At 45.8% G+C, this 112,388-nt stretch carries 133 protein-coding genes, 1 other RNA gene, 3 pseudogenes and 1 riboswitch (2 of these 138 running past the window's edge); of the genes and pseudogenes, 31 read left to right on the top strand and 106 right to left on the bottom strand.

Translation table 11 applies throughout. From position 1 onward, the window contains the following. Positions 1-276 carry the beginning of a glycoside hydrolase family 30 protein gene (locus tag BZ167_RS19270; RefSeq protein ID WP_077392186.1) on the bottom strand. Its footprint begins 1,203 nt before the window's first position, so 276 of the gene's 1,479 nt are visible here — the first part of the coding sequence; the start codon lies at positions 274-276; its stop codon lies off the left edge, out of view. A gap of 147 nt (positions 277-423) precedes the next feature. Continuing rightward, positions 424-1,866, bottom strand: coding sequence for a 6-phospho-beta-glucosidase BglA (gene bglA, locus BZ167_RS19260; protein ID WP_012117765.1), 1,443 nt, complete (start codon positions 1,864-1,866; stop codon positions 424-426). 249 nt (positions 1,867-2,115) lie between these two features. On the opposite strand from bglA, the gene BZ167_RS19255 reads away from it, so the two are divergent. Continuing rightward, entirely contained in the window at positions 2,116-2,841 is a 726-nt protein-coding gene (locus BZ167_RS19255) for a GntR family transcriptional regulator (protein ID WP_061860635.1), read from the top strand. A gap of 60 nt (positions 2,842-2,901) precedes the next feature. On the opposite strand, the gene ctpA is transcribed toward BZ167_RS19255, so the two are convergent. Beyond that, on the bottom strand, positions 2,902-4,305 hold the full coding sequence (gene ctpA, locus BZ167_RS19250; protein WP_039254848.1) for a carboxy-terminal processing protease CtpA: 1,404 nt from the start codon (positions 4,303-4,305) through the stop codon (positions 2,902-2,904). Positions 4,306-4,451: 146 nt separating this feature from the next. Here ctpA and BZ167_RS19245 point away from each other — a divergent pair, with 146 nt between their 5' ends. Next, positions 4,452-5,153: a class I SAM-dependent methyltransferase gene (locus tag BZ167_RS19245; RefSeq protein ID WP_007407947.1), complete on the top strand. Its 702-nt coding sequence runs from the start codon at positions 4,452-4,454 to the stop codon at positions 5,151-5,153. A gap of 92 nt (positions 5,154-5,245) precedes the next feature. After that, positions 5,246-5,497, top strand: a complete 252-nt coding sequence (locus tag BZ167_RS19240) for a hypothetical protein (protein WP_061860636.1) — start codon at positions 5,246-5,248, stop codon at positions 5,495-5,497. A 43-nt stretch (positions 5,498-5,540) separates the two neighbouring features. On the opposite strand, the gene BZ167_RS19235 is transcribed toward BZ167_RS19240, so the two are convergent. Both BZ167_RS19235 and deoD read right to left on the bottom strand, forming a co-directional pair. Then, positions 5,541-6,359 (bottom strand): M15 family metallopeptidase, encoded by an 819-nt coding sequence (locus BZ167_RS19235; protein ID WP_015417648.1) that lies wholly within the window; start codon positions 6,357-6,359, stop codon positions 5,541-5,543. Positions 6,360-6,442: 83 nt separating this feature from the next. Then, on the bottom strand, positions 6,443-7,141 hold the full coding sequence (gene deoD, locus BZ167_RS19230; protein WP_003153702.1) for a purine-nucleoside phosphorylase: 699 nt from the start codon (positions 7,139-7,141) through the stop codon (positions 6,443-6,445). Positions 7,142-7,277: 136 nt separating this feature from the next. On the opposite strand from deoD, the gene BZ167_RS20235 reads away from it, so the two are divergent. Continuing rightward, positions 7,278-7,403, top strand: coding sequence for a hypothetical protein (locus BZ167_RS20235; protein WP_003153701.1), 126 nt, complete (start codon positions 7,278-7,280; stop codon positions 7,401-7,403). A 54-nt stretch (positions 7,404-7,457) separates the two neighbouring features. Here BZ167_RS20235 and BZ167_RS19225 read toward each other — a convergent pair whose 3' ends face one another. The 3 genes from BZ167_RS19225 to BZ167_RS19215 form a co-directional block, all read right to left on the bottom strand. Then, the gene (locus tag BZ167_RS19225; protein WP_003153700.1) at positions 7,458-7,778 is read right to left on the bottom strand and encodes a YodL domain-containing protein; all 321 of its coding nucleotides are present in this window, start codon (positions 7,776-7,778) and stop codon (positions 7,458-7,460) included. 59 nt (positions 7,779-7,837) lie between these two features. Beyond that, positions 7,838-8,449, bottom strand: a complete 612-nt coding sequence (locus tag BZ167_RS19220) for a phosphatase PAP2 family protein (protein WP_025284872.1) — start codon at positions 8,447-8,449, stop codon at positions 7,838-7,840. Positions 8,450-8,522: 73 nt separating this feature from the next. After that, positions 8,523-8,696, bottom strand: a complete 174-nt coding sequence (locus BZ167_RS19215; RefSeq protein WP_003153696.1) for a YozD family protein — start codon at positions 8,694-8,696, stop codon at positions 8,523-8,525. A 117-nt stretch (positions 8,697-8,813) separates the two neighbouring features. Here BZ167_RS19215 and BZ167_RS20380 point away from each other — a divergent pair, with 117 nt between their 5' ends. Then, positions 8,814-8,957 (top strand): hypothetical protein, encoded by a 144-nt coding sequence (locus BZ167_RS20380; protein WP_012117771.1) that lies wholly within the window; start codon positions 8,814-8,816, stop codon positions 8,955-8,957. Here the strand turns inward: BZ167_RS20380 and BZ167_RS19210 are convergent. From BZ167_RS19210 to cgeC, 15 genes are all read right to left on the bottom strand, one after another. Further along, entirely contained in the window at positions 8,954-9,634 is a 681-nt protein-coding gene (locus BZ167_RS19210) for a hypothetical protein (protein ID WP_061860637.1), read from the bottom strand. The two genes, BZ167_RS20380 and BZ167_RS19210, sit on opposite strands and share 4 nt — an antisense overlap. A 248-nt stretch (positions 9,635-9,882) precedes the next feature. Beyond that, complete coding sequence (locus tag BZ167_RS19205) at positions 9,883-10,089, bottom strand: VOC family protein (protein WP_077392184.1); 207 nt, start codon at positions 10,087-10,089, stop codon at positions 9,883-9,885. Between the two features lie 312 nt (positions 10,090-10,401). Beyond that, positions 10,402-10,626: a YozE family protein gene (locus BZ167_RS19200; RefSeq protein ID WP_007407941.1), complete on the bottom strand. Its 225-nt coding sequence runs from the start codon at positions 10,624-10,626 to the stop codon at positions 10,402-10,404. Positions 10,627-10,700: 74 nt separating this feature from the next. Next, on the bottom strand, positions 10,701-10,979 hold the full coding sequence (locus BZ167_RS19195; protein ID WP_061860639.1) for a YokU family protein: 279 nt from the start codon (positions 10,977-10,979) through the stop codon (positions 10,701-10,703). Then, on the bottom strand, positions 10,976-12,397 hold the full coding sequence (gene ablA / locus BZ167_RS19190) for a lysine 2,3-aminomutase (protein WP_061860640.1): 1,422 nt from the start codon (positions 12,395-12,397) through the stop codon (positions 10,976-10,978). Before ablA ends, BZ167_RS19195 begins: the two co-directional genes overlap by 4 nt. Beyond that, positions 12,394-13,260, bottom strand: coding sequence for a putative beta-lysine N-acetyltransferase (gene ablB / locus BZ167_RS19185; RefSeq protein WP_187954847.1), 867 nt, complete (start codon positions 13,258-13,260; stop codon positions 12,394-12,396). Before ablB ends, ablA begins: the two co-directional genes overlap by 4 nt. Next, positions 13,229-14,530, bottom strand: coding sequence for a peptidase (locus BZ167_RS19180; protein WP_060675225.1), 1,302 nt, complete (start codon positions 14,528-14,530; stop codon positions 13,229-13,231). The genes ablB and BZ167_RS19180 overlap by 32 nt, the downstream gene beginning before the upstream one ends. Then, positions 14,502-15,197, bottom strand: a complete 696-nt coding sequence (locus BZ167_RS19175; RefSeq protein ID WP_033574679.1) for a 3-oxoacid CoA-transferase subunit B — start codon at positions 15,195-15,197, stop codon at positions 14,502-14,504. The genes BZ167_RS19180 and BZ167_RS19175 overlap by 29 nt, the downstream gene beginning before the upstream one ends. Continuing rightward, positions 15,182-15,871: a CoA transferase subunit A gene (locus BZ167_RS19170; RefSeq protein WP_015240035.1), complete on the bottom strand. Its 690-nt coding sequence runs from the start codon at positions 15,869-15,871 to the stop codon at positions 15,182-15,184. Before BZ167_RS19170 ends, BZ167_RS19175 begins: the two co-directional genes overlap by 16 nt. 6 nt (positions 15,872-15,877) lie before the next feature. Beyond that, positions 15,878-17,209 carry an aspartate aminotransferase family protein gene (locus BZ167_RS19165; RefSeq protein WP_061860641.1) on the bottom strand — a complete coding sequence of 444 codons (1,332 nt, stop codon included), beginning with the start codon at positions 17,207-17,209 and terminating at the stop codon, positions 15,878-15,880. Positions 17,210-17,456: 247 nt separating this feature from the next. After that, positions 17,457-17,903: an AraC family transcriptional regulator gene (locus BZ167_RS19160; RefSeq protein WP_061861484.1), complete on the bottom strand. Its 447-nt coding sequence runs from the start codon at positions 17,901-17,903 to the stop codon at positions 17,457-17,459. A gap of 137 nt (positions 17,904-18,040) precedes the next feature. Next, positions 18,041-18,181 carry a YjcZ family sporulation protein gene (locus BZ167_RS19155; protein ID WP_007612029.1) on the bottom strand — a complete coding sequence of 47 codons (141 nt, stop codon included), beginning with the start codon at positions 18,179-18,181 and terminating at the stop codon, positions 18,041-18,043. Positions 18,182-18,259: 78 nt separating this feature from the next. Then, a complete protein-coding gene (locus BZ167_RS19150) occupies positions 18,260-19,039 on the bottom strand; it encodes a GNAT family N-acetyltransferase (RefSeq protein WP_015240038.1) in 780 nt (259 codons plus the stop codon). A 38-nt stretch (positions 19,040-19,077) separates the two neighbouring features. Next, the gene (locus tag BZ167_RS19145; RefSeq protein WP_061860642.1) at positions 19,078-20,349 is read right to left on the bottom strand and encodes a glycosyltransferase family 2 protein; all 1,272 of its coding nucleotides are present in this window, start codon (positions 20,347-20,349) and stop codon (positions 19,078-19,080) included. 64 nt (positions 20,350-20,413) lie between these two features. After that, the gene (gene cgeC, locus BZ167_RS19140; RefSeq protein WP_033574681.1) at positions 20,414-20,713 is read right to left on the bottom strand and encodes a spore maturation protein CgeC; all 300 of its coding nucleotides are present in this window, start codon (positions 20,711-20,713) and stop codon (positions 20,414-20,416) included. A 210-nt stretch (positions 20,714-20,923) separates the two neighbouring features. Between cgeC and BZ167_RS19135 the strand changes: the two genes are divergently transcribed. Then, on the top strand, positions 20,924-21,355 hold the full coding sequence (locus tag BZ167_RS19135; protein ID WP_033574682.1) for a hypothetical protein: 432 nt from the start codon (positions 20,924-20,926) through the stop codon (positions 21,353-21,355). A 6-nt stretch (positions 21,356-21,361) separates the two neighbouring features. Continuing rightward, a complete protein-coding gene (locus tag BZ167_RS19130) occupies positions 21,362-22,318 on the top strand; it encodes a CgeB family protein (RefSeq protein WP_077392182.1) in 957 nt (318 codons plus the stop codon). 49 nt (positions 22,319-22,367) lie between these two features. On the opposite strand, the gene phyC is transcribed toward BZ167_RS19130, so the two are convergent. Beyond that, on the bottom strand, positions 22,368-23,519 hold the full coding sequence (gene phyC, locus BZ167_RS19125) for a 3-phytase (RefSeq protein ID WP_077392181.1): 1,152 nt from the start codon (positions 23,517-23,519) through the stop codon (positions 22,368-22,370). 315 nt (positions 23,520-23,834) lie between these two features. Between phyC and BZ167_RS19120 the strand changes: the two genes are divergently transcribed. Then, on the top strand, positions 23,835-24,860 hold the full coding sequence (locus tag BZ167_RS19120; RefSeq protein WP_014418151.1) for an SDR family NAD(P)-dependent oxidoreductase: 1,026 nt from the start codon (positions 23,835-23,837) through the stop codon (positions 24,858-24,860). 40 nt (positions 24,861-24,900) lie between these two features. Here BZ167_RS19120 and msrB read toward each other — a convergent pair whose 3' ends face one another. After that, positions 24,901-25,335, bottom strand: coding sequence for a peptide-methionine (R)-S-oxide reductase MsrB (gene msrB, locus BZ167_RS19115; protein WP_007409536.1), 435 nt, complete (start codon positions 25,333-25,335; stop codon positions 24,901-24,903). 1 nt (position 25,336) lies between these two features. Beyond that, positions 25,337-25,870 carry a peptide-methionine (S)-S-oxide reductase MsrA gene (gene msrA / locus BZ167_RS19110; RefSeq protein WP_003153641.1) on the bottom strand — a complete coding sequence of 178 codons (534 nt, stop codon included), beginning with the start codon at positions 25,868-25,870 and terminating at the stop codon, positions 25,337-25,339. 128 nt (positions 25,871-25,998) lie between these two features. On the opposite strand from msrA, the gene BZ167_RS19105 reads away from it, so the two are divergent. Then, the gene (locus tag BZ167_RS19105) at positions 25,999-26,424 is read left to right on the top strand and encodes a MarR family transcriptional regulator (RefSeq protein WP_012117803.1); all 426 of its coding nucleotides are present in this window, start codon (positions 25,999-26,001) and stop codon (positions 26,422-26,424) included. A gap of 49 nt (positions 26,425-26,473) precedes the next feature. On the opposite strand, the gene BZ167_RS19100 is transcribed toward BZ167_RS19105, so the two are convergent. The 5 genes from BZ167_RS19100 to ilvA all read right to left on the bottom strand — a co-directional run bounded on the left by BZ167_RS19100 (position 26,474) and on the right by ilvA (position 30,173). Continuing rightward, complete coding sequence (locus BZ167_RS19100) at positions 26,474-27,037, bottom strand: YpmS family protein (RefSeq protein ID WP_060675240.1); 564 nt, start codon at positions 27,035-27,037, stop codon at positions 26,474-26,476. A gap of 9 nt (positions 27,038-27,046) precedes the next feature. Further along, entirely contained in the window at positions 27,047-27,802 is a 756-nt protein-coding gene (locus BZ167_RS19095) for an SGNH/GDSL hydrolase family protein (RefSeq protein WP_060675241.1), read from the bottom strand. A gap of 77 nt (positions 27,803-27,879) precedes the next feature. Further along, complete coding sequence (locus BZ167_RS19090; RefSeq protein ID WP_060675242.1) at positions 27,880-28,461, bottom strand: SCO family protein; 582 nt, start codon at positions 28,459-28,461, stop codon at positions 27,880-27,882. Positions 28,462-28,560: 99 nt separating this feature from the next. Further along, entirely contained in the window at positions 28,561-28,812 is a 252-nt protein-coding gene (locus BZ167_RS19085; RefSeq protein WP_007409532.1) for a DUF2535 family protein, read from the bottom strand. Between the two features lie 92 nt (positions 28,813-28,904). Beyond that, complete coding sequence (gene ilvA / locus BZ167_RS19080) at positions 28,905-30,173, bottom strand: threonine ammonia-lyase IlvA (RefSeq protein ID WP_062623380.1); 1,269 nt, start codon at positions 30,171-30,173, stop codon at positions 28,905-28,907. 184 nt (positions 30,174-30,357) lie between these two features. Here ilvA and BZ167_RS19075 point away from each other — a divergent pair, with 184 nt between their 5' ends. Then, positions 30,358-31,350 (top strand): sigma-54-dependent transcriptional regulator, encoded by a 993-nt coding sequence (locus tag BZ167_RS19075; RefSeq protein WP_062623381.1) that lies wholly within the window; start codon positions 30,358-30,360, stop codon positions 31,348-31,350. A 16-nt stretch (positions 31,351-31,366) separates the two neighbouring features. Next, entirely contained in the window at positions 31,367-32,005 is a 639-nt protein-coding gene (trhA, locus tag BZ167_RS19070; RefSeq protein WP_033574696.1) for a PAQR family membrane homeostasis protein TrhA, read from the top strand. A gap of 39 nt (positions 32,006-32,044) precedes the next feature. Here trhA and BZ167_RS19065 read toward each other — a convergent pair whose 3' ends face one another. The 10 genes from BZ167_RS19065 to BZ167_RS19020 all read right to left on the bottom strand — a co-directional run bounded on the left by BZ167_RS19065 (position 32,045) and on the right by BZ167_RS19020 (position 40,496). Beyond that, positions 32,045-32,668 (bottom strand): lysophospholipid acyltransferase family protein, encoded by a 624-nt coding sequence (locus tag BZ167_RS19065; protein ID WP_021494209.1) that lies wholly within the window; start codon positions 32,666-32,668, stop codon positions 32,045-32,047. A 21-nt stretch (positions 32,669-32,689) separates the two neighbouring features. After that, the gene (locus tag BZ167_RS19060) at positions 32,690-33,175 is read right to left on the bottom strand and encodes a dihydrofolate reductase (protein ID WP_062623382.1); all 486 of its coding nucleotides are present in this window, start codon (positions 33,173-33,175) and stop codon (positions 32,690-32,692) included. Further along, positions 33,172-33,966, bottom strand: coding sequence for a thymidylate synthase (locus BZ167_RS19055; RefSeq protein WP_003153622.1), 795 nt, complete (start codon positions 33,964-33,966; stop codon positions 33,172-33,174). Before BZ167_RS19055 ends, BZ167_RS19060 begins: the two co-directional genes overlap by 4 nt. A 99-nt stretch (positions 33,967-34,065) precedes the next feature. Further along, positions 34,066-34,674, bottom strand: coding sequence for a YpjP family protein (locus BZ167_RS19050; RefSeq protein ID WP_007409526.1), 609 nt, complete (start codon positions 34,672-34,674; stop codon positions 34,066-34,068). Between the two features lie 262 nt (positions 34,675-34,936). Further along, positions 34,937-35,707: a class I SAM-dependent methyltransferase gene (locus BZ167_RS19045; protein ID WP_017418003.1), complete on the bottom strand. Its 771-nt coding sequence runs from the start codon at positions 35,705-35,707 to the stop codon at positions 34,937-34,939. A gap of 39 nt (positions 35,708-35,746) precedes the next feature. Next, positions 35,747-36,181 (bottom strand): BrxA/BrxB family bacilliredoxin, encoded by a 435-nt coding sequence (locus tag BZ167_RS19040; RefSeq protein WP_003153619.1) that lies wholly within the window; start codon positions 36,179-36,181, stop codon positions 35,747-35,749. 81 nt (positions 36,182-36,262) lie between these two features. Continuing rightward, positions 36,263-37,939 carry a dihydroxy-acid dehydratase gene (gene ilvD, locus BZ167_RS19035; RefSeq protein ID WP_007409524.1) on the bottom strand — a complete coding sequence of 559 codons (1,677 nt, stop codon included), beginning with the start codon at positions 37,937-37,939 and terminating at the stop codon, positions 36,263-36,265. A gap of 252 nt (positions 37,940-38,191) precedes the next feature. Continuing rightward, positions 38,192-39,325 (bottom strand): conserved virulence factor C family protein, encoded by a 1,134-nt coding sequence (locus tag BZ167_RS19030; RefSeq protein ID WP_060674172.1) that lies wholly within the window; start codon positions 39,323-39,325, stop codon positions 38,192-38,194. A 68-nt stretch (positions 39,326-39,393) separates the two neighbouring features. Then, positions 39,394-40,002 carry an HD domain-containing protein gene (locus tag BZ167_RS19025; RefSeq protein WP_033574698.1) on the bottom strand — a complete coding sequence of 203 codons (609 nt, stop codon included), beginning with the start codon at positions 40,000-40,002 and terminating at the stop codon, positions 39,394-39,396. An 11-nt stretch (positions 40,003-40,013) separates the two neighbouring features. After that, a complete protein-coding gene (locus BZ167_RS19020) occupies positions 40,014-40,496 on the bottom strand; it encodes a glutathione peroxidase (RefSeq protein ID WP_033574699.1) in 483 nt (160 codons plus the stop codon). 283 nt (positions 40,497-40,779) lie between these two features. Between BZ167_RS19020 and metA the strand changes: the two genes are divergently transcribed. From metA to cspD, 4 genes and pseudogenes are all read left to right on the top strand, one after another. After that, positions 40,780-41,685, top strand: coding sequence for a homoserine O-acetyltransferase MetA (gene metA / locus BZ167_RS19015; RefSeq protein ID WP_015417682.1), 906 nt, complete (start codon positions 40,780-40,782; stop codon positions 41,683-41,685). A 224-nt stretch (positions 41,686-41,909) separates the two neighbouring features. Next, positions 41,910-43,052: a diglucosyl diacylglycerol synthase gene (locus tag BZ167_RS19010; RefSeq protein WP_015417683.1), complete on the top strand. Its 1,143-nt coding sequence runs from the start codon at positions 41,910-41,912 to the stop codon at positions 43,050-43,052. A 93-nt stretch (positions 43,053-43,145) separates the two neighbouring features. After that, a pseudogene (locus BZ167_RS20230) lies at positions 43,146-43,257 on the top strand (hypothetical protein); the annotation flags it as partial. Between the two features lie 15 nt (positions 43,258-43,272). Next, entirely contained in the window at positions 43,273-43,473 is a 201-nt protein-coding gene (gene cspD / locus BZ167_RS19005) for a cold-shock protein CspD (protein ID WP_003153604.1), read from the top strand. 51 nt (positions 43,474-43,524) lie between these two features. On the opposite strand, the gene BZ167_RS19000 is transcribed toward cspD, so the two are convergent. Continuing rightward, positions 43,525-43,707, bottom strand: coding sequence for a hypothetical protein (locus BZ167_RS19000; protein WP_012117812.1), 183 nt, complete (start codon positions 43,705-43,707; stop codon positions 43,525-43,527). A gap of 161 nt (positions 43,708-43,868) precedes the next feature. On the opposite strand from BZ167_RS19000, the gene BZ167_RS18995 reads away from it, so the two are divergent. Then, a complete protein-coding gene (locus BZ167_RS18995; protein WP_007409519.1) occupies positions 43,869-44,126 on the top strand; it encodes a DUF2564 family protein in 258 nt (85 codons plus the stop codon). A gap of 26 nt (positions 44,127-44,152) precedes the next feature. Here BZ167_RS18995 and BZ167_RS18990 read toward each other — a convergent pair whose 3' ends face one another. Continuing rightward, positions 44,153-44,335 (bottom strand): zinc-finger domain-containing protein, encoded by a 183-nt coding sequence (locus BZ167_RS18990; protein WP_061860655.1) that lies wholly within the window; start codon positions 44,333-44,335, stop codon positions 44,153-44,155. A gap of 2 nt (positions 44,336-44,337) precedes the next feature. Further along, on the bottom strand, positions 44,338-45,009 hold the full coding sequence (locus tag BZ167_RS18985) for a ribonuclease H family protein (RefSeq protein ID WP_014418166.1): 672 nt from the start codon (positions 45,007-45,009) through the stop codon (positions 44,338-44,340). An 81-nt stretch (positions 45,010-45,090) separates the two neighbouring features. On the opposite strand from BZ167_RS18985, the gene BZ167_RS18980 reads away from it, so the two are divergent. Genes BZ167_RS18980 through sspL form a run of 3 tightly spaced genes read left to right on the top strand, consistent with a single transcriptional unit; the run spans position 45,091 to position 46,350 of the window. Continuing rightward, positions 45,091-45,771 carry a queuosine precursor transporter gene (locus BZ167_RS18980; protein WP_077392180.1) on the top strand — a complete coding sequence of 227 codons (681 nt, stop codon included), beginning with the start codon at positions 45,091-45,093 and terminating at the stop codon, positions 45,769-45,771. 6 nt (positions 45,772-45,777) lie between these two features. Continuing rightward, positions 45,778-46,170, top strand: coding sequence for a reverse transcriptase-like protein (locus tag BZ167_RS18975; RefSeq protein WP_025649782.1), 393 nt, complete (start codon positions 45,778-45,780; stop codon positions 46,168-46,170). Between the two features lie 51 nt (positions 46,171-46,221). Then, entirely contained in the window at positions 46,222-46,350 is a 129-nt protein-coding gene (gene sspL / locus BZ167_RS18970) for a small, acid-soluble spore protein L (protein ID WP_003153575.1), read from the top strand. Between the two features lie 5 nt (positions 46,351-46,355). On the opposite strand, the gene BZ167_RS18965 is transcribed toward sspL, so the two are convergent. The 7 genes from BZ167_RS18965 to BZ167_RS18945 form a co-directional block, all read right to left on the bottom strand. Next, entirely contained in the window at positions 46,356-47,243 is an 888-nt protein-coding gene (locus BZ167_RS18965; RefSeq protein WP_033574702.1) for a 5'-3' exonuclease, read from the bottom strand. A gap of 95 nt (positions 47,244-47,338) precedes the next feature. After that, positions 47,339-47,482 carry a hypothetical protein gene (locus BZ167_RS20225; RefSeq protein ID WP_003153570.1) on the bottom strand — a complete coding sequence of 48 codons (144 nt, stop codon included), beginning with the start codon at positions 47,480-47,482 and terminating at the stop codon, positions 47,339-47,341. A 76-nt stretch (positions 47,483-47,558) separates the two neighbouring features. Continuing rightward, positions 47,559-47,816, bottom strand: coding sequence for a YpbS family protein (locus BZ167_RS18960; RefSeq protein ID WP_007409514.1), 258 nt, complete (start codon positions 47,814-47,816; stop codon positions 47,559-47,561). A 68-nt stretch (positions 47,817-47,884) separates the two neighbouring features. Beyond that, positions 47,885-51,466, bottom strand: a complete 3,582-nt coding sequence (locus tag BZ167_RS18955) for a dynamin GTPase (RefSeq protein ID WP_077392179.1) — start codon at positions 51,464-51,466, stop codon at positions 47,885-47,887. A 183-nt stretch (positions 51,467-51,649) separates the two neighbouring features. Continuing rightward, positions 51,650-51,745, bottom strand: coding sequence for a Fur-regulated basic protein FbpC (gene fbpC / locus BZ167_RS20220; RefSeq protein ID WP_025284905.1), 96 nt, complete (start codon positions 51,743-51,745; stop codon positions 51,650-51,652). A 72-nt stretch (positions 51,746-51,817) separates the two neighbouring features. Then, positions 51,818-52,324 carry an isoprenylcysteine carboxyl methyltransferase family protein gene (locus tag BZ167_RS18950; protein ID WP_003153565.1) on the bottom strand — a complete coding sequence of 169 codons (507 nt, stop codon included), beginning with the start codon at positions 52,322-52,324 and terminating at the stop codon, positions 51,818-51,820. Beyond that, on the bottom strand, positions 52,324-53,424 hold the full coding sequence (locus BZ167_RS18945) for a type III polyketide synthase (RefSeq protein WP_015417689.1): 1,101 nt from the start codon (positions 53,422-53,424) through the stop codon (positions 52,324-52,326). The genes BZ167_RS18950 and BZ167_RS18945 overlap by 1 nt, the downstream gene beginning before the upstream one ends. A 165-nt stretch (positions 53,425-53,589) precedes the next feature. On the opposite strand from BZ167_RS18945, the gene BZ167_RS18940 reads away from it, so the two are divergent. Then, complete coding sequence (locus BZ167_RS18940; RefSeq protein ID WP_040238003.1) at positions 53,590-54,198, top strand: GNAT family N-acetyltransferase; 609 nt, start codon at positions 53,590-53,592, stop codon at positions 54,196-54,198. Positions 54,199-54,226: 28 nt separating this feature from the next. On the opposite strand, the gene BZ167_RS18935 is transcribed toward BZ167_RS18940, so the two are convergent. Then, positions 54,227-54,535, bottom strand: coding sequence for an MGMT family protein (locus BZ167_RS18935; RefSeq protein ID WP_077392178.1), 309 nt, complete (start codon positions 54,533-54,535; stop codon positions 54,227-54,229). Between the two features lie 222 nt (positions 54,536-54,757). On the opposite strand from BZ167_RS18935, the gene BZ167_RS18930 reads away from it, so the two are divergent. Both BZ167_RS18930 and BZ167_RS18925 read left to right on the top strand, forming a co-directional pair. Continuing rightward, a complete protein-coding gene (locus tag BZ167_RS18930; protein ID WP_032866282.1) occupies positions 54,758-55,021 on the top strand; it encodes a hypothetical protein in 264 nt (87 codons plus the stop codon). Positions 55,022-55,757: 736 nt separating this feature from the next. Further along, a pseudogene (locus BZ167_RS18925) lies at positions 55,758-56,318 on the top strand (DUF421 domain-containing protein). Positions 56,319-56,562: 244 nt separating this feature from the next. Here BZ167_RS18925 and BZ167_RS18920 read toward each other — a convergent pair. Next, positions 56,563-57,129 (bottom strand): cysteine hydrolase family protein, encoded by a 567-nt coding sequence (locus BZ167_RS18920; protein ID WP_060674169.1) that lies wholly within the window; start codon positions 57,127-57,129, stop codon positions 56,563-56,565. Positions 57,130-57,474: 345 nt separating this feature from the next. On the opposite strand from BZ167_RS18920, the gene BZ167_RS18915 reads away from it, so the two are divergent. Continuing rightward, a complete protein-coding gene (locus BZ167_RS18915; RefSeq protein ID WP_039254755.1) occupies positions 57,475-57,750 on the top strand; it encodes a hypothetical protein in 276 nt (91 codons plus the stop codon). 244 nt (positions 57,751-57,994) lie between these two features. Here the strand turns inward: BZ167_RS18915 and pbuX are convergent, their stop codons facing one another. The 5 genes from pbuX to BZ167_RS18890 all read right to left on the bottom strand — a co-directional run bounded on the left by pbuX (position 57,995) and on the right by BZ167_RS18890 (position 64,041). Beyond that, positions 57,995-59,299: a xanthine permease PbuX gene (gene pbuX, locus BZ167_RS18910; protein ID WP_077392177.1), complete on the bottom strand. Its 1,305-nt coding sequence runs from the start codon at positions 59,297-59,299 to the stop codon at positions 57,995-57,997. Next, positions 59,296-59,880 (bottom strand): xanthine phosphoribosyltransferase, encoded by a 585-nt coding sequence (gene xpt, locus BZ167_RS18905; RefSeq protein ID WP_077392176.1) that lies wholly within the window; start codon positions 59,878-59,880, stop codon positions 59,296-59,298. Before xpt ends, pbuX begins: the two co-directional genes overlap by 4 nt. 99 nt (positions 59,881-59,979) lie before the next feature. Beyond that, positions 59,980-60,079: riboswitch (purine riboswitch) on the bottom strand. Positions 60,080-60,212: 133 nt separating this feature from the next. Then, a complete protein-coding gene (locus tag BZ167_RS18900; protein WP_061860661.1) occupies positions 60,213-61,715 on the bottom strand; it encodes a carboxypeptidase M32 in 1,503 nt (500 codons plus the stop codon). A 111-nt stretch (positions 61,716-61,826) separates the two neighbouring features. Further along, positions 61,827-63,746, bottom strand: a complete 1,920-nt coding sequence (locus tag BZ167_RS18895; RefSeq protein ID WP_032866285.1) for an ATP-dependent DNA helicase — start codon at positions 63,744-63,746, stop codon at positions 61,827-61,829. A gap of 103 nt (positions 63,747-63,849) precedes the next feature. Continuing rightward, entirely contained in the window at positions 63,850-64,041 is a 192-nt protein-coding gene (locus BZ167_RS18890; RefSeq protein WP_003153550.1) for a hypothetical protein, read from the bottom strand. A 165-nt stretch (positions 64,042-64,206) separates the two neighbouring features. On the opposite strand from BZ167_RS18890, the gene BZ167_RS18885 reads away from it, so the two are divergent. Beyond that, complete coding sequence (locus BZ167_RS18885) at positions 64,207-64,359, top strand: YpzG family protein (protein ID WP_003153548.1); 153 nt, start codon at positions 64,207-64,209, stop codon at positions 64,357-64,359. 40 nt (positions 64,360-64,399) lie between these two features. Here BZ167_RS18885 and BZ167_RS18880 read toward each other — a convergent pair whose 3' ends face one another. From BZ167_RS18880 to BZ167_RS18845, 9 genes and pseudogenes are all read right to left on the bottom strand, one after another. Further along, positions 64,400-65,566, bottom strand: a complete 1,167-nt coding sequence (locus tag BZ167_RS18880; protein WP_040237997.1) for a THUMP domain-containing class I SAM-dependent RNA methyltransferase — start codon at positions 65,564-65,566, stop codon at positions 64,400-64,402. A gap of 96 nt (positions 65,567-65,662) precedes the next feature. Then, positions 65,663-66,044: RNase P RNA component class B (rnpB, locus tag BZ167_RS18875), an RNA gene on the bottom strand. A 55-nt stretch (positions 66,045-66,099) separates the two neighbouring features. Further along, positions 66,100-66,399: a cell division regulator GpsB gene (gene gpsB, locus BZ167_RS18870; RefSeq protein WP_003153541.1), complete on the bottom strand. Its 300-nt coding sequence runs from the start codon at positions 66,397-66,399 to the stop codon at positions 66,100-66,102. A 79-nt stretch (positions 66,400-66,478) separates the two neighbouring features. After that, positions 66,479-67,027, bottom strand: coding sequence for an SLOG family protein (locus tag BZ167_RS18865; RefSeq protein ID WP_007409499.1), 549 nt, complete (start codon positions 67,025-67,027; stop codon positions 66,479-66,481). Between the two features lie 88 nt (positions 67,028-67,115). Beyond that, on the bottom strand, positions 67,116-67,352 hold the full coding sequence (gene cotD / locus BZ167_RS18860) for a spore coat protein CotD (RefSeq protein WP_003153539.1): 237 nt from the start codon (positions 67,350-67,352) through the stop codon (positions 67,116-67,118). Positions 67,353-67,435: 83 nt separating this feature from the next. Next, positions 67,436-67,543, bottom strand: a pseudogene (locus BZ167_RS20215) (hypothetical protein); the annotation flags it as partial. Positions 67,544-67,664: 121 nt separating this feature from the next. Next, positions 67,665-68,903, bottom strand: coding sequence for a ribonuclease H-like domain-containing protein (locus tag BZ167_RS18855; RefSeq protein ID WP_077392175.1), 1,239 nt, complete (start codon positions 68,901-68,903; stop codon positions 67,665-67,667). 19 nt (positions 68,904-68,922) lie between these two features. Then, entirely contained in the window at positions 68,923-71,169 is a 2,247-nt protein-coding gene (locus BZ167_RS18850; RefSeq protein WP_060674156.1) for a DEAD/DEAH box helicase, read from the bottom strand. Positions 71,170-71,267: 98 nt separating this feature from the next. Beyond that, the gene (locus BZ167_RS18845; RefSeq protein ID WP_012117833.1) at positions 71,268-71,774 is read right to left on the bottom strand and encodes a PTS sugar transporter subunit IIA; all 507 of its coding nucleotides are present in this window, start codon (positions 71,772-71,774) and stop codon (positions 71,268-71,270) included. A 138-nt stretch (positions 71,775-71,912) separates the two neighbouring features. Here BZ167_RS18845 and BZ167_RS18840 point away from each other — a divergent pair, with 138 nt between their 5' ends. After that, complete coding sequence (locus tag BZ167_RS18840; protein ID WP_053573251.1) at positions 71,913-72,326, top strand: Hsp20/alpha crystallin family protein; 414 nt, start codon at positions 71,913-71,915, stop codon at positions 72,324-72,326. 29 nt (positions 72,327-72,355) lie between these two features. Here BZ167_RS18840 and BZ167_RS18835 read toward each other — a convergent pair whose 3' ends face one another. Further along, positions 72,356-72,790: a YppG family protein gene (locus BZ167_RS18835; protein ID WP_053573252.1), complete on the bottom strand. Its 435-nt coding sequence runs from the start codon at positions 72,788-72,790 to the stop codon at positions 72,356-72,358. A 186-nt stretch (positions 72,791-72,976) separates the two neighbouring features. On the opposite strand from BZ167_RS18835, the gene BZ167_RS18830 reads away from it, so the two are divergent. Then, positions 72,977-73,159 (top strand): YppF family protein, encoded by a 183-nt coding sequence (locus tag BZ167_RS18830; protein WP_003153532.1) that lies wholly within the window; start codon positions 72,977-72,979, stop codon positions 73,157-73,159. A 38-nt stretch (positions 73,160-73,197) separates the two neighbouring features. Here BZ167_RS18830 and BZ167_RS18825 read toward each other — a convergent pair whose 3' ends face one another. Beyond that, the gene (locus BZ167_RS18825; RefSeq protein ID WP_007409492.1) at positions 73,198-73,566 is read right to left on the bottom strand and encodes a YppE family protein; all 369 of its coding nucleotides are present in this window, start codon (positions 73,564-73,566) and stop codon (positions 73,198-73,200) included. Positions 73,567-73,611: 45 nt separating this feature from the next. Continuing rightward, a complete protein-coding gene (locus BZ167_RS18820) occupies positions 73,612-73,857 on the bottom strand; it encodes a DUF5446 family protein (RefSeq protein ID WP_012117836.1) in 246 nt (81 codons plus the stop codon). A gap of 205 nt (positions 73,858-74,062) precedes the next feature. Between BZ167_RS18820 and sspM the strand changes: the two genes are divergently transcribed. Further along, the gene (gene sspM / locus BZ167_RS18815) at positions 74,063-74,167 is read left to right on the top strand and encodes an acid-soluble spore protein SspM (protein WP_003153525.1); all 105 of its coding nucleotides are present in this window, start codon (positions 74,063-74,065) and stop codon (positions 74,165-74,167) included. Positions 74,168-74,210: 43 nt separating this feature from the next. Here the strand turns inward: sspM and BZ167_RS18810 are convergent, their stop codons facing one another. Next, positions 74,211-75,173: a DUF2515 domain-containing protein gene (locus tag BZ167_RS18810; protein ID WP_015417701.1), complete on the bottom strand. Its 963-nt coding sequence runs from the start codon at positions 75,171-75,173 to the stop codon at positions 74,211-74,213. A 41-nt stretch (positions 75,174-75,214) separates the two neighbouring features. Between BZ167_RS18810 and recU the strand changes: the two genes are divergently transcribed. From recU to BZ167_RS18795, 3 genes are all read left to right on the top strand, one after another. Beyond that, positions 75,215-75,823 carry a Holliday junction resolvase RecU gene (gene recU, locus BZ167_RS18805; RefSeq protein WP_012117837.1) on the top strand — a complete coding sequence of 203 codons (609 nt, stop codon included), beginning with the start codon at positions 75,215-75,217 and terminating at the stop codon, positions 75,821-75,823. Positions 75,824-75,861: 38 nt separating this feature from the next. After that, the gene (locus BZ167_RS18800; RefSeq protein ID WP_077392174.1) at positions 75,862-78,639 is read left to right on the top strand and encodes a PBP1A family penicillin-binding protein; all 2,778 of its coding nucleotides are present in this window, start codon (positions 75,862-75,864) and stop codon (positions 78,637-78,639) included. Between the two features lie 158 nt (positions 78,640-78,797). Further along, a protein-coding gene (locus tag BZ167_RS18795; protein WP_094031235.1) for an IS3 family transposase occupies positions 78,798-79,948 on the top strand; the annotation gives its coding sequence in 2 pieces (ribosomal slippage) (positions 78,798-79,071 and positions 79,071-79,948; 1,152 coding nt in all). Between the two features lie 57 nt (positions 79,949-80,005). On the opposite strand, the gene BZ167_RS18790 is transcribed toward BZ167_RS18795, so the two are convergent. The 18 genes from BZ167_RS18790 to BZ167_RS18705 all read right to left on the bottom strand — a co-directional run bounded on the left by BZ167_RS18790 (position 80,006) and on the right by BZ167_RS18705 (position 96,221). Beyond that, positions 80,006-80,497 (bottom strand): YpoC family protein, encoded by a 492-nt coding sequence (locus BZ167_RS18790; RefSeq protein WP_033574712.1) that lies wholly within the window; start codon positions 80,495-80,497, stop codon positions 80,006-80,008. After that, positions 80,494-81,153 (bottom strand): endonuclease III, encoded by a 660-nt coding sequence (nth, locus tag BZ167_RS18785; protein WP_007612187.1) that lies wholly within the window; start codon positions 81,151-81,153, stop codon positions 80,494-80,496. Before nth ends, BZ167_RS18790 begins: the two co-directional genes overlap by 4 nt. 18 nt (positions 81,154-81,171) lie before the next feature. Next, positions 81,172-81,870 (bottom strand): DNA replication protein DnaD, encoded by a 699-nt coding sequence (dnaD, locus tag BZ167_RS18780; RefSeq protein WP_033574713.1) that lies wholly within the window; start codon positions 81,868-81,870, stop codon positions 81,172-81,174. A 94-nt stretch (positions 81,871-81,964) separates the two neighbouring features. Beyond that, positions 81,965-83,257 carry an asparagine--tRNA ligase gene (asnS, locus tag BZ167_RS18775; RefSeq protein WP_003153515.1) on the bottom strand — a complete coding sequence of 431 codons (1,293 nt, stop codon included), beginning with the start codon at positions 83,255-83,257 and terminating at the stop codon, positions 81,965-81,967. Positions 83,258-83,391: 134 nt separating this feature from the next. Beyond that, positions 83,392-84,573, bottom strand: coding sequence for a pyridoxal phosphate-dependent aminotransferase (locus tag BZ167_RS18770; protein WP_033574714.1), 1,182 nt, complete (start codon positions 84,571-84,573; stop codon positions 83,392-83,394). A 22-nt stretch (positions 84,574-84,595) separates the two neighbouring features. Further along, positions 84,596-85,081, bottom strand: coding sequence for a cell wall elongation/penicillin-binding protein regulator TseB (gene tseB, locus BZ167_RS18765; protein WP_007409483.1), 486 nt, complete (start codon positions 85,079-85,081; stop codon positions 84,596-84,598). A 9-nt stretch (positions 85,082-85,090) separates the two neighbouring features. After that, a complete protein-coding gene (locus BZ167_RS18760; RefSeq protein WP_003153512.1) occupies positions 85,091-85,261 on the bottom strand; it encodes a YpmA family protein in 171 nt (56 codons plus the stop codon). 147 nt (positions 85,262-85,408) lie between these two features. Next, on the bottom strand, positions 85,409-88,195 hold the full coding sequence (gene dinG, locus BZ167_RS18755; protein ID WP_033574715.1) for an ATP-dependent DNA helicase DinG: 2,787 nt from the start codon (positions 88,193-88,195) through the stop codon (positions 85,409-85,411). 121 nt (positions 88,196-88,316) lie between these two features. Next, positions 88,317-88,700 carry an aspartate 1-decarboxylase gene (gene panD, locus BZ167_RS18750; RefSeq protein WP_003153510.1) on the bottom strand — a complete coding sequence of 128 codons (384 nt, stop codon included), beginning with the start codon at positions 88,698-88,700 and terminating at the stop codon, positions 88,317-88,319. A 1-nt stretch (position 88,701) separates the two neighbouring features. Beyond that, on the bottom strand, positions 88,702-89,562 hold the full coding sequence (panC, locus tag BZ167_RS18745) for a pantoate--beta-alanine ligase (RefSeq protein ID WP_033574716.1): 861 nt from the start codon (positions 89,560-89,562) through the stop codon (positions 88,702-88,704). Between the two features lie 3 nt (positions 89,563-89,565). Next, positions 89,566-90,399, bottom strand: a complete 834-nt coding sequence (gene panB, locus BZ167_RS18740) for a 3-methyl-2-oxobutanoate hydroxymethyltransferase (protein WP_033574717.1) — start codon at positions 90,397-90,399, stop codon at positions 89,566-89,568. Between the two features lie 244 nt (positions 90,400-90,643). Continuing rightward, positions 90,644-91,621: a bifunctional biotin--[acetyl-CoA-carboxylase] synthetase/biotin operon repressor gene (locus tag BZ167_RS18735; RefSeq protein ID WP_012117846.1), complete on the bottom strand. Its 978-nt coding sequence runs from the start codon at positions 91,619-91,621 to the stop codon at positions 90,644-90,646. After that, positions 91,606-92,796, bottom strand: a complete 1,191-nt coding sequence (locus BZ167_RS18730; protein ID WP_033574718.1) for a CCA tRNA nucleotidyltransferase — start codon at positions 92,794-92,796, stop codon at positions 91,606-91,608. Before BZ167_RS18730 ends, BZ167_RS18735 begins: the two co-directional genes overlap by 16 nt. A 4-nt stretch (positions 92,797-92,800) precedes the next feature. Further along, positions 92,801-93,934: an N-acetyl-alpha-D-glucosaminyl L-malate synthase BshA gene (bshA, locus tag BZ167_RS18725; RefSeq protein WP_020955989.1), complete on the bottom strand. Its 1,134-nt coding sequence runs from the start codon at positions 93,932-93,934 to the stop codon at positions 92,801-92,803. Continuing rightward, entirely contained in the window at positions 93,931-94,644 is a 714-nt protein-coding gene (bshB1, locus tag BZ167_RS18720; RefSeq protein WP_032866298.1) for a bacillithiol biosynthesis deacetylase BshB1, read from the bottom strand. The genes bshA and bshB1 overlap by 4 nt, the downstream gene beginning before the upstream one ends. After that, on the bottom strand, positions 94,637-95,050 hold the full coding sequence (gene mgsA, locus BZ167_RS18715) for a methylglyoxal synthase (protein ID WP_003153499.1): 414 nt from the start codon (positions 95,048-95,050) through the stop codon (positions 94,637-94,639). Before mgsA ends, bshB1 begins: the two co-directional genes overlap by 8 nt. A gap of 23 nt (positions 95,051-95,073) precedes the next feature. Beyond that, positions 95,074-95,877 (bottom strand): 4-hydroxy-tetrahydrodipicolinate reductase, encoded by an 804-nt coding sequence (gene dapB, locus BZ167_RS18710; RefSeq protein ID WP_003153497.1) that lies wholly within the window; start codon positions 95,875-95,877, stop codon positions 95,074-95,076. Positions 95,878-95,885: 8 nt separating this feature from the next. Beyond that, positions 95,886-96,221 carry a nucleotide pyrophosphohydrolase gene (locus tag BZ167_RS18705; protein WP_003153495.1) on the bottom strand — a complete coding sequence of 112 codons (336 nt, stop codon included), beginning with the start codon at positions 96,219-96,221 and terminating at the stop codon, positions 95,886-95,888. A gap of 142 nt (positions 96,222-96,363) precedes the next feature. On the opposite strand from BZ167_RS18705, the gene BZ167_RS18700 reads away from it, so the two are divergent. Then, positions 96,364-97,236 (top strand): YitT family protein, encoded by an 873-nt coding sequence (locus BZ167_RS18700; RefSeq protein ID WP_003153493.1) that lies wholly within the window; start codon positions 96,364-96,366, stop codon positions 97,234-97,236. 23 nt (positions 97,237-97,259) lie between these two features. Here the strand turns inward: BZ167_RS18700 and BZ167_RS18695 are convergent, their stop codons facing one another. From BZ167_RS18695 to trpD, 17 genes are all read right to left on the bottom strand, one after another. Beyond that, a complete protein-coding gene (locus BZ167_RS18695) occupies positions 97,260-98,435 on the bottom strand; it encodes an oxalate decarboxylase family bicupin (protein WP_061860667.1) in 1,176 nt (391 codons plus the stop codon). Between the two features lie 29 nt (positions 98,436-98,464). Continuing rightward, positions 98,465-99,247 carry a sporulation protein YpjB gene (ypjB, locus tag BZ167_RS18690; protein ID WP_007612217.1) on the bottom strand — a complete coding sequence of 261 codons (783 nt, stop codon included), beginning with the start codon at positions 99,245-99,247 and terminating at the stop codon, positions 98,465-98,467. Between the two features lie 67 nt (positions 99,248-99,314). After that, complete coding sequence (locus tag BZ167_RS18685) at positions 99,315-99,908, bottom strand: lipoprotein heptaprenylglyceryl N-acetyltransferase LhaT (RefSeq protein ID WP_061860668.1); 594 nt, start codon at positions 99,906-99,908, stop codon at positions 99,315-99,317. Positions 99,909-100,015: 107 nt separating this feature from the next. Beyond that, a complete protein-coding gene (locus tag BZ167_RS18680; RefSeq protein ID WP_007409471.1) occupies positions 100,016-100,783 on the bottom strand; it encodes a menaquinol-cytochrome c reductase cytochrome b/c subunit in 768 nt (255 codons plus the stop codon). Positions 100,784-100,814: 31 nt separating this feature from the next. Then, complete coding sequence (qcrB, locus tag BZ167_RS18675) at positions 100,815-101,489, bottom strand: menaquinol-cytochrome c reductase cytochrome b subunit (RefSeq protein WP_003153485.1); 675 nt, start codon at positions 101,487-101,489, stop codon at positions 100,815-100,817. 1 nt (position 101,490) lies between these two features. Further along, positions 101,491-101,994 carry a Rieske (2Fe-2S) protein gene (locus BZ167_RS18670; protein ID WP_003153484.1) on the bottom strand — a complete coding sequence of 168 codons (504 nt, stop codon included), beginning with the start codon at positions 101,992-101,994 and terminating at the stop codon, positions 101,491-101,493. Positions 101,995-102,131: 137 nt separating this feature from the next. Further along, positions 102,132-102,578, bottom strand: a complete 447-nt coding sequence (locus BZ167_RS18665; RefSeq protein WP_061860669.1) for a YpiF family protein — start codon at positions 102,576-102,578, stop codon at positions 102,132-102,134. A gap of 54 nt (positions 102,579-102,632) precedes the next feature. Next, complete coding sequence (locus BZ167_RS18660; RefSeq protein WP_015417715.1) at positions 102,633-103,172, bottom strand: ReoY family proteolytic degradation factor; 540 nt, start codon at positions 103,170-103,172, stop codon at positions 102,633-102,635. A gap of 73 nt (positions 103,173-103,245) precedes the next feature. Next, on the bottom strand, positions 103,246-104,517 hold the full coding sequence (locus BZ167_RS18655) for a tetratricopeptide repeat protein (protein WP_014418250.1): 1,272 nt from the start codon (positions 104,515-104,517) through the stop codon (positions 103,246-103,248). A 316-nt stretch (positions 104,518-104,833) separates the two neighbouring features. Next, positions 104,834-106,120: a 3-phosphoshikimate 1-carboxyvinyltransferase gene (aroA, locus tag BZ167_RS18650; protein WP_060674333.1), complete on the bottom strand. Its 1,287-nt coding sequence runs from the start codon at positions 106,118-106,120 to the stop codon at positions 104,834-104,836. A gap of 11 nt (positions 106,121-106,131) precedes the next feature. Further along, positions 106,132-107,247 (bottom strand): prephenate dehydrogenase, encoded by a 1,116-nt coding sequence (locus BZ167_RS18645; RefSeq protein WP_060674393.1) that lies wholly within the window; start codon positions 107,245-107,247, stop codon positions 106,132-106,134. Between the two features lie 51 nt (positions 107,248-107,298). After that, positions 107,299-108,381: a histidinol-phosphate transaminase gene (gene hisC / locus BZ167_RS18640; RefSeq protein WP_061860670.1), complete on the bottom strand. Its 1,083-nt coding sequence runs from the start codon at positions 108,379-108,381 to the stop codon at positions 107,299-107,301. Between the two features lie 11 nt (positions 108,382-108,392). Beyond that, a complete protein-coding gene (gene trpA / locus BZ167_RS18635; protein WP_007409464.1) occupies positions 108,393-109,190 on the bottom strand; it encodes a tryptophan synthase subunit alpha in 798 nt (265 codons plus the stop codon). Further along, complete coding sequence (trpB, locus tag BZ167_RS18630; RefSeq protein ID WP_060674337.1) at positions 109,183-110,385, bottom strand: tryptophan synthase subunit beta; 1,203 nt, start codon at positions 110,383-110,385, stop codon at positions 109,183-109,185. Before trpB ends, trpA begins: the two co-directional genes overlap by 8 nt. Next, positions 110,366-111,019 (bottom strand): phosphoribosylanthranilate isomerase, encoded by a 654-nt coding sequence (locus tag BZ167_RS18625; RefSeq protein ID WP_015417721.1) that lies wholly within the window; start codon positions 111,017-111,019, stop codon positions 110,366-110,368. Before BZ167_RS18625 ends, trpB begins: the two co-directional genes overlap by 20 nt. A 4-nt stretch (positions 111,020-111,023) precedes the next feature. Beyond that, on the bottom strand, positions 111,024-111,776 hold the full coding sequence (gene trpC / locus BZ167_RS18620; RefSeq protein WP_061860671.1) for an indole-3-glycerol phosphate synthase TrpC: 753 nt from the start codon (positions 111,774-111,776) through the stop codon (positions 111,024-111,026). Further along, on the bottom strand, positions 111,769-112,388 hold the 3' portion of the coding sequence (gene trpD, locus BZ167_RS18615; protein ID WP_033574724.1) for an anthranilate phosphoribosyltransferase. Its footprint extends 397 nt past the window's final position; only the last 620 of its 1,017 coding nucleotides appear in the window; the start codon falls outside the window, past its right edge; its stop codon occupies positions 111,769-111,771. Before trpD ends, trpC begins: the two co-directional genes overlap by 8 nt.

Here is a 112,388-nt window from a genome sequence, read left to right as displayed (position 1 = left end):
GCGCGACGGATCAATATACACAGCGGCGGAGTCAGAAGCCTTCTTTTTTGTCAATGTAAGCGGTGTTTGTTCGTCTAAGGCGTATTTCACTTCCAGCGGCCCGTCATACCACGTACGGGAAGCCGGATCTTTTTCAGAACTGAACCACACCCTTACTTTGTTTTTGTCTGAAGCCTTCCGATCAGCCGCATACACTTCGGTTTCCGTGCTGCTTGACATGAAAAAGAAAAACATAAGAAAAACCAGGGTCATGTGCAGACCTTTTTTCAAAAACATGAACCACCATCCCTTTCCTTATTTTTATAAGCGATTCTAAAAGAAAAGCCGGACAGTCACCTCCTTTCCGCTTAAATGAATACGCTTTCAAAATTACTGATAAAAAGCCGGCTTCACACAACGGTGAAGCCTTCCCTTTTTACACCTTTAAGATACATATGAGCCGTTTGTTTCAATCACTTTTTTATACCATTCAAATGAGTCTTTCTTAAGCCGCCTCATTGAACCGTTGCCTTCATTATCCCGATCAACATAAATCATGCCGTAGCGTTTTTTCATTTCTCCGGTTGTAAATGACACGATATCAATAATTCCCCATGGTGTATAGCCCATTACATCCACACCATCATATGTGATTGCTTTTTTCAAAGCTTTTATATGTGACGATAAATATTCAATTCTTGAAGTGTCATGAATTGAACCGTCCTCTTCTAATGTGTCGATGGCGCCGAACCCGTTTTCCACGATAAATAATGGAATCTGGTAGCGGTCGTATAAGCGGTTTAATGTGTACCGTAAACCGGTCGGGTCAATCGCCCAGCCCCAATCACTCGCTGTAATATAAGGATTTTCCACACCGTTTGGCAATCCTCCGTTTACGACATCCCCGGTATTATCGTTTGATACATCACTTTTTACGGTTGTAGACATGTAATAGCTGAATCCGAGGTAGTCCACTCGGCCGTTTTTCAAAATCTCTTCATCACCGTCTTCAAAGTGTATCTGATAACCTTCTCTTTCAAATTCTTTTAACGCATAGCTTGGATAATATCCGCGAACCTGCACGTCCGGGAAGAAAAAACGCTGTCTCATCGTTTCTTCAGCCAGCATCACATCATCGGGGTGAGATGAGTACGGGTAAATCGGAACATGTGATACCATCGCGCCGATCCTGAACTCGGGATTGATGTCTCTTCCCTTCGAAACAGCCAATGCGCTTGCCAGCAGTTCGTGATGGCCGGCCTGATACATGACTTCTTTTGCGTTTTCGTTTTCTTTGACGGCGACGCCCGAGTTCGTCCATAAAAAGATCGGATTATTCACATCCATCTTATTATTGATTTCGTTAAACGTCATCCAATACTTCACCTTATGTTTATAGCGTTCAAAACACACTTCAGCGAATTTTACAAAAAATCCGACTGTTTTTCTGTTTCTGAAACCGCCGTATTCTCTCGCCAAATGCAGCGGCATCTCAAAATGTGACAACGTGATTACCGGTTCAATCCCATGTTTCAGCAATTCATCAAACACCCGGTCGTAAAAAGCCAATCCTTCCTCATTGGGCTCGGCTTCATCACCTTTAGGAAAAATTCTGCTCCAGCCGATGGACGTTCTTAAACATTTCAGACCCAGCTCGCTGAATAATGCGATGTCCTCTTTATAACGATGATAAAAATCGATCGCTTCATGATTCGGATAAAATTCCCGCTCTTCAATTGTATCTGTTATTTTCCGGGGCACACCATGCGCGCCTGCCGTCATGACGTCCACTACACTCGGTCCCTTGCCGCCTTTATTCCATCCCCCTTCAAATTGGTGGGCGGCCAGAGCGCCTCCCCATAAAAAATCTTTTGGCAATGTCCCCATCGTTTATATCCTCCTTTATTTGACTGCCGCTTGCATGCCGAATAAATGCACTGCAGCCGCTTCAAGCATCTGCTTCGCAAGTGCAGAAGAATTCCTGCCTTTATTTTCATATTATACGTTTACATTATAATTGTACCGGTATAATTTATCAATACATGAACAATTATAGTTAATTTACGAAATGGCTTTTAAAAACGATTATGCTATAATTCTGGAAGAAGCGGGACAATAAATGAATGAGGAATGTATATGTTAAAATACCAGCAAATCGCGATAGCTATTGAAAAATACATAGAAGAACATCAGCTGCAGCAAGGGGATAAACTGCCTGTGCTGCAAACCTTAATGACCCGGTTTAACGTGAGCAAAAGCACGATCACCAAGTCCTTAGATTTATTAGAAAAAAAGGGGATTGTGTTTCAAGTGAGGGGAAGCGGCATTTTTGTCAGACGGAATAAAAGAAAAGGGTATATCAGTCTGCTTTCTAATCAGGGATTTAAAGAATCACTTGAAGATTTTAATGTTACTTCCAAATTATTAGCGCTGGAAGTGAGAAAACCCACGCCTGAGGCTGCCCAAAATCTGAATATGCCGCCTGACGGCGACGTGTATTATGTCAAGCGAATCCGATATATTGACGGGCTGACATTGTGTATCGAAGAGTCATTTTACAACAAATCGATTATTACGTATTTGAATAAAGAGATCGTGGCAGAATCAATATTTGATTATATTAGAGAAGGTCTCGGGTTAAAGCGTGGTTTTTCAGATTTATATCTGTACGCGGGAATGTTAAATGAGGAAGAAGCGGAGTACTTAGGTCTGTTTACAGGAGCGCCTAAGCTTTGCGTTGAAACGATTTTTCATTTAACCAACGGCCAGCCGTTTGACTTCTCAAAAGTCACCTATCACTATGAGCAATCACAGTTTTTCATTCAGGCGAACAGCCACCTTTTTGAACAGGAAACGACATAAGACGGGCTTTTCGCAAACAGAAAACACCCAATGCGCGTGCGACGCATCGGGTGTTTTTTACTATTTCATATTCTTATTTAATGTTTCAACGGCTTTTTTCATTTGTGTATCGTTGTCCGCAAGCTGTTTTTGCAGATCCGTCATCAATTTTGCCGTTGTGTCTCCCTTTATAATGCCTGTTTGTTTCAGTTTCTCTTTTGCTTGGAATTGTTTAACGGCTTGTTCAAATGCTTTATCATACGTGCCGTTTACTTTCACGCTGTACCCCAGCGCTTTCAGCATTTTTTGCGCATTGGTGACGGTGGTTCCGGAATCCCCGTATTTGTATGTTTTTTTCGCATCTAAATACGGCAGGTTCGCATATTCAGGAAGCTTAACCTGATATTGCGGTTTGATGCCTTTTTTATGAATCCACTCTCCGTCCGCTGTCAGCCATTTAGCGATTGTCAGTTTAACGGTAGAACCGTCGCTGTAATCTTTTGCCGTCTGCACGGTTCCTTTTCCGAACGTTTTCTCGCCGATCAGCGGAATGCCCGATGATTCATGCAGCGCAGCCGACATGATTTCTGCGGCGCTCGCGGTGCCGTCATTGACGAGGACGACTGTCGGTTTTGTCACTTTGCGCTCTTTCGTCGCTTTCATGACCTCTTTCGTGCCGTCTTTGTATTCGACCTGCATGATATTTTTCCCTTTATCGATAAACATGTTGCTCATTTTGATGGCTTCATCCATCAGTCCGCCCGGGTTGCCCCTTAAATCGAGAATGTATCCTTTCGCTCCTTGTTTTTCGAGGCTGTCAATGGCTGAATTCAGCTCTTTTGCCGTCGATTCGGAGAAGGATGTGATTTGGATTTCGCCGATGTCTCCTTTTTTCATTTCAGAGTACACCGTTTCAACCGGAATGGTGTCACGTTTGATCGACAGGTTCAGATCGCCGACACCCGCTCTGTGCAGCACGAGCTTGACGTTTGTTCCCTTTTTGCCGCGGATTAATGCGACGGCTTCGTTTACATTAAGGCCTTTAACGCTTTTGCCGTTGACCTTCAAGATCTGGTCATTCGGTTTAACCCCCGCTTTTTCCGCGGGTGACCCTTTAATCGGCGATACGATCAGGATACTGCCGTCCTTTTCTTCCACTTGTGCGCCGATGCCTTCAAACGAAGCGGAAATGGTTTCTTCAAAAGACTTTCCTTCCTGCGGGTCCATATAAGAAGAATATGGATCATCCAGGGAACTGATCATGCCTTTTATCGCTCCGTCTACTAATTTGCTGTCATCTGTTTTTTGATAGTAATCACTTTTAATCTGCTCGTAGGCTTTATTGAATTTCTCAAATTTGCTGTTCGTCAAAGCAGCCGAGCCTTGTCCGAAAATGGTCGTATTGCCCGTGATAAACAGCGTAAGCGCCGACGCTGCGACCGCAGTGATCAATATAATAAAAAACAGTTTAAATTGCCGCTTCAAGAAAACACCACCTTTTTATTCTTACATTATTATCATAGACGAACGCTCATTCGTCAACTTCAAACGTGAGGCGCCCTTCTTTCTCGTTTACCCAAACCTATGTTTTTCTCTCAACATATGCTGAGGAAAAAAGGAGGATTCGGCCTTTGAGCAAATATTTAGAAATGCTGTCCTTATTCGGAGTCGGAGGGGCTCACCCGGGCGGGCTCGCTTTTTCCAAAGCCGTTCTCACAAAAGCGGCTCCTCCTCCTGGCGAACCGATTCTTGACGCCGGCTGCGGAACGGGACAGACGGCCGCTTATCTCGGCCACCTGCTGTACCCCGTCACCTGTGTTGATAAGGATCCCCTTATGCTTGAAAAAGCAGCAAAACGATTTGCCGCTGAAGGCTTAACCATTCCGGGCTATTTGGCGGAGCTTGAGCGGCTTCCGTTTGCTGAAAATCAATTTTCCGCCGTTCTTTCCGAATCAGTTCTCACCTTTTCAAATCTTGATTCATCGCTGTCTGAAATTCTGCGGGTCCTTAAACCCGGGGGTATGCTGATCGGCATTGAAGCTGCTTTACAAAAGCCCATGCCGGAAAACGCCATCACGCAGATAAAAGACTTCTACGGTTTTACCGTATTGCAGGATGAAACGGCATGGAAACAGAGATTGCTTCAACAAGGCTTTCAGAAAGCGGATTTCATTCCCGCTGTTTATGAAAACAATGCGCAGGAGCCGACTACAGAAATGGATTTATCGCCCGTTATTCAGCCGGTTCACTACGATACGCTGACGGCTCATTACGAGCTTATGCAGACGTACCGTGAATATATGGGACACTGCGCTTTTGTCGCTTACAAGTAAAACGGCGATTGTCCTCCTGTTTTCGTCCAACCTTTTTAACGCACTCTATCATAAGCTGACATAGAAAGATAGGTTGGATAGGAGGAGAAAAGATGCAAAACTATTATCATCTTTGCCGGCAGCACCAGGGAAAAGTAGCAAGAATTACAGAACGAAACGGCAGAGTCCACGTCGGAAGAATCGTACGGGTGACTAACAGCAAAGTGTATATCACCCCTGTCAGCGGCCGTCACAGAGGATACGGGTTCGGCTATTGGGGAGGCTGGGGAGGCTGGGGAGCAGCCTACGGTATCGGCCTTGGTTTCATTACCGGATTTGCGCTTGGAGGTTTACTCTTCTGGTAATAAAGAAAGCCCGCTTTCTATTTTTCAAGCGGGCTTCTTCTTATTACACTTTCTTTACTTCATTAAAATATTCTTCAAGCGTTAATTGATGATCATGGATGGCTTTTGCCGCTTTTTTGCCTACATAGCGTAAATGCCATGGTTCATACTCATACTTTGTGACATTTTCTTTGCCTTTAGGATAGCGGATGATAAAGCCGTATTCATACGCATGGTCTTTCACCCATTTGCCGTCCGCCGTGTTTCCGAACGCTTCATTCAGCTCATATCCGTTGCTTTTGCTGGAAATGTCCATGGCAAGCCCCGTCTGGTGTTCGCTTTGCCCCGGATATGCGACGGCTTCTTTCGCCTTTTTTTCACCTTTCAGACTGACTTCATTATCGAAAATAACTTTCTGTCTGTCATAAGAGCGGTATCCTGAAACGGCAACCAGGTCATAACCTTCTTTTTTCCCGGCGCTGAATAGTTTCGCCAAAGCATCGGCGGCAGGTTTGCGGATATATCGTTTCTCGATTTTCTCAGTAAAAGAAAATTCGACTTTCGGGATCACGAGATCATTCGGTTTATAATCTCCCGGCAGCGTGTATGTCTTATTCACGAGCGCAAGTGTATTTGTCGGGTTTTGAATGGTCTCAAGCCCGTTCACTTCTTTAATATCATTAAAATATTTGCTCTCCAATACAAAATCGCTGTTTTCTGCCTTCGTTGTTTTTTTGCTTGATGTGTCATCTGATTGTTTTGTTTCAGCTGCTGTTTTTGTGTCCTTGTGGCTGTCGCCGCCTGAAATGCTGCAGCCGGTTCCCACGATTGCGGTTACGCTGAGAGCGGCAGCGAGCGAGAACCATTTAGTGGATTTCTTCATTTTACACTTACCTTTCTTTTTTTGAATCAGGGCGATGCATAAAGAAGAGGGCTGCTTTAATCAGCATAACCCTCATCTCAAGTTTACGAAACAGTATGCAGCGCCAGTTTAATCATATCATGAAAAGTCGTTTGACGCTCTTCTGCCGTTGTTTCTTCTCCCGTTAATACGTGATCGCTTACAGTCAGGATAGACAGCGCTTTTTTGCCGTATTTAGCGGCAAGCGTATATAAAGCAGTCGTTTCCATCTCTACGCCGAGAACGCCGTATCTGGCAAGCTTTTCGATTTGGGAGTCTTCATTGTAAAACTGATCGGCGGTGAATACGCTTCCGACCGCTACGGGAAGATTGTTTTTTTGCGCTTCCTGGTACGCTTTATGAAGCAGTTCGAAGTCTGCGCAAGGAGCATAATCTACACTGCCGAAGGCGACACGGTTCATCTGTGAATCAGTTGAAGACGTCATAGCCAAAATCACGTCACGCACCTTCACGTCATTACGGATGGCTCCGCATGAGCCGACTCTGATTAAGTTTTGAACATCATAGCTTTGAATCAGTTCATTCACATAAATAGAGATAGACGGAACACCCATGCCGGTGCCTTGAACTGATACTTTTTTGCCGTTATATGTACCCGTAAATCCGTACATTCCTCTGACTTCATTATAGCATTCCACATTTTCAAGATACGTTTCCGCAATAAATTTCGCTCGGAGCGGATCTCCCGGCAAAAGCACTGTATCCGCAATTTGGCCTTTTTCTGCGTTTATATGTACACTCATTTCCTTTTCCTCCTGCCTATTCAAACTCCCACCCATTGTACACTGAATAACGGTAAGAGACAATCATCAGCATGATCAGGGCGATCTTGGGCAGAATATGCGGGATGACAAGCCTAAAGAAAAAGGAGTGAACATAATGGGCAAAAAACAGCGCAACCGGGTGACCGGCCAGAAAAAGAACAATCACGTGCCCGTTTCAGACGTCATTGCAGCTGATGAAGCGCATGGAAAAGAGCATTCCGCCGCTAAACGGAAGCCTTAACACTGTCTTTCCCAGACAATACGGAAGCCGGCTGAAGATTCAGCCGGCCCCGTCTTACCTCGGCTGGACGAGCAGCCGGTTAATTTTGCTCCATCCCGCAGGGTTAAGCCTGTAATAGGTCTTTCCTTTTCTTCCTTCGTCTATGAGTATGACATCTCCGGTCGCTATGAATCTGGCTTGATAGTCGTTTGGGACCGTATCAGGCACATTAAAAACAGAAAATGCCCTTTCCAGTGCGTCTTGATGATTGTCAGCGGCCAGCTCTGTCCGATAGACGACCCTGTATCCCTTTTTCTCGCCGTAGCGGGGTGTTTGAAAAATCGTCACATCATAGGCGCAAGTCTTTTTTTTAAACACGGGCAGCGATAACAGCATCAAGATCCCTCCCTCTTATTTCTTAATAGTATTAGCGTTTTTTCTCATTTCTCCTGTCTCTATTTTTGTCGAAACGGATGATACTTTTCGTCAAAGAGCGCAAAAAGCGAAACGAGGCAAAGTCCGAGACTGAATCCGGCAAGCACATCCGTCGGAAAATGCGCGCCCAAATAAATTCTGCTGAATCCGATCAGAATGACGAGAACCCCGGTAAAGACGGTGACGGCCCGTTTTCTTTTCGTGAAAAACGGAACATGCTTGATCAAAAAGTAAGCGATGACGGGATACATCACTGCCGAATTCATGGAGTGGCCGCTCGGAAAACTGTATGAGGTTTCATGGACGAGTGGTTCAAAAGCGGGTCTGGCTCTTTCAATCAATTCTTTTATTTTTATGTTTACAATCCGTTCAATGAGAAAGAGAAGCGGCAAAAAAACAACATCCGGCGTTTTTTTGTACATATACAGAGCCGCACCTGTCAAAAGAAGAAGCGGCAAAAGCACCGCGGTCGTGCCGAGCTCCGTTATCCATAACATCAATTCATTCAGCCAGGCAGCCCTGATCCTGACAGCCGCTTCTATGACACGCTCATCAAAAACCCGGACGGCTTCTATCCGGATCGCTGCTGCGAGCAGAATAAACAATGCGAAAAGACTTGCTGGCTTGTACAACGTTTTCCCCCCATGTTTCATTCTCCCGAGCTGATTGAAAAAACCGAAGCTTTTTCACTTCGGTTCCGCAGTTTCAGTCTTCATCAAGCTCTTCGTCTATCATACATTTTTCTAATAAATAATCAAAGGTGATGTCGGCTATTTCGAAGATTTCCTCTTCACTCGGTATGTACCCGCGCATAGCAAGCTGACTGTAAAAATAATCAGCTATTTCTTCTGTGTCAATCACAAGATCTATTTCTTTCATGCAAACACCGCCTCCTTTTTTATGTTTTATGAAAAAACCGTTCAAATTATACCCGAAAGTTCTAAACGTTTTGTCCGCTCATATACTTTTAAAAAACAAGCCCCGGAGGGAGAAAAGATGATGACGAAAATGATGGCTTTATTGGACGGAGATGGATTTGATATCGTATTGGAAAAAGTGCTGAAAGGAATGTCGTTTGTCATCTTTGCCGGCTGTCTGCCCTGGTTTTTATATGTCACCGTCCGTTTTTTTGCCGGCTAGCTGAAATGCTCCCCCAGGCTTTCCAGCACAAAATTCATCATATCTTTATATTCTTCGTCACCGAACAAATGATAAAGAATCTTATAATCGTTATAAATATCAAGCAGCTCATCTACAATCGATACCGCCAGCACATGCAGGGCATCGGGATCATCAGCATCGCCTTCAAACTGAAGAAGAGCAGACGCGACGGTATCCTCGCCGATCTCATGAGATGCTTCCCCAACATAGTGGACAAACAGCAGCTGATGCACAAACTGATCCATTTCATATTTTCTCAGAACCAGCGTGAGATCCTCTTCCTCCGTTTCAAGCCACTCTCCGTCTTTCAGCCGAGTCAGCTCATAAATAATATCCTCCCAGCCATCCTCTAAATATCTCCATATTTCAGTTCTGTGGCCGATGACACGGAATAATTCCTTTCCGTAGTCCTTTACATATACGACGTCGCCGATCAGAAATTCATATTCAATATCCAATTTCTCCATATCGACGATCACGCCCTCATAATCCTTATAAAGCTGGATGGACGATTCAAAATAAAGCACTTCATTATGATTGACTTCGTAAAGATAATGTTTATCAATTTGATGAACCTTCGTAATGGTGCCGACGGTTCCGTACATCACGACGACCACGATGTCTCCCACTTGAAATTTCGGTTTATCTGGCTTCATGCTGTCTCCCCCTTGCCGCGGACTGTCATACGCTATCGTATGCCGGCCGCCATCATTTCGCATGGGCATGAAAACCACAGGAAATATCTATTTCTGCACCTGTTCAAAATGGCAAAAATCGCAACATGCTTGTGCGTTTTTTCACTTACCGTAACAGAAGCGTCCGATGACATTCCGCTCTCGATCGACTGAGCAGTAACAATGCTGAGACAAAAAGCGCCTATTTTGAATGAGTTTTTGTTTTTTCTCTATGACGCAAAGGTAAATACCCGGCCCGAAGGCATGTTGACAATATCACCGCCGTGATGTTCAAGATTTGCCGTGAAACACATCATCGAAGATGTAGGGAGATCCAATTCCGGCTGCATATTTGCAATGGCTTGTTTATCATGAAGAACCAAACTCGTTTCGGCTTTCAATGAAGGCACAACTTCAATCCGCTTCAACCTTGTCACATAAAATCCCCTATTCCGTCCAAACGTCAGTGCCTCATCAGTCTTACCTAATGGATCATTTGATTCCTCTCACTTCATTTAAATGTTTGATTATTTCTCCGTGAAAAGAGGCTCCTTACACGGGATCCCGCCGGCAGCAGGCCTGATCCGGTGAACTCTGCAGCTATACATTCTCCTGCCTTATGATCCGTGCCGTCAGGAAGATTTGTTTACGTGCTGATCAAAACGGACGGCGTTACGGGATTTGATCATACGGCAGCTCATAAGCGAGTCATTTCAACAGAAAAAAACCGCACAATGTGCGGTTTTTCGTCAGGCGTGATGCACCTCGGTCTCATATTTTTCCCAAGCTTCATCAAATGTCGCCATCGTTTCTAAATAGTCGGCGCTCAGTTCTAAATAAGAACTGAGCTCGTGATAATCGCTTGACGTTTTCGGAAAGCCGTGATCTTCGTACGCCTGATTCGCAAACTGGCTGATTGCGTCCTGCGGCTTGGGATGCCTGTATTTCATCAAATAGTGATAAAAGGATTTCATGGGTTTCCCCTCCTGATGACTGTCTTTTGTTGTACTATTATACAATTCAAGTGTGAAATTACAACAAAAGAAGACTAGGAGAAGTCAAAATAATTCCGTTTCAAGATCCGTTCTGTCTCCATCAGCTCTTGATATGTGAGTGTTTCCGGTAATTTTTTTGCATTGACTAAAAAAAGCTGATTTTCGATTTCCGCTATGACCGCTTCCTCCTGAGAAGTCATGCCGCAGGAGGAACAGGCGAATGCGGGTGTTTCTGTAATTTCTATGGCCCTCGTACCGTCAGGAAGCTCCCAGTACACAGCCGCCTGACAAGCTGACGCCTTCTGATTGCCGCACCACTCGCATGGCTTCACGGCGACTCACCTCCGACTTCCGATCCTGCTTTTTGCTCTTTCTTTTGCTGTGCAATAAATTTCTTTTCTTTCAATTCATCTCTTTTTTCCCTGCGGTCTTTCAGCGTTTCATGATCAGGGTTGGATGTAAACGTTTTCCTTCTGTCGATCCTCGATACATTTTCCGGTGTGAATGAAACCTCTTTGTCCGCGAAAATGGCGCTCAGTCCGACCGGCTCGCGTTTGGCCATCGTTCCCGGAAAAACAGATTCAAAATAGTCGTCGGCTTGATTCGGGATATAGTTTTCCGGCTCCGGATAAGATGTAATCACCCCTTCGAAGTTTCTGATCACAACTTTCTCCGGACTTTGGGAGAGCAAGTAGTTCGGCTGCAGGGCGATTTTACCGCCTCCGCCCGGGGCGTCGACGACAAAGGTCGGCACGGCAAAGCCCGTTGTGTGGCCCCTCAGTCCTTCAATGATTTCCAGCCCTTTCGACACAGGCGCTCTGAAATGGCCGATCCCCTCTGACAAATCACATTGATAAATATAATACGGACGCACACGGATTTTCACTAAATCATGCATGAGTTTTTTCATAATCGGCACCGAATCGTTAATGCCTGCTAAAATAACGGCCTGGTTACCGACCGGAACACCTGCGTTAACGAGCTTTTCACACGCCGCAACCGATTCTTCCGTCAGTTCGATGCTCGTATTAAAATGAGTGTTCAGCCAGACCGGATGATACTTTTTCAAAATCTGACAAAGGTTATCCGTTATCCGCTGCGGAAATACGACGGGTGCTCTCGTTCCGATCCGGATAATTTCAAGGTGGGGAATGTCACGCAGGTTTTTTAAAATATATTCCAGAATCTGATCGTTGATTAAAAGCCCGTCTCCGCCGGAAATCAGGCAGTCACGGATTTCCGGCGTTTCCCGGATGTAAGCGATTGCCGCATCAAGCTGTTTTTTCGGCACCCCCATTCCGATCTGTCCGGAAAAACGCCTTCTTGTGCAATATCGGCAATACATCGAGCATTGATTTGTCACCAGAAAAAGAACGCGGTCGGGATAGCGGTGCGTAAGACCGGGAACCGGTGAATCTTCATCTTCAAACAGCGGATCTTCAAGGTCATATTTCGTTTTGTGCATTTCTTCTGACAGCGGCACGGACTGCATGCGGATCGGACATCTCGGGTTATCGGGATCCATTAAAGAAGCATAATAAGGCGTAATGTTCAGGGGAATGGTTTTTACAGACATCCTGACGCCTTCTTCTTCCTCTTCGGTCAAATGAATGACTTTTTTCAGGTCATCGACGGTTCTTACAGTATGGGTGAGCTGCCACAGCCAATCATTCCACTTGTCTTCCGGCACATCTTTCCACAATTCAATCTCCTTCCAATTACGCTTCGGCTGAAACCATTTGTTTGTCAAACGAATTCCTCCTTATGAATGGCCAAACGTAAAGTCTTGCACCATATATTCATATTTTCGAGCCCTTCTGAAATGCGGCAGTTGTTCACAAGCCTGCCTCTGTAGCCGTATCCGGCATGATACAAAACGGCATTCATCCCGTAAGACGCTGCACGGGCCAAGGAAAAAAGATGGATGATTCCCCGGCCCGCGAGTTCCTGCTCCAACGCTTTAAACAAGTGTGCCGTTACGGAGTTCCCCCTGTAATCTGACAGAACCGCGCAATCGGTCATTTCAGCGTGCCCCAATACCGGATTGATATCTGCGCTTGCCGCCCCAATGAGACGATCCTGATCGAATGCGGCATAATAGATGGTGTTTTCTCTCATTGTTTTTTTAATATAAAGGGGATTAAAGACAGGAGTCGGATAGGTAAGAAAAACATGTTTATATAAGTGCGTTAAAAGGTCTGCATCATCTTCCTCCGCTTTTCTGAACATCAGCGTGCTTTCTGTCTGAGTCAGTCCCCGCCGCGGTGTCTCATATAAACGGTCAACAGTCGAATCTTCTGATACATATGAATCTGACCGTCTCCGCTCCTCTGCTAAATAGCGCACCATCACAACAGCCTCATGCCCGTTGTAATACCCGTCTATGACACCCTCAACAATAAAAAGATGCTTGACAAATTCCGGCTCATCGCCGCGCTTGGCAAAGAAAATTACCTTTTGGGCTCCTTCTTGCTTTGCTTCTGCCAAAACGGCCGGAATAAGCGCCGTGATCTGTCCGTCATAACGAATGACTCTGAGCCGCTCATTGAAACGGTCTGCATCAATCTCGGCCGCTCCCTTTTCAGCCCTCAGTTCCTTTATCAGCTCCGTCACCCCCATCTGCCACCCCGCACCATTCCATGATAAAAAGAGAAATGATTTTGACGGCATCGATTAACGCCCGGATTTCAATGTATTCATTCGCCTGATGCGCCGCTTTGACTTCTCCCGGCCCGAAGACGATGACCGGCGTCTGTCCCGCGTGCTGCAAAAGCCCTCCGTCCGTTCCCCACGGGGACGCTTCACGAACCGGTTTTGCCCCTTTCATTTTCTCAAAAGAAGATTCCAGAGCGGAAATCAGCGGATGCTCATCCGGGAGATCATTCGGAAGCCACTGAGCCCCAAACCATTCTATTTCCGCGGGGTGGTGTTTAAACCATTCATCCCGGTACTCCAAATCTTTCAGCCAGCTTGCCAGCTCTTCTTTTACTGCTTCGGGCGTTTCATCCGGCGCTATTCCGCACCTGCCTTCTATCACCACACGGTCAGCTACCGATGATGGCCACGTTCCCCCTTGGACGGTGCCGATATTAATGGGAACCGGAATCGGAACGTCCCGATAAAGCGGGTCTGTGATACGGGCATTGCGGACGTGTTCAAGCTCTTTTAGGGCTGTGATGACATGCAGGCTTTTTTCAATGGCGCTCACCCCTTCATAGCGGGTGCCGCCGTGTGCGGACAATCCCCTTACCGTAATGCGGAACCACATAGACCCTTGCTGCTTAACAAACAGCTTTAAATTAGTCGGTTCGGGAATAAGCGCCCCGTCAGCCTTGTAGCCCCTCATAACAGCCGCCAGTGTTCCCGCGCCGCCGCACTCTTCATCTACGACACTTTGAAACAGAACATCTCCTTTTAATGTAATCCCGCAGGCTTCAAGCGCTTCTAACGCAAACAAGAGGGCTGTATTGCCGCCTTTCATATCCGTTGACCCGCGGCCGTAAACTTTGCCGGCCTTTTCAACAGCGGTAAACGGTTCATACGTCCATGCGGCGGGATTTCCTTCCGGGACAACATCAATATGTCCGTTCAGTATCAGTGATCTTCCGCCCCCGGCCCCTTTCTTTACAGCTGTGATATTCGGGCTTTCATGGAAGTCTTCGCGTTCCGATACGAAATAAGGATGCTCTTTCAATTGTTTGACACTCGGCTCCCATACATCAATATCCATGTCAAACTGTCTCAGTTTTTCCAAAACGACTGCCTGTGCGTTAAATTCATGGCCGAACGTGCTTTTTTCCCCGATCAGCCGTTTCAGCAGGCTTACCGCTTTTTCTGTGTTTTCTTCCGCCCACTCAGTGACTTTCTTTTCTAATTGATCCATGGACAGGCCCCCTTTTAAGAAAACATTCTCCCAATCTGATTTCGGCATCCGTTGTTTGAATGACATCGTCTATGGTCGTGCCATTCAGCAGTTCCTCAAGAACAAAAGCCCCCTCATCTATGCTGATGACGGCTTTCTCTGTAATGATGAGATCTGCACAGCCCGCTGCTGTAAGCGGCAATGAACAGCTTTCGACCAGCTTCGGCCGGCCTTTCTGATCGGTGTGGCTCATGACGACAACCACTTTTTTCGCGCCTTGGGCAAGCTCCATCGCCCCGCCCATTCCGGGCACTTTTTTCCCCGGCACGAGCCAATTGGCGAGATCACCTGTCCTGCTGACTTGGAGCGCGCCTAAAATGGTAATATCTATCAGCCCTTTTCTGATCATGGCAAAAGACAGAGCTGAATCAAAATAGGAAGCTCCCTTAACTGTACTGACAGGAAATCCGGCCGCATTGCATAAAAGCTCATCCTCCTCTCCGCGCTCCGGACTGCCGCCGATCCCGAGGACGCCGTTTTCCGCCTGCAGCATGACCTCCATGCCGGCCGGCAGAAAGTTCGGCACTAAAGAAGGAATGCCGATCCCCAGGTTGACAATCATACCTGAGGTAACTTCACTGGCGGCCCGCCTCGCGATACTCTCTCTTTCCGCTATTCCCAAGCCCATTTCCACTTCACTCCTTCACTTTGCACGACACCCTCCACGAAAACGCCCGGCGTTACAATATGCTCGCTGTCAAGTTCGCCGGCAGGCACAATCTCTGCCGCCTCAGCAAATGTTCTTTCGGCCGCCGCAGCCATCAGAGGGTTCATGTTGCGCGCCGTTTTGTCAAACGTCAGATTCCCGAATTCATCAGCAGTATGTGCGGACACAAAAGCGAAATCAGCCGTCAGCGCTTTTTCAACTAAATAGGACTTTCCGTCAATCGTTACGGTTTCTTTGTTTTCACAAACGGTTGCGTTATCAATGCCGATATCAGTTAAAATACCGCCTAGCCCCGCTCCGCCTGCGCGAATCCGTTCAGCAAGCGTCCCTTGCGGCGAAAATTCCACCTCAAGCGCTCCGTCAGTCATTTGTCTACCCGCGACAGGATTTGAGCCGATATGGGAAGCGATCAGCCTTTTTACCCGCTTATGAACGATAAGCGGGCCGATGCCGATTTCCGGAAATCCGGCATCATTGCAGATGACGGTCAGCTCTTTAACGCCGCTTTCCAAAATCGCTTCGATTAATGACGGAGGTGAACCCACTCCCCCAAAACCGCCGAACATAATGACAGATTCGTCCTTGACATCGGCAATTGCTTCATGAATATCGATTTTTTTATGAAAAATAGACATATCAGCTCAATCCTTCTTCATCATTTTTTCAACTTCTTCTGCGGCCTGTGAAAATAGATCTGACAGCTCATCCAGCTCGGCATATGAAATCGTGAACGGCGGGGCGATGATGACGGCGTCTCCTTCTCCGCTGTCAATACCGGGCTTTGCAGGGTAAATAAGCAGGCCCCGTTTTTTTGCCGCTTTAATGATTTTTTCGGTGAAGGCCTGTTTTTTCGAAAAAACGTCCTTCGTCGTTTTATCCTTAACGAATTCAACCCCGATCAGGAGGCCTTTACCGCGGACATCCCCAATCACCCCGCTGCGCTCTTTGATTTCTTCTAATTTCCGCTTCAGCATTACGCCTTTCTCCTCTGACTGCCGAAGCAGATCGTGTTTCTTAACATAGCGAAGCACTTCAAGCGCCGCTCTAGCACAGTATGGGTTGGCACTGTACGTATGTCCGCTCATAATGACCCCGGAGCCCCGCTTGATCGTTTCAATGATGTCATCAGAAGCAACGGCTGCCGCAATCGGAGCGTAACCGGCGCCTAACCCTTTTCCGAGCACCGCGATATCAGGTGCGATCCCCCAATGCTCAGAAGCAAGCATCCGCCCTGTTCTCCCGAGCCCCGTCATGACTTCATCCGCGATAAACAAAATACCGTGCCGGCGGCAGACCTCCTCAAGCGCTTCATAATAACCTGCCGGCGGAGTGATGGCCGCCCCGGCTGCTCCGACAATCGGTTCTGCGACAAATCCCGCGATAAATGAGGAACCGATCCGTTGAACAGCCGTTTCCAGTTCAGCCGCCGCAGCTTTCACAAATTCCTCTCCCTGCAGCTCTGAACGATACATATTAGGCGCTGAAACGGCAGGAAACCGTTCGATCAACTGGGTGAAGCGGTATCTCCGTTCGTAGAACCCCGATAATGAAAGCGCTCCCAAAGTAATGCCGTGGTAACTGCCCCATCTTGATAGGAAGACGGATTTTTGGTATTGCCCTTTTTCCTGCCAATATTGCACGGCTATTTTCATCGCTGTTTCGACTGCCTCTGATCCGCTGTTTACAAAAAATGACCAATTCAGCCCGCCCGGCAGATGATCCGCCAGAAATAAAGCCAGTTCTTCTGCCGGAGTACTGGTGAATTGCGAGCGATACACAAACGAAACAGAGTCAAGCTGCTCTTTTAAAGCTTGTATAATATCCTCCGTGCCGTGGCCGATATTGCAAGTGACCGCCCCCGATGCTCCGTCAAGATACTTGTTCCCCTCCTGATCATACACATATGATCCCTTTCCATGACTGACTGACGGATAATTCCCGTCAAGCTCCGGTTTGATTAAATAGCTCCCCATATATTTCCACCTCGAAAACCCATTTGCTTCATTGTATGAACAGATGAATAACCGCATTCTTATCCTTCAGAAAGTTTTTTGCAGAAAATACCTTTCTGTAAAACAGGCTGCCGGAGATGTCCCGACAGCCTGAAGAGCGTTCTGGAAATTCTATTCCTATTGTTGATTTTATTCTTTGCTCAGCTCATCATCACATCATTTTTGATCTGAATCAGTATAAGCAGAAGGCGGAAAATTCCCGTCTTCTTTACCGTATGGGAATTAATATTTCACACAAATGATGATTCACCTTTTGTAAAGTATACCTTTCGATAATGGGCTGTTCTCTGATTGATAAATTATTTTTTTCGATCTCAGAAAAAACAGTGTTCCAAAATCCACTGACTGCCTCTTTTGTATGATCAAGCAAGAAAACAGCGTACTTCCCTCCGGAAAATGTACCGATCCGGGCTGGTTCAGGCACATGGTCTTGATTGATAACAAGACAAACATCATAGCGGCATTTCTCTTTAGGAGTACGATTCGGATGATCTTGCGGAATTCCTAAAATGACAGAATGATCAAGCAGACCATTCAATTGCGCCCAGTTTTTAAATGACTCCATCAGTTCTTTGTTTTGCTTTCCGCCATACTCTCCGACGTTTCGGAAATAAGCAATTCTGGATTCAGGTAATTCTTCAATCGTTATGTTCACATTTTCGCCCCCTTCTCCAGAAAGGTAATATGTATTAAAATGTTTTTCAAGCTGATTTTTCAGCATGGATATAACAAAAAGCCTGCAGAAAGTGATGTTCTCTGCAGGCTGATTTTCATTATAGGATTTTTTTCAGTCTAACAAATAAAAGCCGCACCGACGATGATTAATAAAATAAACAATACCACGATCAGCACAAAAGTGCTGGTTCCGCCTCCGCAGCCGCCGTGCCCGTAACCATAGCCAAAACTGCCGCAACCGTAGCCATATCCGTACATACGCAAATCATCCTTTCTTCTTACGATATACGGCATTGTATGCGGGCCAACTCCCAATTGGTTTATGCGAATGCCCAACTATGTAAGAAAATAATGAAAAATTGTATGCACGCGCCGAAATCTTTTGAAGCCGAGTTTTTCATAAAAGCGGTTTACACCGTCCATCCCGGACGTCACAAGGTATACGGTTTCCATGCCGTTCAGCTTTGCCGCCGCCATCAGCTCATTCATCAATATCGATCCGTAGCCTTTTCGTTGGAATTGATCCAGAATTGCGACTTCTTCTATTTTTGCGGTTTTATCTGCTTTGTTGATGAAAAGCTCTCCGCAGCCGATCGGAATCGTTTGCGAGGCGTCGCTGTAGCACACAACAAGCATGACCGTTCCGTCCTTATACAAAGGATATTTCCGCTCAAGCTTTTGTTCGGCCGCCGCCTCGCCAATGTAAAGGGCGTCATAGATGTTCATAATAGACGACCCGTCGGCGAGGCTTTTTTCCGTCCCCCAAGCAGTGAGCGGGTGTCCCGCCTGCAGGTCCCCATTTTCCAGTTTCCTTGCAAAAAACAGCTCATCTTCCACTACGCAGCCCTGCTTTACGAGATTTTGTTTCAGAAGAAGCGGAAACGCGTGCTCCGGAGCCGCTTTCACATGAATATAATTGGCTTGAAGCAAGCCCGGAACGGACGAAAAAAACGGCAGCAGTTTGTCTAACGGAAATGTACGGTGCAGCTGAACAAAGTTATGCGAAAAAATCTGCGGCAAAAAAGGGTCCGTATATACACTGAAATGCTCGAACCTCTGAATGCCGGAAGTTAGCTCTATATACTGCTTCTCGGTTTTATCAAATTGATCGGTCATAAAAGCTCTCCTTTTCCTTACACATCCAACTGCATCTCTCAACCTTTTGTTATATTGAGATTTCTCATAATTTCATCGTACACCGGATAGAACGGCATTCCAATTGGTAATTGTTTAATTTGCTGAAAGGAAATGGGTATCGCCTTCTGATTCGCAAAAAAACGTTTCGCTACGTCATGACTGATCGGATGGAGAACCCCTCTCAAATAAACATAAAATTCCCGTTCAATGCGCAACAGCATTCTCCCGGGCAGATGTTGAATACAGCCCGATGTCCCCCGGGTGATCGGCGGACCGTCCGGAAGCGCTTGTATTTCGTCCCGTTCTAAAGCCGGGATGTCATGCCGTTTAAATCGGTAAAAGCGAAATGCGCTATGATCAACCAGTCTTTTCTCCCCGTCTTCTATAAAATAAACATGAAACTGATCCCTGACCAGCTGAAAATTCGGAATACTGACAGAGTTCTCTTCCTCATATTGAAATAAAAACGGATCCGGAATGACGACGGTTCGGCCTTCATATAACGTACGCCAGCGCTCGTTTACAGGCTTCCTTTTATTTCGGTCAAGCTGATATACTTTCTGATCCGTCCCCTTTACAAAGGATCCGTCGATCAGGACAGACGGAAGCGATTGATACGTGTTCTGAAATGAGTGGGGTGTTTTATAGGTCGTATCCAACACTTCTTTTATCGGCAGAAATGATGTAAATGTGTTGAGCCTGCTCCAAAAAACAGAGTCTCCGTGATTCCAATGCATAACATCTTCGTCCCAAAAGCTGCCGAACTTCTCTTTCACACGCTCAAGCAATGATCTCCGGTGCATCACTGAACAGTGATCAACGAGAAAAGCGGCCTGATCAAGCACCTCTTCAGCAAAACGATAGAAGTGGAATTGTTCTGTTCCGCGCCCGTTTACATGTATCACCTTCTGGCTGGAATAGACGGCATCAAACTCGCTGTATTGATTAAGCGCTTCCGCCATGCGGCTGAGCCTATCCGGATGAAATACGGTGTCGTCTGTCAAATAAGTGATGTATTCGCCTTTAGCCCGTGAAAGCGCATCATTAATCAAAACGGCATACCGGGTGGACTTCAGCCGTTCGGCAGGATTGATAAAACTGTTGTCATAATATATGCGAGGATCTTTTATATACGTACTGATGACAGCCGAGGTTTCTTCATTTGAATGATCATCCATTACAAACAGCTCCCAATTGCTGTAGGTCTGATGCAAAACACTTTCAATCGCCTGTTTCACAAGATCCGGTTTGTTGTAACTCGTTAAGATAATTGAGATCTTCTTTTCCATCCCATCACCCCTTCTGTAAAACATAAAAAACGGCTCCGAAAGAGACAGAGCCTGATATCCGTTATTAAAAAGCACCCCAGCTGACGATGCTTGAAATCGCGACGTTTGATCTCGTATGATTGAGCGGATTTTGAAAAACGGCCAAATCTGACAGCACTTCTTTGACTATTACGTTTTGCAGTGTGCTGCCGTTAATCAGATTGACGCGTGATACAGGAACCCCAAGCTCTTTTGCCATTACAAGCTGACGCCGCAAATCTGAATGATCTTCGGACGGCTGACGGGATAACAAAAGAAGAAGAAGCAGTACGAGCTGAAATTCCTCCTCAAAACCCCCGTGTTTTACAGTTTCTTCTGAATCCAAAGTATTCCTCTCCTTCATTTTTTAATCTATACAACGTATGTCATACTCTTACAAACCGCATAGGCAAACAAAGCCTGATTCGAAAATTCAGCTGTTTGATTAAATATTGAAAAAAACACAAGCAAAACGGCATTCGACTTATACCAATCTCTTCAATCAGGAATATGAATAAACGTGAGGTTGAAATTGTTAAAGGAGGTGTATGTCCGCATGAGCGAAGATCGTTTGGAGCTTAAAAAGAACTTATTGAAAACTCTTTTAGCCCCTGTATTTGACAACAGCGCTTTATCTAGCGGTACAGATGGAGGAGATAACGTGAAAAACAGCGTAAAAGAATTATTGGAAGCGGCAATTGATGCAAAAGTAGATGAAGCAGCGGTGAAAGACAGTCTCAGCGCACAATCTGTATTGGGAAGCGGTATTTCATTAGCGGCGAGATGGATTTTTGCAAGAATTCAGCCCGGCACTGTCATCAGCATTGTGATGGATTCAGGAGACATGATCGGCCCGGTTCAATTTGTTGCCTTTGACGAAATTCACGGAATCGTTTTTGTTACGCAGGAAAATTCCGTTACACCGGCAGGCTCTGCTACAACATTGCTTGACGTCGACAAAGTTGAAAGTGTCACGTTCACTTCGTAACAGCATATGAACGTTTTATATATCCGTTCAGGATATAAAGGCATATACACGTATTTTGACCGCTGGATCGAGGAAGGCTTTTTACAGTCTTCCGTCCGCTTTTTTTCTGTTTCTGAGTTTGAGGAAGATACCATCCGCAGTATACGGGCATTCAAACCAGACATCAGCCTGATGATGACGGGAGACCGTATTCCGTCTGAATGGCTTCAATGGCTGAAGACAGAACAGATTCCCGTTTATCTATGGATGACGGAGGATCCTTTTTATTTCGATGTGAGCATGACAATCGCCCCTTTCGCCGATGCCGTTTTAACGATAGAACAAAACGCACTTGATGCTTACCGGCAAATGGGCTTACAGCACGTATATTATGTCCCGATCCCCGTTAATCAGCGGCTTTTTAAGAAACAACCTGCTGAATCTTCTCTTCACACAAATCTGCTTCTGATCGGATACCCGTACCCGAACCGCGTTGAACTGGTGAAAGCAGCGGCGAAGCTTCCGTATACGCTTCGTATTATCGGGAAGGGATGGCGCAGACATCTGCCTAAAAAAATCGCCAGGCAGCAAAATGTGCTCGTAATGGATGAATGGATTGCACCCGAACGTGCCGCATTATATTACAACAGCGCAGACGTGGTCTTAAACCCTCACCGTTCTTATCGGTTTGCGCTCAATCAGAACGGACGCGGCATCGAAAATATCAGTTTAAATACGAGAAGCTTAGACATTGCGGCTTGTCAGGCCTTTCAGCTGACAGACCTTTCTCCAGCGCCCCCGTTTTCATCCTTTGTTTCTTACAGCGGGCTTGCGGATTTTGCGGATAAAATCCATTTTTATATGACAAACCCGGGTGAACGTGAACAAATCGCGGCGCTTAATTATCAAGAGACAGTACCGGCGTACACGTATGACCAGCTTCCGGCTGTGCTTGCGGCTATCCGTTCCAAGACTTTCTCATGAAACGCTCTTCACATCAAAAAGCAGCTTGGATAAGCTGCTTTTTTCATGTTTATTTTCCGCTTCTGTCAGTCAGTTTTCTCGGGTCAACCTGTTTAGTGACCTGCGGGTGAAAGCCGATTTTATCAGCGATTCTTTCCCAAGGCACCATTTTAAAATTTTGATTGGCCTTTTGGCCGTGATCTATATTTTCTCCGTCTTGTGCGACAAAAAGGCCGAACGGATATTCAGGTCCCAGCCCGAAACCCAGAACGTCAATTCCGTCTGTATCGCTTGTGCCGTCTGTCTCAGGCCCGTCTGTTATCTGAAAGTCCGCAACATATTTGTTCTGTCCCTGTCTTTCATAAATCGCGTAGCTGCTGTTACCCTGGCTTGATGCAAGCAAATAACCTTTCCCGTCAGCAGCGTAGTAAATCGTCAGTCCTTCAATATCAGGGGTTAAATGCCTGCCGTCGGCACGATCGATAACCGTTCCGTTACTGCCGCCGTCCGGCTCAGCGCTGAACTTCCAGATGGCCTCATCTTCTTCTGCGATATAAAGACTGCCGTATTCATCGTCTGCTGCCATCCCTTCTGTCTGAGAATTCATTTTAAACGCCCTTACCTTTTTGCCGGATATGTATCCATTTTTATCAGCATTTAATTCGTATTGTTCAAATTCGCCTTCTTTCCCTGTCACCATCGCGTAATATTTTCCTGTTTTTTGACTGTGGTACAAGCTGAAACCGTATACTTCATCAATTGCTGACGCAATCGGGCGGTCTGGGTTCGTAATGCTTTGTAATGTGCCGTTTTTTCCGTCGATGGCGTAAATCTCAATGGTATTCTTTCCTTCAGACCGATTGGATGCCGCCGCAATATCAACTTTTTTTCCGTTCAACGAAAAATCATAGCGGATATCAACATTGTTCAGCTTCCCGGTAGGATAGGAATGAAGCATCTTTCCCTCTAGGCTGTACACGACTAAGCCTGATTTTTTATTGGTTGTGATCAATTTGCTGTTCTGAGGATTCTTGGGGTCCAGCCAAATCGCAGGATCATCAGCTGCATCACCGGCTGTATCAACCGGCTCCGTTTCCGCCGCCGCATTCACGGTAAAATGATAAGGATCAGACAGCTTATGCTTGGCCTGGGAAGAAACCGCACCGCATGTGAGCATCAATCCGGCTGCCGCGGTTAACAAAAGTGTTTTTGAATGATTCATTTTCCTTCCTCCTTTTATGAAAGTGTACTTTAATTGTAAAATACATACAGGAATGTCAGTGTTAAGTTTTTGTGAAGATTGTCCGCATGTGAGAATTTATGAAGAGAAAAAATTGACGTGAGCAAATATTTAAAGTGAACATTTAGTACAATGTTTTATTTGTGATTTCTAGTCTATTAATCGGGTAAAGCGATATGAAAGCGCATCAGATTAATGTTTTTCTCTAATTTTTGATTTATTGGTTTCTTTCATTAACTCGCTGAAATTGTTCAACATATGATGCATGGTAGAGAAACGAGAGTTGGAGGATAAGCCATGCCTAAACAGCAAGCAGTAGAGCTACAACCGTTTTTTCACGATAAAACTGTTCTCGTCACAGGCGGGACAGGATCAATCGGAAGCCAAATAGTAAAACGCCTTTTGCTCTTAACCCCTAAAGAAGTCATTGTGTTCAGCAAAGATGACAGCAAACAATATGTGATGAAACAAAAATACGCGGATGAACAAAGACTGTCGTTTGTGCTCGGCGATGTTCGTGACTACAGAAGAGTCAACCAAGTGATGAAAGGTGTTGATATTGTCTTTCACACAGCTGCGCTGAAGCAGGTTCCGACATGTGAGGATAATCCCTTTGAAGCCATTCAAACCAACCTTATCGGCGGACAAAATGTCGCAGAAGCCGCTTTGCTGCAAGAGGTGACACATGTGATTAATATCAGTACCGATAAAGCTGTTTCCCCGGTAAACACAATGGGAGCTACGAAGCTGTTGTCCGAAAAGCTGTTTCATCAGGCGAATCATCATGTTCAAAACCGCGGTACGGTATTTTGTTCGGTCCGCTTCGGCAATGTTCTAGGTTCACGCGGTTCCGTTATTCCTATTTTATTTGAGCAGTTGATGGCAGGCGGTCCGCTCACCATTACGGATAAAAACATGACGAGGTTTTTTATGTCGATTGATGATGCCGCAACGCTCACCCTGCAATCTGCGGCGATTACAAAGGGCGGAGAAACATTTATTTTTAAAATGGAGTCCCTGAGGCTTGAAGAACTGCTTCACGGATTTGAAGAATATGCGTTCAGGCACGGACTGCCTCGCCCCGCCGCTGTTGAAGTAGGAAAACGCCCCGGTGAGAAGCTTCATGAAGAACTGACCTCTCCGCATGAGACGGAATCTTTATATGAATGGGGCAATCTTTACGCAATATTGCCGGAACCCGCCAAACATCCGGAATTTCGGAAGGTCAATCTCCCCAGATATCAATCCGATCAGGCGCCGCTCATCACAAAAGACACAATCGTAAAGATTATTGAACGATTACATGAAGAAAAAAAAACATAGAAAAAAGGCCTGTCTGATAGGCAGGCCTCATTGCTGAGCTCTATTTTTCAAATAAATGCAGGCAGGCTTCATAGCCCTCTTCCTTCAGCTTGTCTTTCGGAATAAACCGAAGTGCCGCAGAGTTAATGCAATAACGGAGACCGCTTGGCCCCGGACCGTCATTAAATACGTGGCCTAAGTGGGAGTCAGCTGTTTTGCTTCTCACTTCCGTCCGGATCATCCCGTGGCTTGTGTCCAGTTTTTCGTCAACCTCTTCTTCCTCAATCGGTTTTGTAAAACTGGGCCAGCCGCAATGAGAATCGAATTTATCCAGAGAAGTAAACAAGGGCTTTCCCGATACGATATCAACATACAGCCCCTCTTCTTTGTGATCCCAGAATTCATTTTGAAACGGCGGCTCCGTTCCGTTATTTTGTGTGACTTCGTATTGCATGCGGTTTAATGATTTGATTTTTTCTTCTTTATTAAAAGCCATCTTATCTGTCCCTCCAATGCTCATCCAGAAAGCCTTGACGTCCGGAACCTACACGGTAGCGCCCGTAGTGATCAGGATTTTTCTTATAAAAGTGCTGATGATAGCCTTCCGCTTCATAAAAAGGCTCAGCCTTTAAAATGTCTGTGACGATCGGCTTTTTAAATATGCCGCTTTCTTCAAGCTGTTTTTTTGAGGCTTCAGCGATTTGTTTTTGTTCATCATTATGGTAATATATCGCCGCCCGATATGAACTTCCGCGGTCTGCAAACTGGCCGCCTGCATCAGTCGGGTCGATCTGCTGCCAAAACAGCTCGACAAGCTTTTCATACGGATAAATGTCAGGTTGAAATGTGATTTGAACGGCTTCTCTGTGTCCGGTCGTTTCACTGCATACTTCTTCGTAAGTCGGATTCTCAGTATGGCCTCCTGTATAGCCGGACACCACCTTTTCAATCCCGGGCTGTTCGTCAAACGGCTTCACCATGCACCAAAAACAGCCGCCTGCAAATGTGGCGATTTCTTTTTTTTCTGACATACGGGTGCCCTCCTTTGTTCATACGTGGTATTATTATATTATAGCATGTATAAACAGAATAAAAATAATTCTGCTTTCAGGGGAAGCTGAACGAATGCCACGCTGACTACATATTGGAGGTTCATGATTTGAAAGTAAGGACACAAATGATGTATGATATGGAAGCTTTGCTTCGAAAAGTGTTTAAACAAATCAGAAATGAAGTTAATGAAATTCTAGATAAAGAGCTGTCCAGGAATGAATTTATCATTTTGCGGATTCTCAGTGAACAAGGACCTAAAAAAGTAACGGAATTCGCCCCCATTCTTGAGGTCTCCGCAAGCCACATTACCGCAGTGACCGACGCTTTAGTAGAAAAGGAATGGATCACCCGCATCCGTTCCAAAGAGGACAGACGAATTATCAGAATCCATATTACGGAAGCCGGGGAGAAAATTGTCGATCATTTCAACCAGAAAAAAACAGAATACTTTTTTAAACGGTTTGACTGCTACTCTGATGAAGAGCTCGCAACGTTAATCAAACTGTTCAGCAAGCTGGATAAAAAACGCTGATACGAAAAAACACAAATCCCTGAAAGGATCTGTGTTTTTTTATGAAAACTTATTGTTTCGGATGGTAATAGGAAAATTCAATTTCATCCGTGTCGAGATTGATTTTATCCGCTTTTACATACATGCCGTTGTCTAAAGGCATTTCCGACAGACGGATCTCGATGCTTTTATCCCCGGAATGAACGTGCACAAATGACGGGAGTTCATAAAAGCTGTCCATATAATTCAGCACAAAGCTGATCGGCAGGCTTAATTCGCCTAAGGAAAACTTCGTCACTTTCAAAACCACATCTCCGTTCTCCTCTACGGACGGTTCAAATGTGACGACCGCATTAATGGAGGTTGAGAATGCTTTGATTTTACCTGCCACGTGCACATCGTTATTGATGTCCACTTTGTAGTCAAGCTGATTCGATGCCTTCTCTTTTAAGTACGCATTCACAAACCTGGCAAGAGATTCTTTAGAGCTTGTGATATGAAAGCCGTACTCACTTTTTGTCTGATCTTGTATTTTCGCCTGCTCTCCCGGCATAACCAATAATGTCACAATTACCGCGGCGGCAATCACATTGAGTGCGAGAAGAACAAAAAACAGCGATTTCCACTTTTTCATCATTTCACCCTATTCTGCTGGTAACCCTTGTTTTTCAATGATGCCGTATAATCGATCGGCGATGAGTGCATACCCTTTTGCGTTCGGATGAAAATCATCATCCTTTGAAATCCGTCTGCTGCCGCTTTTTTGACTGAACAAGTCTTCAACATTCACCGCGGCGGCGTGAGGATCTTTTTCCAGCTCTTTTGCGGCGATCTTGTTCCAATCCGTTACAACCCCATTAATTTCTTTTAATTCAGGCAGCGTAAACGTGAATGGATTATACATGCTGACATACACCAGCTCTGCGTTTTCATTATATTTGCGGATTTTTGAAACGATCGCCTTGAATCGTTTTTCAAAAGGTTTCTCTTCCTTTTGGAACGGCTGAACCGTCAGCTGCATCATATTCTGGCGGAGCACCTTCATTAAGTCATTACCGCCGATGGTAAAAAAGATATAGTCGGCGCTCTTTAATGATTTCTGCACTTTTTTATTATCAAGCTTTTCCAGCAGGTCAGACGTTTTGTCACCCTGCACCGCATAATTTTTAATATCTACCGTTTTCACATGTCCCTTTTTCTTAAGAGACTCCGCTGTCCTGCCGACGTATCCTGAACCGTCAGGATCTCCTACTCCTTCAGTCAATGAATCACCGACCGCAGCTATGACAATATGATCTTTCGTTTTCGGTTCTTCAGCGTCAGAACCGGTGCGCTGGACAGAACAAGCTGATAAAAGCAAAGCCAGTCCGGCGATCAATGAGAACATTCGCAGCTTCAATCTGGTTGCTCCTTCCCCGTCTACTAGTGGAAAGTGTAACATGTTTTTTCAGATTTGAAAATGTCTAATCTGCCAGTTTACTTGAGCTCCTCAGCCGCTCTGACATCTGAGATGATGTCATCATACGGAACCTTCTGCACGCCGTCATAATCTTTAAGCACCTTGCCATCAGGTCCGACTAAATAAAAAGAGGTTTGATGTATGACCTGGTCCTCTCCCTCCGGCTTTTTGACGATTGCTTTAAAGCTGTTCAGCGCAAAATCTTCAATGTCCTTTTGGCTGTAACCGGTCAGAAAATCCCAGTTGCGAAGCGAAAGCGGATATTTGGAAGCAAAGGCTTTCAGCTGTTTCGGCGTATCCTTTTCAGGATCTACACTGAACGACACAATCCGCACGTCCAGATTCTCAGCCTTCAGTTTTTTTTGCAGTTCGGTCATGTGGGCCGTCATCGGCGGACAGACCGTATTACAATTTGTAAACATAAAGTCGGCAATCCAGACATGCCCCTTCAGGCTTTTCAGTGACACTGTTTTCCCGTCTTGGTTCTGGTATGAAAACGGTTCAATCTGATAGTTCAGCGGGTCTTTTATCGTTTTCCCCCCGCAGGCGCACAAGAGCAGCAAACAAAAGACGGCAACGAAGATTTTCATTTTTTTCATTTTCATTCCCCCCCATGGATAAAACGCTTACAGCATTCATCATAAAAAAATTCCCGCACCCTCCCTTATCAAAAGGAAGGCGCTAAGGAATATGCACCGTTATGCGTTATGTTTTAAAATCTCTTGGTTGAAAACGGCCTCGTAATCTTTCCACTTCATACGGCGCTTGACATATTGTCGGAATGAATACACTGTTCTCACACTTTGTGAAGCAAAAACCTCTCTCAAATAAAGCTCAAGGTGCTGATGAATTTGAAAAAAATAATGTTCACCTTCCGTGACAACCGGTATTTCTGTCACTTTTACCTGAATCCCGTCCTGTCGTTTGAACTCTAGGCTTTTGAGTAACAAGATATCAAACCTTCTTTTTCGATTGTTTTCTTTTTATTATATACAATCTGAGAAAGCGTGTCTGTCATTTTGCGCGGCCGTTCTAAAAAAAGTCAGATTAACAGGTGGAACAGATCCTGATCTTTATTCACCTCTACGTAATGAAATCCTTTTTGATTCATCCGGGCAATGAGCGCGCCGTAATCTTCCCGATGCTTGAGCTCAATGCCGACCAATGCGGGGCCGCTGCTTTTGTTATTTTTTTTCGTGTATTCAAACCGGGTGATGTCATCATCAGGCCCAAGCACTTCATCTAGGTATTCGCGAAGCGCTCCCGCCCTTTGCGGGAAATTAACGATAAAATAATGCTGCAGCCCCTCATAAATCATGGAGCGCTCCTTCATCTCCTGCATTCTGCCGATGTCGTTATTCCCTCCGCTGACCATGCAGATGACGTTTTTCCCTTTAATCTCTTCCTTGTACAGATCAAGTGCTGACACGGACAATGCCCCCGCCGGCTCCGCTACGATGGCGCATTGATTATATAATTCGAGAATCGTGCTGCACACTTTTCCTTCCGGGACAAGCACAACGTCATCGACGACGGTTTCGAGCGTTTGAAAGGTATCGGCGCCGATTTTTTTTACGGCCGCCCCATCGACAAATTTATCAATTTTCTCAAGTTCAACCACTTGTCCGGCTTTTTTCGATTCAAAATAGGAGGCTGCGCCCTTCGGCTCTACCGCTATGATTTTTGTATCCGGCGAGATGTTTTTCATGTACGTGCCGAGCCCGGACAGGAGTCCTCCTCCCCCTACGCTTGCAAAAAGAAAATGCGGTTCAACGTCAATGTCATTTAAAATTTCGATGGCAGCCGTTCCCTGTCCGGCCATGACATCGGGATCGTCAAACGGATGAATAAACGTGCGGTTTTCTTTTTCACAGCATTCCGCAGAACTCTTATACGCATCATCGAAAGTGTCACCCGTCAATATGATTTCTACAAATTCTTTTCCGAACAGTTCCACTTGGGATACTTTCTGTCTCGGTGTGGTTGACGGCATAAAAATCTTGCCGTGAATGCCGAGGTGTTTGCATGAAAACGCAACCCCCTGCGCATGGTTTCCCGCACTTGCGCATACAATTCCGTTTTCAGTCTGCTCTTTTGAGAGCTGCCTCATTTTATTATAAGCCCCTCTGAGCTTAAATGATCTGACCACCTGCAGGTCTTCCCTTTTCAAATAGATGTTGCAGCCATACCTCTCAGAAAGTCTGTCATTCCTCTGCAAAGGCGTATGTATCACAACGTCCTTTACATTTTGGTGCGCTTTTAAAATGTCTTTTACCTGGATGAGAGAGTCTTCTTTAAGCAACGGTTTCATTTACAGAGTCCTTTCTTATTTAAATCCCTATTTAATATGCCATTATAACATGAATATTCAAATAATAAGACAATTATTTTAATTTTGTAAATAAAATTAAATGAACCGATACAAGAGAAAAAGATATTTTCGATCGCATAAACGTGTTATACTTAAACCAATTAGAACCAAAAGGAGCCAATTCATGAGTGTAATTGAACAAACTGATCCTTTTTATCAGCTGGCCGGCGAACATCACACCTTTTCAGAAGCGAAACGATTGGCCTCGCAATTTGCCTTATCTGATTTGCCGGTCTTCATAACAGGTGAAGTCGGAACCGGAAAAAAACAAATGGCCAGAGCGATCCACCATAAATCCCGCAGAAACAGCGAACTATTTATTACCGTTCACTGCAGCCAAAGCGAAGAGCGGCTCGAATATGAACTGTTCGGCGCTGAAGGCGCATTAAACAGGGCCCGCCGCGGAACATTATTCTTATATGAAATCGGAGACTTGCCGCTCTCGGTACAGGCCCGCCTTCTTTCCGAGCTGGATGCCGGGCTTTCCGCCCGCATCATTGCAAGCAGCACGGCGGATCTTGGTGATACCGGCGCAGAAAATACGTTCAGCCAAGATTTATTTTACAGGCTTCACGTGTTATGCCTTCCGCTCCCTGCTTTATCTGAACGAAAAAGCGATATACCGCTTCTTCTGCAGCATGTGCTGACAGCCTCGGGGCAGCATGTTCATATCGATCCGTCCGTTTATCCGCTGTTTGAGCGGCACACCTTTAACGGCAACATCAGAGAACTTCAAAATGCGGCGTACTATATGGCCGCGGCAGCATCCGGCCGCACGATTTATCCCGATGATGTCCCGCTGTATATCAAAAACAGCCAGAAAGCGAAAACAACTAAGAAAAAAGAAAAACGGCTGACATTGATGGAGAAAGAAGAGTTTTTGTTTATTTTGGAATCAATTAAAGACTTAAATACAAAAGGCGAACCCGCCAGCAGACGGAGCATATCCGAATTAAGCGAAAACAGCACAATGACATTATCGCCCCAGCAGGTCAGAAACAGGCTTGATTACTTAGAAAAGATGAACTATGTGACAAAAGGCCGTGGACGCGCTGGAACAAAAATTACATTAGAAGGGTTGAGCTTTTTGCAGTCACTGCAAAAGCAAATCCTTTAAAAAGGAGGACATTTGATTGTTCACAATAAAAGAAGAAATCGCAAATGCCGTCACACACGGAATCGGTGTATTGCTGTCGATTCCGGCGCTTATTTTTCTCATTCTCTTCGCGGTGAAATACGGCTCGCCGACAGACATCGTCAGCTTTTCAATCTTCGGCGCTTCAATGCTGCTGCTGTATCTCAGCTCGACTCTTTTGCACAGCATTCAGCATAAAAAAACGAAAGACATTCTTGAGATTGTGGATCATTCCGCGATATACGTATTAATAGCCGGAACATATACGCCATTTTTATTAGGACCCCTTAAAGGGGCGCTCGGTCTGACCCTTTTAATTATTGTTTGGTCGCTTGCCATCGGAGGCATCGTGTTTAAAATCTTTTTCGTGAAGCGGTTTATCATTTTTTCAACGCTTGTCTATTTAATGATGGGCTGGCTGATCATCGTCGCCATTAAACCGCTGTACGCTTCGCTGTCAGGCCCCGGTTTCGGCCTTCTTCTTTTCGGCGGCTTATTGTATTCCGCCGGCACAATATTTTATATTTGGAGAAAGGTTCCGTATCATCACGCCATTTGGCACAGTTTTGTTTTAGGCGGCAGCGCCTCGATGTTTTTCTGTATTTTATTTTATTGCGTCAAAGTCCCCTTTATCTGAAATAAAAAGCACAGCCTCTCTATAGAGACTGTGCTTTTTTTATGCACGGAGCCGTTTCTGACCGGCCGGATAATAAGCGGGCTTTATATGTAATTCAATGTCAGCCGGTTTCAGCCGTTTCAGTAATCTGCCCCGCAGCAGCCGGTCTGTTCCCGAAGTGCTGACAGGCACAATCGGGAGATCGAAACGAAGGGCCAGTTCCTCCGGATTGATTTTGCCGTCTTCGGACAGAATCAGGCTTTGCCCTTTTTGCAGACGGACTTCTGCCTCCTGAAACACGGCATCCCGACTGTCTCCGTCACAAATGACACCCATCAGCCGCAACCAATTTCCGAGAAACGGCATCCGGAAAGCTTTCTCGCCAGCGATAAAACCAGCCGGCTCTTCAAGATGTCCCGCAAGCAGCAGAAGATCAGCCGGGCGCAATCTAGGATGCACATACAATACGGGGCCGTCCGGTATCGGCTGATCATGATGAATGCCGATTGCCGATCCCGACACGTCAATGCAGCCTCTCATAAAGGCTTTCGGCCGCTCATACACCAGCCTCATCTGTTTTTGAAAAGAAAGCCGCGGGTCAAGCTCTTTTTGATTGATATATTCCTGAATATTTTTCATGAACATAAATACAACGTACATCACAAGGCAGCCGTAACGAATCAATTCTTGTCCCCCTGCTTAAACTCAATTCTTTTTCTCGTATACAAGGTACTCATAATCGTAAGGGTTTTTTTCATCTTTTACTCCCTGTTTGCGGGATGTCAATTCCCATTCAGCTTCATTAAATTCCGGAAAAAAACGGTCTCCTTCAAAGACATGGTGAATTTTTGTCATGTAGAGTCTGTCCGCGTAAGGAAAGAGAGCACTGTACAGCTGGGCGCCGCCGATCACAAAGCATTCTTCATCCGCCGGGATCAGCTTGAGCACTTCCTCAGCCGAGTCGGCGGTAATACAGCCCGGGAATAAAGATTCGTCCCGTGAGGTTACAACGATGTTACGCCGGTTCGGAAGCGGGCGTCCGATTGATTCAAACGTTTTCCGCCCCATTACAATGGTGTGGCCCGTCGTCACTTTTTTGAAATATGCGAGATCATCGGGAAGGTGCCAAGGCAGATCGTTATCTTTTCCGATCAGCCAGTTTTCATCCATCGCAAAAATAAACGAAATCATACGCTGACAGCTCCTTTTATGTGCGGATGCGGGTCATAATCCTCAATGATAAAGTCTTCAAACGTAAAATCAAAAATAGAATCAACATTTCGCGCAAACCGCAGTTTCGGCAGCGGACGGACATCCCTTGTCAGCTGCAAATTCACCTGCTCCACATGGTTTTGGTAAATGTGGACGTCTCCGAATGTATGAACAAACTCACCCGGTTCAAGCCCCGTCACATGCGCGATCATCATTGTTAAAAGCGCATAAGACGCAATATTAAACGGCACGCCGAGAAAGACATCCGCTGAGCGCTGATAAAGCTGACACGACAGTTTTCCGTCCGCGACATAAAACTGAAACAGGCAGTGGCAAGGCGGAAGCGCCATATGATCAATTTCGCCGACATTCCAGGCGCTGACGATTAAACGTCTGGAATTCGGGTTTGTCTTGATGTCATGAATCAGCCGGGAGATTTGATCGATGGTCTCGCCGTCCGCTCCGCGCCATGAACGCCATTGAGAACCGTAAACCGGTCCGAGTTCTCCGTTTTCATCCGCCCATTCGTTCCAGATGCGGACTCCGTTTTCCTGAAGGTAGCGGACATTCGTATCTCCTTTTAAAAACCAAAGCAGCTCATGCGCGATGGATTTAAAATGGAGCTTTTTCGTCGTAAGCATCGGGAAACCTTCCTGAAGGTTAAACCGCATTTGGTAGCCGAACGTGCTGATCGTACCCGTTCCCGTACGGTCTCCTTTTTTTTCTCCGTTTTCTAACACATGACGGCACAAATCTTTATATTGTTTCATTTTTTTCATCCTTTTAAAGTAGTCTTTTAGTAGTGTAACACAATAAAAAATCATTTCTGCAAAATTTCTCAGAAATGATTTTTTTATTTCTTCTCGCTATTACACGCTCATCCAGTCAGGCGGCGTATTGCGGTCCCAGTAAATGCTGCCGAGCTCATGATGTGATTGAAATCCGTCTTCAGCGGTATGGTAATGAAAATTAAACCAGTAGCCGTCTTGCGGAGGATGATCCCGGCGGACGTGGAACCTTAAAAGATCTTCACCCGTCAGCCTGTTATACACATGAAAAATTTTTTCAGTTTTTCCGGCCGACGGTTTGCTGGAAATAACCACATCCTGATACGCTTCATCATCTTGAAACTTGGCTAAATGTCCTGTGATCACATCTTCGATTTTCGGCAGAATTTCACTTCTGTAATCATCTTCAATGACCGGAGAGATTTTGCTGCCGAATTTTAAAAATGATTGATTTTCAGCATCACCGAGAAGCTGCTGCTGATACGATTGAAACAGTAATTCAGGCTCCCGCCCTGCCTTCTCTTCTCCCGGCAGGGCGTGTTCATCATAAAAAGCGGTGTAATCATTCTGCTCAAGACTGCTCGACTGTCCTGAAGGCTTGTCTGTCATCAAAGCAGCCGGAGGAGACACGAGTCCGAACGTTACAATGGTAAACAGAACCACAAGGGTCTTTTTCATCCACAATTTCATGACAGATTGTTCCCCTCTGTTTTATTGTCCTCTTTTCCTTTATTTTAGCATAGATGAAAGCGCGGCGTCATGTCCGGCAGCGTATTATCATGCAATATGGGAAATTGGTAACTGTGACCGAGCGGATAAACCGCTTACAATAAGAAGGAGAAAAAGGAGGGGATGAGATGATTAACGCTTTATTTGCGACAGCATCACTTCTCACGCTGCTTTATTTTGTCGTTATGGAAATCACTGATTAACGAAAAAGAAGCCCATGCTATCATGAGCTTACATGGATGACACCGAAGTGGAAAAGCGCCGTCTTTCTTTTCAGCACCTTGAAGCCGTATCGTTCAAACCGCGGGCTTTTCCAATGGTCTTTAAGCACTACGCATTTTTTCGCCGCCCGGACGGCTTGCGTGATGCACTCTTCGTTAAAACCCTCTTCTGCCAGCGCGCGGAGCGGTGCAATGCCGTCTGACGTTTCAACAGGTTCGTGAAACATCGGGTCAAAATAAATGACATCTACCGATGAATCAGGAAGCTCCCGCAAATAATCGGCGCAGTCGGCATGTTTGACCTGAATGCGTTTCATGGCGGTTTGGAGCTGCTCCATTCCGGTTTCCCACGTTTGAAGTCCTGTTTCAACAAGCAATGAGACAAGCTTGTTTTTCTCCAGGCCAATGACTTGTCCGCTTTTTCCGACTGCCAGGCTTGCCAAAATCGCATCGGATGCCAGGCCGAGCGTACAATCTAAAAAGGAATCCCCTTCGCGTAATCCGGCTGCTTTTAACAACGGCTCGGCTTCCCCTCTCAAAAACCGCTTTGCGCGGAACATCGCTGTATTCGGGTGAAAAAAGAACTTCTCCCCTTGCTTCGTGTAAAGTTCGAACCGTTCCTTTCCGATGACTAAAAGATCGCCAGCCGCTCGTTCCAGCATTTTTTCAATGGGCTGTTTATTGCGGCTGCAGTAAGTGTCACCCAGCCTGACACTGAGTGACTGCGCTGTGTGTATCGTATATTCGCTTGGTCGGTAACTCGTTGTGATCATCTTTTTCTCCAAAAAGAAAATGCCCGGAATTCGGGCATTTCAGCAGTGCGCATCGAAGGCATCCGTCAGATTTTTCATAATTTCCTCCATGTCATGCCCTTCGATTTCGTGACGGGGAATAAAATGAACGACCTCTTTACCTTTTAACAGCGCCATTGATGGCGAGGAAGGTTCCTGCCCTGTAAAGTATTCACGCATTTTTGCAGTTGCGTCTTTATCTTGACCGGCAAATACGGTAACCGTATGATCAGGCGCTTTTTCATGCTGTAAAACAGCCTGAGTCGCAGCCGGACGGGCAAGACCTGCTGCACAGCCGCACACGGAGTTGACAACGACCAATGTCGTGCCCTCTGCCTGTTCCATAAAGCTTTCTACTTCTTCAGCAGTCGTTAATTCCTGAAAACCCGCACCCGTCAGCTCACGGCGCATCGGCACGACCAGCTGGCGCATATATTCTTCATAAGCCATTGACATAAAAAAGCCCCCTCTAAAATCCTTATATGAAGTCAAGGATACTATAGAGGGGGCCGGAATTCAATTGTTCAGGCCTCTGTTTTATATTTTCATGATTCCGCCCGTATTGGCGCTTGTTACGAGTTTGGAATACCGGGCCAGATATCCTGTTTTTACTTTCGGCTCGAAGCCTTTCCATTCGGCCTTGCGTTTTTCCCATTCTTCTTCAGGCACTTGTACGTCCAAAATCCGTTTTTCTATGTCAACGATGACATGGTCACCGTTTTCTACGAATGCGAGCGGGCCGCCTTCAGCCGCTTCAGGCGATACGTGCCCGATTGAAAGGCCCCGGGACGCTCCTGAAAAACGGCCGTCTGTAATAAGCGCCACTTTCGGGCCAAGCCCCATTCCGACAATCTGAGACGTCGGAGCGAGCATCTCCGGCATGCCCGGGCCGCCCTTTGGCCCTTCATAACGGATAATGACAACATCTCCTTCTTTTACTTTGCGGTTTATAATGCCTTCAAGCGCGGCATCCTGGGAATCAAAGACGACAGCGGGACCTTCATGTCTTGTAATCCCGTCCTGTACGCCGCCTGTTTTGATAATGGCGCCGTCCGGAGCCAGATTCCCAAACAGGACGGCCAAACCGCCTTTTTCGGTAAACGGATTGTCAAGCGGATGAATCACGTCATAATCCTTTACTTCATGACCCGCAATTGTTTCTCCGAGTGTGCGGCCTGTTACAGTCAGCGCGTCAAGATGAAGCGCCCCTTCTTTTTTCGCTAATTCATTAAGGGCCGCCGAGACTCCGCCCGCTTCGTGCAGATCTTCAATGAAGACGTCCGAGGCCGGCGCCAATTTCGATAAGTGAGGCACTCGTTCAGCCACTTCGTTAATGCGTTCTAAAGAGTACTCAACCCCAGCTTCATTGGCAAGCGCAAGCGTATGTAGCACTGTGTTGGTTGAGCCGCCGAGAGCCATGTCTAACGCAAATGCGTTGTCAATCGCTTTTTCGGTGACGATATCGCGCGGCTTAATGTCTTTTTTGATGGTCTCCATCAATTGGGCCGCTGATTTTCTCACAAACTCTCTTCTTTCCGGTGAAGTTGCAAGAATTGTTCCGTTGCCCGGAAGCGCCAGACCGAGCGCTTCAGACAGACAGTTCATGGAGTTTGCCGTAAACATGCCCGAACAAGATCCGCACGTCGGGCAGCCGAACTGTTCCAGCTCCTGCAGGTCGCTTTCACCGATTTTCCCGGCTTGATATGCGCCGACGCCTTCAAATACTGAAGAAAGCGAAATTTTGCGGCCGTCGCTTGTGCGGCCGGCTGCCATCGGCCCCCCGCTGACAAAAATGGTCGGAATATTAATCCGCATAGCCGCCATCAGCATTCCCGGCGTAATTTTGTCGCAGTTCGGAATGCAGACCATTCCGTCAAACCAGTGCGCCGAGACGACCGTTTCAACTGAATCGGCAATGATTTCGCGGCTCGGCAGCGAATATCTCATGCCGATATGCCCCATTGCGATTCCGTCATCTACTCCGATCGTGTTAAATTCAAAAGGCACACCGCCCGCTTCCCTGATTGCTTCTTTTACGATTTTTCCAAATTCCTGCAGGTGAACATGCCCGGGAACGATATCGATGTATGAATTACAGACCGCGATAAACGGCTTGCCGAAGTCCTCTTCTTTTACGCCGGCAGCGCGAAGAAGGCTGCGGTGCGGCGCTCTGTCAATTCCCTGTGTGATCATGTTGCTGCGTAATTCTGCCATGGTGATCCCCCTACTGTTTTTAGACTGTGCACTATTTTTAAAATTTTCAGTTTATTCTAGGGCGCGTTCTGCAAATTTTACAGTGTCTTTGCCCTGTCTCGCTTTTCTATTCTTTCTGTATTTCGATAAAAACCCTCCAACAATTAATATTGTACTTACTATATAGAGTTTTGAATCATTTTTCAACAATATTCTAAATAATTTTTATAAAAAGTGAATTCAAATAAAAAAGGTGCATGGCGCACCTTTTTGTTATAACTGTTCTTTTTTTCTGCTTTCAGTCATCTGTTTCCAGACTGAACCTTTCGCCTCTTCTCCGTGCTCAATCCGTTCAATCGCCATTTTGACTTGCAGGCTGACTTCGAATTCCGGATCGTCTTCCGCCGCTTTTAATGCTTCCAGCGCGCTTTCATCGCCGACTTCATATAAAAACATGGCCGCGCGCCAGCGCACGAGCTTGCTTGAGTCACTGAGCGATTTCATCATGGCCGGGATGGCGCTCGCATCGCCGAGATCCGACAGGCAGTCACCCGCCGTCCTTCTGACCGTCACCGTTTTGTCTTCAAGCGCTTTGTATAACAGCGGAAGCACAGACGGCTTTTCGATCATTCCCAAATAAACGACGGCTTGTCTTCTGATCGAAGTCTTCGGATCATGCAGCGCCTTTTCCAATACTGGTAAATCGTCTTCATCCGGATCCATTTGCTCAAGATGGGCATAGCGCTGTTTCCAGTCTTCATCATCAAGCATGTCCAGTGTCACTTTATAAGCTTTCCGCTGCACTGCCGGTCTGGCCTCACCCTTTTGCTGTGCGGCTGCTTCTGTCAGACGTTTGAGCCGCTCATCACTGTAGGCGGCCTGAAGCTCTTCTGTGACATCGTGTCCGATTTCGGTAAAATCTCCGAAGCGCACGCCTTGTTCTTTCCAAGTCCGCTCAAATACAACATTTGAAGCTTCGGAACGCAGCTTTAAAATGGCTTCTTGGAAACGTTCCGGAAGGCCGAAGCGTTCTTCACGTTCGCCGTCCGTCAATTTGACCTGCATCGGGATTCCGCTGAACATTTGTACGAAAACTTTCACTTCACCGAACGATTCCTGTTCAGAACGGCTCTCAGTCTGCTCCGTATGTTCCATTCCGAAGGCGGAACGGACCTGAGGCAGAATTTCTTTCCAGTCAAAACGTGCGTTTCTCTCCACAGCAAGGAAATCGGCAACGTGATAAACGCCCTTTACTCCTTCAATGTTTAAAATATCACGTACGACGGCCGGAGCATCATCTGCCTGATCGGGCTTGTAATTGTTGCTTTTCCCTGCCGGAAGTTCTTCAGTCAAAATCACTTTCATCGTGTTCGGACTCGGCGTCGGTTCTATTGATTTAATCTTCATATTGGTCCTCCTATGCACAATCTGACACTTATTCTAACATAGTCGGCACAAGCGTTCTATTGCGCCGCTTAGCTTTTGCAAATGCCGGCCTCTTTTTGGATACGGGCGGCGAACTGTAAAAGAAATTGATGCCGCTCCTCTGCTAAACCGGCCCCCGCTTTTGTATTCATTAAGCCTTTAAGCTTGATTAATTTATCCTCTATATGGGCCAGCACACTTGTTTGAGTTCCGTACATCGGATGACCCTTCGCCCCGGCAAACATAAAAGCCCTGCCGATGCCCGCTGCGCCGATCGCATCAAGCATGTCTGCATCCTGAACAACTTTCCCCTCCAATGAAAGCGGCCGCTTTATCAGCAGTTCCCTGTGTCTGAATGACATTCTCGTGATAATATCCGCGATCTCCTGAATGGAGCCATCCGCAATGTTGAAAGCAGCCAGCCGTTCTGTCACTTCGCCTGCCGTCAGCCTTTCGCTTTTTTCGAGCTTGTCGTCAATCAGATCATGAACCAGCGCGGCCGTCTCAGTGATAAATAAGTCGGCGCCTTCTTCTTTTGCCATATAAACAGAAAGTGTTGCGACCCGGGAAATATGAAGCCAGTCATGGCCCGTTCGTTCATTGATAAGCTTTTCTCTGACCCAATTCCTGACGCTTTCCAGCTGCTCTTTTTCGTTCACCGTATCACCTCTTATCGGGCCAAAAGCCTCTGCACCGTATCTTCAAGCTCTTTTGGGTTGACGTTCGGTGAAAAACGCCCGGTGACTTCACCGTTTCGGTCCACGATAAACTTAGTGAAATTCCATTTGACCGCTTTTGTGCCGAGCATCCCCTTCGCCTTTTCCGTCAGATATGTGAAGAGAGGATGAGCGTCTGCTCCATTGACATCAACTTTCGCAAACATCGGGAATGTGACTCCGTAGTTTTTCACACAGAACTCTTGAATTTCCGCTTCGTTTCCAGGTTCTTGGTTCATGAATTGGTTGCAGGGAAATCCCAATATTTCAAGACCTTCCTCCCGATATGTATCATAGAGCTCCTGAAGCTGCTTGAGCTGGGATGTGAACCCGCATTTGCTTGCTGTATTCACAATGATCATCACCTTGCCTCTGTAAGCCGATAGCGTCATGTCTTCGCCTGTTATGGTCCGTACGTTTATATCGTAAATTGTCATCTGCGGCCCTCCTTTTTACATTCTTCATTTATTTTACCTGTTTTACACTGCAAAACAAACGGCAACCGCTTTTTCCTTCCACTTAACGGAAAATGTTTTTTTCGAGGAACCAAACGGCTCTTTACCCGTCATAATAAAGAGCCGCTCCGAATTTATGCCTATTTGCCGCTTTTATCCCCGTCATTATGCGTTAAATGCGGTTTATTACGCCGGGATGGATTGAAAAATGGCTTAAAAATTTCTATAATGAAGAAAATTAACGGGGAATAACGGAGGTGGCATGTTGCCTATTAATATACCAAATCACCTGCCCGCTAAGCAGGTGCTTGAAAGTGAACACATCTTTGTAATGGATGAAAGCCGGGCTTTTCATCAGGATATCCGGCCGCAGAAGATCGTGATTTTAAATCTGATGCCGAAAAAAATCCAAACGGAAACCCAGCTCCTCAGGATGCTTGGGAATTCACCTTTACAAGTTCACTTTACGTTCTTAATTCCGAGCACACATACTCCAAAAAATACGGCAAGGCAGCATCTGGATGAATTTTATACGGATTTTTCCAGCATCCGCCACAAACGGTTTGACGGAATGATTATTACCGGGGCTCCGATTGAGCACCTGCCGTTTGAAGATGTTTCTTACTGGGAAGAATTGAAGGAAATCATGGAATGGAGCAAAACTAACGTCACTTCAACCCTCCATATCTGCTGGGGCGCTCAAGCCGGTTTATACTATCATTACGGCATTGAGAAAGTGGAGCTGCCGAAAAAAATCTTCGGTGTGTTTGAGCATACCGTTCTTAAAAAACATGAGAGATTGGTAAGAGGATTTGACGAGCTATACTATGTGCCCCACTCACGGCATACAGATATTAATAAGGAGCAGCTGCAATCGGCTTCGGATCTGGATGTGCTCAGCGTTTCAGAGGAAGCGGGGGTCTGTTTAATCGTTTCAAAAGACGAAAAACAGATTTTCTTAACGGGTCATCCGGAATATGATACCGATACGCTACTTCAGGAGTATGAGAGAGACATAGAGAGAAATCTTTCAAACGTAGAAGCTCCTAAGCACTATTTTGCGCCCGGCGGGAAAGAACCTGTTAACCGCTGGAAAGCTCATGCAACGTTATTGTTTATGAATTGGCTGAATTATTACGTATATCAGGAAACCCCGTATGAATGGGATTAATTTTTGTTTTGAGTGATACGGTGACAAAAATATGATAAAATACTCTTGATTCAGTATGCGTATAACAAAACTTTAAAATAATGGAACATATCAATTAAATTTAGTTTAAATATGTTGCCGCGCTTATTATAAAATGATGCACTTGTGTTATGTTTATCTATAGACAATAACTCCTTACGATGCATGAAGCTTGCTTGTTGTTGATTACATTGAGGTGAATTTACTTGAATACCAATAAAAAAGTATTAATTTTGACTGCAAATTACGGAAACGGGCATGTTCAAGTGGCCAAAACGCTCTACGAACAATGTCTGCGTCTCGGCTTAGATGTGACGGTTTCCAATTTGTATCAAGAGTCAAATCCGATTGTTTCAGAGGTTACTCAATACCTTTATTTAAAAAGCTTCTCAATCGGGAAACAGTTTTATCGTTTGTTTTATTACGGAGTTGACAAAATCTATAATAAACGCAAATTCAATATTTATTTTAAAATGGGAAATAAACGTTTAGGCCAGCTCGTCGAAGAGCATAAGCCGGACATTATTATCAATACATTTCCGATGATTGTCGTACCGGAATACAGACGGAGAACCGGAAAAGTGATCCCGACGTTCAACGTTATGACCGATTTCTGCCTTCACAAAATCTGGGTTCATGAAAATGTTGATAAATATTATGTCGCCACAGATTACGTGAAGGAAAAACTGATTGAAATCGGCACTCACCCGAACAACGTAAAGATCACGGGCATTCCCATCAGGCCTCAATTCGAGGAATCGATGCCGAAAGAGCCGATTTATAAAAAATACAATCTCTCTCCCGACAAAAAAGTTCTTCTTATTATGGCGGGAGCGCATGGTGTGCTGAAAAACGTAAAAGAACTGTGCGAAAATCTCGTTCATGACGATCAGGTGCAGGTTGTGGTGGTATGCGGCAAAAACAGCTCGCTGAAAGAATCCCTCAGCAGCTTGGAAGGTGACAATGCCGACCGGCTGAAAGTTCTGGGCTATGTAGAAAGAATTGACGAGCTGTTCCGTATTACGGACTGTATGATCACGAAACCGGGCGGCATCACACTGACGGAAGCGACGGCGATCGGAGTACCCGTTATTTTGTACAAACCGGTTCCCGGACAGGAAAAAGAAAATGCCATTTTCTTTGAAGATCGCGGTGCGGCTGTCGTGGTCAACCGCCACGAAGAAATTTTAGAGTCTGTCACCTCCCTTCTCGCGGATGAGGAGAAGCTGAACCGGATGAAGGACAATATTAAAAGCCTGCACCTCCCTAACTCCTCTGAAGTCATTTTGCAGGACATTATAAAAGAATCTGAAATGATGGCCGAAAAGGCGGATATGGCATTATCGTAAAAGAAAAGCACACGAACGATTCGTGTGCTTTTTGTTTTTTTCGGTTAAGCTTTGTGACTGGAAAAATAAAGATAAAAAATAGGGAGCGGCCGCTTGACGTCCGCTCCCATATGGTGTATAGTTGAACCATCATTTAACAACGTTTACATACGTACGGTTGGATGATGACAAAATTTTTTTTAGCACGAAGGTGCTACAGTACTAGGAGGAATTAAGCAATATGCAAAACGGTAAAGTAAAATGGTTCAATAACGAAAAAGGATTCGGCTTCATCGAAGTTGAAGGCGGAGACGACGTATTTGTTCACTTCACTGCTATCGAAGGAGAAGGATACAAATCATTAGAAGAAGGACAAGAAGTTTCTTTTGAAATTGTCGAAGGTAATCGTGGACCTCAAGCTTCTAATGTTGTAAAACTCTAAACTCAATACATGTTGATCAGATGACAAATAGAGGAGAGGCGTATGCCTCTCCTATTTGATTGCCGTCTGAATCTCAATTGCGACAAGATTCTGCTTGCAGCGCTGCTCGATTTCTTCAATTTGTTTCTCCATTGACGGCATTCCTTTTTTTGCCATTTCCGCTAAACTTCCCAAATCACCGTATATTTCTTTAAATGTCTGCTGAAGGATTGTTTTTAAATCTTTATCATTCACGGCTGGTTTTTCCCTTCTCTCCCAAGATACCCTGAATAATAGTAAATAAGCCCTAATTAATCAGGTTCAATAGTTATATCGGCTTATTTTCTATATTTTTTTCTATTTTCCGTACATATTTCTAAAAAAAATCTCCAAACTATTTGCGGAGGTGTTTTTTAATGGACTCTGAATTTTTCCCAAACGGACTGACGGATAAACGCCAGCTTGAATTAGCGGTGGAAACGGCCCAGAAAACAACGGGAGCGGCTACCCGGGGCCAAAATTCAACTTTGGTGGAATCTGCTTACCAGGCGATTCAGGATGCCAGAACAATGTCACAATCCAGTGAACTGCAAGCTCTCGACCAGGATTTTCTGCAAAAGCAGCGAATGCTTCTCGACGATTGCCAGCATCAGCTCGATGAATTCGAAAAATAAAACCGCAGAAGCTGCGGTTTTATTTTTTATTGATTTGTCAGCACCTTGCCGTAGGCTTTCAGCTTCTCCCCCACCGTGCATTGCTTGATGCAGAAAGAATGAGCGTGCGTTTTTCCAAACTCTTTGCGGAAATGCTTTTTTACGAAACAGTCTGTGCAATATTCATCCTGAAGCTCTGTCAATTCTTTATAAATGCTTTTTTTATCCAATATCAGTCATCTCCGTTACCTTCTAATGTTATACGGCTTTCAATCTGCCGGTCCGAGAGAATTTTTCTGGCAAGGTCATCCGCTTCTTGATTTTCCTTTCGGTTTACGGCTTCATATGTCGGTGTCAGCTTTAAGGATTCGAGCAGCGCTTCAATTTTATCCAGCCATTCGTTTTGCGTTTCATCATAACACGGCCAGCTGCCGTCAAGCTGATGCAAAACGACGAGGGAATCCCCTCTTATCGTGATTGAATTTCTGCTTGCGCCAAGTTCCTGCACTTCCTTAAGCGCTTCGTATAAAGCGGCATATTCCGCCTCATTGTTCGTCTGAAGCGTTAAGCTTTTGTTTTTTCGTATGCGGTGCCGCTTGCCGCCGAGAGAATAATACACGACAATTCCGAGTCCGGCGCGTCCGCTTGTTTTGTCAAAGCCGCCGTCGAAATACACTGTAATGTCGTCAGGTTCGTGCGCAAGCTCTTCAGTAAGCTTTTCTAATTCTTTAAGCGTCCAGCTCGCGCCTTTTTCATCCTCAAAATAAATGTCTTTTATATAAGGAAAGCGGCTGACTTCTCTTGCAAGCATGCGCGCTTTCGGAACGGTCAGCCAATCTTCGGAAAAAAACGCGACAGGGCCTGTTCCTTTTGCTTCTATTTCGATATACGGCTTAAGATTCATTGAAATCACCTTACCATTCATTAGTTGACGGGCGTGTGCTATAATCAAACCATTCTCAAATTGAAAGGAAGTCAGCAGGTTTTGTTTAACGATGTGTTATGGATCTTATTTGCGGTCATTCATTTTATCATTGTTCTTCTGTTTTATAAAGGATTTGGCAAAACGGGCCTATTCGTATGGATCGGTTTCGCCACGGTGTGCGCCAACTTGCAGGTTGTCAAAACAGTCGAGCTGTTCGGGCTTACGGCGACACTGGGAAATATCATGTACGGCACCGTTTTCTTCGCAACGGATGTGCTGAATGAAAAATACGGTCCCAGGGAAGCGCGCAAAGCCGTCTGGCTCGGGTTTTCCACTCTGCTCGCTTTGACATGCGCTATGCAGGGGGCTCTTTTATATAAACCGGCTGCGTCAGATATTGCACAGCCTGCCCTTGAGACGATTTTCGGTTTTCTGCCGCGTGTTGCGCTCGGAAGCCTCTTGGCTTTTATTTTCAGCCAAACGATAGATGTTTATGTATATTCAGCCATTCGGAGAATCTTTCCTTCAGACAGGCTTCTCTGGCTCAGAAACAGCGGAAGCACGGCGCTCAGCCAGCTGCTGGATACATTTATCTTCACTGCCGTGGCCTTTATCGGCGTTTATTCCGCGGGCGTATGGTTCAGCATCTTCATTTCAACTTACCTGATTAAATTTGCGGTATCACTCATTTCTGTCCCTTATGCGTATATGGCAAAACGAATGACACCGAAGGGAGAGTGACGGATGATGCCCGCTGAAATTTACGTGGACGGTGCAAGCGCCGGAAACCCGGGCCCGTCCGGTATCGGTATTTTTATTAAACATGATGGGAAAACAGAATCTTTCTCAATTCCGATCGGCGACCATTCAAATCAGGAAGCTGAATTTCTCGCTTTAATTGAAGGAATGAAGCTGTGTGCCGCCCGCGGATTTGAGTCCGTGTCATTCCGGACGGATTCGGATATCGTGGAGCGGGCCGCAGATCTTGAAGCGGTTAAAAACAAGGCTTTCCAGCCGTTTGTGGACGAAATCATCCGCTTAAAGGCCGGATTTCCATTGTTTTTCATTAAGTGGATTCCCGGCAGACAAAACCAAACAGCCGATCAGCTCGCAAAAAAAGCGATTCGGCTGAATAAATAACCGGAATGAAATTGCGTCTCACTGTTCATCCTACAAATGAGGTGAACAGCTATGAGAAAAGAAAATAAAGGCCGGCTGACCGGGGGCGTGAATCCTCAGGGAAATATGGAAGGAAATGCGCATAAAGACCCGAAATCAGCCCTTGAAAACAACGCAAAAAAAAGCAATACAAAACGCTAGAGGGATCAGCTGATCTCTCTGGCGTTCAGCTTTTCGAGCATCCTTTCAATTCCTTTTATCTGATGACGTCTGAGCATTAATGCCGCCTCTTCCATCTTTAATGAAAAAAGCGCTTCTTCCAGCGTACAGACTAACGGCACCTCGCAATGTATTTCAGCAAGCTGCCTTGACATCTCCAATTCTTTCAAGCTTTGCTGAATTTTCGTTTGCTGGCCCTTCGGCAAGAGAGCGAGGCTTTCTAATAACCGGTCTATGTTTTGATATTCACGGATCAGCTTGTACGCCGTTTTTTCCCCGATCCCTTTAACGCCGGGATAGTTATCGCTCGTGTCTCCCATCAGCGCCTTAATGTCAATCAGCGCTTTTGGAGGAACTCCCGTTTCTTCTCTGAATATCTCATCTGTATATACCTTATAATTACCGATACCCTTTTGCAGCAGCGCTACTTGAACTTGATGATTCAGCAATTGAAGCAGATCTTTATCACCCGTTACAATCGTAATTTCCGCTTCCCCGGAAAATAGGGCAGAAAGCGTACCGATACAGTCATCCGCCTCATAGCCTTTTATGCCGATGTTTAAAAAACCGAGCTCTCGCGCTGCTTCTTTCGCTAGATCAAATTGCGGAATCAGCTCTAGCGGCGGTTCGCTTCTGTTGGCCTTATAATCTTGAAACAAATCATTGCGGTACGTTTTGCTTCCCATATCCCAGCAGCAGACGACATGTGTGGGCTGAAACGTATCAACAGCCGTAATAAGATGCTTTAAAAAACCGTTGACTCCGTTTGTGGGAATTCCGTTTTCATTTATCATAAAATTGCGATGAACGGCCGTCGCGAAAAACGAGCGGAACAAAAGCGCCATGCCGTCAACGAGCAGTAATTTATTATTCATATATCGAAACTCCTTTTTTATTCAATGTTCCTATTTTACCAAAGAAGGCGGTAAAAAAACAGCATCCCCCCATTTGGAAGATGCTGCCGTCACGTTTACTCACCGTGTCTTTTATTGCTTGCCATCAGCTTTTCAGCTTCACGGCCGGCATAAGAATCAAATTTCTGTCCGAAGCCGTTTTTCTTTTTGGCATTGTTATTCTGCTGAGCATTTCTGTTTCCCAGTTTTGTTCTGCCCATGGTCATATCCCCCTTTAGAGAAGATACGGATAGTATGTACAGCAAGCGCTGATGACACACGCGGCAGGTTCATCCATTACTGTCTGCTGACGAATTCTTTCACCATCTCTTCACTTACGAATTGTCTTTGCGGCACGATGCCCTTTTTCGCCAGCTGGTTCATTTTTGCGGTGATGCCATTGATGGCATCTGTCGTGAACGGTTTATTCTGTCTGCATTTTACAATGGCTTCTTCAATGGCCTGTTCACGCTCATAATCAAGCTGTACAAATGTTTTGACGTGCTGATGCTGTTTTGCGGAATGTGCTGAAATTGCTTTATGGACTTCTGACATAAAAGGTTTCATCTCGCTTTTTTTCATTTTAGTCTACCACGACTGTTATCTGCCCGCCAACCGGATTTTTAAATTTTCAGCATTTCATCTTTCTTTTTCCATGCTTTTTCGGCTTCATAAAGGTGTTCAATTTCCCTTGCACTCGTATTTTCCGCAAGACCTTGTAAATAAGTGTCCCGCTGCTCGCGGATCTGGGACAGGCTTTTATCCGCCATGTCTTCTTGCAGACGGCGCACCTGCTCAGCATATCGCTCTGAAAGGCTTTCTTTCTCCTGCTCAAGCCACTTTTCTGTCACTTTTTGCAGGCTCAGCCTGAGCCCTTCTACAAACGCTGCTTTTCCGTTCTGTTCAAAAAACTGCTTCGGTGATTTAACTTCCTTTACGTGATGTGAGAATGCCGAGACGTCAATGACCGGAGCGACCTCTTTCAGCTGAACGGCAAATTCGTTTTCGCCGCTCACATAAATGGAGAAATCTCCGTCTTCCATAAGCTTCTTCTGACAGTTTTCCATCCATTCCTCAGTCATATGGCGCTCAATAAAACCGGTCATTCGGATATCGAGCGTTTTCAGCTCTTGAATATATTCAAAACGGAATTCCTTGAGCGCTTCATTCAGCGCCGCTGATATATTTCGTTTCCAATCACCGTTTTGAAGACCCGGATGGAAGGCGGTTTTCAGCATATCATTCGCATAAAACGTCAGGCGATGTTTAATGTGGTAGAGCTGTTCTTCCGTATCTTTCATCACTTTTCGAATGATGACCTCAGACGTACGGCGCTTTGAAATGTCAGCGAGAGCTTTTTCATAGGAGAACTCCAGACGCTGTTTCTTTTTCTCTTTTTCTTCTGCCGACTGGTGAAGAGATTCGTGAAGCTGTTCCACCATATCGCACAATTTGTCCGCCTCTGTTTTCAGCTGGGCGCAGCTGGCCCTCATTACATCTTCCTCAATAAAGTGCTCAAGCCCGGTTCTTACATCAGAGAACCTGTTATAAAAAGCTACTTTTTTACCCGCAAGCTCTTCTTTACTTGAGACATGATATAATTTCGGCCGGTTAATCCCCTCTTTTGAGAGTTCTGAGCGGACATAGTCTTTGACGGTTTCCAGTTCGCTTTCGGTTTTGGCCAGATCGGCGGCGTTAATGACAAAAAACATTTTATCCATGCCGAATGATTCTTTGACGAGGCCGAGTTTCTTCAGAAAGGACCTGTCTCCTTTTGAAAAAGAATGCTGATAGTACGTCATATAAAAGAACGCGTCAGCATCTTTTATATATTGAAAGGCAAGTTCCGTATGGCGCTTGTTTATACTGCTTGCTCCCGGCGTATCAACAATGGTGATGCCTTTTTGCGTGAGAGGCGAATCATAATACACGGTGACTTCTTTTACGCAGCAGGCCGTTTTTTCTTCGGCTGCGTACGGTTTTAAATCTTCAACCGGCACCGACAGTGTCAGCCTTTGACGGATCTGTTCTTCATACGCATCAAACGCCTGCAGCATCGTCTGAATCACCGGGATGAGTTCATCCGGAATTTTTCCCTTTTTAATGGCATAATTCCATCTCTCTTTCAGTGAACGCCCCTTTACGTCAGCGTCTTTCAGCTCAGTCAGCTGAAGCATTTCAGCATCCAGCTCCTCTTCCGTTTTAAAAACGATCTCCGCAGATTTATGCGGTTTGCCGTCTTGCGGTTTCGTTATTTTGTTGATCGTAGCCGTTGTGGGCGTCGGTGATGACGGAAGCACGTATTCACCGACCAGCGCATTTGCAAATGATGATTTACCGGAACTGAATCCGCCGAATAACGCCAAGGTAAACTGGCGGTTTTCAAGCCGCTCAATCCTGCTTCGAAAGGCTTCTGCCTGTTTTCCTAATATGTTCGAGGATTCAAGAATCCCGGCAAGCTCATAGAACCGATCAGTCTGCTCTTTTATAGGGAGTTCCTTCATCGCATTTTTTTCGGGCTTGCTTACTTCATGCTGTACAGCCTCTTTTGGTTTCTCTTTTTGGACGGGCACTTTCGCAAGGCGTTTTTTTCGCGTATACCAGTCGCCGCTTCCCGTATCACAGGTCAATTCTTCTTCCCACAAAGCGCGGACGCGGGCTGCTTTTTCCAAGGCATTGCGTTCTTCTTTTGCCGATTGCGCGAGCTCATCCCTTATTTTCTTTTCTTTTTCGAGCCGGTTTTTCAAGTTCTCAATGAGCGGTCCGTTTTTTGTCTGAACATAAGCGGTCAGCTCCTCAATGAGTTCCGCTGTCTGTCTTTTGGCTTCCCTTCTGATCATTTCAGCGAGGTCTTTCGTATAAGTTAATACGTATTCAGATGAAAAGGCCGCTCCCTGCTTAAGGGCCTGAGCGGTGATATCATCAGAAAGCGGTGTGCGGTACGCCTGGATTTTCTTGATCAGTTCGTCCGAATCCGCTTCATACCGCTTGGCCGCTTTCGTAAATGTGTCGATAATATGCCAATCCGCTTCCCCTTCCGTTCTTTTTTTAATATCGGCAAAAAATTCAGCATGCCTTCTTTCTTTTTCCGAAGCCGTTTTCGCTTTTGAAAAGAATAATCCGGTTTTAAATGAGGGCTGCTGTGATTCAATATAAGCAGATGCAAGCTCCCTCATCTCAAAGGGTGTCAGATTAGCGTTTTGCAATATGTTCTGCACGTCTTTTCTGATGTCTTTCTCTGCTATTTCAGCCTGTTGAACGGCTTTTTTAAGCTCATCTTCAACAGAACGGACAAGTGCTTCTTGTTTGTCAAACTGCTCTCCGCTGCCGTTTTTATCATCTTTTACGAGCATCTCTGTATGCTCTTTGACTAAGTGTGCAACTTTTCTCTCCGTTAAGGACCATAAATTTGTTTTTGCCTGCTGTTTCAGCTTCTGCAGATGTTTTTTCAGCTGTTCCATGCCGTTTAAAGGATGGTCAGGCTCAGTGACAGACGTAAAGAAAAGCGATTCTTTCGGTATTCCTGCGCCTTCAAGCATATCTTCCACCTGCCTGCGGTACTCTTCAAACTTCGTTTCGGTTTCATCATGCCTATCAATTTGGTTGACGATCAGAAACAAATTCGGAATACGGTCTTTGATGGAGCTGAGAAACAGCATATTTTCTTCTGAATGAACGTGATTATAATGAACGACGTAAAATAAAGCATCAGCCTGATGGAGAACCGAAGCGGCAGATAAAAAGTGCGCTTCGTCCGTCGAATCAATTCCCGGTGTGTCAATGTAGGCCGCATAAGGCTCTGACTCCTTAAAGCCGGCATAGACTTCCACCGTTTCAATTTGCTCACCGTCTTTACAGAATTGCTGCACTTGTTCTTTATCGTAACTTCCTTTAATTTCTGCATAAGCCCCCCCCGTCGTATGAAGCACGACTTTATCTTCACCGTGCCGAATGACAACGAGGTTGGCGCTTGTGGGAATCGGGCTTGTCGGCAGTATGTCTTCACCGAGCAATGTGTTTAATAAAGAGGACTTTCCGGCCGAATAATGCCCGGTAAACGCGATATAAACCTCTTCATCAGCCGCTTTTTTCATAATGGCCGCGAGCTGATCGGCCCGTTTTTCATCCTGATGATCCAAAAATTGTGCGTATAAGGCACCCGTTCTGCTGAAAATCTCCCTGTTATGGCGTTCTTCTTCTGTCATGTGTCTTTACCCCTTTGTGTCTGTCGCATCAAATGACGTTTTTCATTTTTAGAAAGCTCTGAAAAAAACCTCTCCCCCATTTTACACAAGAATGGCTCACTTTTCTTCAGGAAACGCAAAAAAGCCGCCGATATCGGCAGCTGATAAAGAAAAAACACCCGCGGCAGGAAAAACCGCAGATGTTTAAGAAGACATCGATTTATTCGAAACTTTTTTCAATACGAAACCAATTAAAACACTGTATGTACAAACGGCTGCAAATAAAAATAACATTGTCATTTTCGGCACCACCTTGAATGAGAATCATTTTCATATTTACATCTTATCATGAGTGAGAATGATTTTCAATCTCTATTTTGCGGTGTTTTCTTCTAGCGCTTTCTCTTCGGCGCGAATCCTCACAGTGAGCATGCAGGCATTGAGAATCGAAAAGAGAAACAGTGTCCAATACGCTCCGTATAACAGCGGCAGAAAAATAAATTCTAAGATGACGACCGCGTAGTTCGGGTGCTTCATCCACCTGTACGGCCCCTTTCTGACAAGCTCCGCATCCGGCACGACAAGGATTTTCGTATTCCAATACCGCCCTAATGATAATAGCGCCCAATACCTGATCCCCTGTACAAATAAAATAATACATATAATGGCGGCCCACCTTGGAGAAAGCGTTTTTTGAAACGCCGCCACCTCAGCTGTAAGAGAGACGAAAAAGAGCACGTGCATCAGGACGAGAAAGGGATAATGTCCTTCTCCGTATTCGACTGCGCCTTGCTTTTTCACCTTTTGCTCATTGCGCCGGGCCACGATCATCTCCGCAATCCGCTGGGCCGCAAGCAGCATGATAAACAGCCAAAACATTAAGAAGCCCCCTTTTCCCAGCTGAACAGCAAAAGCTCAGACGAAAATCCCGGCCCGAGAGCGCCGATCAGCCCTTTTTCGTTTTCTTTCTGCCGTCCGCGGAGCAACTGTTCTTTTATCACATGAAAAATAGTTGCGGAAGACATGTTCCCGTGTTTTTGCAGCACCTTCCGAGATGCCGCAAGCTGACCGGTGTCCATTGAAAGACTCGTTAAATAGGCGTCAATGACCTTTTTCCCGCCTGGATGGGCAAGAAAGGTTTTAATGTCGTGAGGACTGACACCATATTCAAATAAAAATTCATCAACATTGTCCTTCAGCCACTGTGAAACCAGGGTGGGAATGTCTCTTGAAAAAATGACTTGAAAACCGCTGTCGGTGAATTCCCAGCCCATCACATCTTCCGCATCCGGCATCATCACCGATTGAGTGGCGAATATCCGCGGAAGAAGCGGCTGTTTGACGTCGTTTCGGTTCGCCTTTTCTCCTCCGATTAGTACTGCGGCAATTCCGTCCGCAAACAGAGAAGTTCCGATTAAGTTGCTTTTTGACTTGTCGTTAGGCTGAAACGTTAAGCTGCAGAGTTCAGCCGCGATGACAAGCACGTATGCTTCAGGATACGCGCGGCAGTATTCGTACGCCCTGGACAGGCCGGCCGCTCCGCCCGCGCATCCTAAGCCCCAGATCGGTATCCGTTTTGTTTTCGCAGAAAACGGAAGCTGATTCATCACTTTCGCTTCAATGCTGGGTGTCGAAAGCCCGGTGCTGGAAATAAAAAAGATAGCATCCACTTTTTCATATGGAAAGGGATTTGTTAAACAATCTGGGTTTGTTAAACAATCAAGTGCCGCATCCGCACTGTGCTTGACGGTTTCTTCCGTATACAGCCGGTTTTTTTCTGAAAAACCCCGTGCCGTTTTATACCATTCAATCGGCCGGACAAACTGCCTTGATTCAATTTCGCCGTTTTGAAAGGCTTTTAACAGCCGATCAATATCCTTAAATGAATCGGCAAACATCCCTCTCGCAAAATCCGCCGCCGTTTCTTGCGAGACATGATACTTCGGAATGCTCGTTCCGACAGATAACACATATGCCATGCCCATCACCTCTTTACATAAAGGTTTCCGCTTTTTTCCTGAATGTATGCATAAGTTTGAATCGAGGATTTCACTGACATGCCATTTTAATAGGAAATTGGCCCTTTTGAATAAGAAACTCTTCGACTATACTTAATCCATTCATAAAAAAAGGTTGTGATAGGAATGCTGAAGCCTGTCATTCTTAAAGGATCACTCGTTCAGTTAGAGCCGCTGGCGATTGATCACACTCAGGCACTTTGTGACGCTGGTTCAGAAAATAGGACGACTTACGCTTACACCCATGTTCCTGACGGAATCGAAGAAACAAAGCGTTATATTGAGCGCGCGCTGTCCGATTATGAAAAAGGACTTGCATTGCCTTTTGCAGTACGGAGTCTTGAAACAGACCGAATCATCGGTAGCACGCGGTTTATGGATGTGAAAGTGTTTACGCGGCCGGCGGACGCAGCTCCGGAAGTGTGTGAGATCGGCAGCACATGGTATGCCTCTGCCGTGCAGCGGACCGGTGTCAATACGGAATGTAAACTTCTGATGCTGACGCATGCGTTTGACGTGTGGCAAGCTGTCAGGGTGACGCTGAAAACCGACGTTCGCAACCAGCGCTCACGGACTGCGATTTTGCGGATCGGAGCCCAATTTGAAGGGATCCGCCGCGCACACATTCCGGCTGTCGACGGCGGTCTTAGAGATACCGCCTACTACTCCATCCTTCGGGAGGAATGGCCTTATATCCGGCAAAACCTTTCTGGCCGGCTCAAAGCATATAACTGAAAAACCTGCCGATATATGGCAGGTTTTTTTACATATTCGGATCATATACGTATAAATTGAGATCGATCCGTCCGTCTGACGTGACCGCTACCCCCTCAGCTTCAAGAGACAGCTTCTGTACAGAAAACATCTCTTCGTCTCTCAATCCGATTTCGCCCTTTGCATTGATGACCCTGTGCCAAGGAAGACGATGCTTTTTACTCATGGAGTGAAGAATCCTCACAACCTGCCTCGCTCCCCGCGGACTTCCCGCAAGATCGGCAAGTTGACCATACGTCATCACTTTTCCTTCAGGAATCTGTTTGATAATGGCTACGGCCCGTTCCGTAAATGTCATGCAACTCCTCATTTCGCAAGAGCAGATGATTTTTGAGAAAATCAGCCACTTTCTGATCTTATATTTATAGATGATAATTGCTTCATCATCATACTTATTTCATCTCTGCGTTTAAATAGATTATCTGTTTGTTCACAAAAAATTAACAAAGATAAGCATGTACATATTTAACATAATATGTAATAATACAATTGTATTAAAAAAAGAAAAGGAGTGTTTACAATGAAAATGAAAAAAGCTTTAGCCGGCTCAGCCCTATCACTCGCTTTACTCTGTTCTGCCGCCCCTGCTTTTGCCGCAGGTCCGGCTGATACACCTTCTGCAGAAAGTAAAACGAAGGAAGTATCTGCTTTGGCGACGTTCATACTTAATGGTTCCGGCCCTGATTATCCTACTTCAATTTACCGGAATGGAATCACCTATTATTTAGACAACATCACCTTCCATGGTGCTGATGGCACTTGGACAGCCGTCTACAAAAGCTGATTTTTCATGACGCGGAATGTTTGTTCTAAGCAACAACTAAAAATAATCCGTATGTTACCGTGCCGATAAGAGAATAAATGATTGCTAACATGTACCTAAAAAGTGTCAAAATTAAAAATTGTGACAGATTCTGAATTATCTCTTGCTCTACTTGTATCAGCACCTTCTGCTTTTGCAACTGCTGGACGATATCAACAATTGGTATCTAAAAGGAGTTTCTTTCCGGAACGGAATCTGGTATGGGAATGATGAGCGCTGTTACTAATATGAAGGGGGCTTTGCCCCTTTTTCTAGTTTCACTTCCTTTTATAATTGATCCAACATACAGCACCTAGGTGCGTAATTTCATTTCACCCGATGATCATTATCAGTCGTACTGTTTTCTGCTTTTAGACGCAAAAACACATAATCTAAAATTCTCTCCTGCCATAGGTTTTTTGATCGGATCCTGCAGCACTTTAGTGAATCACATGTCTATCCAAAAGCCGAGCCTCAACTCTTTACGAAGAATCAATCCAGATCCTTCAGAACATTTCTATGGACGCTTGAGTTCCCCAGCTCATGTTAAGGTAACTCTATTCTTGATATATGCTGACGTAAACAAAAGGCCATGGAATGTTTTTCCTCCCCTCTTTAGTTATCAAATGTAAGGGCAATAATTTTTCGTGAGCAAGTACCCCATAAAACCTCTTACTTGCTCTTTTATTTTTGATAAAACACAACCCAGGGTGATAACATGAGATTTGCTTGGGAAGAATTAATTATAATTGTATTCGGAATGATCTTACTGAGAATTTCAGGGAGAAAATCCATTGCACAAATGACCATTGCACAGACAATGGTGATGATTTCAATCGGTACGATTATCGTTCACCCCATTTTAGAAACCAGTGAAAACATTAATCGCTGCGTCTATTCTTTCTAACGCTTTGATTGTGATGGAATGGTTTCAAGTAAAAGTAAACTGGATTGAATTTTTTTAACCGGAAAATCTAAATTCGTTATAGAAGACGGCCAACTCAATATAGAAAACTTAAAGAAGCTGAGACTGACAGCAGATCAACTCGAAATGCGTTTAAGACTTCTTGGCATTTCAAATATAAACACAATTAAATATGCCACTTTAGAAGCTAATGGACAATTAGGCTACGAATTAAAAGATGACTGTAAGCCTTTAACCATCAAAGACCTTAAAAATGTGATCGATCCAAAATGTCATAACAAAGAGCCTCAGCCTCAAAAAGATGATCAAGCCAATCTATTCGAGGAAATCAAAAAACACCAGACTCAGCACTGAATAATTCGCTGATTAGTAAAGCCTTTTGTTATTCAAAACCGAAACCGAATCAGACCGTTAACCGTCATTTTTTACCGAAACCGGTTTACAAGAAACAAAAAAAGCATCTGAAGCAGATGCCTTTTTTCAATCGATATTGCGACGATGAAAAGAGTCGGCAACCCCCGTATTTTCCGAAGAGGTCCTTGTATGCGCCTGAATTTCAGCCGCCTATCCCTACCGCCGGCCTTAGCCATAATGTTAATCAGTTTGTTTTTATAAAATCATTGATTAATTGATCAGTCGTTAATATTGTGGCAAATTCATCATGCAACGTGGCCAGAGATATATTGTGAATAGTCTCTGCATCATAATATGTATCATTTTGGTCTCTCATTCCGAAAGCTGCTGTTGCATCTGAAATCAGGTATGTATCAAATCCTAAATTACCGCTCATCCTTGTGGTTGTTGAAACACAGTGCGGCGTAGTCAAGCCAGTGATTACGACAGTTGTTATATCATTTGCTTTTAAGAGCTCTTCTAGATTAGTCCCAATAAAGCTGCTGTTTACTTTCTTGGTTATAATGACTTCTTTATCCATAGGTTTAACGATTTCCTTTATAGCGACCCCCTCATTTTTTGGATAAAATAAAGAACCAGATTTATCAGAAATATGTTGTATGTATATGACTGTCCATCCTTTTTCTCTCCATAATTTCAGTATTTTGCTGATATTTTCTTCCGCCTTTACGTTATTTCGTTCTCCCCACTTTTTATCATCAAAGGCTTTTTGTACATCCACAATGATTAAAGCTTTTTTCTTTTCTGCCATCAGATAACCTCCTATATTGAAAATTCGTATTTATAACATTTTAAATAAAGATTTTACTTTTGTACAATTGTTTCAGTGTTAAATTTCATATCGCACCTTCCCCGTTGGAAAAGCGCTGGAATAGCTAAAAGCAAGCACTCAAAAGCTGCAGCTCACCAGAAGCCAGCAATATTCAACTCTTTTTCTCTATATACTTATCAATATTCTGAAATAAGCCGCAATAGTGAATGAAAGGACTGCCCCTAACTACATTCACGCTCACAAAATATTAACAAAAAAACCCTTGGTTATTTTTGTATTGTATGTAATAATACAAGTGTATTAAAAAACAAAGGAGTGTTCAAAATGAAATTAAAAAAAGTTTTAACTGGTTCTGCCTTGTCTCTCGCTTTACTCGTTTCCGCTGCCCCTGCTTTTGCATCTAGCCCTGGTCATACAAATAGCGACTCAACTCAAACAAAAATTTCGACACAAGCGACCAAAGATTCTTTTACAATAGATTACCTTCATAGATGGGATATCCCAAATACAACTGTTAAGAATGGTGTTACATATTACCTTAAGAAAGTAGAGATAATCGAAGGGTTCTATCGCGCAACTTTTGAAGGATGGATTAATTAAAAAAAGGGGCTTTCCCTTCTTTTCACTCTCATTTGTAAGGATCCGTGCACAAGATACTCGTTCACGTACATATAGTCCGGGACGGTTTTTCGGCGAAATAAGGCGGATGCCTCATCACTCAATTTGTTTCTTTTCAAACAATGAAACTAATAAAAAAAGAGAATGCCTCGCAAAAAGTTCATCAACTTTCGGAAGCATCCTCGATCTGGATAAAATAAGATGTTATTTTAAAGAAAACGGATAACTAACCCTCTTGAACCCTTGTCACATCAAGGGTTTTTTTCGTTTTAGGAATCATATTATAAATAATATTCAAAAGGACGGCGGTAAAGCTTCCGGCGACGATTCCGTTTGTGGTCAGCAGATTTAAGTAAGACGGCAGGTGCTTAAACATATCGGGAACGACGGTTACACCGAGTCCCAATCCGACCGAACACGCGACAATCAGAAGGTTTTCCTGCTTTTTAAAGTCAATTTGACTGAGCATTTTAATGCCGTAGGAGATGACCATGCCGAACATGGCCACCATCGCGCCTCCCAGTACGGAAGACGGGATGATGGTCGTGAAGGCTGCGATTTTCGGAAAAAGGCCGAACAGCATTAAAAGTGCGCCCGTGACACCGATAACCGCGTTTTTCTTAATTCCCGTCAGCTGCACGAGGCCGACGTTTTGGGAATAAGCCGTGTACGGAAAAGCATTAAAAATGCCGCTGATGAATACCGCCAGGCCTTCCGCACGGTAGCCTTTTGCTAAATCACGTTCAGACAGGCGCCGGTTTGTCAGGTCACCGAGAGCGAAATAGACGCCGGTTGACTCAACAAGGCTGACAATGGCAACGATGGACATCGTAATAATCGGTGCCGCATGAAATGTCGGCATCCCGAAGTAAAACGGTTTAATCATTTGAATTGCGTCAGCATTCGCCACATTGTCAAATTGCACTTTTCCCATAAAATATGCGATGGCCGTCCCGATGACAATGCCGATTAAAATCGAAATGGATTTCAAAAATCCTTTTGTAAACCGATAAAGCAGCACGATGATGACGAGCACCGTAAATCCGAGGGCAAGGTTAGCCGGATCACCGAAATCCTTGCTGCCTTCCCCGCCGGCAATATGATTCATCGCGACCGGCATTAAGGTCATCCCGATAATCGTCACGACAGATCCGGTTACCACAGGCGGGAAAAAGGATACGAGCTTGCCGAAGAAAAACGACAGCAGAATGACAAGCAGACCCGATGCCAAAATGCTTCCGTAAATGGCTGAAATCCCGTACTCCTTACCGATGGAAATAATCGGCGCTACCGCGGTGAACGTACAGCCGAGCACAACGGGCAAGCCGATGCCGAAACATTTATTCCTCCATACTTGAAGCAGCGTAGCCGCCCCGCACATAAAAATGTCAATTGATACGAGATATGTCAGCTGTTCTGCGTTCAGTCCCAATGCCGCTCCTACAATTAAGGGAACGACGACGGCGCCGGCATACATGGCAAGCACGTGCTGAATACCGAGTGAAAGTGTTTTGGCATAGCCGTTTTTCATGAACGGACCTCCTGTACAAATGTCACTTTTCCGTCTTCAAGCGATTGAATTCTCGCCAGTGATTCGACCCGGCATCCTTTTTTCACCAGCTCATCTCTTCCCGGCTGAAATGACTTTTCAATGACGATTCCGATCCCGCAAACCGCTGCGCCTGCTTGTTTTACAATGGATAAAAGTCCTTCTGCCGCCTGTCCGTTCGCTAAAAAGTCGTCAATGATTAACACGCGGTCATCTTTCGACAGATGACTTCCGGAGATTGCAATCTGACTTTCTGTTTTTTTCGTGAAAGAATAGACGGATGCCGTCAGCAGATCATCCGTTAATGTGAGAGACTTCCTTTTTCTCGCAAAGATGACGGGAACGCCGAGTTCAAGGCCGGCCATCACCGCAGGGGCAATGCCCGAAGATTCAATTGTGACGATTTTGGTTATCTCGTCTTTTTCAAAACGGCGCGCAAATTCCCGGCCGATCTGCTGCATGAGAACCGGATCAATTTGATGGTTTAAAAAAGAATCCACTTTCAGCACTTGATCAGAAAGAACAATTCCGTCTTCTGCTATTTTTCGTTTTAATGCTTCCACAATGATTACCCCCGCTTATAAAAAATAAAAAAAGCATTGCCCGCTCTCCAAAAAAAGAGCAAGCAATGCCGAATGATCTACACGCAACGGCCGAATAAAGCCGTCCCATTGCTCACTCATAGTCGGACATTTACGGTGACCGGTAGAAACTTGCGTGCCATATCCACGCGATTATATGAGTGTTCGTATGATATTAATCAAATTATAACAAGATACACTTCTTTTGCATAGTGAAATTTGAATATGTCCGAACTTTTACAAAGAATTGGTTTTCGATTATTCGTGTTTTTGGAATTTTTAGAAAAACACCCGGTGTATACCGGGCGTTTCGTTTATAAATATAAATTTGAATATTTGCCGACGAGATACTCAATGAGATATTGAACGTTCAGCTCTTCTCCCGTTGCATCTTTTATGATGTCAAGCGGCATTTTGCGTCTTCCGTGCTGATGAACCTTTTCTGTCAGCCATTGTTTGATCGGCTCAAAATCGCCCCGTTCTATTAATTGGTCAAATTCAGGCAGATCGTCAAGCATGGTATGCTTCAGCTGTGCCGCATACATATATCCTAGCGCATAGGAAGGGAAATAGCCGAAATCGCCGCCCGCCCAATGTACGTCCTGCAAAATGCCTTTTGCGTCAGATGGCGGCGTAATGCCTAAATAATCATGATATTTTTGATTCCACAATGCAGGCAGTTCTTCCACTGTCACTTCATTGCTGAAAATCGCTTTTTCAATTTCATAACGGATAATAATATGAAGCGGATATGTCAGCTCATCGGCTTCAATTCGGATAAATGTCGGTTTCGCCTCATTTACGGCGCGTACAAAGTCCTCTCTTTTCACATCTTGAAATTGATCAGGCGAAGCCTCAACCATTTTTTCATAATAGGCGGTCCAGAAATGTTGATTTCTGGCGGTAAAGTTTTCATAAAATAATGATTGGGATTCATGAATTCCCATGGATGCACCATCAGATAAGTTCGTTCCGCTCAGCGCTTCGTCAATATTCTGCTCGTAGATCGCATGCCCGCATTCATGAATCGTTCCGAAAATTGCCGTGCGGAAATCGTTTTCGTCATATCTGGTCGTCACCCGCACATCGCCCCGGTTGATTGTCGTCGCAAACGGATGCACCGTCTCGTCCAGGCGGCCGCCGTCAAAATCATACCCGAACTCTTTTAAGAAATACAAGGAGAGGGCTCTTTGTTGTTCTTTCGAAAACGTTTTCGTTATAAAGGAAGTGTCCGGTTTATTGCCGGATTCCGTCACTTTTTTGATAAGCGGAATAATCGCTTCCTTCAATTCAGAAAACAGCTGATCCAGCACCTTTACCGTAACACCCGGTTCGAAAATATCGAGCAATGCGTTGTATGGATGATCTTCATAGCCCCAATACGAAATAAACCGTTTATTAAAATCAATCAGCTTCTCAAGGTACGGAGCAAACATAGAGAAATCAGAGGCCGCCTTTGCATCCTCCCAAGCCGTTTCAGCTTTCGATGTTAAAATGACATATTCTTTATACTCATCTTCAGGAATTTTTTTATTATGATCATAATCTTTTTTCGCAAGTTCCGCCGCTTTCACTGTATCTTCAGAGAGCTCCTCTGCATGCGCGAGAAGGATGTCAATCAGCTCTTTCATCCGGTCGGATGTCTGGATTTGAAAAACGTCAGCCGACAGCTGTCCGATGCTTTCCGCCCGGTCATCAGAGCCTTTTTTTGGGGCTCCCGTTCTTAAGTCCCAATGCATAAGCGCAATGGCTTCTTCATAGTGGGACACCCTTTTTAACAGATCAAAAAACTCTTTTTCATATGTATGTAAATCCATATCCGTTCCCCTCCCTTTTCACTATCAATTACAGGCTAATGGAACGCCGTGATAAAGTCAACTTCCCAGATTTAAAAAAGCCGCAGGATAAGAATCCTGCAGCTGTTGTTTTTATACGATTTTCGGTGTAACAGGCAAAACCTTTTTGACTTCGGCCAAGACCCGTTCACTTTCTCCGCCCGCATAAATGGATATGGTTCCGCTGTCCTGATTAGAACGGATGAGGCGGCCGATTCCCTGCCGGACTCTTAAGAGCATGTACGGCAGATCAACTTCCTCAAACGGATCTTTTTTCGCTCCGTTCCGCTTTGCGGTAAACACGGGATCATGAGGCGGATATGGCAATGCCCAAATGGTCACATTCCGGAGCGAGTCACCGGGAATGTCAAGACCTTCCCATAAGTGGACGGAACAAAGCACGGATTCTTCATCACGCTGGAATTTTTCGACCAGACTGCTGATCTCTTCATCACCTTCGTAGTATATCGGATACGGCAGCTCCCACGCGGCAGCCTGTTCTTTAAATTCCTTCATGTCTTCAAAGGAAGGGAAAAGAACGAGGGTGCGTCCTTCATTCTTCTTAATGGTTTCAATCGTTTCGGCTGTTTTCTGCTCAGACGTCATGTCACCGTGAAGCGCAACAGACATTTGCTCCTCGTAATCGTACGGAGATTCAACGGTGAATGATAAAGGATCACGGATTCCTAGGCTGTCAGCGATATAATCAAATGAACCGCCCTCAGAAAGAGTGGCCGATGAGAAAATATAAGGGATCTTTTTAGAAAAGACCTTTTCTCCCAAAACTTCGGCTACTGTTCTCGGCATAACGACAAACGTTGAGTCTGTATCCCGCGTTTCAAGCCAGCTGATGGCATCCTTTTGATACAGCGACAGCGAATATGCCATTTGTTCGACGTATTCTTCTACAACTGACAGCTCGTACTTATCGATCGTATACATTTCCGATTCAAATACGAGCGCCTCGCCGATTTTATCGAGCAGACGGCACAGTTCGTCAGCCGCACGCTTAACACGCTGGTCGTTTTGGATGTCCAATCGGTGAGAGCCTGCGATTTCCTTCGATTCCTCTGACAGCACATAGAAAAACTCATCGTTTGCGGCAAGGGCATCTTCAATCAGTTCGGCGAATTCCTCTCTGATATCATTTTGAAGCAGACGCTCTAAAAACAGCTCAAGCGTCGACTGCTTCACACGATACGTTAACGCTTTTTGCGCGGCGAATTCCAGCAGATGTCCTTCATCAAACACGACGGCGCTGTGATCCGGCAAAAGCGGCAGCTGTCCTTCCCTTTTGCGTGATTCTTCCGTCCATACATGCTCCATGTAGAAATCATGGGAGCAAACAATCAGATCCGTTGATTTTCTGTAATGATCTCTCGAAAGTGTTAAACCGCATCTATGTCTCATATCACAAGTTAAACAATCTTGGAAGGAATCATAGCTGACGCCTGCCCACTCTTCATTCGTCAAATCAGCGTACTGTTTGCGGTCGCCGTACGGATAAAAGCGCTGCATCGCTTGTGATTCGTGTACGAATGAAGGCAGCGACTCATAAAGATCCAGCCACTTTTCATCATCAGAACGCTGCATCGTTTTCTCAAGCTTTTTCAGACACAGATACTGCTCATGGGATTTGGACAGCCGTGTATCAATCTGCAGATCCAAATGTTCTGTCAGCTTGGAAATGTCGCCTTCTTTTTTGACAAGCTGTTCAATTAACGTTTCATCGGCACATGCGATAATGGCCGGTTTACCCGTATATCTGGCATAGCTGATGGCAAACAGCAGATACACCAGCGTTTTCCCCGTACCGACTCCTGCCTCAGCGAACATGACTTTTTTCTCTTTAAATGCCCGTTCAAGCTGAAACGCCATAAATACCTGCTCATCCCGAAGGTCAAAGCCTTTCTCGGGAAGGATATCGTAAAACACGTCACCAATCCAATTGTTCAATTCTTCGTAAAAATTCTTTTCTTTTGTTAAAGCAAAAGGCAAACGTGATGTTGTCACCCAACTCCAACCCCTAACTATTCGGCATTCAGACCATCTATAATATCATTTAACCCTTTTCAATACAACAAAAAAACTTGGCCTCGCCAAGTTTTTGCCATTATCATTTCCGGTTAATGATATGTGTACATAGGAACGGATGGTCTGTTGAATGTGTATGTTTTACCGCATTTTCAAGTTCTTCCTGTGCGTGTGTCATGGCGGAAGGACCGAACTCCGCTCCGGCTTCCTCCAGCCGGAAAGCAGTTGCGTCTAACGCCTTTTGTATTTTACTGAAGTGCTCGCTGTTCAGCATAAAATAGATCACCTCTCAAATAGAAATAATCATCATTCTATGCCGATGCTTCACTTTCTATACATGCCATTCTGAATGATCCGCACCTGACCTGCACAAACTACAACAGATATTCGATCGAATATCCATCTTCACAAAATTATTCTATCCGGGAGTGATGGTTACATGAGTTATAAAGATCGATTAGATCAGCATTCTGAATTGTTTCATCACAATTGGACGCGGCCGAAACGCTCTAAATCGCAAGTGAACGGCCACACCGAAATGTCCCAGACCAACATTATTTTACGGAGCAACGCAAAAGCGCACCGCTGGTAATGGCAGAATAAAACGTAAAGATGCCGGAGAAGACGCTGTTTCAGGCGTCTTCTCTTTGTTGCGGCTTTTTCCGTTGCGGCCGCACTTTAGCCCAGTACTGATAATAATCCGTTTTGATAAAACCGTTAAAGAGCTTCCGTTTTTTGGTTGCTTTTCTTCCGTAGACCTCTTCAAATTGTTCATTTGACGTCAACATGTAGACAGACCATGTATCAAGAGATTCAAATGCCCGGCCCATTTCTTTATACATCTGCTCGACTTCCCTTTTTTCGCCGAGCCGTTCGCCGTACGGAGGGTTTCCGACGATTACGCCGTATTCGAGTTTCGTCGTAAAATCCTGCACCCGCATTTGCTTGCATTCGATCAGGTCACCGAGTCCCGCTTCTTCTGCGTTTTCTTTGGCGATGTTTACCATCCGGTGATCCACGTCACTGGCAAAGATCTGCAGCGGCTGATCATAGTTCGCCTTTTCTTCCACTTCAAGACGCGCCTTGTCCCACAGTTCTTTTCCGATCCATTCCCAGTCTTCTGAAACAAAATCACGGTTAAAACCGGGAGCAATGTTTTGTCCGATTAAAGCGGCTTCAATGGCGATCGTGCCGGAACCGCAGAACGGATCGACGAACGGACGGTCAGGCGTCCAGTTGGTTAACTGAATTAACGCGGCAGCGAGCGTCTCTTTAATCGGAGCTCCTCCCTGATCAACCCTGTATCCCCGTTTGTGAAGGCCTGTTCCTGATGAATCCAGTGTAAGCACGGCTTTATCTTTTAAAAGGGAAATCTCCACCTTATACTCGGGGCCCGTTTCTTCAATCCATTCATTTTGTTTTCCTGATTGCAGTTTCAGCTTTTCCGCTATCGCCTTTTTGACGATCCGCTGGCAGTCAGGCACACTGGCAAGCAGTGATTTCACGGATTTTCCGATAACGGGGAACTTTGCGTTTTCCGGAATGTACGCGCGCCAGTCAATCGCTTTTGTTTTTTCAAACAGCTCATCAAACGTTTTCGCCTGAAACTCGGCGACCTGTACTTTAATGCGGTCAGCCGTCCGCAGCCATAAGTTAGCGCGGCAGATCGCAAGCGCATCTCCTTCAAAAATGACTTTTCCGTTGTCTACTTTGCATTCATAACCTAAATCACGCACTTCTTTGGCGACGATCGCTTCGATTCCCATCGGCGCCGTCGCTATTAGTGTGTACTTCTTCATCGTATCACCCTGTCTCTTTTAAGCTTTCGTTTCATTCAAGATAAAAGCTCCCCTTTAAAGGAGAGCTCTAATTTGTCATATCAATAATGTTTAACGTTCTGTAAGCCATGTTTTGTTCCGTCGTACTGCAATCGGCTCATCACCTCGTACTCAGGTGGCAATCATCTATCTACAGAAAGTATTCTGTCCTTCTATCTGTTCAGTTCCTTCAAGAAGGTTCCCCTACCAAAATTTGGGTTTCTCGCTCGAGGGGTTTACCGCGTTCCACTCTCACCATTTCTGATGAGACTTCGTCACTGTGGCACTTTCAAGGATACTCAGCCATATCCGGAGACGTAGGCTTTTTTCCTGCCGTCAGCCTATCAAGGCTGCCCTAGCTTATTTCTTCGCTAGGCACGAACACTACGGGCATCTCAGCACCGTGCGAGCATGGACTTTCCTCTACAGATTCAAAGATCTGCAGCGATTACCCGAACGTTAAGAACACTTGTTCATTATAAAGCAACTTGTCTCATTTGACAAGTGCATCTGCCCTATTCGTCATAAAGTTTGCTGCCGAATACATGTTTCTCAAGGTTGGACAGCCTTTTCAGAATGTCAAAGTTGGTCGTATTGGACTGCACCGGCTGTTTTTTGCTTGCTTCTTCAAGCTGTTTTTTCAGCTGCAGATTTTCTTGCTGCAATTCTTCAATTTCTTGATGAAAGGTTTCATAATCCTTAATAATCATATCTAAAAATTTGTCAACGTCTTCTTGTCTGTAACCTCTAACGCCTGTTTTAAATTCTTTTTCCAAAATGTCTTTCGCAGAAAGCTTTACTTTATCAGCAAGCATCTTTTTCACCTCATATCGTGAATCATCATGTTATATTTTATTCAGAAACACGTCCCGTTGTCAAATATTCTCTGACGTGTTATGTAAAGAAATCTTCTTCTTCAACGGCGGCACGGAGATCATCCATCGTAATCGAATAAATCGGATATCCGTCTGTTTCACGGCGTTTTTCTGCCTGCTGCAGCATATATTTCGGCGATCCTTCCATTTCAGGATCATATAAAAGCAAAAGCGCATCTGACTTTTCAATAAAGAACGCGTTTTTCTGCCGGAATTGGAGCGGACTTTCGTACGGCCGATGCGTCAGGCTCTCCTCATAATCTGCCTGAGCAAGCACCGCTTCATACATTTCTTTATTCGGTTCCTTCCACTTTTCCTCCTGACCGTAGAAAGGCGTGATAACGGCAACCTTTAATTCCGGATACTCTTCTCTGAGATCGTACGCCGTTTCTGCCGCCCAAAGCTCAGTCCCCAGCTGTCCGGATATGAGAATCCATTCCAAGCCTTCGTCAATAAAGCTTCTGAGTCTCGTTTCTATCGCCTTTTTTATATAAACAAGCGCCCGGTCATCCTGTTTAAAAATCCCGAGTTCAAACGGCTTGTATCCTGTTACGGCTAATACTTTCAATTGATCACCTGCTTAAAAAATGGGGCTCCCCATCGGGCCCCATTTTGATTTGCTGATATCCTAACCGATCTTGCTTAAGCGTTCAATACTAATGATCGCAGCAAGGGCTTCCGCACTGAAAATGCTGGTGAGTTGTCGGGTCAACATTTGAAAAAGTGTGCGGATAGTAATGAACGTGCTCAAAGTTGTGGTGATTTACGTTAGTTGTATGTTGCGGATGAATATGCGGCACAACCGTGTTAGAAAAGCAATGGTGTTCACAGCAATGAGTCGGATGGACAATCGGCGGCATCACGTTTGGTCTGCAACAATGATGATGAAACATGCTAAATCCCCTCTCCATTAACTTTTATTACACTGTTAGGTTATGAAGAAAAGAGGGTGCATGTTCTAATTCAATCACCCAATTTAAAAGTGTGTCAGCAAACTGTCTTTAAAATTCGAAAATACAAACGCAATCAAAAAAACCACGACAAAGAACAAGTAAAAAACACCTTTATACATACCAACTCTCCCCTATAAATAACTAACGCTATTTTACAAGATGCGGCACCATTCTACAACAAAATCGATGCGGATTCAGAAAAAAATATTTTTGGCGAAACAGCTCGGCTTTTGCGCTTTCCCGGGCAATATTTCAAGAAGAATATTTCCTCTTAAGCCGGGCAATTCTCACATGGAGCTTCTCGGCTTCTTTTTCCGAAATTTCCCCGTCTTCTGCCGCCTGCCGCGCGGCCTGCAAGGCTTTTTTGTAATCTTTTGCGTGATGCTCAAAATAGATCGCCAGCTCTACCGCTGATTGGTGTCTGCATATGTGAAGATCAGAGCCCGTCAGTTTCTCCCAAAGGGGCACGGCGTCTTGCCTGCGGTTTTGTTTTTTATAAAGCATTGCTAAGTCAAAAAGGGCCCGATCCGAATCTTCAAAGGCTTTGCCTTGCAGCGCTTCCAGCTGTGAAACAGCCCGATCGGTTTCTTTATGAGCGATAAACCATTTCGCCATGGCGTATGCTTCCTGACGTTCTGACGTCTGATCAGAAGATGCAAAAATCTTTTTTGACATATGGATGTAAAGAGCGATGAGGGAAAGCACATCTTGTTCATTATGCGAGAGCACTCCCTTTAAAAGAGCCGGGTCCTCCGCCTTTAAAAATTGAAAATACAGCATCGGCGCCAAATAACCAGGGGTGTCTTCGTCCCTTTTAAAAGCAAGCTCTTCATTTTCAACCGCCGAAAGCGATACACGCTCTAATTTATGTTTCCAAAGCCGTCTCGCCCCGTGCAGAAGATCAAAGTGTCCGAAGTCAGGAAGTTTCGGAAGCCTGTCCCGCAGCAATGTATGCCTAGTTTTTACCTGCGGCCAGTCAAAGGCTTTTCCGTTATACGTAACAAGAGACGTAATGTCAACCTCACTTAAAAAGCTTTTGTAAAGAGCCGTCTCGTTTCCCGGTTTAGGAAGCAGATGCTGTTTAACCGCGACACGGTCTTCATACACTCTTGCATGACCGAGCAAAAAAATCATATTGCCGGCCCCGCCGCCGAGGCCGGTCGTTTCAGTATCAAAGAAGAACAGCTGGCTTTTTTCGTATCCTTCTGCTGATAAAGTATGCGTCAAACCGCCTTTATTCCATAATGCCATGACGTCATCAAGTTCACTGAAGCTGTACCGTCCGTGGCGGTGCGAAAGCGGATAGACGGTTTCGCGGATAAGACAGTATTCATCCTCAAAAAAGAAAGGCTTCACTCCGAATGCCTCCCATTCTTCTCTAAATGGGACTTGAATATCCGAGACCGAAAGTTGTGAAGCTGCCGGCTTTTTTTCAGCTTCCGGCACATTCAGGTGGTTTTTCATCCGCTTTAATTTATTTTTCAAGGACATCTTTCGTCCCCCTTTTCTTTTACACGTAATTCAAGAGCCGGAGTATCGCTTTCTTTGCATCTATTCCTTCTATTTCGGAGCCGATGCAGGAAGGACATCCGTCTTGACATGGACATTGTCTGATCAGGCGCTCAGCCCCTTCATTGATTTCATCAAATCGCTTATATACTTCATCGGCAAGTCCGATTCCGCCCGGATAATGATCATACAGAAAGATTGTCGGAAGTCCGGTATGTGCGGCTTTGATTTGCGGCACGACATGCACGTCATTTCGGTCGCACATGACGTATACAGGCACGATATGCTGCAGGACGTGGGCAATGCCTAAAAGCAGCTGTTCAAGCGTTTTTTCGCCGATCTCCGAATCCGTCTCTTTCAATTCAAGCCAGGCAGCACTGGTATGCAGTTCTTCTTCTGGAAGATGAATCGGCCCTGATCCTATATTTTCAAATGTCGTCATTTTAATTTTTTTAAATATTGTCGGAAGTGCGTTCACGGTTACATCGCCGAAATGTAAGGCCGTTTTCTTTCTGCTGTCCGTTCTGTCAATGTCCAGCACTTTCAGCTGCACCGCTAAATTGGCATCTGTATAATATTCGACATCGACCTTTCGCACGTACGCTTTTTTATGATCCCAATCAAGCTTTTCAACCTGATACTGCACCCCTTCATGAAGATAAATCGCTTCATCATGAAGAAGCGTCATCGCGCTGAAGCGGTCCATTTCTCCGATGATTTTTACATCAGCCGTCTCTGACCGGTCAACGATGACCACGTTTTCCTGTGACGCCGAACGGAGACTGATGTTGGAGGCGGGAAAAGATTCGCTCGCCCAGTGATAGCGTTCGCGGTTTTCGTGAAGCACCCCTTCTTCTTCTAAATACTCGAGAATATCTCTTGCATCATTTTCTCCGAATGTTTCATCGGCTCTGAAAGGCAGCTCATATGCGGCGCATTTCAGGTGATCGACCAGTATAATGAGATTATCGGGATTAATCCTTGCAGATTCAGGCGAGCGTTTAAAGAAATAATCAGGATGGCGCACAATATATTGGTCAATCGGATCAGAGTTCGCCACCATCACGATAAGCGCCTCTCCCTGCCGCCGCCCGGCCCGGCCCGCCTGCTGCCATGCGCTCGCGACACTGCCCGGGTACCCCGTCATCACGCAGACCTGAAGCTGGCCGATATCAACGCCGAGCTCCAGCGCGTTTGTGCTGACAACGCCGAGAATGCTGCCGTCTCTTAACCCCCGCTCTATTTCTCTTCTTTCTTTCGGAAGATATCCGCCGCGATAACCTCTGACAGACTTCGCGCCGATTTCTTTTTTTACGATCTCCTGAATGTGGCTTAAAATAATTTCAACCCGGACACGGCTTCTGGCAAAAACAATCGTCTGGATCTTATTTTTTAAAAAAGTTTTGGCAAGTTCGTTCACTTCCACGGTGGCGCTTTTTCGAATATGCAGCGGTTTATTTACAATCGGAGGATTGTAAAAAGCAAAGTGCTTTCTTCCGGCCGGGGCGCCGTTATCGTCAATCAGGCGCACTGATTTTCCCGTCAGCTGCTCCGCCAATTCCCTCGGATTGGCGATTGTGGCGGATGTGCAGATAAATGCCGGCTTGCTTCCGTAAAAAGCGCAGATTCTCATTAAACGGCGGATGACGTTCGCCACATGGCTGCCGAATACGCCCCGGTACGTATGTAATTCATCAATGACGATATATTTCAGGTTTTCAAACAGACTCACCCATTTTGTATGGTGAGGAAGAATGGCTGAATGAAGCATATCAGGGTTTGTGATCACAATATGCCCGGCTTTTCTGACTTTCTGCCTGATGGCCGGTGACGTATCTCCGTCATAGGTAAAGCTTTTAATGTCCATGCCCGTCTCGTCTATGATTTCGTTCAGCTCGCTTTTTTGATCCTGCGCGAGCGCCTTAGTCGGAAATAAATAAAGCGCGCGGCTTGAGGCATCTTCCGCGATAGACTGAAGAACCGGAAGATTATAGCACAGTGTTTTTCCGGAGGCCGTCGGTGTGACAGCCACAATGCTTTCTCCGTTTTGAACCGTCTGAAAAGCGGAGTATTGATGTGTAAAGAGCCGCTCGATCCCCCTCTTTTCGAGAGCCGCCCGAATTTTCGGATCTACTTGCTCCGGCATCGGCATGGTTTTCGCCTCCCGCGGTTCCTCTTCATGCCAATGCACAATATTTTCATGATTTTTTAATTCCTGTATCAGTTCGCTCAATGATTTTTTCTTCATCGTTCACACCTCTTTATGAGGTACAGTTTACCGAATATTTGTTTGCCTGGCTAGATGAAAATCCTGTACAAGAAAAAAAGCAGGGAATCAGCCCCTGCCTACTTCATTTTTATCGTAAAAAGCTCTGTTTGTCCTTTTTTCGCTTCGTTTGCGCCTGCAAATTGCAAAGGTTCTGCGGCATCGCCATTCATAATCACCATAGGGATGACGGTGCTGCTTGCTTTTTCTTTTATTAAATCCAGCCGGCACGTTAAAAGCAGATCGCCTGTTTTCACTTTGTCTCCTTCTTTTACATGCGCTTCAAAGCCTTCGCCGTTCATATTGACGGTATCCAAACCGACATGTATCAAAAGTTCCGCTCCGGAAAGGGTGCGGATGCCGACAGCATGTTTTGTATGGAACAGCTGAATCACTTCTCCCTCAACCGGTGAAACAATGTCTCCGTTTGCAGGCTCGACGGCGATCCCGTCCCCCATCATTTTTTGTGAAAATACGGGATCCGGCACTGAAGCCAAATCCATCACCGCTCCGTCAGCCGGAGAAAAAATCACTTCCTCGGCCGGCTTTTTCCGGCTGTCTCCCAATCCGAATAATTTTTTCAGCAATGTGTTGTGCTCCCCTTCCTAAATGTGAATCCGTTACCAGTTTATTCTCCACTATTTAACCATACTTTCTTTTTTCCTTCAATTCTTAACCATACGGCATAACATCGCATAGTCTGTTTGTAAAAAGGCGGTGGTCATATGGATCAATCACAAAACGATAAACTTGATCGGCAAAGTAATGAGGACATCATCAGCCATGCGATGGACCAATTTTTTCACTCAGGTCCCTTCGCAGAATTGATGCAGGGTTTTCAGCACCTTGTCAATTCGGCTTTTACTGAAGCGCAAGTGACGATTGACGTCAGAGAAGAGCCGAGGGGCCTCGCGGTTGATATCAGCGTTCCCGAGACATTCCGTGACGGTGATATGCTGGTGGAAACGAAGGGGTGCTACCTTCACGTTACAATCCGCTACGATCATAAACAGGCTCATTCATCCCATGTGTCTTCAAGCATGACAAGAACCGTTGTCCTCCCGTATAAGGTGAGTGAAGAAGATATGGAAACATCCTGGAATGAACAGACGCTTACCCTCTTTTTCCCTAAAAAATAAGCATGAATGATGGATATCATTCATGCTTTTTATTTGAAGATACTGGTGAAGCCTTTCACCAGCGATCCGACCTGATTTACGGCGCTTACCATCTGCCCCGTTGTATCTATCATTTTATTAAAGTCAAACTGTCCGTTCGTTTTTTTAAACTGGGAGAGTATGCCTGAGAATTGGGAAGACTGCTGCTGATTCGGTCTGGGAACGGGGTAAGGATTCACAAACCCCGGCTGCCCCCCGGGCATGGCTGCCTGAGGAGGAGGGGGAGCAAACGGCTGCTGCATATGACCGTATTCCTGATTCGGATAAAATTGCTGCGGGTACTGCCCTTGCTGATGATATGGCGGCTGCTGCAATGGCTGTATCTGCTGCGGATACGGCTGCTGTAATGGCTGTATCTGCTGCGGGTAGAAATATCCCGCCGGCTGCTGGTACATATTTTGATATGGCTCTGCTCTCCATTGCATACGACATTCCCCCTTGTCTCTCACTAAGTTTCTGCTATATATGTATGAATTCCGCCGTGGTTATGTGCTTTCGGTGATTCTGATTTTTGTCAAATGCTGTCGAAAGTCTTAATTTTTTAAAAACAGAAAAAAGTCGAATCGTTATGTTACCATAATCTCAACATACATGAGAGGGGATGCACCATTATGAACGTATCATACTTAAGAAAGCGTTTTGCTGAAGTGAAAAAATATGAAACAGATTGTGCAGATAAACTGATGGACTTTGCAAAATTCCTCTATATTCAAGGCCATCTCACCGCAACCGAATTTCGAAACAGTATGAAGGTTCTCGAAGCAAGTGGAGCAGAAAACCCGGCGTATGAATAACATACCCGACCCCTTTATATAAAAGAAGGCAGCCGTTTTCAGCTGCCTTCTTTTTCAATTTCATCCCTCAATATACGAAGCGTATATAAAACAGATTCAGTTAAATCCCTGTATCTTTTTTTATGAATATGATGAACATATGATTGGAGCATCAGCTCTCCGAAATTTTCTGTAACGGCCTGAATTTGTGCGTGATGAACGTATTTCGGACGGTTTTCCTGAATAAACGCAAGCGCTGCTTCTGTCCAAAGCGCGCAAAGCCGGTCTCTTTTTTCAACATCGGGTTTAATAATCTCAAAAAAATCATATGAACGGCCTGACTCTTTTCCATCCTGATACCTTTTTTCGGCTTCCAGAACCGCCTCTATCATTTGTTCTGTCAGCTCCAATAACGACTGTGTCTGCAAACGGACTCACCTCAGTACATATGGTACCAAAGTTTTTGCATAAAATCAGCTGATCCGGCAGGCTCTCGGCAAATCCTTTTTACGCCGGTCAGTCAAAAACAGGTCATCAATACAAACATGAAGCTCCCGCGCCTCTTCCTCAAGGCGGGAAAGTTTCTCCTGTCTGATTTCTTCAGCTTCCGCCTGACAGGATCTGACTGCTTGGGTAAGCGTCTTTTCAGCAGCAGAAATCCGGAATTCGATATCAGAAAGCAGACGGAGAATATCAGCCTTGCTCGTGTAAACAGACATTCATGTTCCTCCCTTTTATCACTTGCGTCTCTTACGAATATAATTCTCGTTTTCATACCGCTCTCCTCTGCACATGACAAAACTAGAAGCAGTTCGGCAAACAAACAGAGATTATCCTAAAAGGCGTGCCTTTCGACAAAAAAGTGCCGCAAACTTTGTATGAACCGGCACGTTAATGCAAACGATACAGTTGAGGAGGTGCCGTATGAAAACGAGACCGAAAAATGCAGGTAAACAGCAAAAAACCGAAGCAAAAACGACTGATACGCTTGATAAAAAATTAGGCGGCCCAAACCGCCCTTCCACGTAACACATCAGCAGCCCGAAACCCCAGCGAACGGTTTCGGGCTTTTTCATTTCTTCAGCCACTCTTTAACCGCGAAGAGCGCATGGAGCTCCCGTCTTTTCTGGAAGTACCAGTCCGTCAGTTCAAGCTGTTTCGGCATTTTCTCCTGTAAGAAAGCCCCTTTTCTTAACCTTTTTTGAAACCAATCCGCCCTTTCGCCGTCTAATGGGTGGGCAACAATGGGATAGGTTGTCCTCAGCATCGGTGATGTTCTTTTTTTGATGCCGATCATTTTCTCCATATCAAAGCGTGAACCGGTATGAGGAACGGTATCAAGAAAACGGTAAAAAGAAGCGTGAAGATCAGGGCTGAACAGAAGGCGGGCCAGCTGTTTTCCGAGCGTAATTCTCTCTTCGGTTTTTGAAAACCGTTTGACGGAAATTCCGTATAAATGTCCGTCAATTGAAGGGAATATCACCGTATTAAAGTGAAACCAATCACTTAAATAAAAAGGAATCGTGCCAAAAACATTCTTTTTAAACGAAGGATTTTGTATAATAGGTGCTTGGATAGTGTTTTGTTCATTTATAATAAGAGCATACATGAGCCGTTCCGTATCTCCGTCACGCCAAAAGCGAAACCACTCTTCCTGCATAAAAGCCGAGACGCGGAAATGAGGAAGATGACGGAAAAGAGGTTCGCCGATTTGTTTTGACCACTGGTAGACCAGAAGCTGAGGATAGGCATCAGAAAAAATCAGCCAATTCGCCCTTTCATACGAAAGGAAAAACCAGTTTTTCTGACTGCTGTCAAGGCCCTCCTGATAAAGGACGCCTCTTAAATCAGTCATCGACCAGCCCGCATTGCGGGACACAAAGGATGCCAAAAGCGGCCACTTGATCTCAGGATGGCGGTCATAATATGCTTTATAGGCATTCGTCCGGGAAATATTATCGGCATTTTTTATTTTCGTCTCTTTTTCGATCAGGCGAAGAATGGCGGTTACGGTCTGTCGTTTATGCACGTTCATTCACTTCCGTCACTATTAGTTTGATAAGGAGGATGGAAAAAGTGATTCGGTACCCGAATGGAAAAACTTTTCAGCCGAACAAAACGGTTTCATCCCAAAACAGCCAGAAACGGTCCCATTCATACAGTAATCGCGGCATGACCCTCGAAGACGACCTGAATGAAACGAATAAGTATTATCTGGCTAACCAAATTGCTGTCATTCACAAAAAGCCGACACCCGTCCAGATTGTAAACGTCCACTATCCGAAAAGAAGCGCCGCAGTCATTAAGGAAGCTTATTTTAAACAGTCTTCCACAACTGACTACAACGGCATTTATAAAGGACGCTACATTGATTTTGAGGCAAAAGAAACAAAAAACAAAACGGCATTTCCCCTGCAGAATTTTCATGATCATCAGATTGAGCATATGAAGCAGGTGGTCAGGCAAGACGGCATTTGTTTTGTTATTATATCCGCTTTCGGAAAGGTTTATTTCCTCGAAGCCGACAAGCTGTTTGTCTTTTGGGAGAGAAAGGAGAACAATGGCAGAAAATCGATTCGCAAAGACGAATTAGAAGATGCTTCCTTTCCGATTTCTCTTGGATACTCACCGAGAATTGATTATATTAGTATTATTGAACAGCTTTATTTTTCGCAGGAACAGTAGACTGAGCGAAAGGTTGATAAACGAAAGGTTGAGATGTTATGTCAGATCAATTTACGAGCCGTGAAGAACGCCGTAAGGCAAGGCAGACGAAAAGCACTAAGCCCTCTTCACCGAAAAAAGGCAAGAAACAGCGTAAAGGCGGTTTATTCAAAAAGATTGTACTGTCCTTGGTTATTCTGTTTGTCCTTGGCATAGTCGGCGGAGCGGCGGCATTTGCCGTTTTGGTTTCCGGCGCGCCGTCTTTGGACGAAGCCAAGCTGAAAACGCCTTACTCTTCAACGATTTACGATAAAAACGGCAAAGAAATCGCGGAAGTGGGCGGTGAAAAACGAACCTACGTCGCGATTAAGGATATACCCGATGTTGTGAAAGAAGCATTTATCGCAACTGAAGACGCCCGTTTTTATAAGCACCACGGTATAGACCCGATCCGGATCGGAGGCGCCTTGGTCGCCAACTTTACGGATGGATTCGGTTCAGAGGGAGGAAGCACAATCACCCAGCAGGTTGTGAAAAACTCGCTTTTGACCCATCAGAAAACGATTAAACGGAAAGCACAGGAAGTGTGGCTTTCACTGCAGCTGGAGCGCCATTATTCTAAAGATGAAATCTTAGAAATGTATTTAAACAGAATTTATTTCTCACCGCGTGCCTACGGCGTCGGTAAAGCCGCTGAAGAATTCTTCGGCGTAAAAGATTTGAGCAAGCTTACGGTTGAACAGGCGGCGACGCTTGCCGGAATGCCGCAAAGCCCGACCGGATATAACCCGGTTAAAAATCCGAAGGCTTCCGAAAAACGCCGAAACATTGTTCTCAGCTTAATGGAAAAACAAGGATTCATTTCAAATTCTGACTACCAAAAAGCAAAGAAAGTGTCCATGAAAGATGAAGGCGTCGTCAGCCAAAAGGAATACGATAAAAAGGACACAAATAAATACAGCGCTTTTGTCGAAGAAGTTATGAAAGAAATTGAGACAAAAGAAAAGAAAGACGTCGATATTTCAACTGACGGATTGAAAATTTACACGACTCTTGATACGAAAGCACAAGATTATCTTGATCAATTGATGAACGGAGATACAGCCGGCTTTTCGGAAGGCATGCAGGGCGGCGTCACTCTCCTTGATACGACAAACGGAGAAATCCGCGCTATCGGAGCAGGACGGAACAGAACTACCGGGGGATTCAATTATGCAACACAAGGTAAAACCCAGCCCGGTTCAACGATAAAACCGATTCTTGATTACGGCCCGGTCATTGAAAATAAAAAATGGTCGACGTATGAGCAGATTGACGACTCAGCTTATACGTACTCTGACGGCACTCCGATTCACGACTACGACAATAAATACAGAAATATGATATCAATGCGAGAGGCTCTCTCAGACTCGCGTAATATTCCGGCTCTGAAAGCATATCAAGCAGCCGGTAAAGATAATGCCGTCGACTTCGCAAATGACTTAGGACTAGGATTAAACAAAGAGAGTGTAACCGAATCTTATTCGATCGGAGGATTTGGTGAGGATAACCGCGGTGTATCTACTATGACAATGGCGGGCGCCTACAGTGCGTTCGGAAATAACGGAACGTACAATGAACCGCACGCGGTCACATCGATTGAATTTAATGACGGCACTAAGCTTGATTTAACACCGAAACCGAAAAGTGCTATGAGCGATTACACGGCATTCATGATTACCGATATGCTCAAAACAGTCGTGCAGTCAGGAACAGGCAGACTAGCTCAGGTGCCGAACGTGGAAGTCGCCGGTAAAACGGGTACGACCAACTTTACTAAAGAGGATATTCAAAAATATAATATCGCACAAGGCGGAGTCCCAGACTCCTGGTTTGTCGGATACACCCCTCAATATACAGCAGCGGTTTGGACCGGAGTTGAGTCTGGCAACAAAGCAGGCAAGAAATCACTGTCTTCTGCTGACCAGCAAGTCGCAAAACGGATTTTCCAAAAGCTGATCTCTTACGTTGATAACGGTAAAGGAAGCTTCAAGCAGCCTGACAGCGTCGTAAAAGAAACAGTTGAGAAAGGCTCGAATCCTGCCGCTTTAGCCGGACCAAATACACCGGATGATAAAAAAGTGACGGAGTACTTCGTGAAAGGAACGCAGCCAACTGCCGTTTCTAAAACGTACACGAAAGAAAAAGCCGATAAACCGTCAGGATTGCAAGTGAAATACGACAAAGATAAAAAATCATTAACTTTAAGCTGGAATTATGACGGTGATGCAACATTCAATGTCAAACAATCCGTTGACGGCGGAAGCTACAGTGACATTCAAAACAGTTCAGCAAAAGAAGCCGTCGTCTCAGATGTCACACCAGGCTCCACATACAGCTTCCAGGTGACAGCGGAAAACGATGACGGAAAAAGCGATACGGCATCAGCTTCTTTCAAAGTCCCGAAAGATGAAGAAGACGATGCGGATAAAGATAAAGCGACTGACGATGAGCAGAAGTCTGATGAAGACAAAGACAAGACGCAAACCGATGATTCAAACACAGATGACAATCAGACAGATACGTCTGACGGATCGGATCAAACACCAACTGATGACCCCGATAAAAATCAGGATCAATCCGATAAGGATCAAACAGATAACAACAATCAGAATCAGCCCGGTAACGGGACCGATAACAACGGACAGCAAGATAACGGCTCTGATAATGATTCCGATTCCGGTTCAGACGGCTCAAATAAACCTGACAGCGGTCAAACGGACAAAAACCAAGACTCATCTTCAAATATCAACGGGCAGTCCAATTCGTCAACCATCCAGTCAAATTCCGCTCATTAGCGGACGAAATCCTTCACCTCAAACAGGTGAAGGATTTTTTTTATACAAAAAAACCTCCTTATGAGGGACTGACCCCATAATATGAGACAAACAAAAAACACCTTCAAGTTTGAAAACGGATCGTTGTTATCCGAAATTAGACTTGGAGGTGTTTTTCTATGAGGGCAAGAGTGAGTTATCCGGTTGAAGTCAAACAGAAGGCTGTAGAAATGAGATTGGCGGGCGTGCCTGTGAAGGAGATCATGCAGGAATTGAATATAAAGAATAAGACGCAGGTGCAGACATGGGTCAGGTGGTATAAAGCTGGGGACACACATCGATTCGAACAACCTGTCGGAAAGCAATATTCTTATGGAAAAGGTCCAGAGTATTCTTCCGAATTAGAGAAACTGCAGGCAGAAAATCGTTATCTGAGACAACAGAATGAAGTGTTAAAAAAGTACAACGAATTGGAAAGGAAGCTGATAGCGAAACGCCAGTCGAGCTTGTAGAAGCATTGCGCAGCACAATGACCATAAAGGATATCTGTATTCATTTAGGTATCTCACGAGCATCTTATTATCGTTGGAAGAAGAATCTGATGAAAGATAACCCTAAATACCATTTAGAAAAACAAATCGGCACGTTGTGCCGAGAACACAAGTATCGATATGGCTATCGGAAAATCACAGCCATATTAAAAAAGGGAATGCGTATGAATCATAAAACGGTTCAGCGCATTATGCAGAAGAATCAGTGGCAATGCCGGGTTAAGGTGAAAAAGCGCAAGAAGAATGGGCAGCCATATGCCGTGGCCGAGAATATATTGGATCGGAACTTTCAGTCTGATCGCCCTCTGGAAAAGCTAGTAACGGATATCACATATTTGCCTTATGGGCAGAAACAATTGTATCTTTCCAGTATATTGGATTTATACAATGGAGAAGTGATTGCTTTTACGATTGGCGATAGACAGGACACAGACTTTGTCTTACACACACTTGATCAGCTGCCCGCACTGCCAGAGAACTGTGTGTTACATAGTGACCAAGGTTCTGTTTATACATCTTATGAGTATCAGAAAGCTGTTAAAACAAAAGGCATTACCATGAGCATGTCCCGCAAAGGGACGCCCGCTGATAATGCCTCCATCGAATCGTTTCATTCCTCACTAAAGTCTGAAACGTTCTACCTCGACAGGTTGGAAAGCACTACGACGACCATCGTAGAACAAACTGTCGAAACCTATATACACTATTATAACAACATTCGTATTCAAACGAAACTAAACAACCAGCCGCCGGTCACATACCGACAGCTGGCTGCTTAAAGGTGTTTTGATCCCTGTCTCAAAAACGGGGGTCAGTCCCATGAGAAAAGGAGGTTTTTAACCTTTGTTCATGGCTTCATATTTATGATATTGTTTCTTCATCTCCGTCATCAATTCATCAAGCTGAATAAACGAGTGAAATTGAGTCGGTTTTGTTAAAATAAACGCCATTCGCTCCGCCCAATTGATCGGTTCGGCGGGAAAATGCTTTGTTTCAAGCACAGACCAATCGAGTGATGTGACCCGCTCCCCTGCCGTCCAGTGAAAAGCGGCAATCAGACAGGCAATCCCCTTCAGCATGTCATTTTGATCACATCTCGATTTTCTTGTTTGAAAAACGGGAAGCAACGTTTCTTTCGTTTCATTCCAAATCTGAAACAGAAACGGGACATATTCGCCCCTTTCCCTCCATGGCTGCACTGTTGGCTGACCGCTGAAATCCATATACAGCGGATGGCGGCGCAACGCCGTTTTGACCTCGAGGCTTTCCAAGTCCGTAAGGCTGCGTAGGTATGTTTCATAGCCTGCCAGAATGTCAATCGCCGTCACCGTTTCACCAGCCCTTTTTTGTCACGCTTCTGCCCTTCTCTGCACAGCGGAAGCAAAGGACATTCCGCACAGCGGGGAGATTGCGCTTTACAATGATACCTGCCGAAAAATATTAATCTGTGATGCGTAACAGACCAATCCTCTTTCGGCACTTTTTTCATTAATGTTTTCTCTACTTCCAAAACAGAGTCCTTCCAGCGGCAGATACCGAGCCGTTTAGAGACCCGCTCCACATGAGTGTCTACTGCGATCGCAGGTACGCCGAAAGCAACAGACACGACCACATTTGCCGTTTTCCGTCCGACACCCGGCAGATTCACAAGCTCATCCCGGTCTTTCGGCACTTCTCCGCCGTACTCTTCGATGATCATTTTGCTCAGCTTTTGAATATTTTTGGCTTTATTACGGTACAGGCCGATTGATTTAATATCCTGCTGGAGTTCTTCCAGCGATACGGCAAGATAATCTTCGGGCCGTTTATATTTTTGAAATAGCGTTTTTGTCACTCTGTTGACGAGAGCATCCGTACATTGCGCGGATAATGCGACTGCCACAACCAATTCGAAAGGATTTGAATGGACAAGTTCACATTCTGCGTGCGGAAACATATCGCCGATTTTTTCAAGACAATATTCAATCTGCTTTAAATTTAACACGTTTCTCCCCTTCTCATGTTATTGTTCCAGCCAATTGTAAAAAGGCACCTGCCTCGTATACTCTTTTTGCGGATCATTTTGTTTCGTTTGAACACGCCGGAATTTTTGGCTGTGCGCCTTCGCCTGCTCAACCGTTTTGAAGCCGTTCTTTTTCCATTCAAATAAAATCCGGTCAATATAGCGAAAACTGAGTTTCCCCGATAAAACGGCTTCTTTTAAGGCGTGTTTAATCAGAATCGCATCATGCTGATCCTGGTCCTGCCATATGGCCAGCGTCTCGCATTCAAGCGGCGACAGCGGTCTTCCGAACTCTTCTTCAAAGATGGTATACAGGCTTTTTTGTTCTTTTTCTGACGTTCTTTCCTGCGTTTCATTTTGAGAATGCTGCATGTAATCATACAGCTTCGCCCATAACGGCTGCAGAGAATATTTTTCAAACTTTATGCCGTTATGGTCTTCACATTCTTCAATAAACAGAAAACCTTTTTGAATAAACATTCTCAGGCAGCTTGTACATTCTTCAGCAGAGATGGACATGCCTGACTGAAGTTCAAACGGCGTCGGAAAATAAGAGCCCTTTTCCAAATGCATTTTAATTTTCAAAAGCAGGATCAATTCGGTTTCATTCAGCTCGAGCTGCCGGTAATGTGTCAGCAGCAGGTTGGGAATGCTTGAAATGCCGAGTTCCTGCATATCTATAAATTGCTGTTTTTTCATCCTTACACCTCTTACTGTAAAAGGTTATCTCCGGGAGCTTTCCCCTTTACTTAGAAAAAGTCTCCCTTGCAGGAGACTTCGTTTTTTAAAACTATTACGGATACAGACGGTTCAGAAGTCTCGGGAACGGAATCGTTTCACGCACGTGAGGCGCTCCGCTGATCCAAGCCACTGTCCGCTCAAGTCCGAGGCCGAAGCCGGAGTGCGGAACAGAACCATATTGTCTGAGTTCAGCATACCATTTGTAAGCATCTGAATCCAGACCGTGTTCTTTTAATCTTTCTTCCAATAAATCCATATCATGAACGCGCTCTGAACCGCCGATGATTTCCCCGTAGCCTTCCGGAGCGATTAAGTCGGCACATAACACGACATCGTCACGATCTTTGGCAGGCTGCATATAAAACGGTTTTAATGACGTCGGATAATGAGTGATAAACACCGGTTTGTCATAGCTTTCTGCGATCGCTGTTTCATGCGGCGCACCGAAGTCATCTCCCCACTCAATATCGTCAAAGCCTTTTTCTTTCAGGAATTCGATCGCTTTATCGTACGTAATGCGCGGGAATGGCGCTTTGATTTGTTCAAGCTTCGATGTGTCTCTACCTAATGTGTTCAGCTCGATCTTACAATGTTCCAGCACACTTTGTACGATGTATGCAACATAATTCTCCTGAACTTCAAGGTTTTCTTCAAATTCAACAAATGCCATTTCAGGCTCAATCATCCAGAATTCGATGAGATGGCGTTTCGTTTTCGATTTTTCCGCTCTGAACGTCGGTCCGAAAGAGAATACTTTTCCGAGCGCCATTGCAGCTGCTTCCATATACAGCTGGCCGCTTTGAGACAAGAAGGCGTCTTCATCAAAATATTTCGTCGCAAACAGCTCAGTCGTGCCTTCGGGAGCGCTTCCCGTCAAAATCGGCGGATCAACTTTCACGAAGCCTTCTTTGTTGAAAAATTCATAAGTCGCACGAATGATTTCGTTGCGGATTTTCATAATTGCGTGCTGGCGTTTCGAACGGAGCCATAAATGTCTGTGATCCATTAAGAATTCCGTACCGTGCTCTTTAGGCGTAATCGGATAATCAGTCGCTTCGTGAATGACTTCAATGGATGTAACAGCAAGCTCATAGCCAAGCGGTGAACGCTCGTCCTCTTTCACAATTCCTTTTACATAAAGTGACGTTTCCTGCGTCACTGATTTCGCGATTTGGAAGATGTCTTCTTCTACTTCAGCTTTGACGACAACTCCCTGAATGAAGCCGGTACCGTCTCTCAGCTGTAAAAATGCGATTTTACCGCTTGAGCGTTTATTAGCGACCCAAGCTCCAATCGTTACTTCCTCGCCTGTGTGTTTATACACTTGGTTTATTGTTGTTTTCAAACTCTTTCCCTCCAGAACAAGAAAGACATTCAGGAATCTGCCTGAATCTCTTTTTTCATCACTTTATTATACCCGTTCTACTCTAACGGGGTCAATGCAAGTGAAAAGCGGCTTTAAAAGCCGCTTTTTCAGAATCAGCTGTGTTTTTCCGTGAAGCGGCGGATTCTTTCGACCGCTTCTTCTAAAAGATCGAGTGACGTTGCGTAAGATAAACGGACGTTGTCCGGTGAGCCGAAGCCCGAGCCCGGTACGACGGCGACTTTTTCTTCTTCCAGAAGCGCCTTGACGTATTCATCGACATCTTTGAATCCGCAGTTTTCTGCGGCCGCTTTGGCGTTAGGGAACAAGTAAAACGCCCCTTCAGGTTTGACACAGGTGAATCCGGGAATTTCACCGAGCTGAGCGTAAATGGTGTTCAGTCTGTGCTCAAATGCCTGTCTCATCTCTTCCAGCGGCTCAGCCGGACCGTTATAGGCCGCAATGGCGCCGTATTGAGCGATGGACGTCGGATTTGATGTGCTGTGGCTTGCAAGGCTCGTCATCGCTTTAATAATCGTCTCCGAACCCGCCGCATAGCCGATCCTCCAGCCCGTCATGCTGTGAGATTTCGACACGCCGTTAATGATAATCGTCTGCTCTTTCAATTTATCTGAAAGCTGTGCGATTGAGACGTGTTTTTTTCCTCCGTATGTAAGCTTCTCATAAATCTCGTCGGAAACGATCAGAATGCCATGCTCCAGACACACTTTTCCGAGTTCCGCAAGCTCTTCTTTCGTATACATAACACCTGTCGGGTTGCTCGGTGAATTGATAATGAGCGCTTTTGTTTTCTCGGTGATAGCCTGCTTCAGCTGCTCCGGTGAAATTTTAAACTGATTGGATTCCAGCCCTTCTGCATAGACGGGACGCCCCCCTGCCAGTTTCACCTGCTCAGGGTAGCTGACCCAGTAAGGAGTCGGTATAATCACTTCGTCCCCTTCATCGAGAATAACCTGAAATAATGTATACAGAGCGTGTTTCGCTCCGGTGCAGACAATGATTTCTGACGGCTTATATTCAATCCCCTGGTCGTTTTTGAATTTTTTTGCAATACTGTCTTTCAGCGCCGGCAGACCGCCTGATGGCGTATATTTCGTATGGCCTTCATTCATGGAACGCACCGCGGCATCTATAATGTGCTGAGGCGTATTAAAATCCGGTTCTCCTGCTCCGAGGCCGATGACATCATGGCCTTCTGCTTTCAGCTCTTTCGCTTTTGCAGTAATTGCAAGTGTTGCAGACGGTGTTAATGCGGATACTCTTTTTGCCAATTTCAACTTGAACTCCCCCTAATACGTCTCACGGTGTGATGTTTTTGAGAATCTTGCCGCTTGTAAAGTCCACATAACTAAAGCTATACTGCCCGCTTTTGTTGATATAGGTCACTTCCCATAACGGAACATTGTTTTCTCTCGCCGGGTGAACGCCATTCAGCTTGGAAACAAGCCCTTCGTCCCGAACGATCTTGGCAGCCTTGCCGCTTGAAATGCCGTCACTGGCTTTTTTTGAGAGAATTTTTGCTTTTTTGTCGGCCGGAACCCATACATACATATCTTTTCCATGTTTATCCGTTCCGGTAACAACATAATATTTCTGTTTGCCGACAAAGGTCTCCACTTTCTCAGCATCTGTCAGATCCGTTTTTTCTTTAGCGGCTGCGGCAGCTGTTTCGTGGCCTTCTTCTTTTTGAGCCATTGCAGATTTAAAAATGCTGGCCGAAAATAAAAGAACTGCTAAAAAAATAATACCAAATACGGCTGTAAATATTAATGCTTTTTTTCTCATCTTTTTCACCTATGTGCGATAAATGGTGAAGACCGCTTCATTTTGATTTTCTTCGTCGAGCGCAAGCCCGAACATCAGATTGTCCCGTTTCAAAGTCCGGTTTAATGTATCGACGATTTTATATAAATCATCTGAATGCTCCACATTAATCGTTGACAGAATTTCAATTTTGCTTTCCATTTTTATACCCTCCATCGGTCGAACAAATTTTGTTAGTCATAACGGGGTGCGCCCGCGGCATAATAAAATCACAAGGCGGCATGAACCCGCTTTTACTATAAAAACAATTCCTCATCCCACACCACGAAAGCCGCGTTTATGCGGCTTTTATTCCGTTTGGCTGACATAAGCCCCGAGTTCGGCATCCGTCAGCTCCAAAAGGGATGAAGTCGGGAGCGCTTCAAGAAACAGCCGTCCGTATCCCGCCGTCTTTACACGCTGATCTAAAAGAACGATTGTTCCCTTGTCTCCCGCCGTACGGAGCAGGCGCCCGATCCCCTGCCTGAACGTTAACACAGCCTCAGGCAGGGAAATCGTCTGAAACGGATTTTTTCCCTGCTTCTTGGCAAATTCGCATTTTGCGGCATGAAGCGGATTGTCAGGCGCCCTGAAAGGAAGTCTTGCGATCATGACGGTTGACAATTCATCCCCCGGAAAATCAACGCCTTCCCAGAAATGATTTGTCCCGAGCAAAATCGCCCGGCTTGCCGTTTTAAAGGTTTTCATTAATTTACCGGGACTCCCGCCCGAAATACCTTGGGCGAGAAGCTGAATGCCTGATATCTCCATACTGAGTTTCAGTTCCTGATACACTTTTTTCAGCATATCATGAGACGTAAACAGGACAAGGATCTTCGGCTGTTTTCCCTTTGACATGATTTCTGCATACTTGGCAATATGCTCAATGACTTCCCGCTCTCCGTCATATTTAACGGATTTCATCTCTTTCGGAATGATGACGTTCATCTGATCATCGTAAGAAAAAGGAGACGGGATGCTTTTGGTGCGCGGATAAAAATCCGCAAGTCCGAGCCTTTCAATCATAAATTGAAAAGAATGCTCCACCATTAAGGTCGCTGATGTGAGCACAACGCTTTTTTTGCGGGCGAAAAACTGGTCTGCCAGCATTTCACCGGGCTCCAAAGGCTGCGCATAGATGCTGACGGCATTTTTTGCGCCCTTCGCGTCAATTTCAACCCAAACGGCTTCTTTCTCATCATTTTCAAACAGCAGCCTGCTGAACGTATCGCGATATTCTTTCAGCCCCCTGATACACTTTACATATTCGGCCGCTAAAACAGCCGCTCCGCTTTTCATCTGATCAAGCTTTTGATGTAACAGTTTCTCCTGTACTGAAAACATATCAAGCAGCTGATCCAGCATCGCACAAAGCCGCTCCGCTCCGTCCGTTATCATGTGAAACCCTTTATCCTGGCTTTTATGATTGAGACTATAAACGAGACGGTTCAGATCGTCTTTAGGTTTTCTTCGTTTGACAAAAGAATGCACTGAACTGAAAAATGCGTCGCTTTCCGATTGAATATGCTTCATCCACTCATCGGCGTCAAAAAAACTTTCCGCCGGCAGTTCATACGTATAAAACAGTTTTCTCATCCGCTTTAACAGTCCGTGTTCCTTTAAAGTTCCGATTCGGCTGAGCTTTGTGTGCAGTCCGATGTATGAAGCTCTCTTCCCCAGGTGCTCGCTGGCAGCGCGTTCGAAATGATGCGCTTCATCAATGATGATCGTTCCGCTTGCAGGCAGTTTTTTCGTTTCACTGCTTTGATCTGAAAACAGCAAAGCATGGTTTGTGATAATCAGATCTGCGGCCTGCGCCTTTTCTTTAGCCCGTTCATAAAACCCGGCAGCCGAGTCCTTCCCTTTTTTCAAAAAAGAATTCTCATCGTAAGCCATGCGCTCCCACAGCAATCTGCCGCCTGATGGAAGATTCAGCTCAGCGGCGTCGCCCGTTTCAGTCTCCGTCAGCCAGACGAGAAGCTGCGCTTTCGTCAAAACCGCATCATAGTTGTCATCTTCCTCATGCAGAATATGTTCAAACTTAGGCAGGCACAGATAATGTGATTTCCCTTTTAAAATAGCGGCTTTGACCGGCCAAGGAAACATACGCTCCAAAAGCGGAAGATCTTTAGACATGATCTGCTGCTGCAAAAGAGTAGAGTACGTGCTGATAATCACGGGAGTATGCTCCGCTTTGGCAAATAAAACAGCCGGAACGAGATAACCGATCGTTTTTCCGATGCCGGGCGCCGCTTCAATCAGCGCATGCTCCCGATTGCGGAATGCGCCAAGCACTTCATCCATCATCGAAAGCTGCCCTTTCCGCTTTTCATAGCGGGGGATGATGCCGGATAAGATCTGTTCTTTTTCTTCGTTCCACTTTTCAAGGTCAATGGCCGCATTCACCGGACGGGAAACCGGAATGTGATCGGGCTCTTTAATTGAAAAAGAGGCGTATGGAATGCAGCGCTTTTCTTCCGCCGGCCTGCTTTCATGTATAAAAGAATCCAAAAGCAGCGTCAAATCGCTGATAAAATGCTGTGAAAGCCTTCTAAGCTGCTTTAACGTCGGTAAAGGCAAATGTTTCAGTTTATGTAAAATGTCTAAAAAGACCAGTCCCGTAACCTCCGCATCGCTGTCTGCGCGGTGAGGGCGGTCATGAACAATATTCAGCTCCGCGCACAACTCACCGAGCTTATATCCTTCAAACCCCGGGAAAACAATACGCGAAAGCTCAACCGTATCAAGCACTTCACAATCCGGCAGCTCATAGCCCGCTTCGCTCAGTTCATGCCGGACAAATCCGAGGTCGAAATGAATATTGTGGGCAACAAAATACGCGCCGTCAAGCAGATGAAAAATCTCTTCCGCGACCGCTTCAAACGGCAGTTCATTTTCAACCATTCCGGACGAAATTCCGGTCAGCTGTTCAATAAACGGCGGGATGGCCTGATTCGGATTGATATATTTTGAAAACCGCTCAGTTATTTGTCCATTTTCAATGACAACCGCTGCGATTTGAATGATTTTATCGCCCTTTTTCGGCGAATTTCCTGTTGTTTCGACATCTATGACAACGAACCGTTGTTTGTTCATTAAAATGGACACCTCAATTCTTGCATACGAGAAAAGTGTAACACGTTTTGTTGAGAAATGGAGCGGAAAAACAGCTTTTGCCCCTAAATCTTAAAAGAAAACCCCCATGAAGGGGGCTCTTTTACAAAATCGTGTGTGCCGGCTCCTGACCCAGCATCTGCTCGATTTTATTCTGATCATCCAGAACGGCCACCTTCGGCTGATGGCTTTTTGCTTCCTGATCAGACATCATTTGATAAGAAATAATAATGACTTTATCTCCTTCTTGGACGAGACGGGCGGCTGCTCCGTTTAAACAGATGACGCCGCTCCCCCGCTTACCGGGAATAATATACGTTTCAAGTCTCGCTCCGTTATTATTATTCACAATCTGAACTTTTTCATTAGCGAGCATTCCGACGGCATCTAAAAGATCTTCATCAATTGTAATGCTGCCGACATAGTTTAAATTGGCTTCCGTCACGGTAGCACGGTGCAGTTTTCCGGCCATCATAGTGCGGTACATATTATGATCTCTCCCATTCATCAATATCAATAATGATATTATCAATCAGTCTGGCTTTAGAAAATTGGACGGCACAGGCCAGAATGACCTTGCCGTTTAATGTTTTAAGCGGAGTCAGCTCCGGATAAGCGTACAGTTCGGCATAATCAATGACGCCGCTTATGTTTTCGATGGTATCGGTGACGGTTTTTATAACGGTTTCCGGATTTCTTTCACCGCCTCTGATCAGTTCGGCGCCTTGCTGCAATGCTTTATAGATCATCGGCGCTTCTTTGCGTTCCTGCTCAGTCAGATAGACGTTGCGAGAGCTTTTGGCAAGTCCGTCTTCTTCTCTGACCGTGTCCACTGCAACCAATTCGATATCAATAAAGAAGTCCTCAATTAATCCGTCCACAACCGCTGCCTGCTGGGCATCTTTCAGGCCGAAGTAGGCGCGGGTCGGTTTAACGAGATTGAAAAACTTCGTCAGCACAGTGGCCACTCCGTCAAAATGGCCGACGCGGGAGGCGCCGCACAACACGTCAGTTCTCCTTTTCACTTGCACGGCAACATTTTGCTCGCCTTTGTACATATCACTTGGAGACGGCGTAAACAAAACATCTGCCCCCGCCTGTTCTGCAAGCCGGGCATCGCGCTTTAAATCTCGCGGATATGCTTCGTAATCCTCGCCCGGTCCGAATTGAGTCGGATTGACAAAGATGCTCATCACGACAATATCGTTTTCTTTGCTTGCTTTTTCAACCAGCGTCAGATGTCCTTCATGAAGAAAACCCATTGTCGGGACGAATCCGATCGTCCGGCCTTCTGAGCGGTATTGTGCAATTAATTCTTTCAGCTGTTGAGTTTCTGTCAGTTGTTTCATCGCTTACTTTCCTCCGTACAAGCCTTGCAGCACAGTTTGGTTTATCTGAAAGGAATGCTTTTCTTCCGGGAAAACCCGTTCTTTCACATCACGGACATAATCGCTGAGGGCCGACTCAATCGTGCCGTCGATTTTGGCGTATTGCTTCACGAACTTCGGTGTTCTGTCCACGCCGTGGCCGACGACGTCATGATAGACAAGGACTTGGCCGTCCGCTTTTGAACCGGCTCCGATTCCGATGACGGGAATGGATACTTCTTCTATTATTTTAGCAGTCAGTTCAGCAGGCACACATTCAAGCACGAGCATCATCGCTCCCGCCTGCTCGCATTTGATGCTGTCTTCAATGAGCTTTTTCGCGCTTTGCTCATCTCTCCCCTGCACTTTATATCCGCCTAATACGCCGACAGACTGCGGTGTGAGGCCTAAATGGCTGACGACGGGAATTCCGCCGAGAGTCAGCGCGCGGATGGATTCGAAAACGCCGTCTCCGCCTTCCAGCTTTAACGCGTCCGCGCCGCTTTCCTGAATAATGGCCGCGGCGTTTTTCAATGTATCCTCTTTTGAAAGATGGTAAGACATAAACGGCATGTCAGTTACGATAAACGTATTTTTCGCACCGCGTTTTACCGCTTTTGTATGGTGAATCATGTCACTGACCGTTACGCCGACTGTTGAATCGAGTCCGAGCACGACCATTCCGAGCGAATCCCCGACTAAAATCATGTCGACTCCCGCCTGTTCCGCAAGCTTTGCCTGCGGATAATCGTAAGCGGTCAGCATCACGATCGGCTCTCCGTTTTCCTTCATTTTCATGAAATCCAGTTTTGTTTTCATTCTGTTTCTCCTCCTCTAAACGGTGAGGAGATGAGCCGCCAATTCTTCGCAAGCAAAAAAGCCTTCTGTAAAATAAGAAGGACCCCCACTTGTTTAACGTTCGGCGAATGTCATCCCTCTGTCCCAGTCCTTTTTTGGATCAAGGCAGACTTTTCGTAATCTCTGTTCTGCTGATCAGGTGCAGTTCATTATGATACTGCCCATAGGAAGTATACCAAATTCACGAGGCTTGTACCAACTAAGATTAATTGAGCTCAATATCGGCAGAATAGATCTTCTTTATACCGTCTCTCGTTTCCAAGAGAAGAACTCCCTCATCATCAATGCCGAGCGATTTCCCGTAAAACGTCCCTTGCAGCGTTCTCGCTCTGAGCTCGTTCCCCAGTCCGACCGCATAGCTTTCCCATAGCAGCTTGATCGGTGTAAAGCCGTGGTTCAAGTAATCCTGATAGCGTTTTTCAAAAGTCAGCAGAATCTCTTGTATCAGACCCGCTCTGTCAATTTTCTCGCCGGCTTCCATGCTCAGGCTCGTCGCAATGTCCTGAAGCTCGCCGGGAAAATCGGTTTCCTGCTGGTTCACGTTGATCCCGATCCCGAGAATAACCGAACGGACACGGTCTTCTTCTGCCTGCAGCTCAGTTAAAATCCCGACGGCTTTTTTGCCGTGAATCATTAAATCATTCGGCCATTTAATGGCGGGCTGTACACCTGTAAAAGCCTCGATGGCCTGTACGACCGCAACGGCAGATAACAGGGTGAGCTGCGGCGTTTTTTGCAAAGGAACGTCGGGTCTCAGAATGAGGCTCATCCAAATCCCGTTTCCCTCCTGTGAATGCCATACTCTGGCCATTCTTCCTCTGCCTGCCGTTTGTTTATCGGCGACTACGAGCGTTCCTTCCGGCGCGCCGTCATTGGCAAGTTCATGAGCGGTTTTTTGGGTGGACGGCAGGACGTCCCGGTAATGAAGCTGTTTGCCCAAAACCTCTGTTTTCAGCCCGAAACGGATTTCGGATTCACTGAGTTTCCCCGGTTTTTTAATGAGCCTGTACCCTTTTCGTCTGACCGCCTCAACCTCATAGCCCTCTTTGCGGAGCTCCTCTATATGTTTCCAAACGGCGGTTCTCGAGCAGCCGAGCGCGTCACTTATTTTCTGCCCGGAGATAAAGCCGTCACCCGCCTCAGAAAATAAATCAATTAATCGGGTTCTTAATGTTGATCCCATGATGCGAGCCACTCCTTTATGTCATGTTTTCGGTTAGGGAGCTTCCCTGCCAATACCGCTTCTTCAATCCGGCGAAGTTCTTCGGCCACCCATTTACCCGCGCGGCGGTTTCTGAGCTCCATCAGATCAGCGCCTGAAATGTCGAGGTCTCGAAGGCTTTTGATCGGCAGCTTCTCATACAGGCTCTGAACCTCTTTCAGCTTTTGTTCATCAATCGTCTTATGCTTTTTCAGCATCCCGATTTTAACGGCTGATAACAGCGCCTCTCCCGCCCGGTACATCGCTTCTGCTTCCAGCTGCGCCGGATAAACGCTTATGATCTGCACCGCTTTTTTTATGACTTTTCCCGGCAGTTTCCATTGTTTTAAAAACGCCTCGGCGCTTTTCGGACAAAGACCGAGAAACAATAACAGCGCTGCCCAGCGTTCTTCGCGTGCATCTAAAGAAGAAAACGGAAATCCGCTTGCTTCCAGCATTTGCTGCTCATAACCGGAAAGGCCGGGCAGCTCTTGTATCAAACCTGTCTGCACCATCGTTTGAATCGCTTCTTGTGAGGAAGCGCCCTGCAGCAGCTTTTCAAACTCAACGGTCTTTCGTTCTACTGATACATGTGCCAAAAGCTCCCTGTCTTTTATGACGGCCTCTCTTGTTTCTTTTTCTAACAGAAAGCCGAGCTGACTCATAAAGCGGACGGCTCTCATCATCCGCAGAGCGTCTTCCCGAAAACGGTCTTCAGGATTACCCACCGTACGGATCAGCTTTTGTCCGATATCATGTGCGCCTCCGAAATAATCAAGCAGCTCTCCTTCGGCAGACATCGCCATCGCGTTAATCGTTAAGTCTCTCCGCTTTAAGTCTTCTGATAAAGAAGTAATGAACCGCACAGCTTCAGGGCGCCGGTAGTCCTTATATTCTGATTCGGCACGAAAAGTGGTGACTTCATAGGTTTCATCTTCCCACAGGACGATGACGGTGCCGTGCTCTTTTCCTACATCGACAGTCCGCTTAAAGAGACGCTCCACCTCATTCGGCGAAGCGCTGGTTGCGATGTCCACATCACCTATTTTTCGTTTCATATAGCTGTCTCTGACGGCTCCTCCGACAAAGTACGCCTGATGGCCCGCCTTCATCAGGTGATGAAGGATGGGGAGGGCTTTGACAAATTCCTGTTCCATAAGATCACTCCGGTCCTGCCAATTCGTCATAAATCCGTTCATACTGACTGACGATTCTTTGCGAAGAAAAGGCGGTCTCCACCATTTTCAGCGCATGATCAGTCAATCGTTTGCTGAGCTGTTTATCTTCTAAAACGGCAAGCGCTTTTTCAGATGCCGCCTGAATATCGCCGACTTCCACCAGAAAACCGCTTACTTGATCTTTAATCACTTCCGGGATTCCGCCGATATTTGTTCCGATGCACGGCACGCCGCAGGCCATCGCTTCAAGGAGGACGAGTCCGAAACTTTCTTTTTCAGACAGAAGAAGTTTAAGGTCACTGATGGAATACAGCTCTTCCACCCTGTCCTGATTTCCGAGGAGCAGCACTTGATCCTGCAGTCCGTATTTTTCGACAAGCTGCCAAGCGACGCACTTTTCCGGCCCGTCGCCGACAAGCAGGAGCTTCGCCTTTGTGTTGGCTGCGATATTACGGAAAACGCGGATGACATCTTTAACACGTTTTACTTTTCTGAAGTTCGAAACATGGATGACGACCTTTTCATCCGGCAAAATGCCATGTTTCTCTTTTATACTCTCTGTATTTTTCTTAAGATAAACACGTTCATCAATAAAGTTGTAGATGGTTTCAATTTTTTTATCCGGCTTGATTAAGTCATATGTTTCTCCGGCAAGCGCGGTTGATACCGCCGTCACTCTGTCGGACGCTTCGATGGCAAAACGGATTAAATCTTTTAATGACGGATCATATCCTAAAACGGTGATGTCCGTACCGTGAAGCGTCGTCACGATGCCGATGTCGCGCTTGAGCATCTGTTTGGCAAGATAAGCGCATACCGCATGCGGCAGCGCATAATGCGCGTGAATGATATCAAGATTTTCCCTCGCGGCAACCTCGGCGATTTTGCTCGCCAGCGTAAGGTCATAAGGCGGATATTTAAATACCGCGTATTGGTTGACTTCCACCTCATGAAAATGAATATTCGGATGATATGTATTTAATCTGAACGGGATGCTTGATGTGATGAAATGAACCTGGTGCCCTTTTTCTGCAAGCAGCTTGCCGAGTTCCGTCGCAATAATACCCGAGCCTCCGACACTCGGGTAGCATGTAATCCCTATTTTTAATGGTCTCATTGTCCGCCCCCAAAAACATCATCATTCAAAACGGGAAGCTGTTTTGAAAAGAAGCCTTCGGCATACCCCGTCCCGGCTTCTTTGCCATACAGTCTTTCCCGCGCTTCCACCATTTCGATATAACCGTTGGTCAGCGGTGTGTTCACTGACTGCGCCGTAGGAATAAACTGGCTTTGATAGGCGTGCAGGCTTTCTTTTTTCAGATCGATGGTTTCCGTTATGTCGATTACAAAGTCCGGACGGTGAAACCCGTTGATCATATAATAGTATACGCGCTGAGCCTTATGAGCCGGCAGTTCCTGGTGATCTCTGTATTTATGAATTCCCGCCGAGAACACCGCTTCTTCGACCAAAGCCGCCGCATTGCCGTGGTCAGGATGGCGGTCTTTCGGATAAGGCATGAAAACGGTTTTCGGCCGGCAGGCTCTGATGACACTGACAATCCGGCGGATGCCGTCCTCACTTTTCAAAAGCCCGCGGTCGGGAAACGTAAGCTGGATTCTCTCTTTTACGCCGAGAATTCGTGCCGCCTCTGCCGCTTCTTCTTTTCTTATCCCTACCGTTCCGTTGGATGATAGTTCGGCCTCGGTCAAATCGCATATCACCGCGGTTTTTCCTTGAGCCGTAAATTTTGCGATCGTGCCGCCCATACCGATCTCGACATCATCACTATGGGCGCCGAACGCCAGAATATCAACGTGTTCAGACATTCGGCTCTCCTCCGCGCACAAGATTGCGGAAATCAAATGCCCCGCCGTCCAGCGTCCGGACGAGGATTTCCGCTGTTCCCATATTTGTGGCGAGCGGGATCGCGTATACGTCACACAGCCGGATCAGCGCCGAGACATCTGGTTCGTGAGGCTGCGCAGTTAACGGATCGCGCAGAAAAATGACGAGATCCAGGGCATTTGCCGCAATCAATGCGCCGATTTGCTGATCTCCGCCGAGCGGGCCGGATTGAAAACGTTCAACGGACAATCCGGTCGCTTCCTGGATTTTCAGGCCTGTCGTACCTGTCGCGTATAACTCATGATGGCTCAGTATATCTTTATATGCGGTCGTAAACTGAACCATATCCTGCTTTTTCTTATCGTGAGCAATCAAAGCGATTTTCATTTGATGTTCTCCCCCTTGCCGATTCAGTCGATAATATTTTCGAGTCCGTATACAAGCTGGTCGATTTTCATCACTTGCTCCACTGACAGCTTCACTCCTGACATAAAGGAAGCCCGGTTATAGGAGTCATGGCGCAGTTTCAGCGTCTGGCCGTCCATGCCGAACATGACTTCCTGGTGGGCGATAAGGCCCGGCAGACGCACGCTGTGAAGGCGGATGCCGTTTAATTCAGCACCGCGGGCGCCCGGCAGAATTTCTTTTTCATCAGGATGGCCCTGCTGCTTTTCTGTACGGACGCTTGAGATCATTTCCGCTGTTTTCAGCGCCGTTCCGCTCGGGGCATCCAGCTTTTGATCATGATGAAGCTCAATGATTTCTACATCTTCAAAATAGTTGGCGGCCATTTGTGAGAACTTCATCATCAGCACCGCGCCCAATGCAAAGTTCGGAGCGATGATGGCGCCGATTCCTTTTTCTTCAGTCAAGGCTTGAAGCTCCTCTAAATCCGCTTCAGAAAATCCGGTCGTTCCCACAACGGGGCGGACGCCGTGTTCAAGAGCGGCTTTCGTATGTTTTTTGCCGATTTCAGGCGTTGTCAAATCGATCAGCACATCCGGTTTTGTTTCTTGGAAACATGCGCGGATATCCGTATAAATAAGAGCGTCTGAATCAGCTGACATCACTTCCCGCAATGTTTGCTGATCGTATGTATGGTCAATGGCGCCGACAAGCTCAAAATGAGGCGTGCGGACGGCAAGTTTTACGGCCTCCTGGCCCATTCTGCCTCTCGGTCCGGCAATGACGACTTTAATGGTTTCATTTGACATGGTTTCTCCTACTTTCCTTCTTCTTTTCTAGTCCAGCGGTCTTTATCACGTGTATTAAATTTATGCATGACGCGGTTATGAGCTTCCTCCAATGAAATATCAAGGGAGTTGGCGAGGCAGATCAGAACGAACAGCACATCGCCCATTTCCTCTTCCATGCTTTTCTCATTTTCCGTCGTTTTCTTCGGCTTTTCCCCATAATAATGGTTGACTTCTCTTGCAAGTTCGCCCAGTTCTTCCGTGAGACGGGCCATCATGGCAAGCGGGCTGAAATAGCCTTCTTTGAATTGGCCGATATATTCATCGACCTCAGCTTGTAAGTCTTTCATCGTTTTGTCACTCACTGTGCGAATACCTCCTGTCATCTCTTCCATGTTAGCTAATTCAAGTACATTTGACAAATGTTAAAAACGGCAGTTTGCTGTTTTCTTTTGTATCCACTATAATATTTACGCAATCTTATGGAAGGAAAAGGGGTTTGATGCAATGCTTGGAGAAATCAGAATCAAAAACATTTGCTTTATTTTAATCGGCGCCGCTGTTTTTTCATTCGGACTGGTTCACTTTAATATGCAGAACAATTTGGCGGAAGGCGGATTTACCGGCATTACGCTGCTTTTATATGCGTTATTCCACATCAGCCCTTCTATTTCCAACCTGGTATTGAACATTCCTATCTTTTTCATCGGCTGGCGTATGCTCGGCCGGACGATGTTTGTCTATACCCTGATCGGCACCGTCTCTCTTTCTGTTTTTCTGAGTGTTTTTCAGCGTTACGAAATTCATATGCCGCTGTCGCATGATTTAGCGCTGGCCGCCTTATTCGCCGGTGTATTTATCGGCGCGGGTCTCGGCATTATTTTTAAATACGGCGGCACGACGGGCGGGGTCGATATCATCGCCAGGCTGATCAACAAATTTTTCGGAATCCCGATGGGCCGGACGATGTTTGCCTTTGACGCCTGTGTCATTCTGCTTTCTTTGTTTACGTATCTTTCTTACAAGGAAGCGATGTACACGCTTGTAGCCGTTTTTGTCGCTGCGAGATTGATTGATTTTATCCAGGAAGGCGGCTATGCGGCAAAAGGGGCAACGATTATTTCTTCGAAAAACGATTTGATCCAGCAAAAAATCATTGAAGAGATGGAGCGCGGCGTCACTGTTTTAAAAGGACAGGGATCATATACAAAAGAAGACAGGGACGTTCTTTACTGCGTCGTTCCGAAAAACGAAATTGTGCTTTTGAAAAGCGTCATCACTTCCGTTGACCCGCACGCCTTTGTTGCAGTAAGCGACGTCCATGATGTGCTCGGCGAAGGCTTTACGCTTGATGAAAATAAAAATCCGATCAGACGATAATAAAAAGACGGCTTTTGCCGCCTTTACTGTTCGTGTTTCCATTTGACAACCGGTGATTTTTTCTTTTTCAATCGGCGGGCGAATGCCGGACTGACATTGAGCGTCTGCTCGACGAAGCGCTGCGGCGTCAGTGCCAGCCATTGGTTTAAAGAGACATCTTCAAAACGGTCGCTTTTGAAAATTTCCAGAAAGCGAAGCACGGTGTCACCGGTATTCTGAACATAATGTCCCATTGCAAAAGGAACATATCCTACGTCACCTGCTTGATAGTTAAATGTCCGCGCTCTTCCCTCCGCCGCAAACACCGTCATTTTCGCTTCTCCTGAAAGATAATACTGCCACTCGTCCGTATTCGGATGCCAATGCAATTCTCTCATGCCTCCGGGTTCGACTTCCACGAGAGCTGCGGCAATCGTTTTTGACACCTTAAACGTTTTTGAATCGACAATCTTTACTCTTCCCCCGCTGGTAACAAGGGGCTCCTGCCGGGAAAGCTTGTAGCTGAACGGCTCCAAAACGGTGCCTTCCGGGGAAGAAACTGCTGCCTTTTCAATCGGGGGAGACGGTTCCAGCTGGAACATGTAACGCTCTTTTTTATGGATGTAAGCCAAATCATATCCGGGAACACCGAAGTTCGCCTCCAGCACGCTGCGCGGGGTATGGGCAAACCAGTCCGTTACTGAAAAGGTGCTGTTTTCTGAAAAAGAGCCGTCATCAAAGACGAGCAAAAACTCACTGCCCTGCTCTAATCCTTGAATGGAATGAGGAATACCGGAAGGAAAATACCACAGATCCCCTTCACTTACGTTGTCAATAAAATTCCTTCCATTTTGATCGACCGCAGTTAAACGGACTCCTCCGTTAATCACATATCCCCATTCGGCTTCTTTATGCCAATGAAGCTCCCGCACAGCTCCCGGCTTCAGTCTCATGTTCACCGCCGCGATGTTTTTGGATACCGGCAGTTCCCTGACCGTCACCTCTCTGGACCATCCGCCGTCTTCAAGCCTCATATGCGTATCAGAAAATGAGAATTTCAAGTTTTGAACCGTTCCTGCATCCGTTGAAGGCGGAACGAGCATGTCAGGATTCTGGAAGTCACGCGCGAGGTTTCGCGGTCCTTCGTCAGTCGCCCCTTTTCTGCCTCTGATCGGCTGCGGGAGGTGTTTTGAAGCCAATTGCTGGATGAGTTTTTTCACTGCCTTAGCTCCTTTACAGCAATTTGTGTTTATTTAGACTTAGGATACTCACGCTTTTTCTCTTTCTTTTTTTCCGCTCTGTATTTTCGGTAGCCGACATATGTCAGCGCAGTAATAATGATACCGCCTGTTGTCAGAATGACCCAGAGCAGCGAAGGGTCAGCGTCATCCCGCTCCACCTTGTCAAAAACCCGCTTTAAATCCTGCTGCAGGAGCGTCAGACGCTCAAGCTTTGTTCCTTTTGTCATCTGCTGAAACCCGTCCTGCTCAATCACCTCGATATGTTTCGCCACCGTATCAAGCTGGCCGGCCGACACATCCATTGTCAGGCTGGGATAAATTAAATCATATAATGATATAAATTCATTCCACTTTTCATTGAAATTTTCACTTCCGTTTCCGCTGACATCTTCTTTTAAGGCGCTGAATGTCGCCATAATCGGTCTTTCAAGCGAACCCCACAGCGGATCGGAGTGGTCTTCCATCGCATCCATTACCAACCTGAACTGGGCGGCTGCCCGGATTTTTTCGGTATCTGAGGCGTCTGCCTGTTTTAGAACGCGCACTAAATCATTGAAACCCAGAGTCACCTGCCTGACTTCGGCGCCGCTCAGTGAGTTTACGTGTGTCATTTTTTTCTTAAAGTAGCCAAGCACTTGCAGAGCCTCATCATACTGCGAATGCCGCGTCATTTGGAAAACGGTATCCGAAAGGTCGTTCAGTTCCTTGAGACCGCCCTCATCTTCAGCTTTGGCAGTTGTGATGAAACACATAAGAGCAAGTAAAAGACAGATCGTCAGCTTTCGTTTCATAGAGGTCCCTCCCACTCCTTCTCTTTACAGAATATGAGGAGCGGGACAAGGTTAGACCAAGATTCTATCAGTGTAAGTCAAGCTTTATCCGTCTTTTAGAAATCACCAAATAGTATGCAAGGCCGAGTGAAAATATGCTCAGCCAGAATGTAGCATAGCCGATCTCTTGCATATAGTCATTGAGCATTGAGTAGCGGGGCATCGTGCCGAAAAGATAATCAATGACATCATTATGAAGCGTCCAAACAGCAGCAACGGCAAGATGCCTTAACCGGAACCGAAAATACGGGCTGTATAAAACGCCTTGAACGGCCATGGCAAAATGTGAAGCAATCAGCATGTACCCTTCCCAAGGCATCTGCCCCATTTTGACCAGCACAAAGACATTCATTCCGACCGCCCACAGCCCGTATTTTACAAGGGTTACAAGAGCCAGCGCTTCAAACAGCGGCGCGTTTCTTCCCATAAGAAATGCCAGAAGCACGAACAGGAAGAAAAACGTCGCCGTCGGGCTGTCAGGCACAAATATCAGAAATCGGAACGGCGTGTCCGCAAGCTGAGGCACATACCAATAATAGCCGTACACCGTACCGATAAAATTAACGGCAAGAACAAGCAGAAGCATGCCGCGCAACCCTAAAAGATAAGAAATCCACCTCATACCATCAACTCTCAGTCCGTAAAAAGTATGTATCATGCAAAAAAAGCTGACATCCGGTCAGCTCTTTTCATAAAAGTATATCCTGCTATTGTCTACTTCACAATACGTTATTTCGCTGTCGTTTCAGAAATGAACTTCGCCAGCTGATCAAGCTGTTTGTCATTCCCTTTAAAAATACCGGCTGGCATCTGCCCTTTCCCTTTGACGGCGATCTTTTTAATTTCTTCCGGGCTCAGCCCGTTATCGACCAGGGACGGACCGGCGCTTCCGCCTTGAAGATTATCCCCGTGACAGGAAATACAGCCTTGTTCTTTAAATACCTTATAACCGTCTGATTCAGTATCAATGGCGGCTTCTTTTTTGATTTTCCCTTGCTCCTCCGCCTTCGCCCAGTCATGCGTCGCGACTGACTGCCACGTTAAAAAGACCGTAGCGCAAAGCGCCAAAAGCATCATGCCGACCGCAACCGGACGCTTCCACGGCCTTCTTTCAGACCCCCTGTCGAGAAACGGAGCCAAAAGCAGCGACCCGAAGGCAAGACCCGGTATAATCATCGCGCCGATAACGGTGTAGCTCCCTGCGGCATATTCATATTTTAATAGCTGGTATAAAAATAGAAAATACCAATCCGGCAGCGGAATATACCCTGTATCCGTCGGGTCCGCCACCCGTTCCAAAGGCGGCTCGTGCACAATCGTTAAAACGAGAAATCCGACGAGGAAAACGGCCCCGACCATCCATTCTTTCAGCAGGAAGTTCGGCCAAAACGCCTCTGTCTTTCCAGGATACTCTGAATAGTCTTTCGGTATATTCGGTTTTTTTTCAGCCGGTATCCTTGAATCTCCTACAAACTTCATTCCTTTCCCCCGGTGCATGTCATCCCCTCCCTTTTATATCAGATTTGTATTAAAGCGGTCCTGAAATTCCCTGCTTGCGGATCATGACAAAGTGGGCGCCCATGAGCGCAAACAAAGCGGCAGGGAGAAAAAATACGTGAATCGCAAAAAATCTCGTCAGCGTTTGGGCGCCGACAATATCGTGGTGGCCGGCAAGAAGAGTTTTCACCTGCGCTCCGATCAATGGCGTCGCCTCCGCAATCTGAAGACCTACCTTTGTCGCAAACAGCGCCTTCATATCCCATGGAAGCAGATACCCTGTAAAACCGAGACCGAGCATCACAAAAAAGATCAGAACACCGACGATCCAGTTCAATTCCCGAGGCTTTTTATAAGCTCCCTGAAAGAAAACCCGCAGCGTATGTAAAAACATCATCACAATGACTAAACTTGCACCCCAATGGTGCATACCCCTTACAATCTGCCCGAAAGCGACTTCATTCTGCAAATAATACACAGATTCCCACGCGTTTTTTATATCCGGCACATAATACATCGTTAAAAACATCCCGGACAACACTTGGATAACGGTTACAAAAAACGTCAAACCGCCGAAACAATAGACAAAAGCCGAGAAATGGTGAGCGGGATTTACATGTTCCGGCACTTCATGGTCGGCGATATCCCGCCACATCGGCGTAATATCGAGACGTTCATCCACCCAGTCATAAATTTTGTTCAGCATGTCACCCTTCCCCCCTAGGCTTTGCTTTTCCAAGATACAAAAAGCCGTCCTTTACTTTTTGCTCATAACGGTCAAGAGGCGCGAGCGGCGGCGTGCCCGGAACGTTCGTGCCGTCTTTTTCATACAGCCCGTAATGGCAGGGACAAAAGAACTTGTTCGGATTTTTAGGATCATTGTTCCAGTTTACGGTGCAGCCCAAATGCTTACAGATCGGAGAAAGCGCTATAATTTCATCCCCATGCTTATAAACCCAGGCTGACCTGGATTCTTCCGATTCGTACCAGGCGTCGACTTGATGAATTTTAAAGTCAAACCGCTTCGGCTCCTTCGTCAGCTCATCCACACTGACAACCTGCACCATTTTTTGATCTCCCGTCGGTTTTAATACCGGGTCCAGCGCAAAACGGACCATGGGCATAAGCGCACTGGCGGCCATAAATCCCCCCACGCCGGTGAGCGCATAGTTTAAAAATTGTCTTCTTGATATATCTTGTTTTCCGCCCATCTCTTCCCCCCCTAAAGATTGACCAAAAATTAACTAAAATAGAAAATAATTCTGAGATTTAACACCCTCATAATATATGAATCTTTCAGCAAGGTCAACAGAGGCAAAACGGGTGTTTTGCGGGATGCCTGGTGTTTTTAAGAATTGTTCCACTTCTGTAACAAAACGTTCAAAATTTCTCCGCACTTATCATCCGCAATTTTTCTCTTTAAAGAGTCTTTCATATGTTCAAACGGAACGGCAGGTATGTATATGACATCAGACCCTATTTCAAAATACTTCCATTTTTCGTCTGCCGTCAGGAACAAGACGTGCCGAAAGTTGGTCATCACCTCGTCTTTGAGTTTTTGAAGCAGGGCGATTTGTGATTGGTCTATATCAACATATGTATAAGAGGGGAATAAATATACCCGTCCCTTCAATTGGCGCTCAAGCTCTTCAGAAAGCAATTGGGTGCTTTCCCCCTGTTCAACGGCCTCTTTTAAGCCTCCTGAAGATGTTATGGAAATTAACGGAATGACAGCGGTATCAATGTAATCCGCAGATTGTAAATAGGCATCGGCATCAGCGGCCCTCCATCTCATGTCTCGTTCCTCCTCTTTACGCAACAAGCCTTGCATATTCTGCAAGGCTGTCATTTATGTGAGCTGATTCAATTGGCGGGAAAGCTTTTCAAATGTTTCTTTGTCGTGGCGGTCCAGCGCCTCGTCGATATCTTTAAGCAGCTTTTCCCGCCGGAAAGTGGAGATGGCATGTTCTAATATTTTTTCGGCCATCCCCTGATCCTGTTTATTTTCAAACAGGTCTTTCGGCAGATGCGGATTTGATTCAAGAACAGCGGCATATTCCGGTGAGCTGTAGGCCGAACGGAAATTCAGCTGGATAAATAAATCCTGCTGTTTATTTAACCGGATGTCGTGAAAAGATTTTTCCGCGTCCGTAGTCATGACATTTTCTTTGTAAAACCTAAACGGCACCTCATCAACGCAATGAGTAGACATGATAATGCCTCTCGGGCAAAATTCGGCTTGTTCTACAAAATGGACTTTTTCCATTAATGAATCATGACTCATTAAATAATTTAAAATCCAGACGCACTCCCGGCGTTTAAGCTGATAATGATTTAAAAACCAACGGATAAAATCCTTTTTTTCATTGACAGAAACAGGGGTCTGCATGTAATTCCCTCCTCTATCGATCGTATAATCTGACATCACTTATACATTCAGCAAGCATGGTCCAAAATCCTGCTTATCTTAAAAATTCATCCTCTATCCGTAAGATTGTTTCTTCAAGCTCTTCGTTTGTTCCATCCATTGAAAGCACTTGTTTTAAAAGCGGCAGCGCTTCTTTCTGGAGACCCTCTTCCAATAAGAAGTGAGCGTATTCATATAAGAAATCCCGATCATCCTGATAATGGAGATACGCAGCTTCGAAGCTTTTTTTCGCTTCAGCGTATTGCTCAAGGCCTGTATAAGCACCCGCCAAATACCAATTGTATTTCGGATCTTCTTCTCCGTAGCCGCGGACTTCCTGAATCAGATCAATAATCTCTTCAAAGCTTTCTTCTTTATGATAGACGGCTAAAAGCGTATGGAGCGCTTCCACGTAACCCGGATCGAGCGCCAGCGCTTCCTGAAGAAGCTTTTTGCCTTCCTCTTCGTTGCCGAGCTTTAACGCCATTTTCGCCGCATAGAGAAAAAGCTCTTTATTGTATTCATCGTAAGTAATACCTTCTTTAGCGGTTTTTAATGCATCTTCATACATGCCTTCTGCCTCGTAGCTTTTTGCAAGCGGCATATAAAGCGATGAATAGGAAGGATCAAGCCCTTTTAAATCAGACAGCTGCTTGATGGCTGTTTTGACCATTCCCGCCTGATAGGCTGTGAACCCGTACCCGAAAATCGTATTCGGTTCTGTATGTTCTGCCGCCGCTTTTTCATACCATGAAATCGCTTCCTCAAATTCACCCGCCGCGCTCAATGACTCAGCCAGCCTCTGATGAACATTTACGCCGCCGATTTCGTGCCGTTCTTTTGCCGTCTCTTCATAGTAAGGAACGGCTTTTGCGTATGATCCCTGAGTGAAGTATAATTCCCCCAGAGCGAAATCAATAACAGGTTCATCTTGTAACATCGCTTTCGCCTGTAACAGCTTTTGCTCACTTACTTCAAATAAGCCCTGCATCTGATACAGATCAGCCATTAAAAGAAGGCTCTCCGCGTAAGACGGGTCTTCCGGAGAAATTGTCTCCAGCACCTCAAGAGCTTTTTCTTCTTCATCAATATCTATTAACAATTCGGCGTAAAAATTCGTCAGCTCAGACTCATCCGGATAAAGGTCATGCAGATCACTGATCAGCGCTAACGCTTTTTCGGCGTTTCCCCATTCATAGTAGAGCTGGGCTGCAATGGCTTTGTCTTCGTCATGAAGCTGCGTTTCAGCTTTTGAAAGCGCTTTTAGTCCCTTTTCGGTTTCACCTGCTTCAACTAATTTTATGGCTTCTTGGATCAATGTATTCAAATCAGACCGGTCCTTTCTTTTCCTATACCTCATCAACCAATGAAAAGGGTTTTTATTCGGGTTATTCTTATCATAATTCAGACAGGGCCTGCCCGCAAATAAGATGCTTCACCCGGCATTATAGTTTATCAGAAAATGGTTAAGAGGAAAACGGCAAAAAAGGGGACGGCATCTTTATACGCAAACAGCGCAATTTGTTCCGGCTGTTTCTGTAACGAAAACGCATTCCCCCTTTCTGTTATTTTCTGTTTAAGACAAGCTATGTCAAAGCCCAAAGTTTTATGACACATGAAGAAAAAAGCCCGAAGAATCGTCTTCAGGCTTTTTTGGCTAATTGATCTAAATGCTCAAAAAATGTCGGATATGAGACATGGATTGCCTCAGTATCACAGATGTCAATCGGCTCTTCTGTCAGGCATGAAGCGACACCGAGCATCATGCCGATGCGGTGGTCACCGTGGCTTGACACATCGGCTCCGCCCGCAAGCGTTTTTTTGCCGTGTATTTTCATGCCGTCTTCAGTCGGTTCAATGTCTGCGCCGATTTTCCGGAGCTCTGATACGACGGTGTCGATCCGGTTCGTTTCCTTCACCTTCAGCTCCGCAGCGTCTTTAATGACAGTTGTGCCTTCAGCCTGCGTTGCCAAAAGGGCGATAATCGGGATCTCGTCAATTAAACGGGGAATGATTTCTCCGCCGATTTCTGCCGCTTTCAGAGCTGAAGTTTCAATAACCAGGTCTCCGTAAGGCTCCGCGCTGTCCGCTCCTGAAGGAATCACTTCAAGTGAAGCTCCCATTTGCTTTAAGACATCAATCATTCCTGTGCGTGTCGGGTTCAGGCCGACGTTTTTCAGCACAATCCGGCTTCCGGGAACGACAGCGCCTGCCGCAAGGAAAAAGGCTGCTGAAGAAATATCGCCGGGCACGAAAATATCAGCCCCCTGAAGCTTCTGACCGCCCGTTACGGAAGCGCTCGTCTCCGTTTCCGCAAGCTCGGCGCCAAAAGCGTTCAGCATCCGTTCCGTATGGTCTCTTGATTTATGAGGCTCAGTGACGGTCGTCGTCCCTTCAGCCTGCAATCCGGCAAGCAGCACGGCGGATTTGATCTGCGCGCTTGCAACAGGGGAGACGTAATCAATGCCTTTCAATTGTCCGCCTCTTACGGATAAAGGCGTAAATCCTCCGTCCGCTCTTCCGTCAATCGCGGCTCCCATCTGTTTTAAAGGCTCCGTCACCCTCTTCATCGGGCGCTTTGCAATACTTTCGTCGCCCGCTACCGTACTGTGAAATGGGCGTCCGGCTAAAATGCCGAGCATCAGGCGGATGGTCGTGCCGGAATTTCCGACATCAAGAAGGCTGTCAGGCTCACAAAGTGCGTCAATGCCCTTCCCGTATATCGTTACATCACTTCCGTTTTGTTCAATGGAGACACCCATTTTTCTGAAGCAGGCAATGGTGCTCAGACAATCGGCTCCGGGCAAAAAGTTTTTTACCGTTGTGGTTCCTTCCGCAAGCGCTCCGAACATAACAGAACGGTGGGAGATGGATTTATCCCCCGGAATATGAATTTCACCGTTTAAAGACGTCACTTTTTCTCTTTTCAATGTTTTCCACCTCAGTCAGCGTAAAATGTGTCATATTTGGCGCGGGATTTAATGCAGGTTTCCGCACGCTTCCGGTCATCATCAGTCTGGAAACTGATTCTGAGAATTCCGTTAATATCTTCTCTTGTTTCGATAATGCGGATGTTGGTGATACTGATTTTTTCTTCTGCCAATATCGCCGTAATTTCCGAAATGACCCCCGGATGATCGGGAACATCGACATAAAGGTCATAAAAGGACGGGATCGCTCCTTTTTGACGGAGCGGCAGACCGTCGCGATAATCTTTCGCTTTTTTAAAATATCCGAACAGGCTGTCCGCATCTTCATTTTCAACATAAGATTCGATCGTGTCAATCTCCCGTTTCCATTCTTTGAAGCGGTCAAGCAGTTTATCTTTGTTATGAAGAAGTATGTCCCTCCACATCGCCGGGCTGCTTGAGGCGATCCTGGTGATGTCCCGAAAACCGCCGGCTGCGAAACGTTTCAAAAACGGATAATCTTCTTCAGCATGATGAGCCTGATGTACGAGGCTTGCAGCAACGATATGAGGGAAATGGCTGATGACGCTCGTTACGCCGTCATGCTCCTCGGGAGTCATCTCCACAAAGTGGGCGTTTGCCGCTTTCAAGAGTTCCTTCAGATGCGTTACTGACTCTTTAGAAGTTGATTTTCCGGGTGTTAAAATGTAAAACGCATTTTCGAATAAAAATTCTTTCGCGGCAGCGGCCCCGGATTTATGAGATCCCGCCATCGGATGACCGCCGACAAATTGATAGTGAGCCGGAAGCACTTTGTCGGCGTAGCTGACGACTTTCTGTTTCGTGCTGCCCACATCCGTAATCAGGAGTTCATGGGTGATGTCTGATGCGGCCAGCACATCGAGCATTTTCAGCGTTTGGGCGACAGGCGTGGCGATAATGACAACAGACGCTTGCTGCGCCCCTTCCGTAAATGAGCCGGCCCGCTCGTCAATAATTCCGAGCTTCAGCGCGGCAGTGAGCTGTTCTTCCGAAATATCCACACCGATAATCCGTTTATGCGGATGCTCCTTTTTGATGGCCAATGCGATCGATCCGCCGATCAGCCCGATCCCCGCAAGCAATATAGTATCCTTCATTTCACTCATTTCCTTTTTCAACTATTTTAATAGAGCAAAGAGGTGATGCTTGATCACCTCTTATAATATTTCAGCTAAAATTGTGAGAATTTCCTCATTCTGCTCTTTCGTACCGACCGTAATCCTTAACGCTGTCGGAAATCCGAGCGCCTGTCCCGAGCGGACGATATATCCTTTTTCCAACAGGGCTTGGAACAGTTCATCCGCCGGGCGGTTAAAATCAATGAGCACAAAGTTGGTTTGTGAAGGATAACAAGTTAATCCGTGAGTTTCTGCAAAATCATAATACTGCTTAAGGCCTGCTTTATTTTTCTCGACGCATTCCTGAATAAATGTCTGGTCATCAAGCGCTGCCAGTGCCGAAGCCTGACCGATTCTGCTCGTATTGAACGGCTCTCTCGCCGGTTCAATCTGGCGGATCAGTGCTTCGTCCGCAATGCCGTATCCGACGCGCAGCGCGGCAAGTCCGTACGCTTTAGAGAAGGTGCGGAGGATCATAACATTCGGATATTGCTTTAAAAGCGGAATGCTTTCTGGATAATCTTCCGCCGTAACATACTCGTAGTACGCTTCATCAAGTACAACGAGTATATGCTCGGGAACTCTGTTTAAAAAGGCAATTAGCTCTTGCTCAGAAGTATATGTCCCCGTCGGATTATTGGGGTTGCATACCCATATGACTTTCGTCCCGCCGTCAATTGCTTCCAGCATCCGGTCCAAATCATGAGCGCCGTCACTGCGGAGCGGCACCTCGCGCACCTCAGCGCCTTCAATCACCGCATTGTGTCTGTATTGCGGGAAAGTCGGGGCGGCGGTAATCGTGTTTGCTTGATCATTTAATAAAGAACGGCAGATAATCTGCACAAGCTCATCAGAGCCGTTGCCAAAAATGATCGAAGATTCACTGACCTGCAGATGCTCACTGATCCGTGTTCTCAAAGCGGCACTGTAACCGTCGGGATACAGCGCAAGCTGCTCAATCTCCTGATGCAGCGCATCTTTAGCGGCCTGTGAACAGCCGAACGGATTTTCGTTAGAAGCGAGTTTTACTACTTTCTCAAGCCCGTATTCCATTTTCACTTCTTCTATTGGTTTGCCCGGCTGATACGGTTTCAGCTGCCGCAGCTGTTCTTTAATCTGCAAATCCAGTCACCTCATTTTACACTGTACAGTCGTCCGAACGTCTTTGCGTATTCTTCAAATTCAAGAAGCGCATCAGCTCTTGTTCCGGGATTCACAAGCTTTGTTTTAAGCTCTTCAACTTTTTTGACAAGCGCGCTACCGACAACGACACCGTCAGATATTTCATTCATCCCGTCAACCTGTTTGCGGTTTGAAATGCCAAAACCGACCGCCACCGGAACAGGGCTGAATTCTTTCACCTTACGTATGAAAGAGTATACAGACGGGTCGAATTCGCTGCGTACGCCCGTCACTCCTAAAGAGGATACACAATACACAAAGCCGCAGGCCTGTTCAGTAATTATTTTCAAACGGTCTTCACTTGTCGGCGCAACCAGAGAGATATAAGCGATGTTCTCCTTTTTGCATGTCATTTGCAAAAGGGCGCTTTCCTCTAATGGAAGGTCGGGTACAAGCAGACCGTCTATGTCGTTTTCCCGCAGTAAAGCGAAAAAGTATTCTTTTTCTAATTGTAACACAGGATTATAATACGTAAAGAGGATAATTGGAATATGAACGCCGTTTTTTTTCATTTTGCCGCCAAGTTCAATGGCTTTTACGATATTCATTCCGTTTTCCAGAGCCCGTTTTGAAGCCCGTTGTATGACGGGTCCGTCCGCAAGCGGATCTGTGTAAGGAACGCCGATTTCAAGGGCAGAGGCGCCTGCATTCTGCAATGATATTGCCAGCTCAACAGAAATGTCAGGAAGCGGATCGCCAGCTGTAATAAAAGGGATAAATAATTTTTCAGAATCTCGCAGATTAAACATGTGTCCCCACCCCGTTTTCCAAAACATTCATCAGCGTATGAACGTCTTTATCTCCTCTTCCCGACAAACTGACGAGAATGATTTTGTCTTTATCCATGTCTTTTGCCATTTCAAACGCTTTTGCCAGAGCGTGGGCAGATTCAATAGCCGGAAGAATACCTTCTGTTTCAGAAAGCAGACGTAACGCGGCAATCGCTTCATCGTCTGTCACGCTTTCGTACGTTACACGGCCGCTTTTATGCAGATAGGCGTGCTCAGGGCCGATCCCCGGGTAATCAAGGCCTGCTGAAATGGAATACGGTTCGATAATCTGCCCGTATTCATCTTGTATTAAATAGGTCATTGAACCGTGAATCACCCCGAGCGTCCCTTTTGCGATCGTTGCCGCATGCAGCGGCGTATTAATTCCTTTTCCGGCAGCCTCGGCGCCGATCAGCTCAATATCTTCGTCTAAAAAGGCCTGAAATATGCCCATCGCATTGCTTCCGCCGCCGACACATGCAACAACCTTGTCCGGGAGCGTTCCTTCAACCCGGCGGAGCTGTTCTTTCGCTTCCTCGCCGATGATTTTCTGAAATTCGCGAACGATATACGGATACGGATGCGGCCCCACTACAGAACCGATAAGGTAGAAATGATCTTCACAATGCTGGACCCAATACCTGATCGCCTCATTCGTCGCATCTTTCAGCGTGCCGTTGCCGCTTGTGACCGGCACCACTTCCGCGCCGAGCAGTTTCATCCGGAATACGTTCAGCGACTGGCGTGCAACGTCTTCTTCACCCATAAAAACTGTACACTTAAAACCGAATTTTGCGGCGGCTGTTGCGGCAGCCACACCGTGCTGTCCCGCACCGGTTTCGGCGATAATTTTCGTTTTGCCCATCTTTTTGGCAAGCAGAATCTGGCCTAACGCGTTGTTAATTTTATGAGAGCCGGTATGGTTTAAATCTTCTCTTTTCAGATAGATTTTCGCCCCTCCCAAATACTCTGACACCCTGTCTGCGAACGTTAATGCGGTCGGTCTTCCGGAGTAATCAAACAATAGCTTTTTATATTCGGCATGAAAAACGGGATCATTCTTTAATTCTTTGAAAGCCGTTTCGATTTCCTCAAGAGGCCGCATCAATGTTTCAGGGACAAATTTGCCGCCGAATTCGCCGTATCTTCCGATTTCATTTGGATATGGATACATAGTGGTTCATCCTTTCTTCTAAAAGCCGGATCAGTGTTTGATCCTTTTGTCCGTTTTTTTCAATTCCGCTGGCAAGATCTATACCGCACGGACGCGATCTCAGTAAGCCGGTAATCGTTTCAGGATTAACGCCGCCCGCAATAAAACAGCGCTTGTTTGCATTTTGAGCCTGCTTTCGGTACAAGGGGACACGAGCCCATGAAAACGCGATTCCCGTGCCGCCTCTCATTCCTTTTACTGAAGAATCAATGACATATCCGTCGACAGCAGGTGCAAATTGAGCCATCTGACGAAGCGTCCCTTCCCCGTGATGGAGCGCTTTCCATATCTCCGAGCGCACAAGCGGACGGAGACGGAGGGCATCCTCAGGCGATTCATCACCGTGAAGCTGGATGGCGTCAAGTGCCAGATCAGAGGCGATTTGCGCGATGTTTTCTATCGTTTCATTTACAAATACTCCGACATGTTTCTTGTCTGTCCGGACCTGCTCTTTCCATTTCCGGACCTCATCCGGCGTTACTCTCCGTTTGCTTGCGGCAAAAATAAATCCCAGATAATCCGCTCCTGAAGCTGCCGCAAGTTCGTAATCACGCTTCGATCGTATCCCGCAGTACTTTACCTCAGGCTTTTTCATATCATCACTCCCCGAACAGTCCGCGGATCGCCTTTTGCTGCGAATCCTCTCTCATTAAGGATTCTCCGACCAATACAGCCTGTGCCCCGTGCTTGTTGACGAATTGCAGGTCAGCCAAAGAACCGATGCCGCTTTCGCTGACCAGCAGGCAGCCGTCCGGTACAAGCTGCGCTATTTTTTCCGTTTGCGAAACAGAAGTACGGAACGTTTTTAAGTCCCGGTTGTTTATGCCGAGAATGTCCGGCTGAAACACTTGTAAAATCCGTTCAAGCACAGTTTCATCATGGACTTCAACGAGAACGTCCATTCCCTTCTCGCGGGCTTCCAGATAAAGCTCATGAAGCTCTGAAGGTTCCAGCGCATCCCCGATCAGCAAAATGGCATCGGCGCCGATCCTGAACGATTCCTCCACTTGAAGGGAATCAATAATAAAATCTTTTCTCAGCACGGGGAGAGACACGGTTTGTTTAACATCTGTCAGAAATTGATTTCTCCCCTGAAAAAAACGGGTATCCGTGAGAACCGAAAGGGCGTCGGCTTTAGCCGCTTCATAATCCGCCGCAATCGTTTCCGGAACAAAATGCTCTTTAATCAATCCTTTAGACGGCGAAGCTTTTTTCACTTCGGCGATCAGCCCGATAAAACGGTTCGGGTTCAGGAGCGCTTTTTTAAAGGATCTCCGTTCAATTTGACAGGTTTCCGGCAGCACGATGGATTTGATTTCTTCTTTTTTCTGCTGAATGATTTGATCAAGCATACATTTCTTCCTCTTTCTGTTTCAGACGTTCGAGCTGCCTTTTGGCATCTCCGTTTTGAATCGCTTCTAAGGCGGTTTTCGTTCCTTCTTTCAGATCGTTTGCAAGACCTGCCGTATAAATGGCCGCGCCCGCATTTAAGGCGGTAATATGCAGAGCGGATGACGGAGCTTCATTTGCAAAAATATTCTGAATGAGGAGCGCGCTTTCTTCCGATGAACTCACTTGAATATCCTTTAGTGAACCTTCTGCAAAACCGAATTGTTCAGGTGAAACGGAATATTCCAGACGTTCACCGTTTTTCAGTTCAATGATATCGGTCGGTGCTGTGATGGACAGTTCATCTAATCCGTCACGGGCCGACACAAGCATGACGTGTCTGACATCAAATTGTTCCAACGCGCTTGCCATCAGGCGCGCTTTATCTAATGAATAGACGCCGATCACCTGCCGCTTCACCTGCAGCGGGTTGCTGAGCGGGCCCAGCAGATTAAATACGGTTCGGAAGCCAAGCTCTTTTCTTGCGGCGGCGACGTGCTTCATTGACGAATGAAACAGCGGCGCAAACAAAAACCCCATTTGTTTCATTTCAATGCTGCGTTTAACGCTTTCTG

Origin of the sequence: Bacillus sp. 275 (assembly GCF_001999205.1) — a bacterium.
In the GTDB taxonomy this organism is placed as follows: Bacteria; Bacillota; Bacilli; order Bacillales; family Bacillaceae; genus Bacillus; species Bacillus velezensis.
This window is presented reverse-complemented; position numbering and strand designations above follow the sequence as displayed.

Coding starts and splice junctions, on each gene's coding strand:
- sspL (WP_003153575.1), top strand. CDS start 46,222: ATGAGAAAAGAAAATAAAGGCCGGCTGACCGGGGGCGTGAATCCTCAG.
- BZ167_RS18985 (WP_014418166.1), bottom strand. CDS start 45,009: ATGAATCTTAAGCCGTATATCGAAATAGAAGCAAAAGGAACAGGCCCT.
- BZ167_RS20235 (WP_003153701.1), top strand. CDS start 7,278: ATGGGCAAAAAACAGCGCAACCGGGTGACCGGCCAGAAAAAGAACAAT.
- BZ167_RS19150 (WP_015240038.1), bottom strand. CDS start 19,039: ATGACCGATCAATTTGATAAAACCGAGAAGCAGTATATAGAGCTAACT.
- sspM (WP_003153525.1), top strand. CDS start 74,063: ATGAAAACGAGACCGAAAAATGCAGGTAAACAGCAAAAAACCGAAGCA.
- BZ167_RS18855 (WP_077392175.1), bottom strand. CDS start 68,903: ATGTCCTTGAAAAATAAATTAAAGCGGATGAAAAACCACCTGAATGTG.
- ypjB (WP_007612217.1), bottom strand. CDS start 99,247: ATGAAACGAAAGCTGACGATCTGTCTTTTACTTGCTCTTATGTGTTTC.
- dnaD (WP_033574713.1), bottom strand. CDS start 81,870: ATGAAAAAACAGCAATTTATAGATATGCAGGAACTCGGCATTTCAAGC.
- ilvA (WP_062623380.1), bottom strand. CDS start 30,173: ATGAAACCGTTGCTTAAAGAAGACTCTCTCATCCAGGTAAAAGACATT.
- bshA (WP_020955989.1), bottom strand. CDS start 93,934: ATGAGACCATTAAAAATAGGGATTACATGCTACCCGAGTGTCGGAGGC.
- BZ167_RS18730 (WP_033574718.1), bottom strand. CDS start 92,796: ATGGAACAGGAATTTGTCAAAGCCCTCCCCATCCTTCATCACCTGATG.
- trpB (WP_060674337.1), bottom strand. CDS start 110,385: ATGTATCCATATCCAAATGAAATCGGAAGATACGGCGAATTCGGCGGC.
- BZ167_RS18880 (WP_040237997.1), bottom strand. CDS start 65,566: ATGAAGAAGTACACACTAATAGCGACGGCGCCGATGGGAATCGAAGCG.
- BZ167_RS18820 (WP_012117836.1), bottom strand. CDS start 73,857: ATGTCTGTTTACACGAGCAAGGCTGATATTCTCCGTCTGCTTTCTGAT.
- BZ167_RS19030 (WP_060674172.1), bottom strand. CDS start 39,325: ATGAAGATTAAATCAATAGAACCGACGCCGAGTCCGAACACGATGAAA.
- BZ167_RS19165 (WP_061860641.1), bottom strand. CDS start 17,209: ATGGGGAGCTATTTAATCAAACCGGAGCTTGACGGGAATTATCCGTCA.
- panD (WP_003153510.1), bottom strand. CDS start 88,700: ATGTACCGCACTATGATGGCCGGAAAACTGCACCGTGCTACCGTGACG.
- BZ167_RS19100 (WP_060675240.1), bottom strand. CDS start 27,037: ATGAAAAAGTGGAAATCGCTGTTTTTTGTTCTTCTCGCACTCAATGTG.
- BZ167_RS18955 (WP_077392179.1), bottom strand. CDS start 51,466: ATGACAGAAGAAGAACGCCATAACAGGGAGATTTTCAGCAGAACGGGT.
- BZ167_RS18975 (WP_025649782.1), top strand. CDS start 45,778: ATGCCCGCTGAAATTTACGTGGACGGTGCAAGCGCCGGAAACCCGGGC.
- BZ167_RS19040 (WP_003153619.1), bottom strand. CDS start 36,181: ATGTCAATGGCTTATGAAGAATATATGCGCCAGCTGGTCGTGCCGATG.
- BZ167_RS19135 (WP_033574682.1), top strand. CDS start 20,924: ATGAGCGAAGATCGTTTGGAGCTTAAAAAGAACTTATTGAAAACTCTT.
- qcrB (WP_003153485.1), bottom strand. CDS start 101,489: ATGCTGAACAAAATTTATGACTGGGTGGATGAACGTCTCGATATTACG.
- BZ167_RS18890 (WP_003153550.1), bottom strand. CDS start 64,041: ATGCTGAACAGCGAGCACTTCAGTAAAATACAAAAGGCGTTAGACGCA.
- BZ167_RS18965 (WP_033574702.1), bottom strand. CDS start 47,243: ATGAATAATAAATTACTGCTCGTTGACGGCATGGCGCTTTTGTTCCGC.
- BZ167_RS19215 (WP_003153696.1), bottom strand. CDS start 8,696: ATGAAAGAAATAGATCTTGTGATTGACACAGAAGAAATAGCTGATTAT.
- BZ167_RS19225 (WP_003153700.1), bottom strand. CDS start 7,778: ATGCTGTTATCGCTGCCCGTGTTTAAAAAAAAGACTTGCGCCTATGAT.
- BZ167_RS18735 (WP_012117846.1), bottom strand. CDS start 91,621: ATGGGATCAACATTAAGAACCCGATTAATTGATTTATTTTCTGAGGCG.
- BZ167_RS18995 (WP_007409519.1), top strand. CDS start 43,869: ATGGACTCTGAATTTTTCCCAAACGGACTGACGGATAAACGCCAGCTT.
- BZ167_RS18645 (WP_060674393.1), bottom strand. CDS start 107,247: ATGAGTGAAATGAAGGATACTATATTGCTTGCGGGGATCGGGCTGATC.
- cspD (WP_003153604.1), top strand. CDS start 43,273: ATGCAAAACGGTAAAGTAAAATGGTTCAATAACGAAAAAGGATTCGGC.
- gpsB (WP_003153541.1), bottom strand. CDS start 66,399: ATGCTTGCTGATAAAGTAAAGCTTTCTGCGAAAGACATTTTGGAAAAA.
- BZ167_RS18945 (WP_015417689.1), bottom strand. CDS start 53,424: ATGGCATATGTGTTATCTGTCGGAACGAGCATTCCGAAGTATCATGTC.
- deoD (WP_003153702.1), bottom strand. CDS start 7,141: ATGAGTGTACATATAAACGCAGAAAAAGGCCAAATTGCGGATACAGTG.
- BZ167_RS18885 (WP_003153548.1), top strand. CDS start 64,207: ATGAGTTATAAAGATCGATTAGATCAGCATTCTGAATTGTTTCATCAC.
- BZ167_RS19145 (WP_061860642.1), bottom strand. CDS start 20,349: ATGGAAAAGAAGATCTCAATTATCTTAACGAGTTACAACAAACCGGAT.
- BZ167_RS19045 (WP_017418003.1), bottom strand. CDS start 35,707: ATGATCACAACGAGTTACCGACCAAGCGAATATACGATACACACAGCG.
- BZ167_RS19170 (WP_015240035.1), bottom strand. CDS start 15,871: ATGTCTATTTTTCATAAAAAAATCGATATTCATGAAGCAATTGCCGAT.
- tseB (WP_007409483.1), bottom strand. CDS start 85,081: ATGAGAAAAAAAGCATTAATATTTACAGCCGTATTTGGTATTATTTTT.
- BZ167_RS19180 (WP_060675225.1), bottom strand. CDS start 14,530: ATGGATCAATTAGAAAAGAAAGTCACTGAGTGGGCGGAAGAAAACACA.
- BZ167_RS18670 (WP_003153484.1), bottom strand. CDS start 101,994: ATGGGCGGAAAACAAGATATATCAAGAAGACAATTTTTAAACTATGCG.
- BZ167_RS19050 (WP_007409526.1), bottom strand. CDS start 34,674: ATGAAATTGTGGATGAAAAAGACCCTTGTGGTTCTGTTTACCATTGTA.
- mgsA (WP_003153499.1), bottom strand. CDS start 95,050: ATGAAAATCGCTTTGATTGCTCACGATAAGAAAAAGCAGGATATGGTT.
- BZ167_RS19060 (WP_062623382.1), bottom strand. CDS start 33,175: ATGATTTCGTTTATTTTTGCGATGGATGAAAACTGGCTGATCGGAAAA.
- BZ167_RS18700 (WP_003153493.1), top strand. CDS start 96,364: ATGCTTGGAGAAATCAGAATCAAAAACATTTGCTTTATTTTAATCGGC.
- BZ167_RS19155 (WP_007612029.1), bottom strand. CDS start 18,181: ATGTACGGATATGGCTACGGTTGCGGCAGTTTTGGCTATGGTTACGGG.
- trpA (WP_007409464.1), bottom strand. CDS start 109,190: ATGTTTAATCTGCGAGATTCTGAAAAATTATTTATCCCTTTTATTACA.
- BZ167_RS19255 (WP_061860635.1), top strand. CDS start 2,116: ATGTTAAAATACCAGCAAATCGCGATAGCTATTGAAAAATACATAGAA.
- panB (WP_033574717.1), bottom strand. CDS start 90,399: ATGAAAACAAAACTGGATTTCATGAAAATGAAGGAAAACGGAGAGCCG.
- trpC (WP_061860671.1), bottom strand. CDS start 111,776: ATGCTTGATCAAATCATTCAGCAGAAAAAAGAAGAAATCAAATCCATC.
- BZ167_RS19020 (WP_033574699.1), bottom strand. CDS start 40,496: ATGACAATTTACGATATAAACGTACGGACCATAACAGGCGAAGACATG.
- BZ167_RS19120 (WP_014418151.1), top strand. CDS start 23,835: ATGCCTAAACAGCAAGCAGTAGAGCTACAACCGTTTTTTCACGATAAA.
- BZ167_RS18915 (WP_039254755.1), top strand. CDS start 57,475: ATGAAATTAAAAAAAGTTTTAACTGGTTCTGCCTTGTCTCTCGCTTTA.
- BZ167_RS18930 (WP_032866282.1), top strand. CDS start 54,758: ATGAAAATGAAAAAAGCTTTAGCCGGCTCAGCCCTATCACTCGCTTTA.
- BZ167_RS18840 (WP_053573251.1), top strand. CDS start 71,913: ATGGATCAATCACAAAACGATAAACTTGATCGGCAAAGTAATGAGGAC.
- phyC (WP_077392181.1), bottom strand. CDS start 23,519: ATGAATCATTCAAAAACACTTTTGTTAACCGCGGCAGCCGGATTGATG.
- BZ167_RS18660 (WP_015417715.1), bottom strand. CDS start 103,172: ATGCAGACCCCTGTTTCTGTCAATGAAAAAAAGGATTTTATCCGTTGG.
- BZ167_RS19175 (WP_033574679.1), bottom strand. CDS start 15,197: ATGGGCTTGGGAATAGCGGAAAGAGAGAGTATCGCGAGGCGGGCCGCC.
- BZ167_RS18625 (WP_015417721.1), bottom strand. CDS start 111,019: ATGAAAAAGCCTGAGGTAAAGTACTGCGGGATACGATCGAAGCGTGAT.
- panC (WP_033574716.1), bottom strand. CDS start 89,562: ATGAAACAACTGACAGAAACTCAACAGCTGAAAGAATTAATTGCACAA.
- BZ167_RS18850 (WP_060674156.1), bottom strand. CDS start 71,169: ATGAAGAAAAAATCATTGAGCGAACTGATACAGGAATTAAAAAATCAT.
- bshB1 (WP_032866298.1), bottom strand. CDS start 94,644: ATGTCTGAACACGTTGATATTCTGGCGTTCGGCGCCCATAGTGATGAT.
- msrA (WP_003153641.1), bottom strand. CDS start 25,870: ATGTCAGAAAAAAAAGAAATCGCCACATTTGCAGGCGGCTGTTTTTGG.
- BZ167_RS19210 (WP_061860637.1), bottom strand. CDS start 9,634: ATGAAGCCAGATAAACCGAAATTTCAAGTGGGAGACATCGTGGTCGTC.
- cotD (WP_003153539.1), bottom strand. CDS start 67,352: ATGTTTCATCATCATTGTTGCAGACCAAACGTGATGCCGCCGATTGTC.
- BZ167_RS19130 (WP_077392182.1), top strand. CDS start 21,362: ATGAACGTTTTATATATCCGTTCAGGATATAAAGGCATATACACGTAT.
- fbpC (WP_025284905.1), bottom strand. CDS start 51,745: ATGACAATGTTATTTTTATTTGCAGCCGTTTGTACATACAGTGTTTTA.
- BZ167_RS18835 (WP_053573252.1), bottom strand. CDS start 72,790: ATGCAATGGAGAGCAGAGCCATATCAAAATATGTACCAGCAGCCGGCG.
- BZ167_RS19235 (WP_015417648.1), bottom strand. CDS start 6,359: ATGAAGAAATCCACTAAATGGTTCTCGCTCGCTGCCGCTCTCAGCGTA.
- BZ167_RS18760 (WP_003153512.1), bottom strand. CDS start 85,261: ATGGAAAGCAAAATTGAAATTCTGTCAACGATTAATGTGGAGCATTCA.
- BZ167_RS19200 (WP_007407941.1), bottom strand. CDS start 10,626: ATGAAATCCTTTTATCACTATTTGATGAAATACAGGCATCCCAAGCCG.
- BZ167_RS19240 (WP_061860636.1), top strand. CDS start 5,246: ATGCAAAACTATTATCATCTTTGCCGGCAGCACCAGGGAAAAGTAGCA.
- dapB (WP_003153497.1), bottom strand. CDS start 95,877: ATGTCAAATGAAACCATTAAAGTCGTCATTGCCGGACCGAGAGGCAGA.
- pbuX (WP_077392177.1), bottom strand. CDS start 59,299: ATGAAAAACGGCTATGCCAAAACACTTTCACTCGGTATTCAGCACGTG.
- BZ167_RS18810 (WP_015417701.1), bottom strand. CDS start 75,173: ATGAACGTGCATAAACGACAGACCGTAACCGCCATTCTTCGCCTGATC.
- ilvD (WP_007409524.1), bottom strand. CDS start 37,939: ATGGCAGAATTACGCAGCAACATGATCACACAGGGAATTGACAGAGCG.
- BZ167_RS18900 (WP_061860661.1), bottom strand. CDS start 61,715: ATGGATTTACATACATATGAAAAAGAGTTTTTTGATCTGTTAAAAAGG.
- BZ167_RS19090 (WP_060675242.1), bottom strand. CDS start 28,461: ATGAAAAAAATGAAAATCTTCGTTGCCGTCTTTTGTTTGCTGCTCTTG.
- BZ167_RS18950 (WP_003153565.1), bottom strand. CDS start 52,324: ATGTTTTGGCTGTTTATCATGCTGCTTGCGGCCCAGCGGATTGCGGAG.
- bglA (WP_012117765.1), bottom strand. CDS start 1,866: ATGGGGACATTGCCAAAAGATTTTTTATGGGGAGGCGCTCTGGCCGCC.
- msrB (WP_007409536.1), bottom strand. CDS start 25,335: ATGGCTTTTAATAAAGAAGAAAAAATCAAATCATTAAACCGCATGCAA.
- BZ167_RS18685 (WP_061860668.1), bottom strand. CDS start 99,908: ATGAGGTGGATTTCTTATCTTTTAGGGTTGCGCGGCATGCTTCTGCTT.
- BZ167_RS18935 (WP_077392178.1), bottom strand. CDS start 54,535: ATGACATTTACGGAACGGGCCGTAGCCATTATCAAACAGATTCCTGAA.
- BZ167_RS18800 (WP_077392174.1), top strand. CDS start 75,862: ATGTCAGATCAATTTACGAGCCGTGAAGAACGCCGTAAGGCAAGGCAG.
- BZ167_RS18830 (WP_003153532.1), top strand. CDS start 72,977: ATGAACGTATCATACTTAAGAAAGCGTTTTGCTGAAGTGAAAAAATAT.
- BZ167_RS18680 (WP_007409471.1), bottom strand. CDS start 100,783: ATGCACCGGGGGAAAGGAATGAAGTTTGTAGGAGATTCAAGGATACCG.
- BZ167_RS18665 (WP_061860669.1), bottom strand. CDS start 102,578: ATGAGATGGAGGGCCGCTGATGCCGATGCCTATTTACAATCTGCGGAT.
- dinG (WP_033574715.1), bottom strand. CDS start 88,195: ATGAACAAACAACGGTTCGTTGTCATAGATGTCGAAACAACAGGAAAT.
- BZ167_RS18920 (WP_060674169.1), bottom strand. CDS start 57,129: ATGGCAGAAAAGAAAAAAGCTTTAATCATTGTGGATGTACAAAAAGCC.
- BZ167_RS18940 (WP_040238003.1), top strand. CDS start 53,590: ATGCTGAAGCCTGTCATTCTTAAAGGATCACTCGTTCAGTTAGAGCCG.
- BZ167_RS18960 (WP_007409514.1), bottom strand. CDS start 47,816: ATGTCAGAAGTCCATAAAGCAATTTCAGCACATTCCGCAAAACAGCAT.
- BZ167_RS19055 (WP_003153622.1), bottom strand. CDS start 33,966: ATGAAACAATATAAAGATTTGTGCCGTCATGTGTTAGAAAACGGAGAA.
- BZ167_RS20225 (WP_003153570.1), bottom strand. CDS start 47,482: ATGGGCAGAACAAAACTGGGAAACAGAAATGCTCAGCAGAATAACAAT.
- BZ167_RS19075 (WP_062623381.1), top strand. CDS start 30,358: ATGAGTGTAATTGAACAAACTGATCCTTTTTATCAGCTGGCCGGCGAA.
- BZ167_RS20380 (WP_012117771.1), top strand. CDS start 8,814: ATGATGACGAAAATGATGGCTTTATTGGACGGAGATGGATTTGATATC.